Below are 112,465 nucleotides of genomic sequence, written 5' to 3' on the forward strand. Positions count from 1 at the left end.
CCGCGACGCGATCGCCGCCGCGGTGGCCCAAGGACTGCTGCCCGAGGACCGGCTGGCCGACGCCGCTCGCAGGGTCCGCGAGCTGGCGGCATGGACCGCGTCCTCGGGCAGCCCCGGCGGAACCGGGGGTGCGGGCGGCCCCGCCGTGACCCAGGGCGCGGGTTCCGGCGTGCCTGGCGGGGCCGCGAACGACGGCGGCGCCGGGCTGCTGGCGGCCCGGCGGGCCGTCAGGGTCCTGCGGCGCTCCACCGAGCCGGAGCTGCCGCTGGCCGCGGCCCCGCACGTGGTGGAGCTGGCGCCGGAGACGAACCTGGCCATCGACCGGCACACCCCCTGGGGCGTGGGCGAGCCGCTGACCGGGCTGCTGCCCGGCACCGTGGTCACGCGCATGACCGCGGGGGAGACGACGGGTCCCGTACTCGAGCGGCTGCTCGGCGCGGCGGCCGGCCGCCCGCTGGTCGTGGTGGTCCGGGACGCGCACCGCCACCCATGGCAGGAGGAGGCGCTGAGGCATGTGCTGAGCGCCCGCAAGGACGCCGTGGTGGTCGAGATGGGCCTGCCCGCCCGCTCGGACCTCGGGGCCGTGCACATCGCCACCTACGGCTCCGCCCGGGTCTGCGGCCGGGCCGCCGCGGAGATCCTGGCCGGTAGTCTCTGAGACCGTGAACTTCGACGGCGAGGACCTCTCCCACAAGGTGTTGTCCGAACGGCTCGATCCCGAAGAGACCCACGTCTTCCGCGAGTGCGACCTCACGGAGACCGACCTGTGGGGCGCCTCCCTGGCCGGGGCCCGCTTCGAGTCGTGCGTGCTGGAGCAGACCGACTTCCGCAAGGCCGACCTCGACGGGGCGGTCTTCACCGGCGGGGGCGGGATGCGCACCCGCTTCAACGACGCCGACCTCATCGACGTCACGTTCACCGACGTCGACCTGTCCTCGGCCCAGTTCGGCGGCGCGCTGCTCACCGACGTGTCGTTCACCGGCTGCCGCATGATCGGCGCCGCGCTGACCGCCTCGCGCGGCACCGGCTTCACGGTCACCCGCTCCAACCTGACCCTGGCCAACCTCGGGGGCTGCTCGCTGCGCGGCGAGCACATCGAGGGGGTCCGCTTCGACGACGCCGACCTGTCGGGCTGCGACTTCACCGAGGCCACGCTCGCCGACTGCCGCCTCATCGGCACGCGCCTGCTGAACACGACGTTCACGAAGGCCGACCTGCGGGGCGCCGACCTGGGGCAGCCAGACGACGCCAAGCTCCGGGCGTTCGCGGGCGCCGTCATCAACCAGACGCAGGCCAACGCCATCCTCGCCGCCCGCGGCATCACGGTCCTCTGACCTCGCAGGGACGAGAGGGCCGCACCGAGGCGGATGTCCGCCCCGGCGGGCTCAGCGCGCCGGCGGGCCTGCCAGGGCGCCCCCGGCCTGCGGGCTCAGCGTGCCGGCAGGCCGGCCAGGGCGGCCCCGGCCTGCGGGCTCAGCGTGCCGGCAGGCGGGCCAGAGCGGCCTCGGCCTCGGCCATGACGCGCTCGATCAACTCCCTGCATGACGGCAGGTCGCCGATGACCCCCACCACCTGCCCGGACGCCATCACCCCGAGATCCGCCCTCCCGTCCACCATGGCCGCCCGCAGCAGCACCGGCGTGTTGGCCGCCTGCAGCACCTGGGCCCAGGTCAGCTCCCTGCCCCGCCGCATCCGCCGCCCTTCGCGGATCAGCCCGGCCCACGACAGCCCCGACAACCGCCGGAACCTGGCTCCGTTCGCCACCGCGCGCACCAGCCGCGACCGCTCCAGCGAGGTCACGAACGGCGTCCGCAACACCCGGTGCGGGACCCCGTCCACCTTGGTGGTCACCACGGTCTCCCGCGCCGCCAGATAGAGCTTCTTGACCTCGTCCGGCACGGGGGAGTCGCTGGTCAGCAGGAACCGGGTGCCCATGGCGATCCCGCAGGCGCCGTACGCCAGAGCCGCCACCAGCCCGCGGCCGTCGAAGAAGCCGCCGGCGGCGATCACCGGGATGTCCACGGCGTCCACGACCTGGGGCAGCAGCAGCGTCGTGGCGAGCGGCCCCGTGTGGCCCCCGCCCTCGCCGCCCTGCACGATCACCGCGTCGGCGCCCCACCCGGCCACCTTCTCCGCGTGCCTGAGCGCCCCGACCGACGGAATCGTCACCACGCCCGCGTCCTTGAGCCGGGCGATCAGCTCCCGCCTGGGCGCCATGGCGAACGACGCCACCCGTACGCCCTCGCGGACCATCACCTGGACCCGTTCGGCGGCGTCGCCCGCGTCGGAGCGGATGTTGACCCCGAACGGCGCGTCCGTGCGCTCCTTCACCCGCCTGATCGCGGCGGTCATCTCGGGCAGGGACATGGTCGCCGCCCCGATCACGCCCAGGCCGCCCGCCCGGGAGGTGGCCGCCGCCAGCCGGGCGCCGGCGACGTACCCCATGCCGGTCTGCACGATCGGATGCCGGCAGCCGGTCAGTGAGGTCAGGGCGGTCCTCACGCGGCGACCTCCCGGTCGCGCGAGCGCGCGGGGTCGAGCCGGTCCAGGACGAGCAGTTCCTCCTCGGACGGTTCCCGCGTCCGCGGGACGTTCCGGGGGATGTCGAGGGCGAACCCGGTCGCCGCCACCACCTCGTCCACGCCCACCCCCGGGTGCACCGACACCAGCCGCATCGAACCGTCAGGGCTGCCGAAGTCCAGGACGGCCAGGTTCGTCACCACCCGTCGCAGCCCGAACGCCCCGCGGTCGGTGCCGAGCCCGCTGACCATGTCCACCTCGGGCACGAACACCCGGGGGGAGTGCCGGGGGATCCAGTAACTCGTCGGGTCGCACCGCGTGTTGCCCGGCGCGCCCCGCACGCCCAGCAACTGCGCCTTGGGCCGGGCCCAGTCGCCGACGCAGGAGATGTTCGTGTTGCCGTACCGGTCGATCTGGCTCGCACCGAGCATGACGTGGCGGCGGCCGTTCAGCACCAGCCACAGGTGCTCGCGGAACGGCAGCCACCCCTCCACCACCTCCGGCGCCTCCCCCAGCGCGGGCACGTCGCCGGTGAGCAGGCAGGTGCCGTCGTGCGTGAGCAGGCCCGGCTCGAACGTCAGCCGCGCCAGCCGTGCCGCCAGCACCGTGACCGGCCCGCCGATCCCGGCCGCCAGGATCTCCCCGTCGCCCCTGAACGCCTCCGCGCACGCGACCACGCACACGTCAGCCCTACCGCTCATGGGGCCGCTCATCCCACTCCTCCCAGGGCGTCTCCGCGTAGCGCCGCTGGAGCTCCTCGTCACGCCCGTAGTCGGGCTCGCACGAGGTGAACCCGGCCCCGCCGGGCGCCTCCACGACGCCCGTCACCATCGACCGGCTGATCAGCAACGACTGCAGGGGGCCCTCCTTGAGGAGGTCGTCCACCACCCGCTCGCACGACACGTAACAGCGCGCGGCCGCCTTGGCGTAGAGGTCGTCGAGGTACGGATCCGGACCCAGGTACTGCGCGTTGCCCCGCGCGTCCGCCCGGTTCATGTGCACCAGCGCCACGTCCATCGTCAGCGCCGGGACCGCGACCAGTTCCTCCCCGTCCGCGTACGGTGACCGGACCGTCCGCAGCTCCGGGTTGACCCGCATCACGTCCGACCCCAGCCCCGCCCGCGTCGGCAGGAACGGCAGCCGGTGCGCCGCCGCCAGCAGCCCGAACATGAACATGCCCTCGTCGTACTCGGTGAACGCGATCGTCCCCGCCTGCCTGGCCCGGCGGAAGTGCGGCTCCAGCGGGATGGAGTCGAGCGTGACGAACGGGGCCACGACCCTGCGCGCCTTCCCCGCCGCGCAGAGCATGCCGACGTCGGGGCCGCCGTACGAGACGAGCGTGAGGTCGCGGACGGGGGAGCGGAGGATCGCGCGTACGAGGGCCATCGGCTTGCGGCGCGACCCCCAGCCGCCGATCCCGACCGTCATGCCGCTCTCCACCGAGGCGGCGACCTCCTCGGCCGTCATCACCTTCGTCATGCGAACCGCTCCCTGTGCCGGTCGCCCGCGCCCATCAGGTTCAGCTCGAAGGTGAAACCCTGCTCGAAGCGGTAGCTGCGGTTGACGTCCACCGGGTCGATGCCGTTGAGCGACTCCTTGGCGCAGCGGATGACGTACGGGTCCTTCGCGGCGATCTGTTCCGCCACCTCGGCCGCCGCGTCGCGCAGCCGGTCGCGCGGCACCACCTCCAGCACCGAGCCGAACGCGTGCAGCTCGGCCGCCGTGGCGTTCCTGCACGTGTAGACCATGGCCCGCATCAGGTGCGGCGGCACGAGCCTGGCCAGGTGCGTGGCCGCGCCCAGCGCGCCCCGGTCGACCTCGGGCAGCCCGAAGTAGGCGTCGTCGCTCGCCACCACCACGTCGGCGTTGCCCGCCAGCCCGACGCCGCCGCCCAGGCAGTGGCCGTGGACGGCTGCGACCACCGGCACCGCGCACGCGTAGACCGCCGCGAACGCCGCATGACACGCCCGGTTGACCGCGACCAGCCGCGCGTGCCCCTCGGCGTCCCGCAGCTCCTTGATGTCGACTCCGGCGTTGAACCCGCGCCCCTCGGCGCGCAGCACGACCACCCTGGTGCCCGGATCGTGGCCGGCCGTCCGCACGGCCTCGGCCAGTTCCTCCCAGGCCCGTACGGCCAGCGCGTTCACCGGTGGCACGGCCACGACGACCTCGGCGACCGGCCCGGCCCGCAGCGTGATCCCCAACCCGACTCCCTGTTTCACCTAACGCTTGCTTGGTACGGTAGCACCCGTGACCGTGACTTACGACTACACGGGCAGGACCGTCCTGGTGACGGGCGGCACCAGGGGCATCGGCGCCGCCATCGCCAGGGCCTTCCACGACGCGGGCGCCACCGTCACCACCTGCGCCCGCACCCCACCCGCCGAAACGCCCACCCACCCCGATGAGATCCGGTTCGTCCAGGCCGACGTGCGCGACCCCGAGAACGTCGACCGGCTCATCTCCGGCTTCGACCGGCTGGACGTGGTGGTCAACAACGCGGGCGGGTCGCCGTACGCGCCGGTGGACGGCACCTCGCCGCGCCTGCACGCCCGCGTCATCGACCTCAACCTGACGGCCCCGCTGCTCGTGGCGCAGCGCGCGTACCCGCTGCTCGCCGCCTCGTGCGGCGCGATCGTGATGATCGGCAGCGTCAGCGGCAGCCGCCCCTCGCCCGGCACCGCCGCGTACGGCGCCGCCAAGGCGGGCCTGCACCACCTGGCCCGCTGCCTGGCCGCCGAGTGGGCGCCACGCGTACGGGTCAACACGGTCGTCGTCGGCCTGGCCGCCACGACCGGCGCCAGCCCTCACTACGACCCCCGGCGGAGCGGCCCGGCGAACGATGGCCGTGTTCCGGCGCGGGAGGGCGGGCCGGCGGGCACGGTTCCGCTGACCGCCGGCCCGCCGGAGCCCGGCGAGACGGGCGCCGGCCGGATCGGGGCGACCATCCCCGCGGGCCGGATGGCGGCACCCGGCGACGTGGCCCAGGTGTGCCTGTGGCTGGCGGCGCCCGGCTACGTGACCGGCGCCGAGATACGGGTGGACGGCGGCGGCGAGATCCCGGCCTGGCGCCACCTGACCGCGAGAACCCGCTGAAACAACTCCGCTGAGGGGCGCCGGGTTGGCGTCAGCGTAGCGGCGTACGGGCCGTGAGGCGGTGTCGAAGCGGGCCGGACCCCGGCGGGTCACCGGCGCCTCGTGGCAGCGTCATGGCCGAACAAAGTTCTGATCACTCAGAGCTACTAATCGGCAACGTACGGTTATATGCTCGCACTGGCCTTGATCCGCTGAGGTCAACAAAGGTCAATGGGGCTGGTGGTGCGCCTACGGGCCCACGGCGTCCGCTGCCCCCGGCGACTTCCATACCGGTGAAGGAGCAGAAGTGATCAGAAGGGTGTGCGCCGCGGCCGCGGTGTCGGCGGTCGCCGGCGGGCTGCTGTTCGCCGTCCCCGCTCACGCCGATGACGTGGCCGGGCCCTGGGATGGGCGTTCCTGGGCGGCCAACTGGAGCCGTAACAGCGACTCGACCCAGTCCGGCAACAACTTCGCCGACGTCTTCGCCACCAACCGCGGCCAGGACCACTCGACGAACGTCAACAACGTCAACGGCATAGCCCCGACCGCCACCAACGGCGGCATCACGGTGATCTACATCTTCGACTGACCGGCTGACGTCCGACCAACCCGAACAGTGACCCGAACAGTGAAAGGACCTCACATGAAGAAGCTCTGTGTGTCCGGCATCGTCGTCGCCGCCGCGACCGGGATGGCCCTCATGTCGGCCCCCGCGTTCGCCGACACCAACGCCGGCAACGCAAGCCGCAACCGCAACGCCATCCAGTCGGGCAACAACTTCGGCAACGTCGTCAACAACAACGTGAGCGGTCGCGGCGCGACCGGGGTCAACAACGTCAACGGCGTCGCCGTGACCGCGACCCGCGATGGCGACGTCGCCATCGACGACGTGCTCGACTAGTACGGAGCCACGGCGCCGCGACCCGCCAGAACGCGCGCGCCACGAGCCCCGGGCCAGGCCGGACCCGCCGGGAAGGTGCTCGCCGCCGTCCCCGCACCCTTCCCAGTGACGGGACCGGCCTGGCCCGGCTCTTTCAGCAGGAGATCCCGCCGTCCACCGGGATGACCGTTCCCGTCAGATACGCGCCCGCCCGCGACGACAGATAGATGGCCGCGCCCGCCATGTCCTCGGGGCGCCCGATGCGGCCCAGGGGCACGCTGGAGGCGATGCTCTCGCGGGTCTCGGGGTCGTTCAGGGCGAAGGCCATCATCTTGGAGTCGAACGGCCCGGGCGCGATGGCGTTGACCGTGATGTGCTCCTTGGCCAGGTGCTGGGCCAGGTGCCGGGTGAGCATGTGCACGGCCGACTTCGTCGAGGAATAGGCATAGCTCGGCAGCGCCGGCACCCTGATCCCGTCGATCGAGCCCACGTTGATCACGCGCGCCGGGTCGTCCGCACTCGCCGCCTCCCTGAGCCTCGGCAGGAACCGCTGGGTCAGGTAGAAGACCCCCTTGACGTTGATGTTCCAGAGCTTGTCGAAGGCGTGCTCCGGATATTCCTCCAGCGGCGCCCCCCAGGTGGCGCCCGCGTTGTTGACCAGCACGTGCAGCGGCCCGTCCACCGCCGACACCAGCGACTCCAGCCCTTCGGGCGTGGACAGGTCGGCCGGCACCGCGACGCAGCCCAGCTCGGCCGCCGTCTTCTCGACCTCGGCCGTCTTCCGGGCGGAGATGTAGACGGACGCCCCTGCCTCCACGAACCCGGCGGCGATCATGCGCCCGATGCCGCGCGATCCACCCGTGACGACGACGGTCTTGCCTTCCACCGAGAACAGAGTCATGTTCCGGAAGCATGCCATACCGAACGGTCGGTTGCTAGCCGCCGGTTTCAGACGCCGGGGAGCCGGCCGTTGCGGAACAGGTCGACGAACTTCTGGTGGTCCTCGCGGGCCTGCGCTCCATACCGATGGGCGAAATCCACCAGCATGCCGATAAATCCGGACCTGTCGCTGCCGATCACGTTCACGATCGCCTCCTCCGTCGAGAAGTCGACGAGGTCGTGGCTGGACCCGTCATCGGCCACCGAGTGCATCCGCGCCACCGCCCGTCCCAGATCCTGGACGATCGAGCGCAGCTCGGCCGGTTCGTTCACGTCGTCCCAGTCCAGGTCCGCCGAGTACGGGGACACCTCCGCCACGAGCTGCCCCACCCCGTTGAGCGTGGTGTACCCGAGCCAGGGATCGGCGTAGTCCTGCAACGCCCGCTGGGACTCGGCCGTACGGTGCCCCTGGTGCTTGAAGTACGCCGACACCTTCTCGTCGGTGACGTGCCGCGCCACGGCGGGCGCCGCCGCCTGCTTCATGTAGAGGATCACGTCGTTCTCCAGCGCCTGCGAGCGCCCTTCGAGCAGCAGGTTGTACGACGGCAGCCCCGCCGACCCGATGCCCACGCCCTTGCGCAGCGCCACGTCCTTGATCACCTGCTCGACGGGGTCCACCCGCACCGGCAGCGTGGTCAGGTAGTCGACGAACGCGCCGAGCACGGCCTGCCTGGTCGCCGCGTCCACCGGCTCCCGCCCGTCCATGAGCGAGAAGCGCCGGTCATAGCCGTCGATCACGGTCTCGACGTCCAGCAGCGCCACCCGCGTGCGCAGCCGGGCCGTCTGCAGCACGCGGTGCAGCACGCCGGTGGTGGTGTCCAGGGTGAGCGAGCCGATGGCGTCGTCGCCGTGCGCCGCGACGGCGGTCATCTCGACCAGGTACGCCCCGGCGAAGTCGGTCACGAGCATGCTGATCGAGTCGTCCGACAGCGCCTTGGCGTAGCCGAGCAGGGCCACGCTGGCGGCGAACCGCTTGAGGTCCCAGACGTACGGGCCCACGTACGCCTCGTCGAAGTCGTTGACGTTGAAGACGAGGACCCCAGAGGCGTTCATGTACGTGCCGAAGTTCTCCGCGTGCAGGTCGCCGTGGATCCACACCCTGCTGGTCGGCCCGTCGAGGAAGGAGTCGTCCGCGTACTCGCCGGTCATGTCGGCGTAGAACAGGCAGGCGCTGCCCCGGTAGAAGGCGAACGGCGAAGCCGCCATCTTCCGAAATTTCCGCCTGAACGCCGCAGGATCTTCCGTGATCGACTCGCCGAACTCCGTCATGAGGACATCGAGCAGGAAGGAAGAACGTGTGCCCATCAGAGTCTCCCGAGGGGACCGTCGCCTTGAGGCGACGGGGGAATCAGGAGCGGGAGGGCCGCCAAGGCCCGAGCGTGCCCTGACCTGTCAGGTCTGCGCATCACGGATGTCCTTCCCGGTTTTGTCGGCGGCAGCCGGTATCGTGATGGTGTCATTACCGAGCGTGATGGGGGGTGGGTGTGCGCAGGTCGTTCAGGTTCCTGCTGCGCCCCACCGCCCGGCAGGCGGCGGTGCTCGCGGCGTGCCTGGAAGACCACCGCACGCTGTACAACGCCGCCTTGGAGCACCGCCGTACCGCCTACGCCAGGGCGGGCGTGAGCGTCCGGTACGGCGAGCAGTCGGCCGAGCTGAAACACATCCGCGCCGACGACCCGGAAGGGCAGACGCGCTGGTCGTTCTCCTCCCAGCAGGCCACCCTGCGACGGCTCGACAAGGCGTTTCGCGCGTTCTTCAAGCGGGTCCGCGAGGGACGCACCCCGGGCTTCCCCCGTTTCAAAGGGCGCGGCCGATTTGACACGGTCGAGTGGCCCAAGGACGGCGACGGCTGCCGGTGGAACTCCCAGCCCGAGCACCCGACCGCCACCTACGTGCGGCTCCAGGGCATCGGGCACATCCGCGTCCACCAGCACCGGCCCGTGCGCGGCCAGGTGAAAACGATCAGCGTCAAGCGCGAGGGCTCCCGCTGGTTCGTGGTGCTGTCGTGCGACGACGTGCCCGCCGAACCGCTGCCTGCCACCGGCGTGGCGACCGGGATCGACATGGGCGTGGCCGCGCTGCATGCCAAGGTGCGCAGGCAACGTCTGGACGGCGCGCACAAGGCCGCGCTCGCTCTGGTCCGCGCCTATGACGTGATCGTGCACGAGGACCTGCGGATCGCGAACATGACCCGCTCGGCGTCCGGGACGATCGAAGCTCCCGGCCGTAACGTCGCCGCCAAGTCCGGCCTCAACCGGAGCATTCTGGACGCGGGCTGGGGGGTGTTCCTGACGATCCTGTCGTACAAGGCTGAAAGCGCCGGTCGCAAGCTGATCGCGGTGAACCCCGCCGGCACCTCCCGCACCTGTGCCCGCTGCGGGCACTGCGCGAAGGAGAACCACGTCACCCAAGCCGACTTCACCTGTACGGCATGCGGACATACCGCACACGCCGACGTCAACGCGGCGATCAACATCCTCAGGGCAGGGCTTGCCCTTCGCCAGGCTGCGCAAGCGGCTTAGCGAGAAGCCGCTTTCTTCAGGCAGCGGAGGAGTCACACTGGGGACAGTAGATCGCGACGCCCCTCCCGCCTACCCTGATCTTTCCCTGACATCAGGGTCGCGCCCCTCGCGCGAGAGTCACGGGTGTTGTGAGGAGACCGAGACCACCTCGCCCGTCATGTACGACGAGTAGTCGCTGGCCAGGAAGACGATCACGTTGGCCACCTCCCACGGCTCCGCCGACCGGCCGAACGCCTCCTTGGCCGCCAGCTCCGCCAGCAGCTCCTCCCCGGTCACCTTCGCCAGATGCGGGTGCACCGCCAGCGACGGCGCCACGGCGTTCACCCGTACGCCGTGCTCGGCCGCCTCCAGGGCGACGCACCGGGTCAGGGCCATCACGCCGGCCTTGGCCGCCGCGTAGTGCGCCTGGCCCGGCTGGGCCCGCCAGCCGAGCACCGAGGCGTTGTTGACGATGACGCCCGAGCCCTGCGCGATCATCTGCCTGAGCGCGGCCCTCGTGCAGCGCATGGTGCCGGTCAGAGTGACGTCGACGACCGTGTGCCACTGCTCGTCGGTCATCTCCGCGAGCGGGGCCGTGCCGCCGAGCCCGGCGTTGTTCACCACCACGTCCAGCCTGCCGTGCGCCTCGACCGCCGCGTCGAACAGCGCCAGCACCTGCGCCTCGGAGGTCACGTCGCACGGAACCGCCAGCGGCTTGACGCCGACGAGCTCGGTCAGGGCGTCGGCGGCCGCGGCCAGGCGGCGCTCGTGCCGGTCGGAGACGACGACCGTCGCGCCCTCCTCGGCGCAGCGTCTGGCCGTCGCGTATCCGATGCCGGCTCCCGCGGCCGCCGTGACCAGCGTCACCTTGCCGTCGAGCAGGCCGTGCGCCTTGGGGTAGGGCTGGGGCATGAGCGGTCCAATCAGCGGGGGAGTCCGAGGGTGCGCTCGGCGATGATGTTCCGCTGGATCTCGCTGGATCCGGCATAGATCGTGTCCGCGCGGCTGAACAGGTAGAGGCGCTGCAGCTCGTTGAGCCCGCCGTCGGCCACCAGCCCGGCCCTGCCCTGTACGGCCTGAGCCAACTCGCCCAGCCTGCGGTGCCACTCCGACCAGTAGAGCTTGGCGATCGACACCTCGGCGCCGGTGCCGGGGCGGAGCATCCTGAGCGCGTTGAGGCGCATGATCTCCAGCTCCAGCCACGATCTGACGATCCGGTCGCGCAGCACGGGATCGTCCGCCGCGCCCGTCCGCCCGGCCGTCGCGATCACCTCGGCCAGCTCGCGCCGGAAGCCGATCTGCTGCCCGAGCGTGGACGCGCCCCGCTCGTAGCCGAGGGTGGCCATCGCCACCCGCCAGCCGTCGCCGGGCGCGCCGAGGACGTTGCCCGCCGCCGTGCGCGCGCCGTCGAAGAACACCTCGTTGAACTCGGACGTCCCGGTCAGCTGGACGATCGGCCGGACGACGACCCCGGGCTGGTCCATGGGGACGAGCAGGTACGACAGCCCGTGATGCCGCTGCGAGCCCTCCTCCGTACGGCACAGGACGAAGCACCAGTCGGCCACGTGGGCCAGCGAGGTCCACACCTTCTGGCCGGTGACCACCCACGTGCCGCCATCCAGGCGGGCCCTGGTCTGGACGTTGGCCAGGTCGGATCCGGCCTCCGGCTCGGAGTAGCCCTGGCACCACAACTCCTCACCGCGCTGGATCGGCGGGAGGAAGCGCTCTTTCTGCTCGCCGGTGCCGAACTCGAGGATGGTCGGGCCGATCAGCCCCTCGCCGATGTGGCCGACCCTGGCGGGGGCCCGCGCCCTGGCGTACTCCTCGTGGAAGGCCACCTGGTCCTCCAGGGAGGCGGCGCGGCCGCCGTACCGGCGGGGCCAGCCCAGGCAGGTCCAGCCGGCCCTGCCGAGGTGGCGCTCCCACGCCAGCCGCTCCTCATGTCCCTCGTGTTCGCGTCCGGGTCCGCCCAGTCCGCGCACATGGGCGAACTCGCCGCTCAGCGCCTCCTCCAGCCAGGCTCGCGCCTGCTCGCGAAGGCCGCCTGGCGTCTCCGGCTCAGGCAGGCGCAACGAAGCCGCCGTAGTCACCGCGGAAGAACACCAGCGGGCCGCCGTCCGCGTGGGTGTCGAGCTGGAGCACCCGCGCCACCACGATCATGTGGTCGCCCGCCAGGTGCTCGGCCTCGATGGCACAGTCGATCCAGGCCAGCGCGCCGTCGAGCACGGGGTTGCCGCCGGGGGAGCCGGTCCACGTCAGGCCGGCGAACTTGTCGCCGCCCTTGGCCGCCAGCTGAGCGCACACGGACTGCTGGTGCTCGGCCAGCACGTTCACCGTGACGACCTTGGCGCCGCGCACCTTGGGCCAGCTCGTGCTGGTGTGCGCGACGCAGAACGCCACGAGGGGCGGATCGAGCGAGACCGAGGTGAACGAGTTGGCCGCCAGGCCGCAGGGCTCCTCGCTGACGGGCTCGACCGCCGTGATGGCCACCACGCCGGTCGCGAACCTGCCGAGCACCTGGCGGAAGCGGAGGGTGTCGAGGTGGCCTTGTGAGGGGCCGGGCGGCATGGCGGCTCCGTTGCGGACTCTGCGCTGATGGGGCGTCGGAAGGCCGCGACAGCCGTCCGGCGCGATGAGCCGGGCAGCGTGTGTGCTCATGGTCCGCCTCCTCGTCCACCGGGTGCGCCTAATATTACCAAGCGCTTGCTTGGACGGTAGGGTGAACCCGGGAACAGTGTCAAGCCGGGCTGCGAGAGGTGCGTTGACATGGGTGAAATGTCCTGTCTAACGTGACGGATGTGCCCAAGCGCTTGCTTGCTTTCTCCGATCTGACCGCGATAGCCGGGGTCGGCTACACTCCCTTCACCAAGAACTCGGGCGTCAGCACCCTGACGCTGGCCTGCCGTGCCGTGCTGGCCGCCCTGGATGACGCCGGGCTGCCCGTGGACCAGGTGGACGGCCTGGCCACGCACCGCGTGGGAGACTCGGCCCCGCCGACCCTGGTCGGCCCCGCCCTCGGACTGGCGGACCTGGCCTGGCACCTGGACCAGTTCGGCGGGGGCAGCGTCTCGCACGCGGTCGTCGGCCAGGCCGCGCTGGCGGTCGCGACGGGCATGGCCGAGACGGTCGTCTGCTACCGGGCCATCAACGCCCGCTCGGAGTTCCGTATGGGCGGCACGGGCCGGGGCGTGCCGGTGAGCCCGGAGGTGCAGTACCAGGCCCCGTACGGCTATGTCGCGCCGCCGCAGCAGTACGCCATGTACGCCCGCGCCCACATGTTGAAATATGGGACAAAAGCCGAGCACTTCGGGCAGCTGGCCGTCACCCAGCGCGCGAACGCCGCCCAGAACCCCCGCGCCCTGATGCGCGCCCCCATCACCCTGGACGACTACCTGGCGAGCAGGTGGATCGCCGAGCCGTTCCGCCTCCTCGACTGCTGCCTGGAAACGGACGGCGCCTGCGCCGTCGTCGTCACCACCGCCGAACGCGCCCGCGCGCTGCGCCGCCCTCCCGTGCTGATCTCGGCCGCGGCCTGGGGCGGCGGCACCACCCACCTGTCGGGCCCCGGCGCCGACCCCACGGTGACCGCGGCCGCCGCCCTCGCCCCACGCCTGTACGCGCAGGCCGGTCTCGGGCCTGACGACATCGACGTGGCCGAGCTGTACGACTGCTTCACCTACTCGGTGATCGTCCAGCTGGAGGACTACGGCTTCTGCGGCAAGGGCGAGGGCGGACCGTACGTGGCCTCGGGCGCCACCGCGGCCGGCGGCCCGCTTCCGGTCAACACACACGGCGGTTTCCTGTCCGAGGGCTACGTGCACGGCATGAACCACATCGCCGAGGCGGTCTCCCAGCTGAGGGGCGACGCGGGCGCGCGCCAGGTGCCGGGCGCGGAGGTGGCGCTGTCCACGGCCCAGCCCGGCTACATCCTTCCGGCCACCTCGGCCCTGATCCTGCGGAGGCCGTGATGGCGGGGTACCGTCCGGAGCCCGACCGGGATTCCCGGGAGTGGTGGGAGCGGGTCGGCAGGCGGGAGTTCGCGGTGCAGGTGTGCGACGCCTGCGGCACGGCCCGCTTCCCGGCCAGGGCGTTCTGCGCGCGATGCCGTACGGAGGGCGCGCACTGGCGGGAGGTGGCGCCCGAGGGAACGGTGGAGAGCTGGATCGTCAACCACCAGCCCTTCGTGCCCGGCCTGCGGGAGCCGTACGTGGTGGTGATGGTCAGGCTGGCGGCGGTCCCCGGCTGCTTCGTGTACGGGAACTGGCGCGGCCGGCGGCCGCCGGAGCATGGCGAGCGGGTCACGGCTTCCTACACCCGGGTCGACGCGGACCTGACCCTGGTCGACTGGCGGCCAGGGCCCTAGACGATCGTCGGTCGCGGCGCAAGGTCTCGCGCTGGTTGATCTTGCGCCGCAAATTGGATTGGTACCGGAAAACCCCACCAGCCCCGCCCTTCCCAAGCGGCTCACAGGTCGGGCCCCGAGGGTTGATGATGATGCGGTAGGCGTCAACGCGGACGGCTCGGTGGTGGCTGGCGTGAGAGGTTCTGGCGTGGTGACGGGCGCGACCGTGAGGTCGTGGGTCGTGACCCTGCCCGCCAGTGGGCCCGCCAGTGGGCCCGCCTTCGAGCCTGCCTGCTCCTGGCCGTGTCCGCCCGGCCTGGCCCGGGCGCCGCCTGACCGAAGCGAGCCTCGCAACGGGAGAAGAGGCTGCAATCGGTCGAATTCCCGGGCAACTGGTCGGTCCTCGGAGGAAAACGCGTCCTGGCGGGCGTGGGGGACCCGCCAGGACGCGCTTCCTGCCCCGTGTGCGACGGCGCCAGGACTCCGGCGAGGGATGGAGTCCTAGACCGTTAGCTCACACACGGAGTCGGTGGGGAGAGAGAAGGTTTGCGCTGCCGGCGACATGCGGCGATGTCTTGAGCTGGGTCAATCGGGTCATCGTCGGGGTGCGTGACGGGGGCGCCACCCTCCTCATTCCAGACAAAGGTTCCGTCTTCGCACCACACGGTCAGCTCAGTCAACGTCGATTGCACGGAGGTGCCACTGCTCTGGTAGGTGTGGGTGGACCCCTGGCAGCACAACACGTAACGCAGTAAACGTGTTGTGTCGCGAGAGGCATGCCAGCGCGGGTATGGCATATCCGTGCGGTCCGGCAACACTGGCCTTCACCTCCTCACCGGCCTATAGATGGATTTGTACCAACGAATGGATGATGGGCCGGGCGAGGGGGTTTGGTCAAGGGGTTGTGGCCTGCTAGAACCAGATCGTCTAAATTGTTGGAACAAAAGGGGTGAAAGTGGCAAGGTCGGTGCTGTATCAGCAGGTGGCTTCGGAGTTGAGACGAGCCATCTACTCGGGTGTCCTCGGCCCCGGGGCGCAGCTGCCGACCGAGGCGCAGCTCATGGAAGACCATGGGGTGAGCAGGAACACCGTCAGGCTGGCCCTCGGCGAACTCGTCAACGAAGGGCTGGTCACGCGCACGCCGCGGCGCGGGACGGTGGTCCGAGACCGCAGACCGCTGCTGATCTATCCGCAGCGGGAGCTGGAGCCGCAACCCAGTGGGGAACTTCGGGAAGCCTTCGCCTACGCCGTGGCGCAGGAAGGCCGCGCCCCGAGCCAGTACATCGAGGTCCTGACGGTGTCTCCGGTCGAGGAGATCGCCAGCAGGCTGGAGTTGGCCGATGGGGAGTTGGCGGTGGTGAGACGTCGTCTGCGGTTCGTGGACGGCCAGCCGTACAACACCAACGATTCCTACTTTCCACGTGATCTCGTCGCCGACTCCGAGATCGCCAGGCCCGGAGACATCGCGCGAGGGGCGAACCGGGTGCTGGAAGAGCTGGGGCATGCGCAGATACGCGTCGTCGACGACATCTGGGCCCGCATGCCGAACCAGGAGGAAGCCGAGCGCCTCCAACTCGAACTCGGCACGCCAGTCATGGTCTATGTCCGTGTTGGTTTCGACGGGGCCGATATGCCCGTGCGTGTCGCGGTGTCGGTGCTGCCCGCCGACAAACATCTGATCAGATACGAGCTCGATCGCCGCTGAAGAGCTCGTTCGAAGGGGTGATCCCGCCGGCCGGGCGCAGCGAGAATTAGCCGCCTCGCTGGCCTGGGGGAGTCGTGCATACTCCCCCAAATCGCCATTTATCCATATATATCGGGTTAAGGCCCATTTCGGCCACCGCGCACCATCGCGTCATCACGCTTTGTGCCAGCGCGGCCACCCGACGCAACGGGAGTTGTATTATGCACACGAACACGCTGCTTCATCCGCTCGCGCTCCGGCGCGCGGAACCCGCGGACCTTCCCGGCGTACTCACTCTCCTGGCGGACACCGCCGAGTGGCTCCATGCGCAGGGTCTCAGGCAGTGGCCCCGCGGGGGTTTCGGTCCCGAGCGGATCGAGCCGCTCATCGAGGAGCGGGTGCTCTTCCTGCTCGACGACGAGCTCAGATATCTCGACCCCGACGAAGCGGCACCACCGGTTGCCACCATAGCCCTCGACGACCACGCCGACCCGGAATTCTGGACACCCGCCGACGATCCGGGCGCGGCCCTCTACATCCACAAGCTCGCCGTCGCCCGCCCGTGGTCGGGCAGCGGTCTCGGCGACGCCCTGCTCGACTGGGCCGGAGCCGCGGCCTGCTCCGCGGGGTTGCCCTGGTTGCGGCTCGACTGCGCCAAGGGCAATCCGCGCCTGCAGCGCTACTACCGCACCCGGGGGTTCCGGCATCTCCGTACGGTGGACCTGCCGCACCGGTCCTCCGGGGCCCTTTTCCAGCGCCCGTCGCTGGACCTTCCGGCCACGGCCTTCCGTGACCTGACGATGGCGGAGCTGATCAGCGCCTGACGCTCCTGGCCCGGCCCCCGCGCGGGGGCCGGGCCCGCGTGTGCGTCCCGTGGACGGGTGGAGGCAGCCCGTCCGCGAACCATCCGCAGCCGCAGGTGCGCGGCCCCGTACGAGGGCTCTCAGGCGGGTGGAGAGGCACGGTGGGGGTGTCATCCTGCCGCCTTTTGGGCTACGGCGGCAGAAGGGTGCAGAGCACCATATAACCTCTCCTGCATGACCGGATCCCTGCTCGAGGTGATCGCGCTCAACGTGCGCGACGCCGTGGCCGCCGAACAGGGCGGAGCCGACCGGCTTGAGGTCGTCGCCGACATGGCGGCCGACGGGCTGACCCCCTCCCCGGAGACCGTGGCCGCGATCGCCGCGGAATGTCCCCTCCCCCAGATGGTGATGCTCCGGCGCGACGCCGGCTTCACCGCCGACGCCGACGCGCTCGACCGGCTGGCCCGCGACGCCAAGGCGCTGGCGCAGGCGGGGGCGGCGGGGTTCGTGTTCGGCTTCCTGGACGGGGCCGGCGCGGTCGACCTGGCGGCCACCGAGGCGCTCATCCACGCCGTCTCCCCGCTGCCCTGGACGTTCCACCGAGCCGTCGACCACGCCGCCGACGTGCAGGCGTCGTGGCGGGCCGTGCGGTTACTCCCCAACCTGGCCACCGTGCTCACCTCGGGCTCTCCCACGGGCGTGGGAAGCGGGCTGCCGGTGCTGAAGGCACGCGCCGAGGCGGGCGACGGCTCGATCATCCTGGCCGGTGGCGGCCTGCGGCCGGCGTACGTGCCCTCCCTGCTCGACTACGGCGTCCGCGCCTTCCACGTCGGATCGGCCGTGCGGGCGAGCTGGTCGGACCCGGTCGAGTGGCGCCTGGTACGCCAGTGGCGCGCCCTGGTCGAACGCGACTGAGCCGCGGCCCTCACGGAAGGGTCAGGTCGGCGCGGTGGAGGGCGGCCGCCAGCGTGCGGATGGTGGCGGGCTCGTCCATGACGCCTCCGCCCGCCTGCCGCTGCTCCTCCCACGCGCTGACCCGCTCCCGGTAGGAGTCGTAGCGGGCCAGGTGGAAGGCGTAGACGGCGGCGAACCTGCTCACCAGGTGCGACGGGTGCATGTCCCAGCCCTGGTAGTAGCCGTGCCGCAGCGAGTGCCTGACGAGCTCGGCGTGCCGGCGCCACAACGCGTGCACGTCCTCCTTCCCGCCGGAGGCCGGCGAGGCGGCCAGCGAGCCGTCGGACAACTCCACCCCCGTGCCGGCGAACGCCGTCTGCATCACGTGCCTGGCGTGGTCGCAGGCCGGATGGTCGAGCCGCTGCTCGTGCGGCGGCAACCCGATGGCCGCCGTGTAGTCGAAGACCCCGAAATGCGCCGCCGCCAGCCGGCCGTCCAGCGACTCGGGCAGGTCGCCCCGCAGGAAGTGCAGCGTCTGCGGCGCCTCCACCTGTATCTCGAACCGCAGCCGCGTCCCGAGCCCGCTCTCCAGCCGCGCCAGCACCTCGGCGAACTGCCCGAGGTAGGCCTCCATCAGCACCTTGGGAAAGGTCACCACGAACCCGCCGGGCAGTTCCCCGGCCCGCGCGAGCACCCCCGTGACGAACCCGCCGAGCGTGCGCACCGACCGCTCGGGGTCGCCGTCGGCGAACGACTTCACCCGCAGCCCCCACCGCCGCGGCAACGCCCCGGCGGCGTGCAGCGCGGCCACCGCCTCGGCCGCCTGCTCCACGTGCCCGTCCTCGACCGCGTCAGGGCGTACGCCGTAGCCGTCCTCGAAGTCGACGCGCACGTCCTCGACGGGCTCGGACGCGAGCTTGCGCACCACCCGCTCGTGCACGGCCGGCGCCAGCCCGCCGGGCACGCCGAACACCTCGGCCAGCTCGCCGGGGCCGGCCAGATGGGTCTTGACCAGGGATGACGCCTGATCGCCCCACGCGGAGACCGTGCCGGCGGTGAACCGGTCGGCGGGGACGTAGACGGTGTGGACGGGCTGCCACCGCGGCTCGCCTGCGGGATAGCGGGCCTGCTGGACCGTGTACGCCTCCGCGAAACCCCTAAGGTCGGCACGCACGGAGCATGGCCTCCAAGCCCACGAGCTTGACGCGTTCGCCCCTGCCGAGCGACCTGGCCAGCTCGGCCTCGGCCCGCTCGATGGCCAGCCACTCCTCGTACGTCACCGGCCGCACCCCGCGCTCGGCCAGCAGCGCGTCGACGGAGCCGCGCTGAGCCCGCTCGTGTCCCGCGAGGTCGGCGAGGAGCGTGCGCACGGTCTCCGCCGCGTCGGACTTGTTGGTGCCGATCACCCCGGTGGGCCCGCGTTTGAGCCAGCCCGCCACGTATTCGCGCTCGCGCACCCGGCCGGCCTCGTGCGGCACGGTCATGGTCGCCTCGGAGAACGGCACCCCGGGCAGCGGCACGCTCTGGTAGCCCACGGAACGCAGCACCATGCCGACGGGCAGCGTCTCGAACTCGCCCGTGCCGACCACGCGGCCCTCGTCGGACAGCCGGGTGCGTTCGAGCCTGATGCCCTCGACCCGCTCGGTGCCGAGGATCTCCACGGGCCGCAGCCAGAAGCGCACGTCGAGGCGGCGCGGCCGGCCCACAGGCTCGCGCTCGGCCCACGACTGCAGGACCTTGATGTTGCCCTGGACCTGGCGCGGGAAGTCGCCGCCCAGCACGACCGCCTCCTCCGGGCGGACGCAGACGTCGGCGTTGGCCAGCTCGCCGAGCTCGCGCAGCTCCTTCAGGGTGAACTTGGCGTGCTCGGGGCCACGGCGGCCGATCATGTGGATGGCCTTGACCTGGCTGTTCTGGAGGCGTTCGAGCACGTCGTGGGGCACGTCGGTCGAGCGCAGCTCGTCGGACGTCTTGGCCAGCACCCTGACGACGTCGACGGCCACGTTGCCGACGCCGATCACCGCGACCTCGGAGGTGTCGAGCGTGAACCTGCCGGAGTCGACGTCGGGATGGCCGCAGTACCAGTTGACGAAGTCGGTCGCCGCCACGCTCCCCGGCAGGTCCTCACCGGGGATGCCGAGCTTCCTGTCGACCATCGCGCCCGTGCAGTAGACCACCGCGTCGTAGACGCCGAGCAGGTCGTCGACGGACAGGTGCTCGCCCAGCGTGACGCCGCCGAGGAAGCGCACCTCCGGCAGCTCCAGCACCCTGCGCAGGTAGTTGGCGATCGACTTGATCGACGTGTGGTCGGGCGCGACGCCGTACCTGACCAGCCCGTACGGGGTCGGCAGGCGTTCGAGCACGTCGACATGGACAGGCTCGGACGACTGCTTGACCAGGGCCTCCGCCGTGTAGATCCCGGCGGGGCCCGACCCGATGACCGCCACGTGCAACGCCACGCTGCCTCCTAAGACCCGGTCGCACGAGACATGTGTCCCTCAGGTACAACCGGCCGGTGTGATCGATGTATCCCCGATCGCCGACCCGGATGAACGCGGCCGGGTGAACGGCGGACAACCGGGCAGTGCCGACGTGACCGCTCGTCCGGACCGCATATTCAGGCCGTTCTTTTCAGGCGCCGAGTTCACCGTAACTCGCCCGTCCCTTTCATGGGAGCCCTGGGGCTCACGGCAGACGGTCGCGCAGGGCCCGCTTGTCGATCTTGCCGTTGGCGTTGACGGGCAGGGCGTCGACCACGATGACGCGTTTGGGCACCTTGTGGCCGGACATGTTGGCCCTCGCCCAGGCGAGCAGGGCCTCGGGGTCGGGCGTCACGCCCGGCCGCGCGACCACGTACGCCAGGCCGGCCTCGCCCGCCACCGGGTCGGGCACGCCGATGACCGCGGCCTGCGCCAGCGAGCCCTCGCGCAGCAGCAGCGACTCGACCTCGGCGGGGGAGACGTTGAACCCGTTGACGATGTAGAGCTCCTTCTTGCGGTCCACGATGGCCAGGTTGCCGGCCTCGTCGAGCACGCCGACGTCGCCGGTGCGCAGCCAGCCGCAGGCGTCGACGGCCTCGGCCGTCCTGGCGGGCTCGTTCCAGTAGCCGCGCATCACGCCGTAGCCGCGCTGCAGGATCTCGCCGCGCTCGCCGGGCGCGACCTCCTTGCCGTCATCGTTGACGATCTTGACCTCGATGCCGGGCACGGGCCTGCCCGTGGTGTTCGCGATCACGTCGATGGGGTCGCCGGCCCTGGTCATGGAGACGACCGTGCCCTCCATCAGCCCGTACGCGTTGATCATCCGCTCGAGCCCGACCCGCTCGACCATCCTGGTGATCAGGGAGGACGGCACGGCGGCGGCTCCGCAGATGGCCACCCGCAGCGACGACACGTCCCACGAACCCCGGTCCAGCTCGTCGAGCAGCCGGTGGAACAGGGTGGGCGGGCCGGCGAGCACGCTCGCCCGCTCGGACGAGATCAGCGACATCAGGGCGTCGGGGGTGAAGACCGGGACCGGCACCATCGTGGCCCGGCGCAGCACGCACGCGATGAGCCCGGCGTTCAGCCCGAACCCGTGGCTGAACGGGGCGATCACCGGGTAGCGGTCGTGCTCGCCCAGGGTGACGATCTCGGACCAGTCCCAGTAGCCGCGCAGGATCTGCGCGTGGTCGAGCATGACGCCCTTGGGCGCGCCGGCGGTGCCCGACGTCGACATGATCTCGCACAGGTCGTCGGGGCGGACGGCGAGAGCCCGGTCCTCGGCCTCCCTGGCGGAGACCTCCGCGCCCAGCGCCCGTAACCCGGCCACCTCAGCGCCGACCTCGGGGCCCATCTCGGGCCCGATCCCAGCGCCGCTCTCCGGGCCCATAGCGGTGCTCAACTCAGCTCTCATCCTGGGGCTCATCTCGGCGCTCACGACCCGCAGGCCGGGAAGCGGCGGCAGGAGGCCGGCGAGCGGTGCGTCCGCCGGGCCCGCGCCTGTGATCAGGACCTTCGCGCCCGTCCTCTCGATGAGCTGGGCCGCCTCGATGCCCTTGTACCGGGACGAGAGGGGCACGATGACCGCGCCCGCGTCCCAGATCCCGAAGGCGTGCGCCACCCAGGACGCCGAGTTCACCCCCCACATCGCCACCCGGTCACCCGGGCCGACGCCCAGGGCGATCAGGCCGCGGGCGATCCCGGCCGCCGCCGCCCGCAACCCGGACAAGGTCACGCCGGCGCCGCCCCCGGCGACCACGGGTGCGCCGGGGTGGTGCTCGGCCTGGTCGCGCAGCATGCGGGGGAGCGTCCCCCAGTCCGGCATCGGTGCCATCGGCTCGCGCCTCCCGTCGCCTCTCAGATGATGAGCGCCCGGTCCCTGCCGAGGTGGTGGCCGCGCAGGTCGGTCACCGTAGCGGGGAAGGGCGCCTCCGAGACGTTCCCGGCGATCTCCACGTCGATCGAGACGGGGGTCAGCGCCCGGAGCGCCTGCTCGATTCGCGAGCGCCACATGGGGTTGCCCACCAGGCTCTCCCGGGTGAACGTCACTGTCAGCGCCGCCGCGTCCAGCGTCCCGGGGCGGCTGATCGTCAGCTCCCAGCCCGCCACGCCGTCGATCTTCGCCAGCGCCTTCTCGACGCGGGGCAGGGCCAGCCACACGCCCCTCACGAGGACGTGCTCGCCGGCCGTATGGGCGGGCGCGGGGACGCCGGGACCGTGCTCAGGACCGATCCTGGCCACCAGCCCGGTCCTCAGCACGGCGTCGCCGAGCGTCGCGTGGCCGCGAGGGGTGAGGACGAGCTCGGCCAGCGGGCCGGGCGGCGCGGACCGGTCGTCCTTGGTCAGGGGAGCCGGGGCGATCAGACCCTCGGCGAGCGGCGTGAGCGGGTCGTCCTCGCCCGCGCGCCAGGCCAGGGCCGTGCCGCCGAACGGGCTCGCCAGCACCTCCGTGACGCGTGCCCCGAACTCGCCCGCCAGATGGCCGATCGTGCGCTTCGAGGCGATCTCGCCGGTGAGCACGATGGTCCTGAGGCCCAGGTCCAGCGGGTCCAGCAGGAACTCCAGGTGCAGGCGGGCCAGGAAGTCCATCGCCCCCGTGGGGGTGATGACCAGCGTGGTGGCCCTCAGCGCGGACAGCGTGTGGTGCAGGCGCATCCGGCCGCGCGGCCCGGCGCAGGCGGCGGCCGCGGTCACGTCGGCCGCCGCGGCGCTCCACAGCGCGCCCGCCGGCTCCGCCAGGGCCACCACGACGCGGTCGCGCTCGCCCACCCCCGCCGCGCGCAGCGCCGCGCCGGTCAGCGCGGACGCTGCCGCTCGGTCGTCCGGCCCCATCGGCAGGACGCTCGACGCGTCGGGGGAGACGAGGAGCAGGCCGGTGACGGAGCGCCCGGCGGCCCCGAGATCGTCACGGGTCAGCCAGCGGCGGGTCACCGCGCCACCTCGGTCATGAACAGCGTCATCGCGCCGCACACCCGGTCGTGCGCCAGGCCGCCGACCTGCGCCTGGATGATGAGGTCGGTGGCGCCCGCCTCGGCGATCCTGGCCAGGGCCTTGCGCGAGCCCGCCACGTCGTCCACCACCACCATCAGGTTCTCGCGCAGGGTGGCCATCGCCTCCTCCGGAGGCAGCCCGGCCGCCAGCTGGCCCAGCACGCGGTGGGTGGCGTGGCGGGCGTCGTAGTAGTCGGGCGGGGTGACGAGGTTGACCTGGCGGCGGATGTACCACAGCACGGCGTCGGCGGCCGTGGCGGTCGCCTCGTCGCGGGTGGGGGCGACGTACCAGGGGATCATCAGGGCGACGCGCCGGCTGGCCGGGTCGAAGCCACTCTCGGCCAGGCATTCCCGATATTTCGTGATGTCGGCGGCCACGTCGTCGATGCCCTTGAGCATGGTCATGCCCAGCAGGTTGTACCCGTTCCGTGCCGCCGCCAGATAGCCCTCCAGCGACGTGGACGCCACCCACACCGGTGGATGCGGCTCCTGCGCCGGCCGGGGGTAGACGGCCACGTCGGGGATCTCGAAGAACTCGTTCGACCTGCTGACCGGCGCGCCGTCGGCCCGCCAGATCGCCAGCGTCGCTTCCAGCGAGTCCTCCCAGATCCGCCGCGACTGTTCGAACGGCCGCTGGAACGCCTGGTACTCCAGCGGCGAGGCGCCCCGCCCCGTGCCGAACTCCACCCGCCCGCCGCTGAGCACGTCCAGCGTGGCGACGCGCTCGGCCGTGCGGATCGGGGACTGGAACGGCAGCAGCACCACGCCGAGCCCCAGACGGATGCGCTCGGTGCGCTGGGAGACGGCGGCAAGGACCAGGTCGGGAGCGGAGGAGTGGGAGAAACCCCTGGTGAAGTGGTGCTCCACGAACCACGCGGTGTCGTACCCCAGCCGGTCGCCCAGCACGACCTGCTCGATCACGTTCCGGAACGCCTGTTGTTCGACGTCGCGGGTGCGACCGCGGACCTCCAGTTCGTATCCCAGGCTGATCCGTAGGGACGTCATCGCGCCTCCGGCAGGTTGGCGACCAAGCGCTCGCTTGGTAGAGCGTATCAGCGGCAAAGACTTGCGGGAAGGGCGCGGCGACGATCAGAGTGATGCCCGTGAAGCGAAAGCGCGCGCCGCGGCGGCCCAAGGACGGCGCGCTCCCCGGCCCCGGTCCTGGCAGCGGCCCCGACTCCGGCGACGACGACCTCTCGCCCGCGAGCGCCCGCGGCTACGAGGCGTTCGGCCGGGTGATGGCCGCGCTCGCTACCGAGGTCGACTTCATCGAGTCGTGCCGCGACCTGACCTGGTGGCGCGGAGCCGACCACAGCTGGCACATCGAGTGGCGCGACGGCCCGTACGCCTCGGAGGTGGCCGAACTCCTCTCAGGTCATGTCCGTGCCTCCGACGGCCCTCTCGTCACCGAGGCCGGCCCGGGCAGCGCGGGCTCGGCCATGCTCGACGTGATGGGCGTGCGGTTCGAGTTGCGCGCGATCGACCCGATGGGCCGGGCCACCCTGCGGGCGCGGTCCGGTTTCTGGCGGTTGTCCGAGGCCCTCGACACCACCCGCCGCACCAACACCCGTCACCCGTGGGAGGAACTGCTCGGCGGCTAGGCGCCCGCGAAGACGCGAGCCGCCAGGCGGGCGCGGTGGGCCTGCGGAGGCCCGAAGAGCTGCGCGTCCGAGGTGGCGCGCTTGAGATAGCGGTGCGCGGGGTGTTCCCAGGTGATCCCGATCCCGCCGTGGACCTGGATGTTCTCGCCGGCCGCCGCCAGATAGGCCTCCGTGCAGTACGACCCCGCGATGGCCGCGGACACCTCGTCGCGGGCCGCGGCCTCCGCCGCCGAGCAAGCCGACTCCACCAGCAGGAGCAGATCGGCCAGCTTGTGCTTGATCGCCTGGAAGGACCCGATCGGCCGCCCGAACTGCCGCCGCGCCCTGGCGTGCTCGACGGCCATCTCCAGGCACCGCCGCGCCCCGCCCGCCTGCTCGGCGGCCAGGGCCGCGATGCCGAGGTCGCGCACACGGGTCCACGACCCGCCGTCGCCCAGCCGGCGTGCCGGGGCCTGCCGGAAGGCGAGCCGCTGCAACGGGCGGCTCTCGTCCATCGTCGCGTACGGCTCGCGCCGCGTCGGCACGGCCTCCACCAGCAGCCCGCCGGCGTAGACGAGCACCACCTCGCCCGCCGGCGCGTACGGGACGTCGCCCGTGAGCAGGTCGCCCTCCAGTCGCAGGTCGCCGTCGCCCGGCAGCACCACGGTCGCGGTCGCCGAGCCGTCGGCCAGCGTGCTCAGCAGTTCCCCGGCCCCGCAGGCCCCGGCCGCCGCGACGGCCATCACCGCCGACTGCAGGAACGGATGGGGAGACAGGACCCGGCCCAGCTCCCCGGCCACGGCCGCCATCTCGGCCGGGCCGCAGCCCGCGCCGCCGTGCTCCTGGGGAACGAGCAGCCCGGCGATGCCCAGGTCGCGCGCGGCCTCCTGCCACGACGCGCCGGGCCGGCCGGTGAGATAGGCGCGGACGGCGTCGCGGAGCTCATCGGGAAGGCCCACGGACGCATCTTAACCAAGCGATTGCTTGATGGCACATCGATGACCCAATTTTGCCCTTTTTGTACGATTTCATAGTCTGGTGCTGGTCATCCCTGGAATCTGCCGGGAAGGGGCTGACCTGGGATGGAGATGGACAACACCACGCTCGACTATGGCGACTACGCCGAATACGACCGGCGTCAGCGCAACATCGAACACCACCTGCTGGCGGCCTTCCTCGGTGGTCTGGCCGTCGGCCCCATGGGCATGCTCGCCACCGGCGACGCCCCCGGATGGCTGGGCCAGATCTACGACCCGTACGTCTACTTCGCGCTCACCCTGGCGGTCGGCGCCACCGCCTCGGGATTCGGGTGGGCGCTGGTGACGACGTTTCTGGCGGCCGTGTCCACGCTGGTCTCGGCCATGGGCACGAGCGCGCTGTTCGGCGAGGACGTCCTGGGCCCCGTCGGCGAGGCCGCCGGGGCCAACTGGACGCTCGTCCTGCTCGTCTGCCTGGGCCTGGGCGCCCACGTCACCCGCAGGGACGACGTGTGGGGCGACGTCGCGGCGGCCGGGGTCGGGGCGGCCCTGATCGCGGACGTGGCCGGCAGGGCGGTTCCCGGGCTTGTGGAGAGCGACGGCTCGTTCTGGCCGTATCCCGCGGTGGTGATCGGGCTGCTGTCCGTGGCGCTGGTGCTCGGGTTGCGCAGGAACGCGTGGGGACGGGTGCGCGCGCTGGCGATGTCGGCGGTGTTGTCGGCCCTGCTCGCGGCCGGCCTGACCGGTTCGCTGGCGGGCCTGCTCCCGCTGCCGGTCTGACCGCGGGAATAGGCAGCGCGGCGCGCCGCCGGAAGTCGATAGCCTGTAGTCCTTCAGAACCGGGTTCGAGCAAGGAGTGGCCGTGTTGCTGCGCATGTCGTCGTTGTTTCTTCGCACCCTGCGGGACGACCCGGCAGACGCGGAAGTGCCGAGCCACAAGCTCCTCGTCCGCGCCGGCTATGTCCGCCGCGTGGCGCCTGGCATCTACTCCTGGCTCCCCCTCGGCAAGCTGGTGCTCGACAACATCACCAGGATCGTCCGCGAGGAGATGAACCGGATGGGCGGCCAGGAGGTGCTCTTCCCCGCCCTGCTGCCCCGCGACTACTACGAGGCGACCGGCCGCTGGACCGAATACGGTGACACGCTCTTCCGCCTGCGGGACCGCAAGGGCGCCGACTACCTGCTCGGCCCCACGCACGAGGAGCTCTTCGCCGACATGGTCAAGGGCGAATACTCCTCCTACAAGGACTACCCGGTCATCCTCTACCAGATCCAGACCAAATACCGCGACGAGGCGCGGCCCAGGGCGGGCATCCTGCGCGGCCGCGAGTTCCTCATGAAGGACTCCTACTCCTTCGACCTCGACGACGACGGGCTCAAGCGCTCCTACGAGCAGCACCGCGAGACCTACATCCGCACGTTCGACCGCCTCGGCATCAACTACAAGATCGTCTTCGCCCAGTCGGGCGCGATGGGCGGCTCGGCCTCGGAGGAGTTCCTGGCGCCCACGCCGACCGGCGAGGACACGTTCGTGGCCTGCCGCGCCTGCGGCTACGCGGCCAACGCCGAGGCCGTCGTCACGCCCGCGCCCGCCGCCCGCTCCTTCGACGACGCGCCCGCGCTCCGGGTCATGGACACCCCCGACACCCCGACCATCGAGACGCTGGTCTCCTACGTCAACGAGCACCACGGCCTGTCCGTCACCGCCGCCGACACACTCAAGAACGTCGTCGTCAAGGTGACCACGCCCGGCTCCGACAAGGCCGAGACGCTGGTCATCGGCGTGCCCGGCGACCGCGAGGTCGACTTCAAGCGCCTCGAGGCCGCCCTGGCGCCCGGCGAGCCCGCCATCTTCGAGGCCGCCGACTTCGCCCGGCACCCGGGCCTCGTACGCGGCTACATCGGCCCGCAGGTCCTGCGCGAGCTCGGCATCCGCTACCTCGTCGACCCGCGTGTCGCCACCGGCACGTCCTGGGTGACGGGCGCCAACGAGCCCGGCAAGCACGCCGCCAACGTGGTCGCGGGGCGCGACTTCGTCCCCGACGGCACGATCGAGGCCGCCGAGGTGCGCGCAGGCGACGCCTGCCCCCGCTGCGGCTCCGAGCTGTCCATCGACCGCGGCATCGAGATCGGCCACATCTTCCAGCTCGGCCGCAAATACGCCGACGTGGCCGGGCTCGACGCGCTCGGCCCCGACGGCAAGCCCGTCCGCGTCACGATGGGCTCCTACGGCATCGGCGTCTCGCGTGCGGTGGCGGTCATCGCGGAGCAGCTGCACGACTCGCTCGGGCTGGTGTGGCCGCGCGAGGTCGCGCCCGCCGACGTGCACATCGTCGGCACCGGCAAGGAGAACCAGATCGAGGCCGCGCTCGAACTGGCCGCCGAGCTGGAGTCGCGCGGCCTGCGGGTGCTGGTCGACGACCGGGCGCAGGTCTCGCCGGGAGTGAAGTTCAAGGACGCCGAGCTGCTGGGGCTGCCGACGATCGTGGTGGTCGGGCGCGGCCTGGCGCAGGGCGTGGTCGAGCTGCGCGACCGCGTCTCCGGTGAGAAGTCGGAGATCCCGCTCGCCGAGGCCGCCGACCGCATCGTGGCCGCCGCTTCCTCCTGAGCTTCCGCCGCGGCGCCCATCCGCTTGAGGGCGGGCGCCGCGACCTGCCGCGGCACGGGCATCCTGGCGCTGCCACCAGGACGGCGTCCTGGTGTGGTCAGGCGGACGGCACGGAGGCCCTGGCGCGCCCGCGTACGATCGCCGGCCCGATCAGGCACGCCGCCGCCACGAGCAGGATGGCCAGCGACACCGGCCGCGTCACGAACACAGAAGGGTCGCCCTCGCTGAACGCCAGCGCCCTCCTGAACTGCACCTCCATCAACGGCCCCAGCACCGCCCCCAGGATGAGCGGCGCCACCGGATACCGCGCCCGGTGCAGCACCCACCCCAGCAGACCGAACCCGTACGCCACCAGCACCTCGAACACGCTCTGCGAGATCGAGTAGACCCCCAGCGTGGCGAAGGTGAGGATGGCCGCCGTCAGCAGCGCGGCGGGCACGCTGAGCAGCTTCACCCACACCCGGATCAGCGGCAGGTTCAGCACGAGCAGCATCACGTTGCCGAGGTAGAGGCTGGCGATCAGCGTCCACACCAGCACCGGCTGCTGGTCGAAGAGCCGCGGCCCCGGCTGCACGTCGTAGATCTGGAACGCGATCAGCAGCATGCTCGCCGTGGCCGAGGTCGGGATGCCCAGCGTGAGCAGCGGCACCAGCACTCCGGAGAACGCCGCGTTGTTGGCGGCCTCGGGGCCGGCGACCCCCTCGATGGCCCCCTGCCCGAACTCCTCCTTGTGCCGCGACAACCGCTTCTCCACGTTGTAGCTGAGGAACGTGGGGAGCTCGGCGCCTCCGGCGGGCAGCGACCCGATGGGCAGCCCGAAGGCCGTCCCGCGCAGCCACGGCTTCCACGAGCGGCGCCAGTCGTCGCGGGTCATCCCGATCCTGCCGTCGACCGTGACGGGAGCCTGCTCGGGCCGGTTCCGGGAGGCGGCCGTGGAGACCGCCTCCGCCACGGCGAACAACCCGACCGCGAGCGCCACCACCGACAGCCCTTCGTACAGCTCGGGCAGCCCGAACGCGAAGCGCGGCTGGCCGGTCATCTGGTCGATCCCCACCATCCCGATCGTCAGCCCCAGGAGCAGGCTCGACAGCCCGCGCACGATCGAGTCCCCCATCAGCGAGGTGACCGTCACGAAGGCGAGCACCATGATCGAGAAGTACTCGGCCGGCTGGATGAGCTTGGCGATGTTCGACATGCCGGGGGCCAGGAAGGTGATGACGACCGTGGAGATCGTGCCCGCCACGAACGACCCGATGGCCGCCGTCGCCAGCGCCGCCCCCGCCCGGCCGCGCCTGGCCATGGGATAGCCCTCCAGCGTCGTGGGGATGGAGGCCGTCTCGCCGGGGATGTTGAGCAGGATGGCGGTGGTCGAGCCGCCGTACATGCCGCCGTAGTAGATGCCGGCGAACATCACGAACGCCCCGACCGGGTCGAACACGAACGTCAGCGGCAACAGCAGCGCGATGGTCGTGGCGGGCCCGAGCCCTGGCAGCACGCCCACCAGCGTGCCGATGGTGACGCCGAGGACGGCGAGCAGCAGGTTCTGCAGGCTCAGCGCGTGACCGAACCCGTCGAGCAGGTTGCCGAGCACGTCCATCTCAGATCGCCAATCTGACCAGGCCGGGCGGCAGCGTGATGCCGAGCAGCCGGTCGAACAGGAAGTACGTGGCCAGCGCCAGCACCAGCCCCACGAGCACGTCGCGCAGCAGCCTCCTGCTGCCCAGCACCCTGGCCACGACCGCGAAGAACACGGTCGTGGCCTGCCAGTAGCCGGCGGGGACCAGCGCCAGGGCGTAGCCTGCCAGCGCCGCCACCAGCAGCAGCACCGACGGCCAGTGCGTCTCCTCCTCGGCGTCCTGCGTGCCGGCCCTGAAGGCCTGGACGACGCCGATCAAGGACACCACCGCCAGCCCGCCTCCGACCAGCAGCGGGAACGCCCGGGGCCCCACGGCCTGGTACCCCTCGCCCTGCGGGATCGCGAAGGCCTGGACCAGCACGACCACGGCCGCGAGCAGGAAGCCGGCGGAGACGATCCGCTGCGTCACTTGCCGAGCCCCAGCTCGCCCAGGATGGCGGTGACCTGCGTGCGCTGCTCGGCCAGCACCTTGCCGAACTCGTCGCCCGGCTTCCAGTCCTCGGTCCAGTTGTTGCGCTCCAGGATCTTCTTCCAGCACGAGGTCTTGCGCACCTTGTCGAGCAGGCCGATCACCTCCTGCTGCTGCTCTTCGGTCAGCCCGGCGGGCGCGAGCACGCCGGCCAGCGTGGAGACCGCCTCGTCGCCCAGGCCGAGCTCCTTCATCGTGGGCGCGTCGAGGCCGGGGACCCGCTGCTCGGAGTCGACGGAGAGCGCCCGCAGCTCGCCCGCCTCGATCTGCGCGCTCAGCTCGGCGACCGTGTCGATGCCGGCCGTCGCGGCCCCGCTGAGCAGCAGGTTCATGGACTCGCCGCCACCCGCGGTGGGCACGAAGTTGATCTCCTTGGCGGCGATGCCACGCTGCTTGGCCAGCCCCGCCACCGTCATCTGGCCGGGCCCGCCGAGCGATCCGCCGGTCCACTTGACGCTGCGCGGCTTGGCCTCCATCGCGTCGAGCAGCGCCTTCAGATCCTTGTACGGCGACTTCGCCGGAACCACGATGGCGCTCGGGCCCCGGCTCAGCCCGGCCACGGGGGTGAGCTCGGACAGGTCCACCGGAGACTTGTTGCTCACGATGCCGCCCAGCATGGTCACGCTGTCCATGACCATGAGCTGGTACGGGTCGCCCTTGTGCTTGGCGAACTGCGCCAGCCCGATCGTGCCGCCCGCGCCGGGCACGTTCGTCACCGTGGCGTCCACGTCGGCCACTTCGCACTCGCCGAGCGCGCCGGCGATGCCGCGCGCCCGCGTGTCCCAGCCGCCGCCGGGACTGCCCGGCGCCATGATCGACAGGGCCTTGCTCGGATAGGCGGCCCCGGCGTCGGCGCTCTCGCCGCCCACGGCGCAGCCGCTGAGGGTCACGGCCGCAGCGACGGCGGCCAGCAGCTTGATCTTCATGATGACTCCCGGGGGGTGAGGATCGAGGTGAAGAAGTCCTTGACCGGTTCGAGCACGCGCATCGGCTGGTGGCCGACGCCGGGCACGACGTCGAACCGCACGCTGATGCCGTGGGCCTCGTAGTTGTCGCGCAGGGCCGTGAGCCGCTCGACGCGGGTGACGCCGTGGGCGTCGGCGCCGTCCATCCAGTTGCTGTCGCCCTGGTTGTTGATCTCCCAAGTCTCCACGTCGGCGCTGCCCACGACCATCTGCACCGGCACGTCGCGCAGTTCGTCCACCCTGGGCGGGCAGCCGAACTCCTCCTCGAACCCCTTCAGCCCGATCCACCAGGGGCTGGTGTGGTCGATGTACGTTATCCGCCCCGGTGCACCAATGGACAATCCGGACAGCCGGTCGGGATGCAGGTAGCCGAACCGGTGCACGAACTGGCCGCCACCGGAGAATCCATGCAGCAGGAAGCGTTCCGCCGCCACGTTGAAGCGCTCGGCGACCTCCTCCACCATGGCCAGCAGGACGCGGTCGAAGCGGATGTCCCCATACCGGATGAACTTGAAGGCATGCAGGTCGTGCGGGTCCTCGATGCCGGCGGGAAAGAGCGGGGCGAGCACCAGGCAGCCGTGCTCCTCGGCCCACCCGGCGAAGTTGTCGCGATACTGCGGGCCGCGCCGGCCGGTCCCGTGCTGCAGGACCACCATCGGCAGGGGAGCGCCGTCAGGGTCGTGCGCGGACGGCACGTACAGGCAGTACGAGAACCGCTGGTCGAACCTCGACGCGAACACGGTCGTGGCGCCCGCCGAGTAGAAGGCGGTCGGATGCTTGACCACATGCAATGCCTCAGTCATGAGGCGACAGCCTGGGTAAACGCGGGGTCACCCGCAAGGAGATTGACGCGTACGCGGTAATGTGCAGGGTGGCCGTCACGCTGTTCCTCGACTCATCCGCCACCGAATCCATCGTGGTGCGGCGCTCGCCACTGGCCGAGCTGTGCGCCTGCCTGCACGCGTTCGACGAGCCAGGGCACCACCCCGCCAGCGCCGCCTGGGCCGCCAGGGCGCACCGCGACCTGCCCGACGGGCTGCTGGCGGCGGCGGCCGCCTGGGCGCCGCTCTGGGGTGCCTTCCGCGCCCGCTACCTGCTGCCGCTGTCCGCCACGCCCAAGCGCACGCTGGCCGGCGAGCTGCGGGAGGTGGCCGCGCTGCCCATCGGCGACTTCACCGCGATGACCGTGCAGGCCCTGATCGGCAAGAACGACACCGAGCTGGTGCCACTGCTCGGCGACGAGGAGCTGAACCGGATGCGGCTGATCTCCACCAGCCGCGTGGAGATCGGCGCCCGGCTGCGCGCCGACCCCGAAGGCTTCCGTGAAGAGCTGCTCGCCTTCCTCACCCGCTTCGCCGCCGCGGTGTTCGACGCCGAATGGCCGTCGCTGCGCCAGGCGATCGACCACGACGGCGCGCTGCGTACGCGTGATCTGCGCACGCGCGGGCCGCTGGCCCTCGCCGACCTCCCGACCGCCACCGCGGCCAGAACCGCGTCGGGGTCACTGCGGATCGTGTTCGGCAAGCTCTACAGCGCCACCGCCCGGGTGGACGCCGGGCGTCCCTGCCTGATCGTGCCGACCGTCCACGGGCGGCCGCACCTCGTGATCAAGCACTTTCCCGGCCATCCCGTGGTCATCCAGTACAGCGCCGGCGCCGCTCCCGCGCCGACCCTGGAGACGGCCAGGCGCCGGCTCGCCGCCCTGCAGGACCCGACGAGGCTGCGGCTCTGCTACGCGATCCTGCGCAACCCGGTCGCCACCGCCGAGCTGGCCACCCAGCTCGGCATGACCGCGCCCCAGGTCTCCAGGCACCTGCGCAGACTCAGGGAGGCCGAGCTCGTCCACACCCACCGGCGCGGCTCGGTCGTCTACTACCAGCTCGACGCGGCCGCCATCGAGCGACTCGGACCCGACCTACTCTCCGTCCTGTACCGGTGAGGACGAGGGCGGCGGCGTCGCCGGCGGCGGCGGCATGCCGGGGAACGCCGGGGGCTGGGCGGGGCGGAAGGCGTAGGAGCGGGTCACGGCCTTCTGCATGGCCAGCGCGGCGTAGCGGCGCAGCGCGTCGTCCTGCGCCGCGGCCAGCTCGAGGTAGGCGGCCGTGACGCCGTTCTCCAGGTGCACCGCCAGCTTGGCGGCCTGCGCGTCGTCGGAGGGGACGAACGGCAGCGCGTAGGAGGCGTCGGGCTCGGCGGGCTCGCCGCCCCGGGAGATGATGTAGCCGCGCAGCTGGTCGCGGTGCACCCGGTGGGCGTCGAAGGCGGCGGTCATCCTGTCGCGCAACGACCCCGACGTGCGCGCGCCGAGCAGCCCGAACGCGAACAGCGCGGCGTGCTCGGCCGCCAGCGCCCTGCGCAGCTTCTCGATGTCGCCCGCGTTCACAACGACCTCGGCAGGGCGGCGGCGTGGGCGGCCTCGCAGGCGCCGATGCTGGCGACCAACTGGGCCATCCCCGGTGACAGGCCCGCGAGCTGGCGGGCGCGCCGCGCCGCCGCCTTCCGCTCCAGCGAGCGCAGCCGGGACAGCGAGGGTTTCTCCGGCCTGGCACGTGCGGACGGCGATCCGGTCGGTGACGGGGACGGTGACCCGCTGGGGGCCGCGGAGCCGGGGGACACGTGCTTGCGCAGCGTGTCGACGTGGGCCTGATGCCGGTCGCGGAACGGCACGAGCTTCCGCGCTCCGTCGGCGATCAGCGACGAATAGAGCGCGATCGTGCCCTCCTTCTCCGCGATCAGTCCCTTCACCAGCACCGTCTCCGGCGAGTCGGACGGCGGCGCGGACGGCTGCGAAGGGCCGGAGGCGCTGCACGCGGTGAGAGCGGCCGCTCCGCCCACCAGCAGGGCACGCCTGGAGAGCTGACGCGGGCGCACGAGTTTGACCTCCACTGTTCACGGAGCGGACGGACGAGAAACCTGCTCATCAGCCCGCCGCTCAACCGCCGTGCCGCGCTGATGCCGTGGCGGCAGCCCGCCTGGCGGCTTTCTCGTCGGTAGCATCGTACGGGCTGGCACCCGGGATCGTTGTCAGGCGACGCTCCGCCATTCGAGCACGACGAGTGGCGCTCTTTTCGTGCCCCCGTACGGATAGGGTGTCAACTGTCGTCGCTGGCCGAGCGGCCAGGCGGCGGAGAGCCAGAGGCGAGGTCCGCCCGGCTGAGACATGACAATAGGGGAGGTCGATATGGGCAGCGCATCATCCCGCGACCACCTGATGAAGCTCCTTGAGCCCGTGGTCGGCGCGGAGGGCCTCGATCTGGAGGACATCACGATCACGCAGGCCGGCAAGAGACGGCTGCTGCGCGTGATCGTCGACCGCGACGGCGGGGTGAGCCTCGACGACGTCGCCGACGTGAGCCAGGCGGTCTCCGCGGCTCTGGACGACACCGACGCGATGGGCCAGGCCGCCTACACGCTCGAGGTCTCCTCGCCCGGCGTCGACCGCCCGCTCACCGAGCCGCGTCACTGGCGGCGCGCCGCCAAACGGCTGGTGAAGGCCGAGATGAGAGACGGCTCCGTGGTGGAGGGCCGCATCCTGGCGGCAGACGCCGGCGGCGTCGACCTCGACGTCGCGGGCGCCGCGCGCCGGCTTAATTACGAAGACCTGGCCCGGGGACGGGTACAAGTGGAGTTCCGCCGGATCGACGACGTCGACGGCGACGAAGGCTAAGGGGGAGCCGTCGTGGACATCGACATGAGCGTCCTGCGCAGCCTCGAACGGGAGAAGGACATCTCCTTCGACCTGGTCGTCAAGGCGATCGAGGACGCGCTGCTGATCGCCTACTTCCGCACCGACGGCGCCGCCTCCAAGGCGCGTGCCGAGCTCGACAGGCAGAGCGGTCACGTCACGATCTGGGCCGGCGAGGTCGACGATGAAGGCGAGATCGTCAGGGAATATGACGACACGCCCAGCAATTTCAGCAGGATCGCCGCCACCACCGCCAAGCAGGTCATCCTGCAGCAGTTGCGCGACGCCGAAGACGAGATCAACTTCGGCGAGTTCGCCAGCCGCGAGGGCGAGCTGGTCTCCGGCGTCATCCAGCAGGGCAAGGATCCGCGCGTGGTGCTGGTCGACCTCGGCAAGATCGAGGCCGTGCTGCCCCACGCCGAGCAGGTCCCCGGCGAGGAATACGTGCACGGAGAGCGCATCCGCGCCTACGTGGTGCAGGTGAAGAAGGGCCACAAGGGCCCGTCGGTCACCCTGTCGCGCACGCACCCCGGGCTGGTGAAGAAACTGTTCGCGCTCGAGGTGCCGGAGATCGCCGACGGCACCGTGGAGATCGCCGCGGTGGCGCGCGAGGCGGGCCACCGTACGAAGATCGCGGTCAGGTCGCGCAAGCCCGGCGTCAACGCCAAGGGCGCGTGCATCGGCCCGATGGGGTCACGGGTCCGTAACGTGATGACCGAGCTCCACGGCGAGAAGATCGACATCATCGACTGGTCGGAAGATCCGGGCGAATTCGTGGGGAATGCCCTGTCCCCCGCGCGCGTTTCCCACGTTGAGGTTCTCGATCTCGACGGGCGTGTGGCGCGTGTGACCGTTCCCGACTACCAGCTCTCGCTGGCCATCGGCAAAGAGGGGCAGAATGCCCGGCTCGCCGCCCGACTGACAGGATGGCGGATCGACATCCGTCCTGACACCCAAGCCGAGGATGCCGCCGGTTCCGTAGATGCGTCGACACGGTAAGCTGGAATATGGTGGCCTGGCCGCCCCACAGCGCACCTGTGTGGGCTGCAGGGTTCGCACGGCTAAGTCCGAGCTGCTCCGCCTGGTGCGGGTCGAGGACCACGTGGTTCCCGACCTGCGAGGACGGCTCCCCGGGCGTGGTGCATCGCTGCACCCGTCCGCGAGTTGTCTGGAGCTTGCCGAGCGTCGCCGAGCGTTCCCGCGCGCGTTCCGCGTGCCGGGGGCGCTTGACGTCTCGCGCGTGCGGGCGCACCTGGAAGGAGAACCACGAAATGTCATGTAGGACGCCGAGTTGATGGGCGGAGTCAGATTGCTATGAGCGCCTGATGAGCACGCGGCGATGAAGACGTCAAGGTAGCGACGGTCCGGACGGCACAGCCAGCCTCCCGGGCCGAGTAAGGGAGTGCAGTGGCGAAGGTCCGGGTATACGAGCTCGCTAAGGAGTTCGGCGTAGAGAGCAAGGTCGTCATGGCCAAGCTCCAAGAGATGGGAGAGTTCGTCCGTTCGGCGTCCTCGACCATCGAAGCGCCGGTGGTCCGCAGGCTCACCGAAGCTCTGGGCGCATCCAAGGGTGGGCCCTCCAGAGGCGGCGGTCAGCCGTCCAGCAAACCGCAGCCCCCGAGGGCTGCCCCCCGGCCGGCCGAAGGCCAGGCCGGTAACGGCGCGCAGGCGCCGACCCCCTCACCGCGTCCGGGTCCCAAGCCCGGTCCGCGTCCAGGCCCCGCGGGCGGCGCGCAGCCGCGTCCGCCGGTGCCCATGCCGCACCAGCCGCAGCAGCAGCCCGAGGCGGCGCGCGGCGAGTCCAGCGCGCCGCAGGCACGTTTCGAGAGCGGCGCGCCCGCCCGTCCTGGCCCGCGGCCGGGTCCGGCGGCCCGCCCGGGTCCCAAGCCCGGTCCCGCGCCCCGTCCCGGGCCCGGAGGCGGCGGCTCTTCGCAGGCGCCGCGTCCAGGCGGTCAGTCCGGCGGCGGCCCGCGTCCCGGTCCGGGTCCCAAGCCCGGTCCGCGTGGTCCGCGTCCCGGCAACAACCCGTTCTCTTCCAACGCCAGCGGCATGGGCCAGTCCCGTCCGCCGCGTCCGGGAGGCAACCGCGACGGCGGCGGCCCCGGCCAGCGTGAGCGCCGTGACGGCCCGCCGCGCGACGGCGCGATCCCGCGTCCGCCGCAGGGCCGTGGCGGTGGCGAGGGCAGGCCGGGCACCGCTGGGCCGCGTCCCGGTCCGCCCGCGGGCGGACCGCGTCCCGGTCCCGGTGCGGGCGGTCCCCGTCCTGGTGGTCCGCGTCCCAACCCGATGATGATGCCGCAGGGCCGTCCTGCCGGCCCCGGTGGTGGCGGCGGTGGCCGTCCCGGCGGTGGCGGCGGCGGTGGCGGTCGTCCCGGCGGCGGTGGCCGCCCCGGTGGTGGCGGCGGTCGTCCCGGTGGCGGTGGCGGCGGCTACGCCGGCCGTCCCGGTGGCGGCGGTGCCGGTCCGCGCACCGGCACCGGCGGTCCCGGCGGCTTCGGCGGCCGGCCTGGTGGCGGGGGTCGCGGTCGTGGCGGCGGCACCGCCGGAGCCTTCGGGCGTCCCGGTGGCCGTCCGGCGCGTGGCCGCAAGTCCAAGCGGCAGAGGCGCCAGGAGTTCGACAACATGTCGGCGCCCGCGATCGGCGGCGTGCAGGTCGCTCGCGGCAACGGCGCGACGATCCGCCTTCCGCGGGGCGCGTCGCTGTCCGACTTCGCCGACCGCATCGGCGCCAACCCCGCCGCGCTCGTGCAGATCATGCTGCACCTCGGCGAGATGGTGACGGCGACGCAGTCGGTCAACGAGGAGACGCTGCAGCTGCTCGGCGCCGAGCTCGACTACAACATCCAGGTCGTCAGCCCGGAGGAGGAGGACCGCGAGCTTCTCGAGGCCTTCGACATCGAGTTCGGCGAGGACGAGGGCGACGAGGCCGACCTGGCCGCGCGCCCGCCGGTCGTGACCGTCATGGGTCACGTCGACCACGGTAAGACGAAGCTGCTCGACGCCATCCGCAAGACCAACGTGGTGGCGCGCGAGGCGGGTGGCATCACCCAGCACATCGGCGCTTACCAGGTCTCCGCCGAGCACGAGGGTGAAGACCGCAAGATCACCTTCATCGACACCCCGGGTCACGAGGCGTTCACCGCCATGCGTGCCCGAGGCGCCAAGTCCACCGACATCGCGGTGCTGGTGGTCGCGGCCGACGACGGTGTGAAGCCGCAGACGATCGAGGCGCTCAACCACGCCCAGGCGGCCGAGGTGCCGGTCGTGGTCGCGGTCAACAAGGTCGACAAGGAGGGCGCCGACCCCAACAAGGTGCGCGCCCAGCTCACCGAATACGGCCTGGTGGCGGAGGAATACGGCGGCTCGACGCTCTTCGTCGACATCTCGGCGAAGAACGGCACGGGCATCGAGCAGCTCCTCGAGGCCATCCTGCTGACCGCGGACGCCGAGCTCGACCTGCGGGCCAACCCGTCGATGGACGCTCAGGGCATCGCGATCGAGGCGCACCTCGACCGTGGCCGTGGCCCCGTCGCGACCGTCCTGGTCCAGCGAGGCACGCTGCGGGTGGGCGACTCGATCGTGTGCGGCGAGGCCTTCGGCCGCGTCCGCGCCCTGCTCGACGACACCGGTGAGCCGGTCGAGGAGGCCACGCCGTCCCGTCCGGTCCTGGTGATGGGTCTGACGGCCGTGCCGAGCGCCGGCGACAACTTCATCGTCGTCACCGACGACCGGATGGCCCGGCAGATCGCCCAGCAGCGCGCGGCGCGCAAGCGCAGCGCCGACATGGCGAAGTCGAGCCGTCGCCGCAGCCTCGAGGACATCTTCAAGGACCTCGAGAAGGGCAGCGTCGACGAGCTCAAGCTCATCATCAAGGGCGACGTGTCCGGTTCGGTGGAGGCCCTGGAAGACGCCCTGCTCAAGATCGACGTCGGCGACGAGGTCAGGCTCCGTGTCCTGCACCGCGCGGTCGGCGCGATCACCGAGTACGACGTCAACCTGGCCGTCGCCGACGACAACGCGGTCATCATCGGCTTCAACGTCCGCCCCGAGCCCCGGGCGCGCGACCTGGCCGAGCGCGAGGGCGTCGACATCCGCTACTACTCGGTCATCTACCAGGCGATCGAGGAGATCGAAGCGGCGCTCAAGGGCATGCTCAAGCCCGAGTTCGAAGAGGCCCAGCTGGGCACCGCCGAGGTCCGCGAGGTCTTCAAGGTGCCGAAGATCGGCAACATCGCCGGTTCGCTGGTCCGCTCCGGCGTGATCGTCCGCAACAGCAAGGCCAGGGTGATCCGCGATGGCGTCGTCATCGCCGACAACCTGACCGTCTCGTCCCTGCGTCGCTTCAAGGATGACGCGACCGAGGTCCGCGAGGGCTTCGAGTGCGGCATCGGGATCGGCTACAACGATCTGCGGGTCGACGACGTGATCGAGACGTTCGAGATGCGGGAGAAGCCGCGCGCGTGACGCGCGGCCGGGCGCCCGGCGGGACATCCGCCGGGCGCCTCTCGCACGCCTTGGCCTGGTCCCCACCGCAGCAGGCCGGGCGTGCGTCCACCCCACCAGGACAAGCGGTGGTTGCCAACGATGTATGTGGGTGCCTTGACCCTGGACATCCTGCTCGGCGACGTGCGATCGCTGAAGCAGAAGCGCTCCGCCGTACGCCCGTTGATCGCCGAGGTCCAGCGCCGTTATCCCGGCGTGGCGGTGGCTGAGACCGGCCATCTCGACCTGCACCGCAGGGCGGAAATCGGCATCGCGGTGGTCTCCGCCTCAGCGGGAAACTGCAACGAAGTGCTGGACGCCTGCGAGCGGTTGGTGGCCTTCCGCCCTGAGATCGAGCTGCTGTCGGCCCGGCACCGGCTCTACACCGACGAAGATTGAACGACTGCACGGCCAGGTCGTGCGTGAGGGGGAGCGAACCATGGTGGATGCCGCACGAGCGCGCAAGCTCGCCGACCGCATCCAGCAGATCGTCGCCGAGATGCTGGAGCGCCGGATCAAAGATCCGCGCCTGGGCTTCGTCACCGTGACCGACACGCGCATCACCGCTGACCTGCGTGAGGCGACCGTGTTCTACACGGTGTTCGGCTCGGAGGCCGAGCGGGCCGACAGCGCCGCGGCCCTCGAGAGCGCCAGGGGCATCATCCGCTCCGAAGTGGGACGCCAGACCGGCGTTCGCTTCACCCCCACGCTGACGTTCAAGCACGACCCGCTGCCTGACAGCGCGCGCCAGCTCGACGATCTGATCAACGCCGCCAGGGCGCGCGACGCCGAGGTGGCGCGGCAGGCCCAGAGCGCCACCTACGCGGGCGAGGCCGACCCCTACCGCAAGCCCGAAGAGGGCCAAGACGGGGGTGCTGTTGGCAGGGACGACCTGGCGTGACGCCCGACGTACGCGACAGGGCGGAGCCTCCCCGGGTCAACGGGCGGCCGGCGGACGAGTGCGCGGTCCCCGAGGCCGCGTGGAGCCGGGCGCTGCACCTGATCCGGCAGGCCGACGAGGTGGCGATGGCCTGCCACGTGACGCCCGACGGCGACGCGCTCGGCTCGATGCTGGCCGTGGCGTTCACGCTGCGTTCGATGGGCAAGCGGGTGGTGACGTCGTTCGGCGACCACCATTTCGTGGTGCCGCGGCTGCTGCGGTTCATGCCGGGGCAGGAGATGCTGGTGCCGCCGGAGGAGTTCCCCGAATCCCCCGACCTGATGATCACGTTCGACTCGTCGACGTTCCAGCGGCTGGGGCTCCTGGGCGCCAGCACCGCCAGGGCCCGTGAGGTCATCGTGGTCGACCACCACCCCTCCAACGAGGGCGAGTTCGGCACGCTCAGCCTCATCGACTCCACGGCCGCGGCCACGGCCATGCTGGCCGAGGAGCTGATCTACCGGCTCGGCGGGCAGCTCGACCGCGACATCGCCACCTGCCTGTACGCGGGTCTGGTGACCGACACCGGCTCGTTCCGCTACTCCACGACCACGCCCGCCGTGCACCACATGGCGGCCAGGCTGGTCGCCACCGGGCTGCGCACCGACGAGATCGCCCGTGAGCTGTGGGACCGTTCCCCCTTCGGCTATCTCAAGGTGCTGGCAGGGGCGCTGGAGCGGGTGACATTGGAAGACGGGCTCGTGTGGACGTACGTGTCACAGGTCGATCGGGCCGCGTACGGGCTGCCCTACTCCGAGCTCGAAGGCGTCATCGACATCCTGCGGCGCACCGACGAGGCCGAGGTCGCGGTGGTGCTCAAGGAGGACGACCAGGGCTACTGGCAGGTGTCCACCCGCTCCAAGGGCAACGTAGACGTGGCCGCCGTGTGCGCGGCGCTGGGCGGCGGCGGTCACCACAACGCGGCCGGCTACACCTCCCAGGACAGCGTGCAGGACACGATGGTGAAGTTCCGGCGAGAGCTGAGGAAGGCCTGATGGCCCAGAGCGGTCTGATCATCGTCGACAAGGCGGGCGGCTGGACCTCCCACGACGTGGTGGCCAAGATGCGGCGCGTCGCGGGCACCCGCCGCGTGGGGCACGCGGGCACGCTCGACCCGATGGCGACGGGCGTGCTGGTGGTCGGCGTGGAGAAGGCGACCAGGCTGCTCGGCCATCTGGCGCTGACGGAGAAGGTCTACGAAGCCACGATGAGGCTCGGCGTGAGCACCAACACCGACGACGCCGAGGGCGAGGTCACCGCCGCGGTCCCGGCCTCCGGCGTGACCGCGGCCGAGATCCACAAGGGCGTCGCGGCGCTGACGGGCGCGATCATGCAGATCCCGCCGCAGGTCAGCGCGATCAAGGTCGACGGGCAGCGGGCCTACAAGAAGGCGCGCGCGGGCGAGACGGTCGAGCTGCAGGCCAGGCCGGTGACGGTGAGCGCGTTCGAGGTGCTGGACATCAGGGCCGGCGACGAGGTCGTGGACGTCGACGCGGTCGTGACCTGCTCCAGCGGCACCTACATCCGCGCGCTGGCCCGCGACCTCGGGGCGGAGCTCGGCGTCGGAGGCCACCTGACGCGGCTGCGGCGCACCCGGGTGGGCCCCTACGACCTGTCGCTGGCCAGGACGGTCGAGCAGCTCGCCGAGGAGTGCGTGATCCTGCCGATCGGCGCGGCGGTCGCGGCGGCCTTCCCGCGCAGAGACGTCACCGCGGAGGAGGCACGCGTGATCGGCCACGGCGGCCGGCTGCCCGCCGCGGGGCTCGGTGCGGGCCCGATCGGCGTGTTCGGGCCGGACGGTGAGCTGCTCGCGCTCGTGGAGGAGCGGGGCGCGCTCGCCAAGCCGATCGCCGTCTTCGCGGGATGAGCGCGGTCAGCCGGGTTTGCGGGCGACGATGATGTCACGCACGATCGCCTGGTCGACCCAGTGCTCGAAGTCGGGGTAGTCCATCACGTCCAGGCCGGCGCCGGCGAGGACCTTGGCCAGTTCGGCGCGCTTGCCACCGTAGGTGTTCCAGGCGATGCCCATCGCGCCGCCGGGGCGCAGCAACTCGGCCCAGCCGGGCACGGCCCTGCTCAGCAGCTCCATGGGGCTGCGCGACAACCCGCCGCCGCCCTTGCTGCCGTGCTGGACACCGTAGGGGGCGTCGGTCGCCACGACGTCGAACGAGCGCGGCTTGAAGAACTCGCGGCTCTTGAGCGTGTCGGCGTTGACCACGGTCAGGCGCTGCACGTCGCCGGCCTTGAACGCCTCTTTCGACAGGCCGAACGTGATGTTGAGCCGCCGCCCGGCCAGCGCCCGCTCGCGGCGCACCAGCACGGTCTCCGCGGTGTGCTTGAGCCGCTTGTTGCGCAGCCAGGTCTTGATGAAACCGGCGTAGGCCTCGAAGTCCTTACCGTCGACGTCGAGGCCGTAGGCGTCGTAGCCGTACATGAGGGCCTGGTTGAGGGTCGTGCCGCGGCCGCACATCGGGTCGAACACCGCCAGCCGCTCGCCCAGCCCTCTGCCCGTGGCCAGCGCGGTGACGTTGAGCAGCAGTTTGGTGAAGTGTTCGTTGGTCTTGCCGGCGTATTTCTGGATGGTGATCAGGTCGCTGCTGAGCCGGTCGAGCGGGCGCACGGTCAGCGGCCTGAGCAGCTCGCCCTCCACGCCGAACAGGGCGTAGCCGGAGGAGAGGTTAGACAGCAGCGAGAGGTGCGGCTCCGCCAGCGGCTCCGCGGTCTCGAACGTCACGTAGGGGACACCGCCGATGACGGTCTCGTCGCCGGCCGACACCTGCCCGCCGAGGCCGCGCGCGCTGAAGACGGCCAGCTCGTTGCGGGTCAGCCGGACGGAGCTTTCGGCGTAGACCCGGTTGAAGGCAGGCAGGATCAGAAGCGCGTAACGAGGCACGAGGCCCGATACTATCCGCTGGCGGAGAAGGGCGCCGGGACGAGCCGGCGCTGTTACCAACCCCCTGGGTTGCGGGAGACCGCGACACGCATGGCAGGCTTGGGTGCGGTTGATCCGTGACGAGCGAATGGGGCCTGGCGTGCAGGGTTCGGGAAGGCTTGTCGTCACCATCGGCGTGTTCGACGGGGTGCACCGCGGGCACCGGCGGGTGATCGAGCGTGCGGTGGCCATCGCCCGCGAGCGAGGGCTGCGGAGCGTCGCCGTCACCTTCGAGCCGCATCCCGAGGAGGTCGTGCGACCGGGGTCGCACCCGCCCCGGCTCACCAGCCTGCGGCGCAGGGGTGAGCTGCTGGCCGGGCTGGGGATCGACGAGGTCGACGTGGTGGAGTTCACCCTCGAGCTGCAGCGGACCAGCCCCGACGACTTCGTCCAGAGCGTGGCGGCCGAGCGGCTGCGGGCCGCGGTCGTGATCGTGGGGGAGGACTTCGTGTTCGGGCACGAAGCCAGCGGGGACGTCCAGACATTGCGGACGTTGGGCGACAAGTACGATTTCGAGGTGGAGGTCGTGCCCATGCTCGACGGCGTCTCCTCGACCGCCATCCGCGAACTGCTCGTGGCCGGCGACGTCGAGGGCGCGAGAGAGCGGCTCGGGCGGCCGCACCGCGTGGAGGGCGTGGTCGTGCGCGGCTACCAGCGGGGGCGGCAACTCGGGTTCCCGACCGCCAACGTGGAGACGCCCCCGCACACCGCGATCCCGGCCGACGGAGTCTACGCCGGCTGGCTGGAGTGCGTGCCCGTCGCCAACCTGCCCGCCCTCTACAAGGGTGAGCGGTGGCCGGCGGCGATCTCGGTCGGCACCAATCCGACGTTCGAGGGCGTGCCGCGCACCGTCGAGGCGTACGCGCTCGACCGCGACGACCTGGAGCTGTACGGCGCGCACGTCGCGGTCGAGTTCGCGGCGCGGCTGCGTGGCAACACCCGCTTCGAGTCGATCGAAACGCTGGTCGCTCAGATCCACGCCGACGTCGAGGCAACCCGGAGGATCACCGGCTGACCGCTTCCCCGGCCTCCGCGTGTCCTGCGCCGCGTGTCCCGACGACCCTGCACAAGGTGGTAGCCTTGCATGTCGGCTCTGTAGCGGCGGTGCTGCGCGCTGCCCATGAAGGCCTTCACGCGGCGACTGTAGGCACGCACGGTCGTTCGCACACTCACATCAATCGTGCGTGCCCGTAGCTCAAAGGAGAGCCGTGTCCCTCGACACCGCTGCCAAGAAGTCCATCATCAGTGAATATGCGACGGTCGAAGGCGACACCGGGTCGCCCGAGGTTCAGATCGCCCTGCTGAGCAAGCGCATCAGCGAGCTCACCGAGCACCTGAAGACGCACAAGCACGACCACCACAGCCGTCGTGGCCTGCTGCTGCTCGTCGGCCGCCGGCGCCGCCTGCTGAAATACCTGCAGAAGGTCGACATCCAGCGCTACCGTTCGCTCATCGAGCGGCTCGGCCTGCGCCGATAGCATGAAAGGGAGCGGCGTCCGCGCCGCTCCCTTCGCATATGGCCGCAGCCATATGTCCGGGCGCGTGGCGTCACACGCCTCCCGCGCCCGGCGTACAACTGAAGATCCGAGACACACAGCCCCCGCGTCCGCTTAGCACCATGCGACCCGCGACGCCTGCGGGCCGGTCCTCGGTAGTGGCTTCCGGTAGGAAAGACCGGGCGCTTCGATCGAAGACCGGCGCTGCACCTAACGAGGGTGCCGGTGAGAAAAGGGCGCGGGAGACCGACCACAAGGAGGTCCCCCGTGGAGGGTGTCCACACAGCTGAAGCCGTCATAGACAACGGTTCGTTCGGCACGCGCACGATCCGGTTCGAGACCGGTCGCATCGCACGCCAGGCGGCGGGTTCCGCCGTCGCCTACCTCGACAACGACACGATGGTGCTCTCGGCCACCACCGCGTCCAAGTCGCCCAAGGAGAACCTCGACTTCTTCCCGCTCACGGTCGACGTCGAAGAGCGCATGTACGCCGCGGGCCGCATCCCCGGCTCGTTCTTCCGCCGTGAGGGCCGTCCTTCCGAGGACGCCATCCTCACCTGCCGCCTGATCGACCGGCCGCTGCGCCCGTCCTTCGTCAAGGGGCTGCGCAACGAGATCCAGGTCGTCGCCACCGTGATGGCGCTCAATCCCGACCACCTCTACGACGTGGTGGCGATCAACGCCGCGTCGCTGTCCACCCAGCTCGCCGGCCTGCCGTTCTCCGGCCCGATCGGCGGCGTGCGCGTCGCGCTGATCGACGGTCAGTGGGTGGCGTTCCCGACCCACCACGAGCTGGAGCGGGCCACGTTCGACATGGTCGTGGCCGGCCGCGTGCTCGCCGACGGCGATGTAGCGATCATGATGGTCGAGGCGGAGTCCACGAAGGACACGCTCAAGCTGGTCGCCGACGGTGCCGTCGCGCCGACCGAGGAGACCGTCGCCCAGGGCCTCGACGCCGCCAAGCCCTTCATCAAGGTGCTGTGCGAGGCGCAGGCGCGCATCGCGCGGGTCGCGGCCAAGGAGACGGCCGAATACCCGGTCTTCCTCGACTACCAGGACGACGTCTATGACGCGGTCGAGGCCGCGGTGAAGCCCGAGCTGGCCGCCGCGCTGACCATCGCCGGCAAGCAGGAGCGCGAGAACGAGCTCGACAAGGTCAAGGCGCTGGCCGCCGAGAAGCTCCTGCCCGAGTTCGAGGGGCGCGAGAAGGAGATCTCCGCCGCGTTCCGCTCGGCGATGAAGAAGCTCATGCGCGAGCGGGTCATCAAGGAAGGCGTCCGCATCGACGGCCGCGGCACCAAGGACATCCGCGCCCTGTCGGCCGAGGTGCACGTGGTGCCCCGGGTGCACGGCTCGGCGCTGTTCGAGCGCGGCGAGACCCAGATCCTGGGCATCACCACGCTCAACATGCTGCGCATGGAGCAGGTCATCGACACGCTCAACCCCGAGCGGACCAAGCGCTACATGCACAACTACAACTTCCCCCCCTACTCCACCGGCGAGACCGGCCGGGTGGGCTCGCCCAAGCGCCGCGAGATCGGCCACGGCGCGCTCGCCGAGCGGGCGCTGATCCCCGTGCTGCCCACGCGCGAGGAGTTCCCGTACGCCATCCGCCAGGTTTCCGAGGCGCTCGGCTCCAACGGCTCCACCTCGATGGGCTCGGTCTGCGCCTCCACGATGGCGCTGCTCGACGCCGGCGTGCCGCTCAAAGAGATGGTCGCGGGCATCGCGATGGGACTGATCGGCGAGGGTGACACCTACGTCACGCTGACCGACATCCTCGGCGCGGAAGACGCCATGGGCGACATGGACTTCAAGGTCGCCGGCACCAAGGACGTCATCACCGCGCTCCAGCTCGACACCAAGCTCGACGGCATCCCCGCCTCGGTGCTGGCCGGCGCGCTCAAGCAGGCCAAGGGCGCCCGCCTGGCGATCCTCGACGTGATGCAGGAGGCGATCGACTCTCCGGCGGAGATGAACCCGACCGCGCCGCGCATCATCACCATCAAGGTCCCGGTCGACAAGATCGGCGAGGTCATCGGCCCGAAGGGCAAGATGATCAACCAGATCCAGGACGACACGGGCGCCGAGATCACCATCGAGGACGACGGCACCATCTACATCGGCGCCACCGACGGCCCGTCCGCCGAGGCGGCCCGTTCGGCGATCAACGCCATCGCCAACCCGCACATGCCGGAAGTCGGCGAGCGTTACCTGGGCACGGTCGTCAAGATCGCGGCCTTCGGCGCGTTCATCTCGCTGATGCCCGGCAAGGACGGCCTGCTGCACGTCTCCCAGATCCGCAAGCTGCACGGCGGCAAGCGCATCGAGAACGTCGAAGACGTGATGAGCGTCGGCGAGAAGATCCAGGTGGAGATCGCCGAGATCGACGGCCGGGGCAAGCTCTCCCTGGTGCCGGTCGAGGTCATCGAGCGGGAGGCCGCCGAGAAGGAGGCGAAGGGCGCTTCCGGGAACGCCGAGGGCGGCGACGCCGCTCCCGAGCAGCCCGCGCCGGCCGCCGACGACCGGCCCGAGCGGCCCCGCCGCACCCGCACCCGCGTGCGCAGCAGCCGCAACGAGGGGGACGACCGCAACTCGTGAGCGAGCTCAGCCAGGCAACCATCGTCAACGGCGGCGTGCTCACGAAGGAGTCTCCGTGAGCACGACCACGTTGCACCCCGGCACAGACGGTGCCGGGGTGGTGAGGCGCACCGTTCTGCCGGGTGGGCTGCGCGTGGTGACCGAGACCATGCCGACCGTGCGCAGCGTCGCGGTCGGCATGTGGGTCGGCATCGGCTCGCGTGACGAGGCCCTCGAACACATGGGCGCCACCCATTTCCTCGAACACCTGCTGTTCAAGGGCACCCCCACGCGTGACGCCATGGAGATCTCCGCCTCCATCGAGGGCATCGGCGGTGAGATCAACGCCTTCACCGCCAAGGAGTACACCTGCTACTACGCGCGCGTCCTCGACGAGGATCTGCCGATCGCGGTCGACGTGCTCGCCGACGTGGTGACCAGTTCGCTGGTGGCCGAGCAGGACGTCGAGTCGGAGCGCGGGGTGATTCTCGAAGAGATCGCCATGCACGACGACGACCCGTCCGACGTGGTGCACGAGCAGTTCGCCGCCGCACTCTACGGTGACTCGCCGATCGGGCGGCCCATCCTGGGCACGGTCGAGTCGATCAACACCCTGGGACGCGACCGGATCGCCGAGTACTACCGCCTCTACTACCGGCCCCGCCGCACGGTCGTGTCCGTCGCGGGCAACGTACGCCACGAAGAGGTCGTCGAGCTGGTCACCAGGGCCTACGAGCGGGCGGGCATGCTCGACGGCCCGGCCGAGTTCGCCCCGCCGCGCACCAGCGGACCCGGCGCCGAGACCCGCTCGGGCGTCACGGTGCTCGACCGGCCGACCGAGCAGGCCAACCTGGTGCTCGGCACGACCGGCATGGCCCGCACCGACGACCGCAGATTCGCGCTCGGCGTGCTCAACGCCGCCCTGGGCGGCGGCATGTCGTCCCGGCTCTTCCAGGAGATCAGGGAGAAGCGCGGCCTGGCCTACTCCGCCTACAGCTACACCTCGGCCTACGCCGACACCGGCCAGTTCGGCATCTACGTGGGCTGCCTGCCCTCGAAGATCGACGACGTGCTCAAGATCTGCCGCGACGAGGTGTCCAGGGTGGTGGCCGAGGGCCTGACCGCCGACGAGATCATGCGCGGCAAGGGCCAGATGCGCGGCGGTCTCGTGCTCGGCCTGGAGGACACCGGCTCGCGCATGTCGCGCATCGGCAAGAGCGAGCTGGTCTACGACGAGCTGATGTCCGTGGACGAGGTGCTGGCGCGCATCGAGGGCGTCACGCCCGACGAGATCTCCGAGGTGGCCGCCGACGTGCTCAACCGGCCGCTCACGCTCGCCGTGATCGGCCCGTACGGCGACAAGGATTTCACCGACGCCATCAGCTGACCTGCCGCTACTCCGCGAAAGCCCCGGTGCCCAGGCCGGGGCTCTCGCGCGATGACCTGATCGGGCGGCGCGGGCCGGGACGTCGGGAGCACGCCCGGGCAGGACGATAGGGTTGTCGGTGTGATCAAGGTAGGAGTGCTCGGCGCCCGCGGTCGCGTGGGCGTCGAGGTGTGCAAAGCAGTCGAGGCCGCCACCGACATGGAGCTGGTGGCCGCGCTCGACCAGGACGACGCCATCGAAGGGCTCGCGGGCGCCGAGGTGGTCGTCGACTTCACCCATCCCGACGTGGTCATGGGCAACCTCGAGTGGGCCATCGGCCACGGTGTCCACCCGGTGGTGGGCACGACCGGGTTCGACGAGGGGCGGCTGGAGACCGTACGCGGATGGCTGGCGGCATCGCCGGGCACCAACTGCCTGATCGCCCCCAACTTCGGCATCGCGGCCGTGCTCATGATGCACTTCGCCCAGCGGGCGGCCCGCTATTTCGAGTCCGTCGAGATCGTCGAGCTGCACCATCCCAACAAGGCCGACGCGCCGTCCGGCACCGCCCGGCGTACGGCTGAGATGGTCGCCGAGGCGCGGGCCGAGGCGGGATCGGCCCGGATGCCCGACGCCACGACCACCGCGCTCGACGGCGCCCGTGGGGCCGACGTGGAGGGCGTCCACGTGCACGCGGTGCGCCTGTCGGGGCTGATCGCGCACCAGGAGGTGCTGCTCGGCGGCGACGGCGAGATCCTGACCATCCGGCACGACACGATGAGCAGGTCGGCGTTCACGCCTGGCGTGCTGCTCGGGGTGCGCAGGGTCCGCGAGCTGCCCGGCCTCACCGTGGGGCTCGAGCCGCTGCTCGACCTCTGACCTCGCCCCTGGCCGCGCACACCGCCCGGGCCGCCGCACACGACTGACGTCACCCCTGGCCGCGCACACGACGTGCCCACCACCGGGCGGTCGTGGGCACGTCGTGAGGAGAGGGTCCCGGCTCCGCACAGCCGGGCCTACGATCACCAAGATTAATACCCGAGGCGAGGTCCGCCCGAGACATGAGATCGTGTCGTCGTGACTCCTCCGCGCCCTGAAGGGAGCGGCCTCTCGCCCCGCCTGCGCGGGAGACGACGGCCAAGCCCTGACCGATGCCCGACGGCACAAGCTCAATCTGATCCGGAGATGGCCGCAATGCCTGAGGTTCTGCCACGGCACGCAGGCTTTGGCGGCCCTCCCGCTCCCGATTCCCCGTCGCCTGAAGGCGACGCTCCCCTCAGGAGGCTCTGATGGTGCGATGGGCGGATGCGGGGGAGCTGGCCGGGCTGGCCGACGTCGAGCTGGCGGCCGACGGGATCTTCACCCAGGTGGGGATCGTCTTCCCTCCCGGCACGACCATGATCGAAGAGGTTGACGACCCCGGGAGGGTCCTGGTCGAGGGGGAGCCGCCCGAGGGGTTCGCCCTGCTGGGCCGGGCCGACGGCAACGTGCATCTCGACCAGCTGGCCGTACACCCGCGCAGCATGCGCAAGGGCATCGGCGGGCGGTTGATGGAGGCGGTGATCGACCACGCGCGGGCCTCCGGTGCGCCGGCGGTGACGCTGACGACCTATCGCGACGTGCCGTGGAACGCGCCGTGGTACACCCGGCACGGCTTCGCGGTGCTGCCCGAGCCGGAGTGGGGACCCGAGTTGCGCGCGCTGGTGGAGCACGAACGGGAGCTCGGCCTCGAGATCACCCCCCGGGTGGTGATGCGCCGCCAGCCGCTTTGAGGCAGGCGGCATCGAGGAAGGTCAGCCGCAAGCCGAGGGTCATCGCCCGATGATCCGGTCGGCCGCCGAATGCCCGCGGTTATCCGACCGTGATAACGCTGGACACGTCACCCCCGCGCGAGGTAGGCGTCCACCTCGGCGAGGTAGGCGTCCTTGACGTGCCGTGGCAGCCAGGCGACCTCGAACGCCTGGCGCTCAAGCTGGGCCAGCTCGTCTCTGGTGAGCTGGAGCGCGCCCTGCAGCGCCACCAGATTCTCCCCCACGTAGGCCCCGAAATAGGCCGGGTCGTCGGAGTTGATCGTCACCCGCACTCCCAGGTCCATCAGCTTGCGGATGCCCTCGGCCTTCATCGAGTCGGTGACGTAACCGTTCGAGATCGGGCAGCAGGTCAGCCCCATGCCGCGCTCCAGGACCACCTCCACCAGCCGCTGGTCCTCCAGGATGTTGACGCCGTGGTCGATCCGGTTGACGCCGATGTCCTCGACGGCCTGCCGGATGTGCTCGACCGCGTCGTCCTGGTCGACGTCGCAGTGCATCGTCAGGAGATAGCCCTCCTGCCTGGCCCGCTCATAGACCGCCGCGAACTTGACCGGCGGGTTGCCCTTCTCGTCGGAGTCGAGCCCGACGCCGGCGATCCACTCCTTGTACGGCAACGACTCCAGCAGCGTGGCCATCGCGTATTCGGCCTGGAAGTCGCGCAGGAAGCACATGATGAGCTGCGCCCGCACCCCGAGCCGCGCTTCCGCGTCCATCAGCGCCCGCCGCAGCCCTCGGATCACCACGTCGAACGGCACTCCGCGCGAGGTGTGGGCCTGCGGGTCGAAGAAGATCTCGGCGTAGCGGACGTTCTGCTCGGCGGCCTTGCGGAGGTAGGCCATGGCCAGGTCGTAGAAGTCGGGCTCGGTGCGCAGCACCCGCATGCCCTCGTAGTAGATCCGCAGGAAGGACGGCAGGCTGTCGAAGGTGTAGGCGGCCCGCATCTGCTCGACGCTCGCGTAGGGCAGCCGCAGGCCGTTGCGCCTGGCCAGCTCGAACTTGAGCTCGGGCTCGAGGGTGCCCTCGATGTGCAGGTGGAGCTCGCATTTGGGCAGACCGGCGATGAAGTCCTTCACCCGTCCACCCTAGAAGACGCCCGGCCACCCTAGAAGATGCCCGGCCACCCTAGAAGATGCCCGGCCACCCTAGAAGATGAACGCCAGCCCCACCGCGAAGAGCAGACCGTACGCCATCTGCAGTTTCCCCGTCTGCTGCAGCACCGCGATCAGCGCGGGGCCGACCGCCTTGCCCAGCACCGCCCTGATCGGCGAGACCGCCAGCGGCGCGGCGAGCAGGGCGAGCGCGGCCCACGGCGTGATCGGGATCATGGCCAGCGCCACCAGGAACGGCACCACCTGGCAGGCGACGTAGAGTGCGCGGGTGCGCTCGGCGCCCAGCAGCACGGCGAGCGTGCGCTTGCCCGCCTGGCCGTCCGTGCCGACGTCGCGCAGGTTGTTGACCACGAGCATCGAGCACGACAGCAGCCCCACGGGGACCGACGCGACGAGCGCCGCCCAGCTGAGCGACCCGGTCTGCACGAAGGCCGTGCCGACCACGGGCACCACCCCGAAGAACACGAACACGGCGACCTCGCCCAGGCCGCGGTAGCCGTACGGGCGCTTGCCGCCCGTGTAGAACCAGCCGGCCGCGATGCACGCCGCGCCCACCAGCAGGATCCACCACGCCTGCGTGACGATGACCAGGACGAGCCCCAGCACCGCCGCCACGGCGAAGCTGCCCAGTGCGGCGGTCAGCACCTGCCGCGGCGTGGCCGCCCGCGAGCCCACCAGCCGCATCGGGCCGACCCGCTGGTCGTCGGTGCCGCGGACGCCGTCGCTGTAGTCGTTGGCGTAGTTGACGCCGATCTGCAGGGAGAGCGCCACGAGCAGTGCCAGGACCGCCCGCCACCACACGAAGCCGCCCTCGCCGATGGCCACGCCGGTGCCCACCATGACCGGCACGACGGCGTTGGGAAGCGTGCGCGGGCGGGCGCCCGCGATCCACTGACCGGAGGTTGCCATGTCGTCGACCCTCTAGCTGATGTCGGTGGTGAGCCGGACCATCCTGATCGGGCGGCCCATGTCGAGAACGCGTTCGGCGGTGTCCTCGCCCCAGCCGGCCGATTCGAGGAAGCCGAGCACCGCGTAGTTGTCGGCGAAAGCCCAGGTGACGATCTGCCGGAAGCCGTCTTCGCGCAGGTGGTCGACGGTGGCGTTGAGCAGGCGGCTGCCGTGGCCCCGCCGGACGAAATCGGGATCGACCAGCAGCGTCAGCATCTCGGCCACCACGCTGGGGTCGAGGTCGGGGTCTTCGGCGGGGGCATGGGAGGCCAGCCCCACCACGCGCTCGCCGCCGCGGGGAGTGGTCAGCGCGGCGCTGCCTCCCTTGCCGAGCGCGGGGAAGCCCTCGGTGTCGAGGATGGTCTCCACGGCCACCAGCACCCGGTGCATGGGGGTGGGTGGGGCGACGATCGCCTCGTCCCACTGGCGCAACCACATCTTCTCCGCAGCCGCGCCGGTCATCTGCTCGAGTGGGCCCTCGGGGAGGAAATCCCGATAGCCGTAGCGCCAGGCGCGGATCTGCGTATTCGCAACCTGGAGCACATCCTCGCGCCGGGCCGCCCGGACGCCTACGTCTGCCATCTCGGCCCGCTCCTTCGACTGCCGTTCATGCCACAAGGCACGACTTACACCGTATCGGTGTTTGACCCTTGGAGATGACGCGAACCCTTCTTCCTCGCCCGGTAAGCCCGGGTCTTGGTGCGGTTACCGCATACCCTCATGGAACACCACGAGCGCGATCGGTTCTTCGACGCGTCGATGAACGCCCACTGGCAGGTGTCCTCCGCGCACACCTTAAGCCGGTCCCAGGACGCGGTCACGGCCGCCACGGCGATCGTCGCCAGCCCGCCCCGCACGCCGCCGCAGGCGGCGGCAGGCTCGGGACGCCCGCCCTGCCTCGCCCTGATCGTGAACGGCAACGCGGGCAGTTGGGCGGCCTCGCGTCTGAGCGCCGCCCTGAGGCCTTCGCGCAGGGCGGTCGCGGTGTGGAGGTCGTCGTCGGTGGCCCGGTCGCGCGGCCCGGCCAGGCCGCGCTCGCGCAGCCACAGGGCCAGCTCGGCGGGGGAGGACAGCTCGTCCGCCTGTGCCTCGACGTCGTAGGTGTTCACGAAGTCGCGTACGAGCTCCGCAGGGCACGGCATGCCGGCCACTCTAACGGGCGTGGATCACGTTCATGCGCGCCCTCCGGAGAGCGTGTCCAGCGCCTGGGCGAGCCGGCGTACCCCTTCGTGCAGCTCGGCCAGATGCGCGGCGGCCATGTGGGTCACCCGGATCCGCGGCCCCGGCGGCTCGGACGGGTAGTAGATCCGGCCGGGGCTCACCAGAACGCCGTTCCGCCTGGCGGCCTCCACCAGCGCGTTCTCGTCGACCTCGGCCGGCAGCCGCACCCACAGGTGCATCCCGCCGGCGGGCAGCAGGTGCGGCTCGGCTCGCGGCATCCGCGCGGCGAGCGCCGCTGCCAGCGCGTCGCGCCGGATCCCGATCTCCGCGTGCACGGCGGCGAGGTGCCGCCGCCACGCGGGTGACTCCACGAACTCCAGCGCCGTCTCCTGCAGCGGCCGTGACACGAAGAACGATTCGACGAGCTGGCCGGCCCGCAGCCGGTGCGCGGCCGGCCCTCTGGCGATGACGGCCGCCACCCGCATGCTCGGCGACAGGATCTTCGTCAGAGAGCCCACGTGGACGACGGTGCCGTGCCGGTCCATGGACGCCAGGGACGGGGGCGCCTGGCCGGTCAGGTAGCGGGCGAAGTCGTCCTCGATGACGAACGCGCCCGCCGCCCTGGCCACGTCCAGCACCTGCGCCCGGCGTCCGGCCGGCAGGGTCGCGCCCGTCGGGTTGTGCAGGGTGGGCTGGCAGAGGAAGACCCGCGCGCCGGTGACGGCGAACGCCTCGGCCAGCAGGTCGGGCCGTACGCCGTCGCGGTCCATGGGCACCGCCGTGGGCCGCAGCCCCGCGGCCCTGGCCGCCACCAGCGCGCCCGGGTAGGTGGGCGTCTCGACCAGCACCGGCGTGCCGGGTGCGGCGAGCGCGCGGAACGCGTGAGTGAGCGCCGCCTGGCCGCCGCTCACGATGAGCGCGTCGGCGGCGGTCACGTCGCCTCCGGCCTGCGCCGCGAACCACCTGCGCAGTTCGGGCAGGCCGGGCAGCGGCGGCATGGCCCAGGCGCCGGGCCGCCGCACGGCCCGCGCCGCCGCGGCCGCCAACTGCCTGTCGGGCCGCAGTCCCGGACGCAGGTAGCCGCCGGTGAGCGGTACGACGCCTTCGGCGGCCACGCCCAGCAGTTCCGCGACGGGCCCTTCGTCGACCACCCGGTCGCCCAGGGCGACGGTCTGCCACGAGAGGTCCGCCGGGTCCTCGCCCCTGGGCACCTGGTGCGCCACGAACGCCCCGCTGCCGGGTCTCGTCACCACCCGCCCCTCGGCGGCCAGCTGCCCGATGGCCCGCGACACCGTGACGGGGCTGACGTTGTGCCTGCGCATGATCTCCCGGCTGGACGGCAGCCGCGCTCTGGGGCCGAGCCTGGCGGCCTCGTCACGCAGTATCGCGGCGATCTTGGCGATACTGCTATCGTTGTCCATGAAAGTGGAGAATAGCGCTACCGCCAGCGGTGGAGTAGCGGTCCCCGCCTCCGACCGAGGCCCGCGACGTCGCGGCACCGCTCTGGCGTTCCTCGGCGTCCTGGCGTTCTCCGGCTCCTTCCCCGCCACCGTCTTCGCGCTGCGGGGCTTCGACCCGTGGCTGATCGCCCTGGGCCGGGCCGCCGTGGCAGGCGTGGTGGCCCTGGTCTGCCTGAAGGCCACCGGCCGCCCGCTGCTCCCGCCGCGCGACCAGTGGCGCGCCTACGCCCTGATCTCAGTGGGCGTGGTCTTCGGCTTCCCCGCCTTCAGCGGCCTGGCCCTGGACCTGGGCGCGAGCACCGCTCACGCCGCGGTGGTCACCGGCCTCCTCCCCGCCGCCACCGCCGCCTGCGCCGTCGTGTCGGCCGGCGAGCGCCCCCGCCCGCTCTTCTGGGCCGCCTGTACGGCCGGCGCCGCCGCCATCACCGCCTTCACCCTCACCCAGCACCAGGGCAGGCCGACCTGGCCAGACCTGCTCCTGGTCGGCGCGCTGCTGTCGGCGGCGGTCGGCTACACGGAGGGCGGCCGGCTGTCCAGAAAGACCCCTGGCTGGCAGGTCATCTCCCACGCGCTCGTCCTGTCCCTGCCCTTGACTGCCCCCATCACGGCGGCACTGGCCCTGACCACCCCCGTGACGCCGACCCCGCAGTCGGTGGCCGGTTTCGCCTACGTGGCGCTGGTCTCGATGTTCCTGGGCTTCTTCCCCTGGTACGCGGGGCTGGCCAAGGGCGGCATCGCCAGGGCGGGCCAGACCCAGCTCACCCAGCCCCTGCTGACCCTGATCTGGGCGTGGTTCCTGATGGGCGAACGGTTCGGCCCGGTCACCGTCGTCGCGGCGCTGGCCGTCCTGGTCTGCGTGGCCGTCACCCAGCGCGCCCGTACTTGAAAGACGTGACGCCGACACGCAGGATGGGGGAGGAGGTGTCACACATGGCGGACCTCACGATCCCAGAGGGCGGTTTCTGGCCTGCACCGCAGATCCCGCAGCCCAACATCTATCCCATGGAATGGCGCGTCGAGACCGAGAAACTCGCCGCTATCTACGAGAAGTCCAAGCGCATGGTCTGGAACCCCGCCGACCTGCCCTGGGACGGTCTCCGGCCGGACGACTTCACCCGCGAGCAGCGCCTGGGCATCATGTACTGGTTCGCGGTCCTGGCGAACTTCGACGCCTCGGGGCCCGCGGTGTTCGCCCGTGCCACGATCCAGGCGTTCGAGAAACACGAGGAGGACCCGGTCAGGAAGTGTTTCTTCTCGATCACCCGTGACGAGATGAACCACGAGGAGTGCTGCCAGCGCACCATCGCCAGGCTCTGGCCGGGCGGACCGCTCGACTGGACGCCCTCCGACGACCTCGAATCAGCCGCCCACAACAACATCGGCTGGCTCTACCACAACGGCGGCCGCTACTGGAACGGCTACAACTCGGCCGTGGGCAAATACTCGCTCCCGGTGTTGTTCACCAGCTTCATGATGGGCGAGATGGCCGCCTCCACGCTCTTCAGGGGCATGGCCTCGGGGACGCAGCACCCGGTCTTCGGCGAGATGTTCCAGCGCATCGGCAGGGACGAATCACGACATCTCCAGATTTGCATGACCATCCTGGAGAACGAGTGGCCCGGGCTCACCGAGGACACCAAGTCGCTGATCACGCGCCAGCTCAGGGCGGGGTTCGTCTTCCTCAGCATGATCCTCTGGGAGCCTCCTGAGGGCTTCTGGGAACTTCCGCCGTACTTCCTGGCCAACCACCGCGTCCTCATGGACCACGCCAGGGAGGCCGGGCTCGGCGTGCTGTCGTACGAGGAGCAGGCGGAGAACTGGCGCGTGGCCATGGCCAGGGTCCGGGCGATCGTGGAGCGCTGGGGGATCGCCTTCCCCGCCATTCCCGAGCTCGACCTGGAAGGGGTGCCGGTGGACTTCATCGATCCCGAGGAGATCATCCCGGTCTTCTAACATGGCGGCCATGTGGCCGCGTATGGACGGACTCCGGGTGCTGGAACTGGGGACCCCCGGCAGGGTGCGCACCCTGCTCACCGACCTCGTCCTGTCGGGAAAGAAGATCGCCACCGCGGGCGTGCTCGCCCTCGACTACGAAGCCGAGGGCGAGGAAGTGGAACGGGTCGGCGAGCGCCTGGTCCTGGTCGACGACACCGGCGGCAGGGTCGGGGAGGTCGAGATCACGCGGGTGGAGCTGACGCCGTTCGCCTCTGTCACCTGGGAGTTCGCGGTGGCCGAGGGAGAGGGGTACCAGTCGATCGACGACTGGCGGGAGACGCACCGCCGCTACTGGGCGGGCGTGGGTCATGAGGTGGACGACGCCACGACGATCGTCTGCGTGTGGTTCCGTCTCGGCCGGCGTTCGTAGTAGCCGCGGGACGCGGCGGGGCTCACGGACGGGGACGGACTAAGAATCCCGATTTATGGGCCATTTCTCTGGGCTGTTCACATATGTGCCCCGATAAGGGACGGTGAAGACCCATCCCTGCTCTCTGAGATAGGCGACCGCCTGGCGTACGGTGACTTTGGCTACGCCGTACTGTCGCATCATCACTTTCTCGCCGGGGATGGCCCTGTTCGGCGAGATATCGCCATTCTGGATGTTCTGCGCGACTTCTCCGGCGATTTTCTGATAGAGCGGCATCGTCTTGGGCGATCGTGGCGCACCCGGCTGGCCGACGAACGTGCCCTCGCCTTGCACGGTGTACGCCAGCCCCTGCTCGCGCAGTTCGCGGGCCACCCGCCGGGCGGTCGTCCGCGCGATGTCATATTCCTTTTCGAGCGCGGCCTCGCTCGGCACCGGATCGCCTGCTTGGAGCTCGCCGCGTTCGATCTGATCGCGGACCAGGTCGGCGACCTGCCTGTAGATGGGCACGGGCCCTTCGCGATCTAGCACGTCCGGATTATAGACGAAGCCGTACATGAGCGCTCAAAACAGACGCATTGCAGGTCTATGGATACGTTCCCTAGACCAGGGGATACCTCCGCCGTTATAGTGACCGGCATGCGATGGGAAGAAGGAGACCTGCACGGTCGGCACGTTCGGCCGGGCGCCGACGTACGCGGAGCCATCATGTGGGACCCAGAGGTCCCGCGATCGCGGGTGCGGGTCAGGGATTGCACGTGCGAATGCATGCCGGTGGTTTACGAGTTGTGCATGGCGGGCGGCCTGTGCTTCATCCGGAAAATCACGAGAGTGGGAGTCAACGTAAAGGTCGAGGAGTTCACCACCAGACCGAACTCTCGAGTGCATGACCTGTGGAACTCCCTGTTCGATCTGCCGAAAAAGCAGGTTCGCGTCGACAACTCAAGACCGCAACCCGGTGCGGAGCAGCGCCCGACCGATGACGAGGATGGCCTTGCAAAAATGACCGGCCTACTGGGGCTGCAGCGTGGCTTCCGGAACATCCTTCAGCCCATGAGTCGGGCGGTCGCGCGTGCACCAGGTCCAGCGGAGCCTGGTGTGCGACCGATCGGCCTGCTTCTGGGGCACACGCTGGTTCTTGCCCTTGCAGGGCGAAGCGACCTTACCTGAAGGGCATTGGCCGGCCAGGGTGCTGATCCCCGCCCCCTTCGGCGGGCGCAGGATGCCTGGATACGGGCGGTGCTCAGATCGAGTTCCGCCACGCAGCGCTCCTGGGGCTACAGGATCGTCCCGTCCGGCTGATGAGGTGCACCTTCATCCCGGGTCCGCGATGCTTACCGGAGAAGCGGGGCCGATCGCTGTTGATCCGGTCGGTGTGGATCTGCGTGCCGTCCAGCACCAGGTAATGCAGCCCGTCCTGCTTCGCCCCGCGCAACGCCGCGCTCTGACCGGCCTCCGGTGCATCAGCGGATGCTCGCGTCGGTTCGCCTTGAGCGTCCCGTCGGGCGCGCACTGGACGTCGGATGCGGCGCCGGCGTCTCCACTGCGGCGCTCGCGCCCTTGGCCCATCGTGTCGTCGGCCTGGAGCCGGTCCCGGCGATGCTTGTCCACCGGCGATCCGTCGCGCCCTCAGCTCGATTCGTCATCAGCACAGCGGAGCGGCTGCCGTTCGCCGCGGCGTCGTTCGGCCTCGTCGCCGGCGCTGGTTCGCTGAACTACACCGACCTCACCTCCGCCCTTGCCGAGGTGGTCCGCGTCCTGACCCCGGACGGGGTCTTCCTCGTGTACGACTTCTCGAAAAACCGGTCCTCGCCGCCAGGCGACGCGCTGGCGGCGTGGTTCGAGTCGTTCGAGCAGCGGTTTCCATCGCCGCCCGGATGGCGGCCGCTGGCCGTGCAGCACTTGCCGCTCCTCGCGGCGGGGCTGCGCCTGCTCGACTACGCCGACGTTGAGATCGCCCTGCCGATGACACTGGGCGATTATCTGCGTTACGTACTGGGAGAGGTCGCCGTGGACAGCCAGGGAGAGGTCGCCGTGGACAGCGCCATCGCGCGGGGGGATGACAGCGTGGAGCAGGCGAGCGACTGGTGTCGTCGTACACTCGCGGAGGTTTTCCGGGGTGGGGATCTGACCGTGGTTTTGCGAGGGTATCTAGCGACGCGGGCCCCGGCCGGCGGCGGCCGATCCGCTGGATGACGGTTTGCGGCTGCCGTGACCGGTGCCCGTCCAACCAGATCGAGCAGAGCCATGGCGTTGGAAGGCGAGGCGCCGAATCGAACGGGCTTGCGCGGAAGGTGTTCCGCGCCGGTCCCCGGCGACGCGCCTGCCCAATCGCACGACGTAGACGATCGGACTTCGCCCGGGACCGGCGCGAAACCACGGACGTGGCGACGTGCCCTCCGGAGGCACAGAGCCACGCCATGGCGGGTGATGGCCGACTGACGTCCATAACGGCCTCCCGCGGCATTAGGTTCTCATGGTCGTCCCTTGGAAAACTGCAGTTCGTCGCTATGCAGGAGATCATGGCCTTTGCTGTTGGCTGGGCGAGAGTCGGCGGCGGATTGGGTTTATGTCGGGATACGTCGCCAGGCCTCATCGACGATGATCACGTGGTCGAGGAGGCGCACCCCGACGGTCTCGGCGGCCGCGAGGAGTTGGGCGGTGGCTTCCAGGTCGGCCACACTCGGCTCCAGGGACCCGCCTGGATGATTGTGCGCCAGGCCGAACATCGCGCCGCCCGCGGTGAGCACTTCGGTGATCACCTCCCGGATCGGCACCGTCGTATGGTCGGCCCCGCCCTTGGAGAGCACAACGCGCCTGAGCACCCGGCCACGGATGTCGCACACGACCAGGACCAGCCGCTCCTGAGCACGATCTCGCAGCAGAGAGGCGCACGCGTGTGCCAGGTCGGACGTGTTGTTGATCCGCTCCCGCTCCGGCCAGGCGTCCGCCCGCCGTACGAGATGGAAGGCCGCGCTCACCCGCGCGGCCTTGGCCGGGCCGATGCCGGGCACGGTGAGCAGCCGGTGCGGCTCGGATCGGCTGAGTGCCTCCAGATCTCCGCAGTGCTGGATCACCTCGCTGGCCAGATCGAGAGCGCTCGACCCGCGAAACCCCGAGCCGAGCAGCACGGCCAGCAACTCCCGGTCGGCCAGCGCAGCGGCACCGCTGGCCATGAGCCGTTCGCGGGGCCGGTCGCTTTTCGGCAGATCCTTGACTCGCATGGGCAACCTCCGCGACCGTTCTATCAACGCGTACCGACAATCTCTGACCTGCGCGTTTGTCGCGAATCCCAGACGTCGCCCCATAGGCGAAATATCGAGATATCACGGCGCGCAGCCGGGGCGTTGATGACGGGATTGCCACCGGCTTCGCCCGGAGCACCGACGTCGGCGGCCTCCCCAGCGGTCCTTGAGCAGCCGCAGAACGTCCTGCCACCTGGCAATGTTCTGCCCACCCTGGCGGGGCGTGCACACCGTCGAACCGGCCGGAGGCTCTTGCGGGGGAGTTCGTTGTGGCGGCCCAGATCGGTGCCGAGCACCGGTGGCGCCTGTTTCCCACTCACGGCGCTTGTCCGCTGTCCGCGCACTTGCCTGCTCCGGGGATCCGCAGTCCCGGCGCCGCCTGTGGACACGCATCGTGCGCTGAGAGAGTCCAGGAGATGCGCGGAGTCGCGCCCTGCGAGGTGTGATCGTGGCGGAAGGGTGGGCTCCGGGCGAGGAGGCGCTCGCCCGGAGCCAGGTCCTGCCTAAACGGGCATGCTGTACGTGATCCGGAAGCGGTCTCCCGGGATGACGATGTCGCTGGTCTCAACGGGACGATCGCCGGCCCAGTGAGTGCGCTCGATGTGTAGAACATGAACGCCCGCCGCCAGGTCGAGCGCATCGCTCTCCGCGGGGCGGGGAACGCGGGTGTGCACGCTCTCGACGACCTCGGTGATCTTGATGCCGTGGGCGTACATCCTCGCCACCAGGCCGCGCCGCTCCTCCTCCGAATGGGCGGCGAACTCCATCGGCTCGTAGGAGGTGGCGAGTTGCAGTGGTTTGCCGTCGCCGCGATAGACGAAACGCGTCTTGCTCAGCGTGGTCGACTCGCTGAGGCGCAGCCGCCTGGCGATCTCAGGGCCCGCTTCGGCTGGTTCGCTGTGCCAGTCCCACGTCACGCGCCTGCCCTGAGACTGCAGGTCTGCCGCGAACGGGGCGGGGTGGTCCAAGAACCGCCATCGATGCAACGAGGTGAGGTCGGGGCGTTCCCTGACGTAATGGCCCGATCCCACGCGGCCGATGATGAGGCCTTCACCCGCTAGTACGCGGAGGGCGTGACGGGCGGCGGTCTCGCCGACCTGATATTTACGTGTCAGCTGCGCCCGTGACGGAATGGGCGCGCCGGGGGGAAGGGTGCCGTCGGTGATCTGTCGCCGGATGTCTTCGACGACACGCAGGTAGACCGGATCTGAGGTGGCCACTAGTCCATCCCTGGGGGTTCGTGTGAGGCGTTGCCCTATGTTGCCGTATTCGGCAGGTAACCGACCGTCATCGATGACTGCTGGAGCCCCAACTTTGCGATGGCGGAAAATTATCGGAGAAACCCTGTAACGCGGATGTAAGGGACGCCGATTCTCCGATAGAGGTCGTCGATGTGTGTACCCCCGAGCACATATCGGCGACCTCTTCCATGCCCATAACTGCCGCTCCAGCGGCTCTGTGGATCGAGCGAACCGGTTGCGTCCGGCCCGTGGCGTTCCGGTGGGGTGGAGCTGCGGCCAGGGACGTCGCTTCGACTGCCCGGGCTCGTCACGCAGGCCCTACATCCGCGCAGTTCGGACAGTACGGCACACCGCTTGTACGGCCAAATCCCCCAGCGGGGTCGGAGAACCGAGACCGGGCTGCAGTCAGCCGCACCCCGTATCGAGCCACGCTGGCCGGCCAGAACAGGCACAAGCGAGGCAGCGCACGGGGACAGGGATGAGTGTGGGCGTGCGGGGACAGGAAGTCGGCGGCGGGCGCGAGGGCCGGGATGGCGGCCGGGTGCGGGGACGACGCGGCGTGTGCGGAGACGGGGACGGCGGCGGCGCCTGCGGGACGGCGATGGCGGCGGTTGCGGCGGTTGCGGGACGGCGATGGCGGCGTTTAGGGGGACGGCGATGGCGGCGGTAGCAAGAAAAGGTTCTGAGCCGCGGTGACTTTCCGGTTCCTGGCTGGGAGGGCCATCCGCCGGGGAGAGAGATTCGGGAGCGGACCAGGGCCAGGGATCGCGTGGTTCGGCGTGGAAGAGGTGAGTGATCGGCCAAACACCCGGACGGCCTCCAGATCGCGGGCCCCTTGAGGGACGTCGTCGGCCCGCGCGGCTTACCCGGGAGCCGGGGTGAGCGGCAGCGAGGGTGTTCCTGGGCGGGAGCCGCGGAGCTGCGACGTGGTCCGCGCGCGTAATGGCGGGTCACAACGGCCGGTGTGGCTAGAGGACTCAGTCGAAGGACCTATCGTTGGGTGAGCGGCACGCGACTGCTGTCGAAAGGGGGCAAAAGGCGGCTCCAGGCAGGCAAAGCGGGGTGGCGACGTCCAATGGATTTCTGAATCCAGGTAGCGTTCGCACTATGGCATCGCCAACTGGAACCACCGATGCGCCCTTCGGCCGTATGCTGACCGCGATGGTCACGCCGTTCACTTCTGACGGTGAGGTCGATTATGTGGCTGTGCGACGTCTTGCTACCTATCTGGTAGACGAGCAGCGAAATGACGGCTTGATCGTCAACGGGACGACGGGTGAGTCGCCCACCACGTCCGACGAGGAGAAGCAGCGCATCGTCAGTGCCGTCCTCGACGCGGTCGGTGACCGCGCGGTCGTGGTGGCAGGAGCGGGCTCCAACGACACCCGCCATAGTGTCGAGCTCGCGAAGCAGGCGGCACGTGCCGGCGCACACGGCCTCCTGGTGGTAACGCCTTACTACAACAAGCCTCCGCAAGAGGGTTTGTATCGGCACTTCACCGCTGTCGCCGACGCGACCGACCTTCCCGTGATGCTCTATGACATCCCGGGGCGTAGCGGAGTGCCGATCAAAACTGAGACTCTGATCAGGCTGGCGCAACACGAACGGATTGTGGCCGTCAAGGATGCCAAGGGCGACCTGTTCGCCGCCAGTCAGGTGATGATCGCGACCGATCTTGTCTTCTATTCGGGAGACGATCTGCTCAACCTGGCCTGGCTCTCGCTCGGGGCGACCGGGTTCGTCAGCGTCGTCGGACATGTGGTCGGCGCCGAGTTGGCGCGAATGATCCACCTGCACAAGAGCGGCGAGGTCGCTCAAGCGCTTACCCTCCACAGCCAGGTGGCTCCCGTAGTGGACGGGATCATGTTGCGTGCGGGCGGCGCGATCATGACAAAGGCGGCACTGAGCATGGTGGGCGTGCCGGTAGGGCCGGTACGGCTGCCGCTCGTGGACGCGACAGAGAAGCAAATCGCCGAGCTGCGTGCTTGCCTGGTAGCCGGCGGGGTGAAGTTGACAGACGCATAGGAACGGGGAGGAACCGGGAGTTTTGAGAACACGATCTGACCGTGGGGGCCGGGCATGAGCCATCCGCATCCTGAGCTTGGCCCCCCACCGGCGCTGCCTCACGGCGGCTTGCGCATCGTCGCGCTCGGCGGGCTGGGCGAGATCGGCAGAAACATGGCCGTCTTCGAATACGATGGCCGTCTGCTGATCGTCGACTGCGGGGTGTTGTTCCCCGAGCCTGACCAGCCGGGTGTCGACCTCATCCTGCCCGACTTCGAATACATCAGGGACCGGCTTGACGATGTCGAAGCCGTCGTACTGACGCACGCTCACGAAGACCACATCGGAGCTGTGCCCTATCTGCTGCGCGAGCGGCGCGATATTCCGCTCATCGGATCCAAGCTCACGCTTGCCCTGATCGAGGCCAAGCTCACCGAGCACCGGATCCAGCCGACCAAACGCGAGGTCGTCGAAGGCGAACGGCACATCTTCGGACCCTTCGACTGTGAGTTTCTCGCGGTCAACCACTCGATCCCCGACGCGCTGGCCGTGGCTATCAGGACGCCCGCCGGCATCGTGCTGCACACCGGCGACTTCCGGATGGATCAGCTGCCGAGCGACGGCCGCCTCACCGATCTCGGAGGCTTCGCCAGGCTCGGCACCGAGGGCGTCGACCTGCTGATGTCCGACTCGACCAACGCCGAGGTGCCTGGGTTCGTCACCAGCGAGCGGGAGATCGGGCCGGTCATCGACGAGGTGATCCGCACCTCCGAGCAGCGGGTCATCGTGGCGAGCTTCGCCTCGCACGTCCACCGCATCCAGCAGGTCATGGACGCCGCCGCCCGGCACGGCCGCAAGGTCGCCCTGGTCGGACGCTCGATGGTGCGCAACATGGGAGTGGCCCGAGACCTGGGCTATCTCAAGGTGCCGCCGGAGCTGATCGTCGACTCGCGCGACATCGAGGAGTGGCCGCCACAGGATGTGGTGCTGGTCTGCACCGGCTCGCAGGGCGAGCCGATGGCGGCGTTGTCGAGGATGGCCAACCGTGACCATCCGATCCGCATCGCCGAGGGCGACACCGTGCTCCTGGCTTCCTCGCTGGTGCCGGGTAACGAGACCGCGGTCAACAAGGTGATCAACGGTCTCACCCGGTGGGGCGCACGGGTCGTGCACAAGGGCAACGCCAAGGTGCACGTCTCCGGTCACGCGGCCGCCGGCGAGCTCCTCTACGTGCTCAACCTGACACGCCCGTCGAACTTCATGCCCGTGCACGGCGAATGGCGGCACCTGCGCGCCCACGCCAAGCTGGCCGCCCTCACGGGCGTGCCGGACGATCACATCGTGATCGCCGAAGACGGCGTCGTGGTCGACCTGATCGACGGTCGCGCAAAGATCGCCGGTGCGGTGCACGCCGGATATGTCTACGTTGACGGTTCGTCGGTCGGTGAGATCACCGACACCTCGCTGAAGGACCGCAGGATCCTCGGAGACGAGGGATTCATCTCCGTGGTCGTCGTCGTCGACTCCAACACCGGCAAGCTCACCGCGGGCCCCGAGATTCACGCCCGAGGCTCGGGCATCGACCCTCAGCAGTTCGACGAGTTCATTCCGCAGATCGAACAGGCCCTTGAGGAGAAGGCCGCGGAGGGGGTGGTCGACATGCAGGAGATTCGCCGGGTGGTCCGCCGCACGGTGGGCCGCTGGGTGAGCGACACCTATCGCCGCCGTCCGATGATCATCCCCGTGGTGCTCGAGGTCTGAGCCCACTGACGGCATGGCAGCCGGAACGCCTGATGGTACGGCAGGCGTTCCGGTCTTGCGCAGCGCCGGACGCCCACATGCCCGGCGTGGTCTTTTGATCCGCATGTCAGGGGCTTTCGTGTGGGTCGGCGTTGACATGCCAGGATGCTTCCTGAGTATCGGCGCCCACATCTCAGGCGTTCCTCCTGCGTATCAGCCAGGCTGCGGCTAGCAGGGGGAGAGCCGCATAGGCGACCAGCACGGCGGCGGCCACCGCGGGAGGCAAGAGCGAGCCGTAGACCGAGGTTGTGATCGTGTCACCGGTGATCTCGCGGGGAAGCGCTCCGATCATCACGGACCCGAGGCGCTCGCTCCAAGGCTCGGGGATGTTGCCGATGATCATGGGGATGACGTAGACGAGACCGACGATGACGGCGATCGCACCGGCGCTCGAGCGCAGGAGCGCGCCGAGGCCGAGGCCGAGTAGCGCGAACACCGGCACCGAGACGCTGATGGCGATCAGGAGCGGAAGCCGGTCCGCGAACGCGCCGGTGTATGCACCCGAGAACCGGTCACCGAGCACCGATCGGGTGACGGCATAGGTGCCGAAGACCGCTGTCGCACCGGTGATCAGGCCCAGTGCTCCCACGACCGTGGACTTGGCGACGAGCATCGGCCACCGGCGCGGGACGATGGTCAGGCTTGTTCTGATCATGCCGGTCGCGTATTCGGACGTGATGGCCAGCGTGCCCAGGATGCCCATGCAGAGCTGGGGCACGATCACGACCACCTCCTCGAGGTCCGCGATGCGAGCGCTCAGGCGTTGTTGGGGTGGGGCGTCGTCGTACATGCCGGCCGCCATCACGGCCAGCGCGTAGCCCAGCAGAACGGCGCTGATGCCGAGGACGAGAATGAGATAAGTGGAGCGAACCGAGCGGAGCTTGATCCATTCCGACGCGAGAACGCCCATGAACGAATGCATTCGTGTACGGGAGCGCTGGTGACGGACACGTGGGGTGCTCGATGCTCGACGGGCTTCGGCTGGTGGTCTGCGCCGGCTGATCATCGGGCGGCTCCGAATTGCACGCTGGAGGCGGTCAGCGCCATGTAGGCGTCTTCGAGCGATGGGTAGGCCGCCGTCAGCTCCGCGACCGTCGCCTCGGCGACCAGCTTGCCGCGGCCGATGATGACGATGCGCTCGGCGGTGAGGGCCATCTCGCTCATGAGATGGCTGGACAGGAGGATCGTCCTGCCTTCAGCGGCCAGCGAGCGCATGAGGCCGCGGATCCACCGCACGCCATCGGGATCGAGGCCGTTGACAGGCTCGTCGAACATCAACACGTCGGGGTCGCCGAGCAGGGCGGCCGCGATCCCGAGCCGTTGTTTCATGCCGAGCGAGAAGCCGCCTACCCTCTTGCGGCCGACATCCGCCAGGCCGACCTGCTCCAGCACCTCGGTCACTCGGGCTGGGCCGATGTCGTTGGTGCGAGCGAGGCAGAGCAGGTGGTTGTAGGCGCTGCGTCCGCCGTGGACGGCACTCGCATCCAAGAGCGCGCCTACTTCGTGCATCGGCCTGCTGAACGATGTGTAAGGCCGGCCGTTGATGAGCGCGTGTCCGGAAGTGGACGCATCGAGGCCGAGGATCAGGCGCAGGGTGGTGGACTTGCCGGCGCCGTTGGGGCCCAGAAATCCGGTCACGTGGCCGGGGCCTACCTTGAAGGACAGGTCGTCTACCGCGAGTGTGTCGCCGTACCGTTTCGTGAGGCGGTGGAGTTCGATCACGCCGTAAAGGATGCGGTGCGGAGGGTCGGCGGCGCGTCGGACCACGGTTCGAATCTGAAGGTCAAACCCTGGGCTGACGTGCGCCCGCCGGTTCAGCCGCTACGGTTCAACGCGTGGACGACAGGCATCCCTTCTTCGCCCGGCGCTTGAGCCGCATCCAGCTGATCATGCTCGATCTGGCGGTGGGGCTGTGCTTCGGGTCCGTGGCCTTCACGATGGCGGTCAACGCCACGGCGCTGCCACCATGGCTGAGGTTCGCTCTGCCCTTCGGGCTCGGCCTGCTGCTGTCGGTGCGCAGGCTGTGGCCGCTGCCTGTTTTCTGCCTGACGTTGGTGCTGGCCGTCTTCGCCGTCATGACCGATGCCATCGGGTTCGCCTACCTCGCACCCGCGTACGCCCTCTATATTGTCGCGCTGTCGGACAGGGTCGGCCCCTTGATCCCTTCGTCCGCCATCGGAGGCTTGAGCCTGGTCACGTTGTTCGGGTTGACCCTGGCGGGTGCGCCACAGGAGAGTGCCCCCGACTGGCTGGTCCACTTCGATAAGCCGCTCATGGGGATCGCGGCCCTGGGCGGCTCATGGACGATCGGCCGTGCCGTGCACGAGCGCAGGCATTATGCGGCGCGCGAGGCCGAGCGGCTGGCGTCGCAAGCGGTGACCGATGAACGGCTGCGCATCGCCCGCGAGCTGCATGACGTGGTCACGCACAGCGTGGGGCTGATCGCCGTCAAGGCGGGCGTGGCCAATCATGTGATGTCGACCAGGCCGGAGGAGGCACACGACGCTCTGCGGGTGATCGAGACGGCCAGCCGCAGCGCACTGATCGAGATGCGGCACCTGCTCGGCATGCTGAGGTCCACCAATGTGCCTGATCTCGTGCCCGCCCCGGGCATCGATGGGCTCGAGGATCTCGCGGAGCAGGCGCGGCTGGCCGGGGTTGACGTGGACTTGCAGGTTCGCATCGGTGGCGACGGCTGTGCTGGGCCGGTGCCTGGTGGTGATGCTCACGACCCACGGGACGGGCTGCCTGAGGGGGCGGGGTTGTCGGTCTACCGGATCGTGCAGGAGGCGCTGACCAACGTTGCCAAGCACGCGGCGCCTGCCCGGTGCCGGGTGTCCGTCGTGGCCGACGGCAAGGACGTAAGGATTGAAGTGATGGATGACGGACCGGGGAGACGCACGTTGCCTTCCGCCGGCACCGGGCACGGCCTGATCGGGATGCGGGAGCGGGTCATGATGTATGGCGGCACGTTCGAGGCGGGGAGCAGGCATGGAAGCGGGTTTCGGGTGTTCGCCCAGTTGCCCTATCAGGAGGCGCCGTGATCCGGGTGGTCGTGGCCGATGATCAGGCGTTGCTCAGGGGAAGTTTCAGGGTGCTGGTCGACTCTGAGCCGGACCTGGGCGTGGTCGGGGAGGCTGCGACGGGGGCCGAAGCGGTCACCGTGGCCATGGAGCAGCGGCCCGATTTGGTGTTGATGGACGTCCGGATGCCTGAGATGGACGGCATCGAGGCCACCCGCAGGCTCAAGGACGTTTCCCGGGTGCTTGTGGTGACGATGTTCGATCTTGACGCATACGTTTACGATGCGCTTCGGGCTGGAGCGAGCGGGTTCCTCCTCAAGGACACGCCCCCTGCGGATCTGCTCGCCGCCATCAGAGTGGTCGCGAGCGGGGAGGCATTGCTGGCGCCAACGGTGACGCGAAGGTTGATCGAAGAGTTCACCCGCACCCCGATGACGCCACGGGTGAGAGGGCTGGACGGGGTTACCGAGCGGGAAAGGGATGTGCTCACGCTGATTGCCCGTGGGCTGTCCAACGGCGAAATCGCGGAGCATCTTCAGGTGAGTCTGGCCACGGTGAAGACCCACATCACGCGGCTGCTGGCCAAGTTGGAGGCGCGTGACCGGGCGCAGCTCGTCATCGCCGCATATGAGAGTGGGCTGGTTTCCGCGGCGGGCTGATTCTCTCGTCATCAGGTGAGTTCGTACGCCCAGCAGAGCAGGTGATGGAGCCGTGACGGAGCTCGCGGTGGTGTCGCCGCAGCGCCAGGTCCACGCTGGGCTGCCATCGCCTGCGCATGAGCGACCTGATCGTTTTGGCGAGGGCCCGCTCCCTGCGGCCCAGCTCCTCTCAGGAGGCCATCGGTTCGGCGGCTCCTTCGAGGCCATAACGGATATCACCTGCTCTGCTGTCGACGACACGTGAAGATCGAGTGTCGTTGACACTCCGCGACCGCGATTCGAGGCCGCCGTGACGAGCTCATCGACCAGGCGGCCATGAACCCACGCCCGTCCACGCGAGCCCTCAGCCCGGTTGCTTGATGCTTTCGATGATCCGGGCGAAGCCTTCCTCCCCATGGCCGGCGTCGATCTGCTGTTGGATGAGCCGCTGGACCATGGCGACGACATCGGTGCTGATGCCCTGGTCGGAACTGGCGGCCAGGAGGTCACCGAGGTTGGAGAACTGGAGGCTCTGTTGCCCTTCGACGGTGTAGTCTCCGCCATCGATGACGGCGGCGAACCCCTGGAAGGCGCCGGTCATGGCGGTCAGCCAAGGTGTGGCCAGAGCAGCGAACTCGCCCGCCGTCACGCCGGCCGGCGCGACCATGGCGGCGCCGTGCATGAATCCGGCGAACATGACGTACATCCCCGCGAGTAGGGCGAGGTCGTACAGGGACGCCAGCCCAGGATCCGCACCGAGGTAGGTGCTGGTTCCCCACAGGTCGAGCAGCGGCCTGTACTGATGGAAGGCATCGGCCGATCCGCTGTAGAGGATGGATGACCCAGGCTGGCCGATCATGTGCGGTACGGCCATGATGCCGCCGTCCAGATACGTGATCCCGGCATGGGCTGCCCAGGCGGCCAGCTCCCGAGACTGGGCCGGTGACGTCGTGGTCACGTTGATCAACGTTCGTCCGGCCAAGTCATGGGAGAGGGGATCGAGCACCTCATGGACCGACGCGTGGTCCAGCAGGCATGTGATCACCAACCGGCTGGCCCGGACAGCGTCGCCGGCCGTGGAGGCGGCCTTCGCGCCCTGCGCGACGAGGTCGTCCGCCTTCTCCGGTGAGCGGTTCCAGACGGTTGTGGCGTGTCCGGCCTTCACCAGGGCGCCCGCGAGAGCGCTGCCCATCGCTCCCAGGCCGAGAACACTTACCTGGACGCTGCTGTTCGTTGTCATTACTGGGGCTCCCCGTCGTGTTCATCGATCGGCTGAATCCTCTCGGCCGCCGGTAGGTTTGACCAGTACGGACTATTTAGTCAGGTACTCACTCGCGGGTAAGTACGTATTGGAGGGGGCGGGTGGCAACATCAGCACGACGTGGTCCCTACTTCTGCGGCATCGACGCGGCTATGGACGTCGTCGCCGGCAAGTGGAAGTCGTTGATCCTCTGGGAGTTGCATCACTACGGGACCCGCAGGTTCGCCGAGCTTCGGCGTGGTCTGCCAGGCGTCAGCGAGAAAATGTTGATTCAACATCTGAGGGAGATGGAAGAAGACGGGCTCGTGCATCGTGAGGTTTACCGAGAAGTGCCGCCGAAGGTCGAGTACTCCCTGACGGAGCACGGCGTTTCGCTCAATGCGGCTCTGACCTCATTGGGAGAATGGGGCACCGAACGCATGCGGCGGATCAGCGCTGAAAAGGTCGTTGTCACCGATGAGGGGACAAAGGGGCGATAGAAAGTGCATGGTCCGGCTCGTAGGCAGGCAGTCGCAGCAGCGCCACAAGATCTGCCCCATCCTGGCGTGCCCGGGGCATGACGATCTGCCGGCGGCTCATGGCAGTCGAACCTGCTCAGCCATGCCGCCGCCGGACCGCAAAGACTGCGGTACGCTTGGACCACGAGACGAATCTCTGACCGAAAGTGACTTTTCACCATGGCTTGCTGCCGTTCGGTGAAAGCTGATCTCAGGTCGGTCGGGAAGTGGTCGAGAGGCGGTGCGCCCTATATACTGGGCGTGCCCGCTCGCGAAGTGAGCAGCGGAGAACTACAAAGATTTACTGTCAAGCGACGATGTTCGCCGACGTTCGGTTTTCCCCATTTCGCTGAGATCAGCTTATTGTCAGCCATTGCATATGTGCGCCGCCGAACGGGCCCTTTCTCTCGCGTACCGCATCGAGGAGCCAGCGTGCGGTTTCCTCCGCTTGCGAGATCAACTCAGGTGGATAGTTCAGTAGCACCTGGTGCTCGGCGAACTCATCCTCGTCATCGAGGATGAGCTGGCCGTCACGCAGACGGATCACGTCCAGGTCAAGATCCAGCATGGTCACCTCACCGTCCCTCCACTCCGGGATGGTGGTGACGTCAACATAGATTTCGCTTCTGTGGGGAGGGGCGTTGAACGAGGCCGTCCACCAGGCTTTTCGGGGAAACAGCATGATCGCGGTGGACTCCCACGTGACGGGCGGCCCCTCGCCCTTGCGGGCGACCGTGCCGCCGGGCACCTCCACCCAGACTCCGTGCTCGTCCTCCCCGAGCACGCGGCCCGGGTGGTTCCAGTGCAATGCTCCGCCGTACTTCCGAAACACGACTCGAACATCAGTCATAAAGGGAAATCTATCTGCCGCCGGTGCGGCTGTCGGCTCGGACACTCCCTGGTCTGGTTCGCACGCTGGTGGCGGCCCGGCAGAGGGTTGTGGCGCAGGCGCGAACCCTCCGCCGGAACGTTGTGGCGTCCGGGGGCAGGCGGCGTGGCCGGGGAGGGCGAGCAGGCCGGGCAGCGCGCGAATGCCGTGATGTCCGGTGAACTGCGAAGGCCGTGTGCAGAGGGTCGCGGGGGTCGCGGGAGCGTGTGCGCGTCGCGGAAGGCCGTGTGGGGGTTGCGGGAGGCGTGTGCGCGCGTCGCGGAAGGCCGTGTCCGGCAGGTCAGGGACACCGGGTGATGTCCCTGACGAGTGGTGGATCAACGATCACGGGGTGCGTCACCTACCTGCCGGACATAGCTGGGCAGGTGAGAGAACGACATGGCGTCACCTGCCTGCCGGATATGGCCGGGCAGGTGAGAAACCGCCTCGCTCTGCGGGACGCCACCCGTGAGAGAGGACTTAGTGGTGGAGACGCAAGGCTTCTCTCATGGCTTTCAGGCGTTGCGGAGAGGCCAGGCCGGCGTGGTAGAGGTGAAACTCGGACGCTCCTGCCTTGGCGTACGTCCTGAGCTGGTCGGCCAGTGCTTCCGCGTCGGCTGGGCGGGGTGGGAGGGCGAGGACGTAGGCGCCCACTCTCTGGCCGGGGCCGGACAACTCCGTGAGGCGGGTGAGCCGGGCGGCGTCCGTGGCAGGGTCGCCCCAGCAGTTGGCCACCAGCACGTCGGCTCCCTGCTCGCCTGAGGGAAGGGGGGCGAAGGCGCCGGCGGCCCAGGGGTCCGGGTTGGCGTGCAGGGTTATGGGGACGGTGGGGGAGGCGCTCCTCGCGACGGCCATGAGGCGTTCGCGCAGGGAGGTGGACAGCCCGGCCCGGACGGTGCGCACCTCGTCGGCCAGCCGGCCGAGAGCCTCGTCGATGGTCGTGGGCGAGGTCTCGGCAGGAAGGGTGCGGTCGATGGCGGCGCGGACCTGGTCCCGGGTGTTCGGGGGATAGCGGTCGGCGCAGGCGGTGCAGAAGCAGAGTGACAGCAGGTCGATGTCCGCGGAGGTCCAGTCGGCGCCGGATGTCTTCTCGTGGACGCTCTGGTGGCCGAAGCCCATCGGTCCGCAGGCTTCCAGGATCAGCCCGTCGGGTTCGCCCACGGTGAGGATCTCCTGGACCAGGCGCTCGCAGTATTCGATGACGTCCTCGTGCGCGGGGCACAGGGCGTACGGGTAGGGGTCGCCGAAGGCGTTACGGACGGTCAGGTCCGGATGGGCAGTTCCCAGGTGGGAGTTGTGAGTCAGCACGGTCCAGGCGTGCACCTGCAGGCCGGCTGCCTTCAGGGTGTCCCGGGCCTGGAGGTAGGCGTCCTCAGGAGTCCAGGTGGGAGAGGCGGGGACGAGACGCGACCACGATGAAGGGCGGATCGGGAGATAGAAGGCGGGGTAGGGCACGTCAAGGACGCGGTGTGCGGGGTGGTACGGCGTGGCGGCCCTGGTGGAGTGGTAGCTGGCCGCCAGCGCGACCGCCTCCACGCCCAGGCCGGCGAGGCGTTCGGGGGCGGAGGGGTCACCGACGACGTCCCACGGGTAGACGTAGGCCACGTTCACCATCGGGGCCTCCTCGCGTTGAAGGCGGGCTCGAAGCGCCGCATGTACGTCGTGTCGTCGCGGGCGCGGATCCCGCATTTCTCGTACTGCTCGCTCATGAGGGCCAGGGCGTCGCGGTCCAGTTCGACGCCCAGGCCCGGGCCTGCGGGCACGGGGACGGCTCCGGCGGTGAAGCGCAGGGCGCCTGGCGCGACCACGTCCTGGCCGTTCTGCCAGGGGGTGTGGGTGTCGCAGGCGAAGGTGAGGTTCGGGGTGGCGGCGGCCAGATGGGTCATGGCGGCCAGGCTGATCCCGAGGTGGGAGTTGGAGTGCATGGACAGTTCCAGTCCGAACGTGTCGCAGAGGGAGGCGATGTGCGAGGAACGGACCAGGCCGCCCCAGTAGTGGTGGTCGAGCAGGAGCACGCCGATCGCGCGGGAGGCGATGGCGGGAGGGAGGTGTTCGGGGGTCACCACGCACATGTTCGTGGCGAGCGGCATGGGGACGGCGGCGGCCACCTCGGCCATGCCGGGAATGCCGGGTGTGGGGTCTTCGAGGTACTGGAGGGTGCCTTCGAGTTCCCGGCCCACGCGGATCGAGGTCTCCACCGTCCAGGCGGCGTTGGGGTCCAGACGCAACGGCACCCCGGGGAACGCCTCATGCAGGGCCCGGATGGCGGCGATCTCCTGGTCCGGGGGGTAGACACCCCCTTTGAGCTTGATGGACGCGAAGCCATACTCCTTGATGAGCAGCCTGGCCTGCTCGACGACACCCGTTTCGTCCAGGGCCGCCCCGAAGCGGTCCGGCTCCTCGTCCGGGTGGCCCGCCCACTTGTAGAAGAGGTACGCGCTGTAGGGGACGGCGTCCCTGACCCTGCCGCCCAGCAGATCCACGACCGGCACGCCGGCGGCCTTGCCGCGGATGTCCAGGCACGCCACTTCGAAGGGGGAGAAGACCCGGTCGATGCTCTTCTCCTTCGTGGCGACACCGGTCAGGCCGTGCATGTCGCTGACGACGTCGCCGATGATCGCGCTGATCCGGGCGTACATCGTGTTGGTGTCGTGCACGTCGAGGCCGACCAGGGCCTGCGCGCACTCGCGCACCTTGCCGAGGTGGCCGGAGTCCCCATAGGTCTCTCCCAACCCGGTCAGACCTTCGTCGGTGACGACCTCGACAATGGTACGGAGGGCCCATGGCTCGTGGACTCCAGCGGCGTTCAGAAGGGGCGGATCCCGGAAAGCGACAGGCGTTATGCGGATCTGCCTAATGATCATTACGACCGCCGTCCATGTATGTGAACAATAGCCAGATTTGTGGACAAGTCGCCGCAACTGTAAGAATCAGGCTGAAGAAGTGTCAAGACTCCGAAGGGCGATTCGATGATCTACGGACACGACCCCAGGACAGGCGAGACCGTGGGTACCGCACTGCCCGAGACTGACAGCGCCGGGGTCGACGTGGCCGTTTCCGCCGCGGCCGCCGCCGGCGCCGCCTGGCGGGCGGCCTCCGCAGAGGAGCGGGCGCGCGCGCTCGAGGCCGTCTCCGACGCGCTCGCCGCGCACGTGGACGAGCTGTGGCAGCTCGCCGACCAGGAGACCGCACTCGGAGAGGTACGGCTGCGCGGTGAGGTGGCACGTGCGGCCGGGCAGTTCCGGCTGTTCGCCCAGGTGATCAGAGACGGCGGCTACCTGGAGGCCGTCATCGACCACGCCGATGGCTCCCTGACGCCGCCGAGGCCCGACGTACGCCGGATGAAGCACGCGCTGCGGGGCGTCGTCGCCGTCTTCTCGGCCAGCAACTTCCCGTTCGCGTTCTCGGTGGCCGGGGGCGACACCGCGTCCGCGCTGGCCGCCGGGTGTCCGGTGGTCGTCAAGGCGCACCCCGGGCACCCGAACACCTCCGAGCGAGTCGCGAAGATCGTCCGTGAGGCGCTGCCGAACCCCGATCTGCTGGGGTTGGTGCAGGGCATGCAGGCGGGCGTCGACCTGGTCAAGCACCCCAAGGTGGTCGCGGCCGGGTTCACCGGATCGGTGGCCGGGGGCAAGGCGATCCAGAAACTGATCGACGAGCGGGAGGTGCCGATTCCGTTCTACGGCGAGCTGGGAAGCGTCAACCCCGTGGTCGTGCTGCCGTCGGCACCCGCCAAGGAAGTGGCCACGGGGTTCGCCGGGTCGCTGACGCTGGGCGTCGGGCAGTTCTGTACGAATCCCGGGCTCATGTTCGTGCCGAACGACGACGAGCTGCGGCAGGCCCTCGTGGAGGCCGTTGAGGGGACCAGCGGCGGGACCATGCTGGCCGAGCGCATCAGGGACGGCTATCTCGGCGGGGCCGAGCGGCTGGGCGAGCTGCGGCTGCTGGCCGAGGGCAAGCCCGGTGAGGGGCACTGGGCGGTCACGCCCAAGGTGTTCACCACCGATCTCGACACGTTCGCGCAGAAGCTCCCGCACATCGCCGAGGAGTGCTTCGGGCCGGCGGCGATCGTGGTGACCTACCGGGATGTCTCCGATCTGCCGCCGGTGATTGAGCGGCTCGAAGGGTCGCTCACCGCGACCGTTCACAGCACCGACCCCGCCGAGGCGGGTGACGTCGCCGAGGTGCTCGGCAAGAAGGCGGGCCGGCTCATCTGGAACGGGTGGCCGACCGGGGTGGCCGTGTGCTGGGCGATGCATCACGGTGGTCCGTGGCCCGCGTCGACGTCGGCGTTCACGTCCGTCGGTGCCACGGCCATCGATCGGTGGCTGGCGCCCACGGCGTACCAGGACTGGCCGGAGGCGCTGCTGCCGGATGAGCTCAAGGACGCCAACCCGCTGTCCATTCCGCGCCGGGTGGACGGTCGGCTGCAGGGGTGAGCCCCCGGAGGTGACCGAGGACGTGGGGCGGCCCGCTCGTCGTCGCGGGATCGCCCCACGTCGGCGCCCCTGCCCCCGGTCGGCTTTCGGGCTCGGCAAGCGGCAGAAAGACAACGCGATGGCGTCGGTGCGAGGCCGTGACCTCACCGCGCCGTACCTGCTCGGCCAGCACTTCGGCCCCGCAGATGGCGGGCCGCGGCTGGAGGTGGGGTGCGGGCTCGGGTTGCGTGCGGGCGTCGGTTCGGTTGTGGCGGGCGTGCGCGCGGGCGTGGCGGTTCGGTTGTGGCGGGCGTGCGCGGGCGTGGGAGAGTTCGAGCGGGCAAGTGCCGAGCGCGAGTGCGCCCCTCGATGGGCAGGGGGACGCGGGTGGTCAGGAGCCGGCGATGCGCAGGCCGGTGGCGATGAGGCGCTCCAGCGACGTCACGTGCTCGGGCGAGGGATCCACCAGCGGCGGCCGTACGCCTCCGACCTCCAGGCCCCGGATCCGCACACCTGCCTTGACCAGCGAGACCGCATAGCCGGGCACGAGGTCGCGCAGCTCGACCAGCGGCAGGTAGAAGTGGGTGAGCAGCCGCTGCACCAGCACCTCGTCCCCGCCCGTCACCGCCTTGTAGAAGGCCAGCGAGATCTCGGGCGCGAAGGCGAACACGGCGCTTGAATACAGGTTCACCCCGAGCCCTCGATAGGCGGGCACGGTCAGTTCGGCGGTGGGCAGCCCGTTGAAGAACGTGAAGGGCTTGTCGGTCGATTTCCGCACGGTCAGGATGATCCGCTGGAGCAGGTCGAAGTCGCCGAGCCCGTCCTTGAAACCGATGACTTCGGGCACCTGGGCCAGTTCGGCGACGGCCTCAGGGGTGAAGCGGGCGGTGCCGCGCTGATAGATGATCACGGGGAGGCCGCCGGCCTCGGCGATCTCGCGGACGTACTGGACCAGACCGCCCGCGGGGCCGGTGACCAGGTAGGGAGGCATGAGCAGCAGCCCGTCGGCGCCCTGGGCGGCCGCAGCCCTGGCGATGGCCTTGGCTGCGGGCAGCGGGCCGCCGGCGCCGCCGAAGACGGGCACGCGCCCCTCGGCCGCCTTGACGGAAACGGCCATGACCCTGGTGTACTCGTCGAGGTCGAGGGCGCTGAACTCGCCGGTGCCGCACGCGGTGAACACTCCTCCCGCCCCGGCCGCGACCCCGGTGGCGACGTGCCGGGCCAGCGCGGGTTCGGCGAGGTCGCCGTCGGCGCCGAAGGGAGTCACCGGGAAGAAGAGAACACCATCTAGCCGCATCAACAGTCCTTTCTAGCGGATGCCCTCCCTGCGAAGAGTGGCAGCCAGCTTGCGGGTGTGTTTGATCATCGCGTCGATGATCTGCTCGACGTCGGCGGGTCCGAGTTCGGCGGGCATGGAGCAGCTGATCGCGTCGGTGGCCGGGATGCGGTAGTCGACCGCGACGGCCACGCAGGCCACACCGGGCGTGCCCTGCTCGCGTTCGTACGACCAGCCCCGCGTGCGGACCTGGTCGAGTTCGCCGGTCAGTTTGCTCATGTCGGTGATCGTCTGGTGGGTCAGCCCCACCAGCGGCTCCGGAAGGAGTGTCATGACCTCGTCGTCGGTGAGCTGGGCGAGCAGCACCTGTCCGAGCGCCGTGACGTGCGCGGGCAGCCGCCGCCCCACCCGGGGGATCACGTGATCGGCCTCGCGTGACTCCCTGGTCGCCAGGTAGAGCACGTGCGCGCCGTCCCGCCGGGCGAAGTGCACGGTCTGCCCGATCTCGTCCCGGAGGTCCTCCAGCGTCTCCTGCGCGTAGGGCAGCGCGGGGTCCTTGTCGAGGTACGCGGTGCCGGTCAGGAGCGCGTGCGGCCCGATCCCGAAGGCCGACCTGGCCGAGTCGGTCTCCACCCAGTTGAGCTCGACCAGCGTCCGCATGAGGGCGTGGAGGCTGCTGCGGGGGAATCCGGTGCGCTGCTGGAGCTCCGACAGTGTCATGCTGTGGTGCGAGTCGGCCAGGGCCTCGAGGATGCGTACCGTCCGCTCGGCGGACTTGACCAGCTGGGGCTCCATACTCATCCCATCTCGTATCCTTCGGCGGCTTCAAACATCCAGGATATGGGATACCGTCCATATACGTGGACGCCTAACCCTTGACCGCGCCGCTGGTCAGGCCACGCATGAACTGCCGCTGGAAAGCCAGGAACGCGATGATCGACGGGAGCAGCGCCAGCAGCGAGGCGGCGAGCAGCACGCCGATCCCCACCTCCTCGTCGGAGCGGAGCGAGCGCAGCGCGATTGGCAGTGTCCACATGTCGGACGCCGGTGCGACGATCAACGGCAGCAGATACTGGTCCCAGATCATGGTGAAGCCGAAGACGCCGATCACGCCGAGCGCGGGGCGGCACAGCGGCACGATGATCGTGGCGAAGATGCGCAACTCTCCTGCGCCGTCGATGCGCGCGGCCTCCTCCAGCTCGACCGGCACCTCCTTCATGAACTCCGTCATCACGAGAATGGAGAAGCCCCAGGCGCCGACGGGCAGGATCATGCCCGCGTAGGTGCCGATGAGGTTGAGGTTCAGCAGCGGCATGTCGGCCAGGACGAGCGAGAGGGGGATCGCGATGATCTCCTCGGGGAGCATCATCGTGGCGAGCATGAGCAGCATCACGAACGTCATGCCGCGAAACTTCTTGCGCGCCAGAGCGTAGGCGGCGAAGACGCTGACCAGCATCTGCAGCAGCAGCCCGAAGCCCACGACCACGAACGAGTTGAGCAGGTAGAGATAGACGTTCTTCTCCCCGGCCTGGACGAAGTTCTCCAGGGTGAACTCGTCGGGCCACAGGGAGAAGGACGTCGGGTCGAGGGTCTTGCTGAAGGAACTCATCAGCAGCGCGATCAGCGGCCCGGTGAAAACCACCACCATAAGGCCATAAATCAGGGTCTTTCCGGCGATGGCCAGGGGACCCTTGCGCGACTCCAGGCCCAGAGCGCTGTCGAACCTCATGTCGTCTGCCTCCTGCGCAACATCTGCACGACCACCGTGAGCGCCAGCGTGGCGGCGAACAACACGATCCCGCCCGCCGAGGCGACGCCCAGCTCGTTCTTCTGGAAGCCGAGCTTGTAGATCAGGGTCATGAGCACCTCGGAGGAGCCGTTCGGGCCGCCGTTGGTGAGCACGTACACCTCGACGAACACCCGCAGCCCGCGGATGGCCGCCAGCGTGAACAGGATCCAGAACACCGGACGCAGCGCCGGCAGTGTGATGTGCCGCAGCCGGCGCCAGGTGGAGGCCCCGTCCACGGCCGCCGCCTCGTAGAGCGTGCGGTCCACGCCGACCAGCCCGGCCAGGAAGATCATCATGTCGTACGGCGTGCCGCGCCAGATGCTCATGATCATGATCGACCACAGCGAGGAGTCCTCGCTGGCCAGCCAGGGCTGCGGATCGATCCCGGCCCAGCCGATGATGATGTTGAGCATGCCGCTGTCGGCCGGGTGGAACATGATCCGCCAGACCTCGGCCACGGCCGCCATCGTGGTGACGACCGGCAGGAAGGCGGCCGTCCTGACGAACCACAGGTATCGCGCCGGCCCTTCGATAAGCAGTGCGAGACCGAGCCCCAGCACGATCGAGCCGACCGTGGTGCCGAGCGCCAGCACGATGCTGTGCCAGATGGCCGAGGCGAACTCGTCGTCGGAGATGATCGTCTGGTAGTTCTGCAGGCCGACCCATTCGTCACCGAGGAACGTCTGGACCTTGAACAGGCTCTTCCACAGGCCCACGAACATCGGGATGAACTTGAAGTACAGGAAGAGCACCAGAGCGGGCGCCAGGAACAACCACGCGATCACCGGCCCCCGCCACCGCACCGCCCTGGTGCGGCGGTGAGGGGGCGCCGCCGAGCTCCGCGCCGGCGTGAGTGTGGAGGTCATGACGCTTTCTGGCTCTGCAGTTCCTGGGTGAGCTTGGTGTTCAGCTCCTCCATCTTGGCTTTGACGTCGGCGCCGCAGTCGGCCCAGACGGCGTTGATGGAGTCGGCGGAGTCCTGGCGGATCGGCGCCCAGTTGGCCACCGGCGGGGCGTAGACGGCGTGCTCGTACGACTCCTGGAACACCTTCCACCGCGGGTCCTGCCGCTCGGCGGCCATGTCGACCTGGGTGTTGACGGGCAGCCGGACGATGGCGCCGTTGGCGTCCTTGTTCATGCCGATCCGCTGGCCTTCGGCGGAGATGGCGAACTCGGCGAACTTCTTCTGCGCCTCCTGGTTCTCGGAGCCGGCCATGAGGTAGACGTTCTCGCCCTCGCCGAGCGTGCCGGGACCGCCGGACGGGCCCTTGGGCACCGGGACGACCTCGATCTTGTCGGTGCCGATGCTCTCGACGAACCTGGCCAGCACGTACGGGCCGGTCAGGTAGATGCCGCCCTGCCCCTTCTCGAAGACCTCGTGCGTGACGGTCGTGTCGTTGCTGACCGCGCCGGGGTTGACGGTCTTGGTCGTGCAGAACTGGTCCTGCAGGTACTGGACGGCTTCGACGGTCTTCGGGTCGTTCATCGTGGCGGTGAACGTGCCGGAGCCGCTGGCCTTGACGAAGTCGCCGCCGTTGGCGTAGATGAGCGAGGAGGCGTACCACGAGGCGTAGCCGCGCTTGGTGCCGGCGGGGATGACGAAGCCGCTGGTGTCCTTCTTGCCGTTGCCGTCGGGGTCCTTCTCGGTGAAGGCGGTGGCGAGCTTGGCGAGGTCCTCCCACGTCTCGGGGGGCTCCATGCCGACCTTCTCGCGCCAGTCCTTGCGGATGAACAGCGCGAACGCCTGGCCGGAGAACGGAGCCGCGTAGATCTTGCCGTCACTGGCCGTGGCGGCCTTCCATGCCAGCTCCGACACCTGGTCGCCGCCTGCGAGTGAGGCTTTGTCGACCTCCTGGAGCCAGCCCTGCGACTGCATGGTGCCGATCTGGGCGGTGTCGTTGATGACGATGTCGGGAAGCTGCTTCTGCGCCGCCTGCTGGTTCAGCTTGGTCTCGAAGTCGTCGAATATCGCGACGACTTTCGTGGGCGTGCCGCTGGCCTTGGTGAATGCGTCGGCGAGCTTCTGTGCGGTCTTGGCAGAGTCGGAATCAGCCGCTTGCCTGATCCAGATTTCCAAGGTGTTGTCTTCTGAGCTTGATCCCCCGGAACCGCAGCCTGTCAGCGTTACGGCCAGGGACGCGATGATCGCGGTCCCGAGCAGACGTCGTGACATCAGACCGCCTCCCGTTCACATACGTGGACATGAGTCGTGCACATGGATATGTGTCTGTGACCGTAATCACTCATCCCGTTCACGGTCAATATTCAAGGATGTGAATTTCTGCCAGAATCGTGTACACCAAGGGGCATGCGCATTCTGATGACAGGGGCCGCGGGAAAAGTCGGCACGCTGCTCCGCCCGCGACTCGCCCGCGAGGGACGCACGCTGCGGCTCTCCGACCTGCATCCCGTCGAACCGGGCCCGGGAGAGGAGTGGGTGGCGGCCGATCTCGCCGACCCGGCCGCCATGGCCGAGGCCATGAAGGACGTGGACGCGGTGCTCCACATGGGAGGCCAGAGCAGGGAGCGGCCCTGGGCCGACATCGTGCGGGCCAACATCGAGGGCATGCACGTGCTGATGGAGGCGGCACGCAACGAGGGCGTCGAGCACCTCGTGCTCATGGGCAGCCACCACGCGGCGGGATACCACACCAGGCCGGCCGGGGGCGCCGACCTGCCCGACTACGCCTTCCCCCGGCCCGACACCTATTACGGCGTGAGCAAGGTCGTCATGGAGGCGCTGGGGAGCCTCTACCACGACCGGTTCGGCATGAACGTGACCGTGATCAGGCTCGGCACCTGCAACGAGGCGTCGGCCGACACGCGCGGGCTGGCCACCTGGATCTCGCCCGACGACCTGACCCGCCTGGTCGAGGCCGGGCTCACAGCGCCCGGCTACCACGTGGTCTGGGGAGTCTCCGACAACACCCGCCGCTGGTGGTCGCTGGAGGAGGCCAAGGCCATCGGGTACGTCTCCCGCGACGACTCCGAGGCCCGGGCCGCCGCGCTCATCGCCGAGCAGGGCGAGCCCGACCTGTCGCAGCCGCTGCATGATCGGGCCGGCGGCGTGTTCACGCTCAACGAACTCGGCGGCATCTGGTGAACCCCGCTTAGCCCTCAGCAACCGGTTGCAAGAACCTTGACGGCTACTGGCGTGAAGGTCAAGGTTTAGTCTGGCAACCGTTTGCAAGGGAGGACGGCGATGGCGGCGACGATCAAGGACGTGGCCCGCGCCTGCGGCGTCCACGTGTCCACCGTGTCGCGCACGTTCTCCGCGCCCCACCTGGTCAACCCCGCCACCCGGAGCCGCGTGCTGGCCGCCGCCGACGACCTCGGCTATCGGCCCAACCGCGCGGCCAGGGCGCTGACGACCGGCCGCACGTTCAACATGGGCCTCATCGTCGCCGACATCGCCAACCCGTTCTTCCCCCCGCTCATCAAGGCCGCCCAGGCGCAGGCCAGGGGGCGCGACTACCACGTGTTCGTGGCCGACACCGACGAGGACCCGCGGGTCGAGGAGGAGCTGATCAGGACGTTCGCCAAGCAGGTGGACGGCGTCCTGCTGTGCAGCCCCCGGCTGTCGAACCGGATGATCGAGCGCCTGGCCGAGGACGTGCCGTTCGCGGTGGTGAACCGGCGCGTCAAGGGCATGCCCGCCGTGCTCATGAACGTCGCCCAGGGCGCCAAGCACGCGCTGGAGCACCTCACCGGGCTCGGCCACCGCAGGATCGCCCTCGTGTCCGGTCCGATCGGCTCGTGGACCAGCAACGAGATGCAGGGTGTGGCCGCCGAGGCGCCCGGTCTGGACCTGGTCTTCTTCGGCCCCAACCAGCCGACGGAGGCCGGCGGCCTGGCCGTGGCCGCCGACGTGGCCGCCTGCGGGGCGACCGCGGTGCTCGCCTACAACGATCTCGTCGCGCTTGGCCTCATAGAGGGACTGTCGGCGATGGAGATAGGGGTACCAGACCAGGTAAGTGTGATCGGGTTCGACGACATCCTTCCCGGACGGCTCAACCGGCCCAAGCTGACCACGGTGGCCATGCCGGCGGCGGCGGCCGGGAGGATGGCAGTCGATCTGCTGCTCCAGTCGGGGGGCGAGGGCGCGACCGTGACCCTCGACACCGCCCTCATTGTCCGCGAGTCCACGGGAAGGGCCCAGTGAAAATGGTTTTCGGAACGCTGCCGTCAGGCGAGCAGGTCGAGCGCGTGGAGCTGTCATCGGGGAGGCTGCGCGCCGAGGTGCTCACCTACGGCGCCATCCTGCGCTCCCTGGAGGTGTCCGGGGTGAACGTCGTGCTCGGGCTGGACACGCTGGACGACTATCTCACCCGCAGCCGCTACTTCGGCGCCGTCGTCGGCCGCTACGGCAACCGCATCGCGAACGGGCGCTTCACCCTGGACGGCGTCGAATATCATCTGCCGATCAACAACGGCGCCCACAGCCTGCACGGCGGCACCGACGGCTTCGACCGCAGGGTGTGGACCATCGCCGGCCGCACCGACTCGTCGGTGATGCTCGCGCTGACCAGCCCCGACGGTGACCAGGGCTATCCGGGCACGCTGACCTCAACGGTCACGTACACGCTGGCCGACGGCGCCATCCGGATCGACTACTCCATGAAGAGCGACGCGCCGACCGTGGTCAACCTGACCAACCACTCCTACTTCAACCTCAAGGGCAGCGGCGACGTGCTCGACCACGTCATCCAGATGGAGGCGGAGCACTACCTGCCGGTCGACGAGGGCAAGATCCCCACGGGGGAGCTCGCGCCGGTCAAGGGCACGCCGTTCGACTTCAGCGAGCCGCACGCCGTGGGGGAGCGCTACGACGGCGCGTACGACCACTGCTTCGTGCTCGACGGCGACATCAGGGTGACCGCCGGCGGGCTCACCATGGAGGTCACCACCACGGAGCCCGGCGTGCAGTTCTACAGCGGCAGCATGCTGGACGGCGTGGAGACGCCGTACGGGCCGTTCGCCGGGTTGTGCCTGGAGACCCAGCACTTCCCCGACTCGCCCAACCAGCCGCGCTTCCCCTCCACCGTGCTGCGGCCGGGTGAGATCCGCACGTCGTCCACCACCTACCGGTTCGCCTGACCGGGCGCGGGGCGGCGGCGGCCCTGCTCACCGGCCCTGATCACCAGCAGGGCCACGTCGTCCTGCGACGGCTCGGGGGCGAACGTCTCGACCACGTGCCGCACCCGTTCGGCCACCGCGTGGGCGCTCAGCCCACGGCACTGCGCGAGCAGCGCGGCGAGCCCGTTGCCGTCGTCCAGCAGCCGGGAGCCGTCACGCCGCTCGGTCACGCCGTCGGTCACGCACAGGAGCACCTCCTCGGGCGCCAGCTCGAACGTCTCGACGTAGAACCTGGCGCCGGCCTCGATGCCCAGCAGCAGCTGGGGCGTCGCCACCGCCTCGACCAGGCCGTCCGCGCGCAGCACCAGCGGCGGCGGATGCCCCGCCGAGGCGATCGTGCACAGCGCGCCGCCCTGCGGGAGCGGGGTCAGCTCGCCGCACAGCAGGCTGAGGAACCTGCCCTCGTCGTCCTCCTCCAGCAGCGCCTGGTTGAGCCGGTCGAAGATGTCGGCCACCGTGTAGTGCTCCTTGGCCAGCAGGCGTACGGCGTGGCGGGCCAGCCCGGTCACCGCGGCCGCCTCCGGGCCGCTGCCACAAACGTCGCCCAGCGCGAAGCACCAGTGGTCGCCCACCGTGAACAGGTCGTAGAAGTCGCCGCCGACGTCCGCGCCCTCTTCGGCGGGCTCGTAGACGACGGCGCTTTCCAGGCCGGGCATGGGCGCCACGCGCATCGGCAGCAGGCTGCGCTGCAGCACCCGCGACGTGGTGGCCTGCCGGGCGTAGAGCATCGCGGTGTGCAGGTTGAGCGCCACCAGGCGGCACAGGTCGGCCAGCAGGTCGGCCACCTCCAGCGGCAGCGTCGGCTCCGCGCGGCCGATCACCAGCGCGCCGTGCGAGCGGCCCTGGGTGAGCAGCGGGAACGCCAGCACCGCCTCCGGGCCGGCGGGCCAGCTCACCTCGTCGAGCGCGGTGCGGGGGATGGCGGGCAACGACTTGCGCAGGTCGGCGTTGTGGCGTTCCTCGCTGTGCCAGACGTGGGCGAGCCTGGTCATGCCCGCGAGGTCGGTCAGGTAGACGGCCGCCCAGGTCGCGATCTTGGGGACGACGAGCTGCGCGGTCAGCGCCGCGATGAGCTCCTCGTCGTGCACGCCCGCCAGCAGCTCGCCCGCCTCGGCCAGGAAGGACAGCCGGCCCCGGTGCGCGCGGTCCTGCTCGGCCAGCCGCGCGCGCTGCACCGGCATCGCGACCTGGTCGGCGATGTGCTGCAGGCTCACCGTGAGCTCCTGGTCAAGGTGGCCGGGCTGCTCCGCCGTCACGGCGAGGTAGCCGGTCACCTCGCCGGCCAGGAGCAGGGGCGCGCACGCCAGCGAGCGGGCGCGCAGCTGCTCGGCCAGCTCGACGTCACCGGCCAGCAGGTCCTCGATCATCGTGGGCGTCTTGCGCTCGGCGCCGAACACGCCGGTGGCCAGCACCCCCACCAGCCCCGCCGTCGCGCCCGCGCCCGCCGCCACGCCGAACCTGCTGCCGCCCTCCGTGGGGAGCAACACGTACGCGGCGTCGCCGCCGCTGGACATCTGCACGATCCTGGCGATCGTGTCGAGCAGCTCGGGGAACGGCATGTCCTGGTCGAGCAGGTCCTTGATACGCCGGCCCGCCTCCCTGCGGGGCGCGGGCGGCGGCGTCAGGACGTAGCGGTGGTCGCCCGCCACCACCATCCAGATCGACCGGCGATCCCGCGCACGCCCGTCGGTGCGCAGGTGGGAGACGTAGACGGGCACCAGCCTCCCGTCGGCGTGCCGCATGCGAGCCTCGCCCCGCCAGCGGCCCAGGCCGAGCGTGTCGGTCAGCGACAGCGCGTACGGGCCGTGGCCGCGCCAGGCGACCAGGTCGGCCAGCGGCCGGCCGATCGCCTGCTCGGGACGCCAGCCGAGCAACTGCCGCGCCTCGGAGTTCCACGACCGTACGAGCCCGTCGCCGTCGGTGACCACCACGCCGACGTGCAGGGTGTCGATGGCGGCGGGGGCCGTGACCGGCGGGCCGGTCACGGTCTCCTGCCCGTCGCCGCCGTCCGCGAGCTCCAGGCGCACCCAGACGCGCTTGGCGGTCCTCGTGTACGTGACGCCCCAGGCGTCGGCCAGCATGCCCGCGAGCGCGAGCCCACGCCCGGACGGCCGCACCTCGTCCGTGAGGGTCACGTCGGGCATGACGCCGGCCTCGTCGATCGTCCGCTCGGGCAGGTGGTCGTCGACTTCGATCTCCAGCTTCGCCGGGCCGGCGTCCGCGTCGAGACGGCACGTCAGCTCGATCCCGGTGCCCGCGTGCACGACGGCGTTGGTGACGAGCTCGCTGGTCAGCAGCACGGCGTCCTCGGCGAGGTGGCTCAGATGCCACTCGCCGAGGACCTGACGGACGAACTTGCGCGCGTGGGCCGGAGCATGGGGTGTGCCGTCGAAGGCCGTGCTCGACACCCGGGTCGTGTCCACTCTGCGTCCTAGAACATCACTCGATGTGGCACCTTGGTCACTCACAGAGTGGCAGACCGGCGGCGTCACCACCTCCGGTTGTCGATGATCCCCATGCGAGGAAAGGACTCTGCCGGTTTTGAGGTGCCGGAATGTCACGACACCGGCGAGCCTCCGCGCGTTCCGCGGTGTCTCCGACGTACCTTTGGCATCATGGCCACCCGTACGCCGAAAAGCGCATCGAAGGGGCCGGCGAAGCGGTCGACCTCGTCTCGCTCGACCTCCGCCAAGCGCGGGGGCTCGTCGGCGGGACGGTCCAGGGCTAAGGGATCCGCCACCGGTCGCAAGCCTTCCGTGACCCACCAGGACCCGATCAGCTGGGTCTTCACGATGATCGGCAAGCTGATCGTCGGGTTGTGGATGCTGGTCGCCAACGGCATCGGCAGCACCGCCCGGGCGCTGGGCAAGAACGCCCGCGAACTCGATCCGGCGCACCGGCGCGACGGGGTGGGGCTGGCGGTGCTCGGGGCCGCCATCGTGGTCGCGGCCATGACGTGGCGCAACTCCGACGGCGCGGTCTCCGGCGTGGTGAACGCGGCCGCGCGCGGCGTGTTCGGCTCGCTGGCCTGGGCGCTGCCGCTGCTGCTCGGCCTGCTGGCCTGGCGCTACCTGCGCCATCCCGACCAGAACGCCGACACCGGGCGCATGGTGATCGGATGGGCCGCCCTGCTGATCGGCGTGCTCGGCGTCATCCACGTGGCCAACGGCACCCCCTACCCGGCGGGCGAGGGCCAGGGCATGGACAAGGTGTCGCAGGCCGGGGGCATGGTCGGGTTCATCGTGGCGGCGCCGCCGATGAGCATCCTGCCGCCGTGGATCACGATCCCGCTGCTGCTGATCCTGTCGGGGTTCGGCGTGCTGGTGATCACCGCCACCCCCGTGCACCGCGTTCCCGAGCGGCTGGCCGAGCTCAAGCACCTGCTGTTCGAGCGGCAGGCCGACGCCGAGCCCAAGGGCTCCACGTCCAGGACGTCCGCCAAGAAGCGGTCCAAGCCCAAGAAGGCGGAGGACGGCGAGGGCGGCGACCTCGTCAAGCCGTACGACACGCCCGTGCTGGCAGAGAAGGACAAACACACCGACCACTCCCCGGAGATCGTGCCGGGCCTGACGGACGAGGAATCGGCGCCCGCGCCCGACCTGGAGCGCAAGCCGGAGCCCCCCGAGCCGACGCCGGCGCCGCGCAAGGTGGAGCAGCTCGTGCTGTCGCCGCAGGCGGGTCCTTACAGCCTGCCCGACCTGCAGCACCTCAAGCCGGGCACGGCGCCGAAACCGCAGACCAAGGCCAACACGACCGTGGTCAACGCGTTGACCAGCGTGCTGGAGCAGTTCGGCATCGACGCGCAGGTCATCGGGTTCACCCGGGGGCCGACCGTGACCCGCTACGAGATCGAGCTGGGGCCCGCGGTCAAGGTCGAGAAGGTCACGGCGCTCACCAAGAACATCGCGTACGCCGTCAAATCCGCAGATGTCAGGATTTTGTCGCCCATCCCGGGCAAGTCGGCGATCGGGGTCGAGATCCCGAACGCCGACAAGGACCTGGTGGCGCTGGGCGACGTGCTGCGCTCCCAGGTGGCGCAGGCCGACCACCACCCGATGATCGTCGGCCTGGGCAAAGACGTCGAGGGCCGCACCATCGTCGCCAACCTCGCCAAGATGCCCCACCTGCTCATCGCGGGCGCGACCGGCGCCGGTAAGTCGGTCTGCGTCAACGGGCTGATCACCAGCGTCCTGATGCGGGCCACGCCCGACGAGGTGCGCATGGTGCTGGTCGACCCCAAGCGGGTCGAGCTGAGCGTCTACGAGGGCATCCCTCACCTGATCACGCCGATCATCACCAACCCGAAGAAGGCCGCCGAAGCTCTCGAATGGGTGGTCGGTGAGATGGACCGGCGCTACGACGACCTGGCCGCGTCGGGGTTCCGGCACGTCGACGAGTTCAACAAGGCCGTGCGGGCGGGCAAGTTGCAGCCGCCCCCGGGCAGCGAGCGGGTCTACCAGCCGTACCCGTACCTGCTGGTGATCGTGGACGAGCTGGCCGACCTGATGATGGTGGCCCCGCGCGACGTCGAGGACTCGATCGTGCGCATCACCCAGCTCGCCCGCGCGGCGGGCATCCACCTGGTGATCGCCACGCAGCGGCCGTCGGTCGACGTGGTCACCGGCCTCATCAAGGCCAACGTGCCGTCCAGGCTGGCCTTCGCGGTGTCGAGCCTCACCGACTCGCGGGTCATCCTCGACCAGCCGGGCGCCGACAAGCTGGTCGGCCAGGGTGACGCGCTGTTCCTGCCGATGGGCGCGAGCAAGCCGATCCGCATCCAGAACGCGTTCGTCTCGGAGAAGGAGATCGCCGAGATCGTCGCGTACTGCAAGGCGCAGATGCAGGCCGAATACCGCGAGGACGTCGCCGCCGCGCCGGTCAAGCGCGAGATCGACGAGGACATCGGCGACGATCTCGACCTGCTGATCCAGGCGGCCGAGCTGATCGTCAGCACCCAGTTCGGCTCCACCTCGATGTTGCAGCGCAAGCTGCGCGTCGGGTTCGCCAAGGCCGGGCGGCTGATGGACCTGCTCGAGAGCCGCAACGTGGTCGGTCCGAGCGAAGGATCCAAGGCGCGCGAAGTGCTGGTGAAACCGGATGATCTGCCGGGATTGCTGGCCGACCTGCGTGGCGAATGACCCCAATGCGTGCATGCCCAGCGGTAACTGGTTGAATATGAACCACTACGCAACGTCGTGGTGGTTAGTCCAGGCGCCATGGGGAGGCGTTCGCTGTGCAGGATCAGAGCATCGGGGCCGTGCTGACGGCAGCCAGGCAGTCGGCTGGGTTGACGGTCGCGCAGGTCAGCGCGGCCACCAATATTCGCGAGACGATCATCCATCGCATGGAGCAGGATGATTACGGCCAATGCGGCGGTGACTTCTACGCCAGGGGGCACATCAGGGCTGTGGCCCAGGCTGTGGGGCTCGACGCCGAGTCCACCGTCCACCTTTTCGACCAGCAGCACGGTGGTGCGCCCGAGCCGGTGGCCGCCTCGGCCGTGTTCCAGGCCGACCGCAAGATCAACCTGCCGGAGCGGCGGGGTCCCAACTGGACGGCGGCGCTGGGGGTGGCGCTGGCGATCGTGATGGTGTTCGGCTTGATGCGGGTGCTGGGGGACGCGAGCGACCAGGCGCGCACGGCCGACGTGCGGGCGGCGTCGGCCAAGCCCAGCGTCCCGCCCAACACGCCCATCACCGAGACGCCGCGCGCCAGGCCCGCCAAGAAGGGCATAGTGACGCTGCGGATCAAAGCCAACCGGTCGTCGTACGTGAACGTGCGCGACGCCGAGGGTCACAAGCTGTTCGCGGGGACGCTCAAAGCGGGAAAGACGTCGACCTGGCGGGCCGAGGGCAGGGTGAACGTGCTGATCGCCGACGCGGGAGCGGTGTCGGTGCAGGTCAACGGCAAGAAAGTGACGGAGCTCGGCGAGACGGGGGAGATGGTGCGGCGCTCGTTCGGCCCGCCGAAAACGCAGGCGCGATAGTCACGCGTGAGTCACCTGGGGGAGCCAGTGCATCGGGTGGTGGCCAACTCCCGATACCGTAGTGTTCACCATGTCATCCCGCCGAACCGCATCGCTGATCACTCTGGGCTGCGCGCGCAACGAGGTCGACTCCGAGGAGCTGGCCGCGCGACTTGAGGCTGCCGGTTGGCAGCTGGGCGACGACGACCCCGATGTCGTCGTCGTCAACACCTGTGGCTTCATCGAGTCGGCCAAGAAAGACTCCATCGACACGGTGCTGGCCGCCGCCGACTCCGGTGCGAAGGTGGTGGCGGCGGGCTGCATGGCGGAGCGCTACGGCAACGAGCTGGCCGACGCGCTGCCCGAGGCCAGTGCGGTGATCTCTTTCGACGACTACGCCGAGATCGGCGACCGCCTCGACGACGTGGTCGCCGGCCGGTCGCTCAAGCCGCACACGCCACGCGACCGCCGCACCCTGCTGCCCATCTCGCCGGTGGACCGTGCCAGCGCGCCCCGGCCCAACATCCCCGGCCACGGCGACCTGCCGGCGGGCCTGGCGCCCGCGAGCGGCCCGCGCGTGCTGCGCAAGCGGCTCGACGAGAGCCCGGTCGGCTCGCTCAAGCTGGCCTCCGGTTGTGACCGGCGCTGCACGTTCTGCGCCATCCCCGCCTTCCGCGGCTCCTACGTCTCGCGCAAGCCGGAAGAGTTGCTGGCCGAGGCCGACTGGCTGGCCCACCGGGGCGTGCGCGAGCTCGTCCTGGTCAGCGAGAACTCCACGTCCTACGGCAAGGACCTGGGCGATCTGCGGGCGCTGGAGAAACTGCTGCCCGAGCTCGCGGCCGTCGAGGGCGTCGAGCGGGTGCGGGTCAGCTATCTCCAGCCGGCGGAGCTCCGTCCCGGCCTGATCGACGTGATCTCCGGCACCGACGGCGTCGCCGCCTACTTCGACCTGTCCTTCCAGCACGCCAGCGGCTCCGTCCTGCGCCGCATGCGCCGCTTCGGCGATCCCCAGCGCTTCCTCGGGCTGCTGGAGACCATCCGTGAGCGCGCCCCTGAGGCGGGTGTGCGCTCCAACTTCATCGTGGGCTTCCCCGGCGAGACCGAGGAGGAGTTCGGCGAGCTGGTCGCCTTCCTGGAGGCCGCCAGGCTCGACGTGATAGGTGTGTTCGGCTATTCCGACGAAGACGGCACCGAGGCGGCCGAGCTGCCGGGCAAGCTTCCTCAGGAGGTCGTCGACGAGCGCGTGCGGGCGCTCACCGAGCTGGCCGAGGAGTTGACCGCGCAACGCGCTGAGGAGCGCATCGGCACCGAGGTCGACGTGCTGATCGACGACGACCTGGGCGACGGCGGCTACGAGGGCCGGGCCGCCCACCAGGGCCCCGAAGTCGACGGCTCGGTCACGGTGCAGGGCATCGGCCTGGTCCGGGGAGAGATCGTGCGCGCGGTCGTGGTCGACGCCGAGGGGGTCGATCTGATCGCGCGCATCAAGGCCAGTCCATGAAAAGGGACGAGCGCCGCGTGGTAAGCCCGTGGAACATCGCCAACGTCCTCACGGTCCTCCGGTTGGTGCTCGTCCCCTTCTTCGTCGTCTGCCTGTTCGTGCCGGGCACGGGCTGGCGGATCGCCGCACTGGCGGTCTTCGCGGTCGCCTCGATCACCGACCATCTCGACGGCGAGCTGGCCCGGCGTTACGGCCTCATCACCGACTTCGGCAAGATCGCCGACCCGATCGCCGACAAGGCGCTCACCGGCGCGGCCCTGGTGTGCCTGTCGATCCTCGGCGAGCTGCCGTGGTGGGTCACGGTCGTGATCCTCGGCAGGGAGCTGGGCATCACGGCGCTCAGGTTCGTGCTGCTGCGGCACGCCGTCATCCCGGCCAGCTACGGTGGCAAGGTCAAGACCGTGTTGCAGATCGCCGCCATCGTGCTCTATCTGCTGCCGTTCGTGCCCGATCCCGTCAGATGGGCGGTGATGGGGGCGGCGGTGGTCGTCACGGTGGGCACGGGCGTCGACTATGTCGTCAGGGCGATCCGGCTGCGTACGGTGGCCGAGCGAGCGCGCGGGGAGTGATCGACCGATGGCGGACGCGGCCGAGGTCCTGAGATTGCTGGTGGCCCAGAATGCCACGGTCGCCGTGGCCGAGTCGCTGACCGGCGGGCTCATCGGGGCCACCATCACGTCCGTCTCGGGCGCCTCCGAGGCGTTCGTGGGCGGGGTGATCTCCTACGCCACCGATCTCAAGCGGGAGTTGCTGGGCGTGCCCGGCGATCTGCTGCGCCGTGAGGGGGCCGTGCATCCCGAGGTGGCCGCGGCCATGGCGGCGGGGGTCGCGCGGCTGTGCGGGGCCACGTACGGGCTGGCGGTGACCGGGGTGGCGGGGCCCGAGCCCCAGGACGGGCGGCCCGTCGGCACCGTCCACGTGGCCGTCTGCGGGCCCGGCGGGCAGATTTCGGCCCGGACGTTGACCCTGCGGGGGTCGCGCGAACGTATCAGGGTAGAGACGGTGGACGAGGCGGTTGATCTCCTGGCAGGTGTGCTGAAGGCGAACATAGGGGAACATTCCGGGTGATTACTGTGTTACGTCCCGAGCGAACATCCGACGCACGGTCTGACGCTGTGTCGGTGGATACGGGTACGGTGGAGCTGTGAGTGAGGTCCGTGAGCCATCTGCAAGCACCGAGCGCCCGGCAGGCGGGCCTGATGAGTCGAGCGACGCGCCACGAGCGGCGGTCCCTGGCCGGCCGCGCCCAGTGATGACGGCGAGGAGTATGTACGAAGCGAAGAAGACCAATGTTCGGCACGAACCGATCACGCGGGGCGTGGTGAAGACATCCGCGCCGGGGAGGGAGCGACAGATGATTCTGCTGCGTCAGCTGCTCGGCGACGTGCTGAGGCGGTTGCGGGTGCGGCAGGGACGCACGCTGCGCGAGGTGTCCACCCTCGCACGTGTTTCGCTCGGCTACTTGTCCGAGGTGGAGCGCGGGCAGAAGGAGGCCTCGTCCGAGCTGCTCGCATCCATTTGCGGCGCACTCGGCGTGCCCCTTTCGCAGGTGCTGCGTGAAGTTTCCGATCAGTTCGCGCTGGCGGAGCTCCAGGCTGCCCCCGTGCTTGCCGACGTGCCCGAGCACGAGCGTCTGCCCCTGTCGGAGTCGGTCCCCGGATCGATCCCCGAGTCCGTGTTCCCCGAGGTCAAGGACATGGTGGCCGCCTAACGCGGTTGGCAGCCGGCACACCACAGGATCAGCCGTTCCTGTGGGCCTGTCCCCATCTCCCCGCGGCTGATGCGGGTGCCGCATCGGCGACAGGGCCTCCCCGCCCTGCCGTAGATCCATGTCCGGTTCGCCGGGCGGCGATCACCTGTGGTCACCGTGCCCGCAGGAGATCGATGATGTGCGTTGGCGGCCATGATCCGCTGCGCCAGTGACACGAGCCCTTCCAGATCCTCGACCTCCCCGACCGCTCGCCACGGCCAGATCCCGCGCAGGAACAGGGTCTCGGCTCGATAGATCGTGCCGATCCCGGCCAGGTTGCGCTGATCGAGCAGCGCCTCCCCGATGGCTCTGCCGGGCTCCGCTCGCAGTCTCCGTGCGGCCTCATCCGGATCCCAGTCAGGCCCCAGCAGGTCCGGGCCGAGGTGCCCGACCAGACGTGCCTCCTCATCCGTCCTGACGAGATCCACCATGCCGAGCCTGAGCCCCACCGCCTGCCAGCGCTCGTTGGCCAGAACCAGCCTGACCAGGTCGCCGGGCGGGGTGCGCCGCCCCGCCGGTGTCACCACCCAGCTCCCGTCCATCCGCAGGTGGGTGTGCACGGTCAGGTCGCCCTCCACGCGGGTGAGCAGGTGCTTGCCCCGCGACACCGTGGTGACGACGGCGCGCCCGGTCAGGTCGGCCGTGGCGTGCCTGGGCACGCGGAAGTCCGACCTGGTGAGCACGTGCCCGTCCAGGGCGCCTCGCAGGCGGCCGGCCGTACGATGGACGGCATCTCCTTCAGGCATCCTTCCAGTCTAGGAAGCCTTCGTTCCGCGCCTTCGGCGACCATAATGATGATCGGGGGAGCGGACGTGTCAGGAGGCTGACTGCGGCATGCCAGCTATCTCATGGTGTACGCGGGGGCGTGAAGGCGCTGGCCCTGGACGGCAAGGAGCTGCGGGCCTTTCCTGACGTGGGCGAGGTGGCGGCGGGAACGCCGACGTCGTCCTGATGGACGCCACCGGCCGGCCCGTCCGCACGCTGGCCGACGGCCCGGCCGCCGAGCTGGACGACGTCGCGTTCTGGTTCACCCGTAAGTAGCGACCCACTCGTCCACCAGGGCGCAGAGCTGGTCGAGGGCCTCCTCGACACGCTCGCGGTCGCCGGTGGTGAGCAGGTCGATCTGCAACCCGGTGTACGCCGAGTTGGCCAGCGTGGAGATGCGCAGCGCGTCGGCCTCGGGCACGCCCCGCTCGCGCAGCAGCCCTGCCACGAACTCCGACCGGTCCGCCAGCAGTCGCGGGACGTGGCCCCGCAGACGCCCGCCCGCCGCCAGGCCCTCGATCTCGTGGACGAGCCGCGCGATGGGGAGGTTGTCCTCCGAGGACTGCCAGTCCCAGGTGCGGCGGATGATCGTGCCCACGCTGTCGGAGCCCGCCCAGCCGGGCAACGAGCGCAGCCAGGCGCGGTGCCGTTCGTCCAGGCGCTCCATGGTGGCCGAGAGGAGCTCGTCCTTGTCGGCGAAGTGGTGCGTCAGCACGCGCGTGGACTTCCCCAGATGCTCGGCCAGCGGCCGCATCGAGAGCGTCGAGAGGCCGTGTCCCGCCAGATAGTCGACGATCCGGTCGAGCAGCTCGGCGCGGCGGTTGGGGTCGGCGGTCCTGGCCATGGGCTGACATCCCTTTGACGTCATTGAGGTGACGACTGTTACCCTACCTGGGAAACGACTGTTACCTTTATCAAGGGGATTCCCATGTCCGTTGACGTGCGGCAGCGTGCCCGCGTGCCCGCATGGTTGCTCGCGCTGGCGTTCACCACGTTCGCCTTCGCCACCGACGACTACGTGATCGCGGGCGTGCTGCCGGCCATCTCCGCCGACCTCGGGGTCAGCGAGGCAGCCGGCGGGCAGCTGGTCACCGTGTTCTCCCTGGCGTTCGCGCTGGGGGCGCCCGTGGCGTCCGTGGTGACCGCCACCTGGCCGAGGCGCGGGCTGATCACCGGTGCCCTGGCGCTCTTCGTGGCCGCCAACTGGGCGGCCGCGTTCGCCGGCTCGTACGCCGTGCTCATGGGCCTGCGGGTGCTGGCGGCGCTCGCCGCGGCGGCCGTCGTGCCGGCCGCGTACGCCATCGCGACCTCCATGGCCCCGGAAGGGCGTCAGGGACGTTACCTGGCCCTCGTGATGGGCGGGCTGACCGGCTCCCTGATGCTGGGCGTGCCCATCGGCACCTGGGTGGGCGGCGCGTTCGGCTGGCCGGCCACGTTCGGGGTCGGCGGGCTGCTGGGGCTCGCCGCGCTCGTGGCGACCAGGCTCACGCTGCCCGAGCCGCCGCCGGGGGAGGCCATGCCCATGGGACGCCGGCTGGCCCCGCTGGCCCGGCCACGGGTGCTGGTCGGCCTGCTCGGGATCGTGGCCATCGTGCTGGGCAGCATGGTGCTGATGACGTACCTTGCGCCGTTCCTGCGGGATCTGGCCGGGGCCGGGCCCGCCGAGCTGGGGTGGGTCTTCGCCATGGCCGGGCTGGCCGGGCTGGTGGGCGGGCAACTCGGCGGGCGCGCCGCCGACCGGTGGGGCGCGGACCGGGCGCTGATGGCCGGGATCGCCGGGTTCACGGCGGTGATGGCGGCCTTCACCGCCTGCTGGCTCCTGCGGCCGATGACGCTGCTCGCGCTCCTGCCCCTGCTGATGGTGTGGGCGGCCGTGTCGTGGTGGATCCCGCCGCCCGCGCAGACCCGGCTGCTCGCGATGGCGGGCCCCGCCGCGCCGCAGGCGCTCGCGCTCAACAGCAGCGCCGTCTATGTCGGGGTGTCGGGTGGCGGCGCGCTCGGCGGGCTCGTGCTCGACGCCCACGGCAGCGGCTGGCTGCCCGCCGCCGCGGCCGTGGCCGAACTGGCCGCGCTCGCGTTGTTCTGGACGGCGAGCCGGCTGCGCGCCTGACGCGGGTGTCAGGTCGAGGCGGCGGGTCGGCTGCGCGCTTGATGCGGCGGGTCGGGTCGAGGCGGCGGGCCTGGGGCGGGCGGTCAGTCCCAGGCGGCGGGGTCGGAGGCGAGCAGCCGGATGCGCTCGGGCAGCGTGCCGGAGGCGACCTGCTCCAGGGTGACCTCCTCGAGGATGGAGCGTTCGGTGGCCCGCAGCGCGATCCACACCTGCTGCAGCGACTCAGCGGGCCCGCGGTAGCCGACGTGCTCGGGCCGCTCGCCGCGCACGTTGGCGAGCGGGCCGTCCACCGCCCTGATCACGTCGGCCAGGGAGATCTCGGTAGCCGCGCGGGCCAGCACATAACCGCCCTCCGGCCCCCGCTGCCCGCGCACCAGCCCGGCGCGGCGCATCTGCAGCAGGATGTTCTCCAGATATTTGGGGGGCATGTCCTGCTCTTTGGCGAGCTCGCCCACAGTAGTCGGGCCGGCACCGGCTGCGGCGAGTTCGGCGGCGGCGCGGAGGGCGTAGTCGACACGAGCGGAAAGGCGCATGTTCTTGATTATCCCTCCTGGTCAAGACTGGTAGCTCGCAAGGCCGTCAGAACGGGCGCCCGGCGCTAAACTTCTAACAACCTTTTCGATTGACGGGTGGGAATTCCGCGTGGAGCGACGCCCTGGTGTGCCCAGGCTGCTGAGGGAGATCAACGACCGGGCCGCGCTGGAGTTGTTGCTGGCCACCGGCCCCATGACGCGCGGGCAGATCGGCGACCTGACCGGCCTGTCCAAGGTCACGGCCTCGCAGACGCTGGCCAGGCTGGAGGAGCGCGGCCTGGTCGAGGTGGTCGGCACCCAGGTCGGCGGGCGCGGCCCCAACGCCGCCCTCTACTCCGTGATCCCCTCCAGCGCGTACGTCGCCGGCCTGGAGGTCGGGCCCGAGCTGATCTCCGCCGCGGTCGCCGACATCCACGGCCGCACCATCGCCGAGGTCACCGTCGATCCGCAGGGCGACGACGACCCGGTCTCCGTGGTGCACGACGCGATCGCCAAGGCATGCCGCAGCGCCAAGGTCAGCCTGGCCAGGCTGCGCGGCGTCGTGATCGGCACCCCCGGCGTGGTCGACCCGCGCAGCGGCGACGTGCGCTTCTCGTTCGACCTGCCGGGCTGGCACGAGGGCATCCACGAAGCCCTCGCCGACGACCTGCGGCGGGGGGTGACCATCGAGAACGACGTCAACCTCGCCGCCATCGCCGAGCGGGTCGACGGCGCGGCGCAGGGGATCGACGACTTCGTGCTGCTGTGGGCGAGCCGCGGGCTCGGCCTCGCGGTCATGCTCGGCGGCAAGCTCCACCGGGGGCGTGCCGGCAGCGCGGGCGAGATCGGCTACCTGCCGGTGCCCGGCGTCCCGCTGCCCGAGGACATCCGCACCATGCCGGGGCGCCTGCCGTCGCTGGCGGGCGGCCTGCAGTCGCTGGTCAGCGCCGAGGCGGTGACCGAACTGGCTCGCGGCCACGGTTTCGCGGCCGGCAGCGCGGGCGAGTGCGTCCAGGTCGCGGTGGCGGCGGGCGCCGAGGGCGAGCCGCTGCTCTCCGAGATCGCCGACCGGCTCGCCCTGGGCGTGGCCGCGGTGTGCGTGATCCTCGACCCGGGCCTGGTGGTGCTGGGCGGGGTGGTCGGCCGCGCGGGGGGCGCCGCCCTCACGTCCCGGGTGGAGGAGGCGGTGGCCCGCATCTGCCCGGTGCGGCCCCAGGTCGTCACCACCATGGTGACCGGCCAGAACCCGGTGCTGCGCGGCGCCGTGCTGGCCGCGCTCGACCAGGCCCGCGAGGCCCTGCTCACTTCCTAGACCCGACCCACCCGAAGCCGACTGGGGCCGGCCTCCCCGGGCCGACGTGGGCCCGGCCCCCCAGGGCCGGCTGGGGCCGACGTGGGGCCGACGTGGGGCCGACCTCCCGCGGGCTGATCTAGCGTCCGCTGAGCAGTTCGACGGCGGCCTGGGCGTTGGGCCTGGCGGCCCCGTACGTCGCGATGTAGGCGGCGCTGCCAGGCTGCCACACGGGCAGCCCCATCTCGATGACCGTGGTGTCGCGGCGGGCCGCCAGCAGCGCGGAGACCAGGTCCTGGCTGGCCTGGTGGCGGTGCGCGTCCTTGACCACGACGACCAGCGACCGGTTCGCGGCCTTGGCCAGCAGCACGGGGACATCCGCGGTCGTGGGCCCGACCCTGACGATCTCCGCGTCGGGCAGCCACGGGCCCACGCCCCAGGGCACGTCGCCCACGGCGATCGTCGGCGGCGTGTCCACCTCGATCACCAGGGGCTCGACCAGAGGTTCGGGGGCGCCGGTCAGCCGTACGGCGCGGCGGGCGGCGTGCAGGCCGACGCCGTTCTGCTCCGCCGCCGCCTCGTGGGGCGCGCCGAACCAGGCGCGCAGCGCCGCCACCCGCTCCGCGGCCTGTTCCAGCCGCTCCAGCGGCAGGCGGTTCTCGCGCACGGCGGTGACGATCGCCGCGATGATCGCCTGGATGTCGTCGTAGGTGGGCAGCGGGCCGAGGCAGAGCAGGTCGGCGCCGGACGCGAGCGTCAGCACAGCGCCCCCGGCCAGGCCCACGCTCTTGGTGATGGCGTGCATGTCGAGCGCGTCGGTGACGACCACGCCGTCGTAGCCGAGCTCGCCCCTCAAGAGCCCGGTCAGCGCGGGTCCGGACAGCGTGGCGGGGGCGTCGCCCGTCACCGCCGGCACCGCCACGTGCGCGGTCATCACCGACTTGGCCCCGGCGCCGATCGCCGCGCGGAACGGGGCCAGCTCGCGCTCCCGCAGCACGTCCAGGCCGACGTCCACGACCGGTACCGCGAGGTGGGAGTCCACCCGGGTGGCGCCGTGGCCGGGGAAGTGCTTGACGCAGGCGGCCACGCCGCCCGCCTGCAGACCCCGTACGGCCGCCACCGTGTGCCTGGCGACCAGCTCCGCGTCCGTGCCGAACGACCTGGTGCCGATCACCGGGTTGTCCGCCTCGGTGTTGACGTCCGCGCTCGGCGCCATGTTCAGGTTCACGCCGCAGGCGGCCAGCTCGGCGGCGATCGCCTGGTGCACGCGGTGGGTCAGCTCGACGTCGTCCACCGCGCCGAGCGCCGCGTTCCCCGGGTACGGGCTGCCGACGTGGTAGGCCAGCCGCGTCACGTCCCCGCCCTCCTCGTCGAGCGAGATGACGGGCTCACCGGCGGCGCGCAGCGCGGCGGTCAGGTCGCGTACCTGGCCGGGCTCGGCCACGTTGAAGCCGAAAAGTGTGACACCGCCGAGACCGTGCTCGAGCTCGCGCAGCACCCATCCGGGCGCCGTGGTGCCCTGGAAAGCGGCGAGCAGCGTGCCGGCCGCGAGGCGGCGCAGCCCCCGATCACTCTGGCTCATCGGACCTTCCTTTCGTTGGAGACCCCGGGCTCATGCCTTGGGGCGGAAGCGAACCGCCGTGCAGCGGTGCGTGGATCGACGGTCGCGGTCCGGGCGAAACGTCCCGCGAAGCGGAAAGGCCCAGGCTGGGATCTCCCGGATGCATCCGTGGGGAGCGGGCCGACCGTTTTCCGGCAGGGCGGAGTACGGCACGGGCGCGCCGTACGGAAGCGGACGTCAGCCCTTCACGGCCCCGGCGACCAGGCCGGAGACCATGCGGCGCTGGACGACGAGGAAGAAGATGACGACGGGGATGGTCATCATCGTGGAGGTGGCCATGATGGCGCCCCAGTCGGTGCCCTTCTGGCCGAAGAAGTACTGGAGGGCGACGGGCATGGTGTATTTGGTCGGGTCGCTGATCAGGTACAGCGACATGATGAGCTCGTTCCACGCGGTGATGAACGAGAAGATGCTGGTCGCGACGAGCCCGGGGGCCACCAGCGGGAAGAGCACCTTCCAGAAGGTGGTGAACCGGCTTGCCCCGTCGATCCAGGCCGCCTCCTCCAGCGACTTGGGCACCGCGGCCACGAACGTGCGGAGCATCCAGATCCCGAACGGCAGGGTCAGCGCCACCTGCGTGACGATCAGGCCGAGCAGCTGGTCGTAGAGGCCCAGCCGCTTGACGCTCAGGAACAGCGGGATGACCAGCGCCTCGGCGGGGATCATCTGCACGATGAGCAGCAGCGCGAGGAACGGCGTGCGGCCCCTGAACCTGAAGCGGGCGACCGCCGTGGCCGACAGCAGCGCGAAGACGGCTCCGATCAGGATCGTGCCGAGCGCGACGATGGCGCTGTTGCGCATGTAGAGCCAGATGGAGTGCCCGGCCACGCCCTCGGAGAGCACGCGCTGCACGTGCTCGAAGGTGAAGTGCGTCGGGAACGGGATGAAGTCGGTGGTGAAGATCTGGTCGTTGGCCTTGAAGGCGGTGGAGACCATCCAGTAGACGGGGAAGGTGGCCACCACGAAGACCAGCACGCCCAGCGTGTTGAGCGTGACCTTGCCCAGGCGTCTGCGGGCCAGCGGGGTCATCACGTGTCCTCCTGCTTGAACATCTGCCGGATGTAGGCCGCCGTGACGATGAGCAGGATCACGGTCAGCACGAGGGCGATGGCCGCGCCCGAGCCCATCTTCGGCGGGGCCTTGAACGCCTCGGTCACCGCGTACATCGACAGGTTGTAGGCCTCCCGGTTGTTCGTGCCGGCCAGCACGTAGAGCTGGGAGAAGACCTTGAAGTCCCAGATGATCGAGAGCACGGTCAGCACCGCGAACACCGGCTTCAGCAGCGGGAACGTGATCCTCCAGAACGTCCGCCACGGGGCGGCGCCGTCGACCTTGGCGGCCTCGTAGAGCTCGGCGGGGACCCCCTTGAGCCCGGCCAGCACCGAGACGGCGACGAACGGGAAGCCTGCCCAGACGACGCAGATGACCAGCACCATGTAAATGGACCAGGCGTCGTTGAGCCACGGCTCGCCGGTCCAGTCGGCCCGGCCGAACAGGGCGGTGGAGAGCCAGTCGGGCAGCAGGTTGAGCGCCCAGTTGATGATGCCGGCCTCGGCGTCGAACAACCAGCGCCAGATCACGCCCTGCGCCACCGGCGGCACCGCCCAGGCGAACATGATGCCGATGATGACGAACAGCGACATCTTCTTGCCGAGCCGGTGCAGCAACACGCCGACGGCGGTGCCGAGGACGAGGGTGAGCGGCACCGCGATCACGGCGAACACCACCGTGTTGCGGAGCGAGGACCAGAAGATGTCGTTGTCGACGAAGCTGGTGAAGTTGTCGAGCCCGACCCAGGTGGCCGGCTTCTTGCCGGAGATCTGGACCAGGCCCACCTTCTGGAAGGCGATGATCCCCATCTGGATCAGGGGGTAGAGCAGCAGCGCGCCGATGACCAGCAGGCCGGGGACGAGCAGGACGTAGGGGATGGACCACGCGGGCAGCCCGCTGGCCTTGCGCGGCGGGCTCGGGCGGCGCGGCCCCGGGCCGGAGGAGCGGTCCCCGCCCCGGGGAAGCGTTGACGTGTTCGTCATAGCTCAGGAGGCGTTGAGGATGTCTTCGAGTTCCTTGTTGGCCGCGGCCAGTGCCTCGTCGGCGGACGCCTTGCCCTCGATGACCTTGCGGGCGGCGTTCTGCAGCACCGCCTTGGTCTCGTTGGCCTCGGTCCACTGCGGGTCGGCGGGGAAGGCCTTGGCCTTGGCGAAGGCGGCGGCGAACGGCGCCTGCACCGGGTCTTCGGCCAGCTTGGCGAGGGCCTCGGGATAGACGGGGAGCAGGCCGCCGTCGGTGGCGTACTTGACGCCCCATTCCTTGCCGGAGGCCAGCTTCACGAACTCCTTGGCCGCGTCCTTCTCCTCCGAGGTGCCCCAGACGGCGATGTCGTTGCCGCCGAGGAAGGCCTGCGCCTCGCCGCCCGCCTGGGACGGGAGGGGGAAGAAGGCGAGCTTGTCGCCCTTGAGCTTGCCCTTGCTGTCCTCCTCGATTCCGGCGAGGTCCCACGCGGCGGTGAGGTACATGCCGACCTTGTGGTTGGCGAAGCGGGTGCGGATCTCGCTGGTGTTCTGGTTGAGGCGCGACTTGCTGGACAGGCCGTCGGTGACCAGGCCGGTGTACTGCGCGAAGCCGGTCTTGAAGCTCGGCTCGGTCAGCTTGCCGACCCACTTGTCGCCCTCCTTGACGGCGTACTCGCCGCCGGCGGTCCAGGCGAGGGCGCCGAGCAGGTGGTTGGCGTCGGAGCCGCCGTTGAAGGCGAACCCGTCGACGTCGGAGCCCTTCTCGGCCTGGATCTTCTTGGCCGCGGCGACGAGTTCGTCCCAGGTCTTGGGCACCTCGATCTTGAGCTCCTTGAACCAGTCGGCGCGGTAGAGCACCGCCCGGGTGCCGCCGCCCCACGGCACGGCGTACGTCTCGCCGTCGATGGTCTCGAGGCCCATCAGGTTCTTCGGGATCTGGGCCTGGTCGCCCGAGGCCACAATGTCCGTGACCGGCTCCAGCGCCTCCTGGCTCTGCCAGAGCGGGACCTGGTCGTTGCCGATCTCGGTGACGTCGGGGCCGGCGCCGCCCGCCGCCGCGGCCGTGAACTTGTCGTTGACCTGGGCCCATGGAATCCACTCGACCTTCACCTTGGCGCCGGTCTGCTTCTCGAACTCGGCGACCAACTCGTCGGTGTACTTCTGGGCGTCGGGGTTGGTGTCGCCCAGGCGCCAGAAGGTCAGGGTCTTGCCGGCGTACTTGGGCCCGCTCGCGGCGGCCGCGCTCGGTGAGGACTCAGGCGTCTCGCCGGACCCGCAGGCTGCCAGGCCCAGGGCCAGGGCGGCCGTGGTGACCGTAGTGGCTGTGATCTTCGCGATCCTCACAGGGTTCTCCCTTCCCGGGTGCCGGCCTACGGTCCGCACCAGGCTGATCGTCAATGCCGAACGATGCTGATAAACTAACAAGAAACTTTCCTTTATAAAACGGCCGTTAGCCGATCGTGACGAGAGGGGCCACGTCGATGAGCCGAGACCCGGGAACCCCTCGGTTATTGCGCCGGCTGAACGACCGGGCGGCGCTCGAACTGCTCATCGGAGACGGCCCTCTCACCCGCGCCGAGCTCGGCGAGCGGACCGGCCTGTCCAAGGTCACCGCAGGTCAGCTCCTCGTCAGACTCGAAGAGCGAGGACTCGTCGAGGTCACGGGGGAGCGGGCCGGCGGCAGAGGGCCACACGCCGCCCTGTACGCCGTGGTGCCCTCCTGCGCCTACGTCGCCGGGCTCGAGGTCCTGCCCGACAGCCTCCGCGTCGGTGTGGCGGACATCACAGGCAGGACCGTGGTCGAGATCACACTCAACCCCTCGGACGGCCGCGATCCGGTCGAGGCGGTGCACGCGGCCGTGCGGCGGGCCTGCGAGGCGGCGAACATCGACCTGTCACGGTTGCGCTCCTTCGTCATCGGCACCAGAGGCGTGGTCGACCCGGTCAGCGGGGACGTGCGCTGGTCGTACGACCTGCCGGCCTGGCACGTCGGCGTGCTGGCCAGCCTGCGCGAGACACTCGGCGCATCGGTGACGATCGAGAACGACGTCAACCTGGTCGCCCTCGCCGAGCACAAGCACGGAGCGGCCGCCGGGCACGACGACTTCGTGGTGATCTGGGCGGGCGTCGGCCAAGGGCTCGGCGTCATGCTGGGCGGCCGGCTGCACCGCGGCTTCACCGGGGGAGCGGGCGAGATCGGCTGGCTGCCGGTGCCGGGCGAGCCGCTGCCCGCCGACGTCTCCCAGCCGCAGTCGGGTTCGTTCCAGCGCCTGGTGGGCCACGACGCCCTGCGCGGCCTGGCCGAAGGGCGCGGGCTGACCGGCAACACGGTGCCCGACCTCGTGCGCGGCGGCGACGAGGGCTATCTGGACGAGGTGGCGCGGCGGCTGGCCGTGGGTGCGGCGGCCGTGACCGTCGTGCTCGACCCCGGGCTGATCGTGCTGAGCGGCGACGTCGGCAGGGCGGGCGGCGCGCGGCTGGCCGCCAAGGTGCAGGAGGCGGTGGCGCGCGTGTGCCCGAGCCGGCCCACCGTGGTCACGACCGGGGTCGCCGGCAACCCGGTGTTGCGCGGCGCCCTGGCGGCGGCTCTGGAACAGGCCCGGGAACAGGTTTTCTCGGACACTGTGTGAGAATTTCTGCCCATGTGGCAGTCCCCGAACGATGTCGTGCTCATCTCGGACCCCCGTGTCGCCTCCGTCCCGGTGCAGGAGTGCGGCGAACCACTGACCGACGTACGCGGGCGGCTGCGCGTGGACACGCGCATGGCCGACGCCGACGGCGCGTACGCCCACCTGCGAGCCGGCCTGCTCGACCGCCTGGAGAAGGCGGAAGCCCTGCTGCCCGACGGCTATCACCTGCTGATCGTCGAGGGCTACCGCCCCATCGCGACGCAGCGGCGGATCTTCGACGAATACCGGGCGGAGCTGGAGGCGGCGTTCCCCGACATTTCGCCCGACCAGTCTTATGTTGCGGCGAGTCGTTACGTGTCCCCCGTCGAGGTCGCCCCCCACACCGCCGGCGCCGCCGTCGACCTGACCCTGTGCGCCCCCAACGGCACCGAATATGACATGGGCACCCAGGTCAACGACAACCCCGAGCAGAGCGACGGCGCCTGCTACACCGCCGCCCCCACCATCTCCGACGACGCCCGCGCTCACCGCAAGCTCCTCGCCGCCGCGCTGGAGCCCGTCGGGCTGGTCAACTACCCCACGGAGTGGTGGCACTGGTCCTACGGCGACCGCTACTGGGCCATGGCCACACGCGCCTCTTACGCCCTCTACGGACCCATCTGACAAGCACCTGTCGGACGGGTTTCCCCCAGGGCACGGTACGGGCACAACTTCGTACGGAGACTTCTGGACTCCCCAACGAGGTGTGGGCATGGTTCCGTTGATCGGGATCGAAGAGGAATACCTCGTCGTCGATCCCCGCACCCGCCACGTGGCTCCCCGAGCGGCCGAAGTCCTGGCCGCGGCCACGGATGTGCTGGACGTGGTGCAAGAAATCACCCGTTTCCAGGTGGAGGCACGCACGCCGCCGTCCGCCGACCTGAGCGAGCTGGGCTCGCAACTGCGCACCGTGCGCAAGGAAGTGGCGGACGCGGCCCGCACGTGCGGGCTGGCCGTCGTCGCGAGCGGCATCCCCGTCCTGGGGAACGTCATGCAGCCGCCGCTCACCGACGACGACCGTTACCACCAGGGCAGGGTGCTCTACCGCGCGCTGCAGGACGAGATCAGCATCTGCGCCCTGCACGTGCACGTGGACGTCCCCGACGAGGAACACGCCGTCTATGTCGGCAACCACCTGCGGCCGTGGTTGCCCACGCTGATCGCGCTGGCCGCCAACTCGCCGTTCTTCGTGGGGCGCGACACCGGGTACGCGTCCTGGCGGGTGATCAGCTGGGGGCGCTGGCCGGTCTCCGGCGCGCCCCCCTACTTCCCGTCGTACCGCGACTACGAGCTCGCGCTGCGCTCGCTGGCGGAGTCGGGCGTGCTGCTCGACGCCAGGACCGTCTACTGGGACTCCCGCCCGTCGCCGCGGTTGCCGACCGTGGAGATCAGGGTGGCCGACGTGCCCCTCGACGTGGCCGACAGCCTCACCCTGATCGGGCTCATCCGTGCCCTGGTCGTGACCTCCCTGGAGGCCGTCGGGCGCGGCGACCGAGGGCTGCCGGTCCCCGCCGAGGTGCTGCGCGCCGCCTACTGGCGGGCCGCCCGCGACGGGCTGCTGGGCGACAGCATGGACGTGCGGCACGGCACGCTCGTGCCCGCCCCGGTGATGGCGGGGCGCCTCCTGGAGCACGTACGCCCGGCGCTGGCCGAGGCGGGCGACCTGACGTTCGTCCAGGAGGGTCTGGACCGGCTGCTGCGCCAGGGCTCGGGAGCCATGCGGCAACGCCGGGTGCACTCCAGGGGCAACGACCTGGCCGAGGTGGTGGACGACCTGATCGAGGCGACAGTCGCCTAGACCAGGATCGTGGTCACCGGGGTGCTAACCCTTCGCCGGGTCGACCTCGGCGAAGGACCTGCCCACGGCGATGTTGTCGTGGAAGACCGTGCGGCTGGTGACGTCGGTCGGCCCGCTGTTCCAGGCCGGCTTGTAGATGCCCCACTTCAGGTAGCCCTGGGTCGTGGCGTCGTCGTTGAAGGTGTTGGGGCCGGTGGCGGTCACGACCTTGCGCCAGCCGGGGCTCTTGTGGGTCTGGTGCCAGCCGTCGATGGCGCCCTGACTGCCGTGGCTCCACGTGAACTTGAAGACGAAGTCGTGCCACTGGCCCGGCCGCACCTCGGCGAGGTCGAAGCTCACCTTCTTCACGGAGGCCGCGGTCGAGCAGGCGTTGCCGTCGGAGTTGACCCTGAGCCGCCATTTCCCTGACGGCTGCACGGTGAGGAAGGCGCTGGGCGCCTTGTCGGCCTCGCACGTGTCACGCCAGGGCTTCCACTGGAAGAGGATGTCCTCCCTGGAGTCGCTCTGCCAACTGCTCGCCAGGTAGATGCTGAACCCGTAGTAGACGGTCTTGCCGGACCTGAAGTGGCTGTCCTCGACCTTCATCGAATGGCTCTCGGCCCGGGTGCCCCCGGCGACCGCCGCGTCGCCGTACTTCAGAATGCTGCGAATCGCGTACTTGCCGGTCCGCGGCAGGTCGTCGACCTGGATCGAGTGCTTGCAGCACTCGTTGAACCCCAGCGCAGGCTGCCCCGAAGTTTTCGCGCCGTTCTCGTAACCGATCCGCAGGACAGCGGCCGACGCATGGGCGTTCACGGGCCAGAGGCTGACGGCGGCGAACACCGACATGGCCGCGGACACCGGCTTGGCGAAAGCGCACACCTGGGTTGCTCACTCCTCGAGTCGGAAGCACGGCGGCGCCCTCGCGTCCCGCGCGCGCCGCCGTGCTGGGCGAAGGCGCCACTCTACGAGGGCACGCGCCCCGCCGGTGTCAGATGATCACCCGACAACCGACCCTCGGTGCGGCTTTCGCAAACGACGGTCACGCCGCGCAGCACACCGGCCGGCGTCACCGGCCGACGGCGTAGCCCTGCGCGCCCCGCGGGTTCGCGGCGGCCTTGAGGAAGGCGCCGTCACGGGCGACCGCGCTGAGCCGGCCCAGCGCCCACGGACCCTGCGCCTCCACCACGTGCCCGCGCCGCCGCAGCTCCGCGACGACGCCAGGGTCGAGGCGGTCCTCGACGTGCAGGACGCCGGGGCGTGAGCCGCGCGGGAAGAACGAGCTGGGGAAGTGCTCGGAGTGGAACATGGGGGCGTCGATGGCCTCCTGCAGGTTCAGCCCGCCGTGCACGACGGAGAGGAAGAAGTTCGGGCTCCACTGGTCCTGCTGGTCGCCCCCCGGGGTGCCGAACGCCAGCCACGGCCGGCCGTCCCTGAGCGCGAACGAGGGCGACAGCGTGGTGCGCGGCCGCGCACCGGGCCGCAACGAGGTCGGCAGGCCCTCCTGAAGCCAGAACATCTGCGCCCGCGTGCCCAGGCAGAAGCCCAGCGCGGGAATGGTGGGCGAGCTCTGCAGCCAGCCGCCGCTGGGCGTGGCCGAGACCATGTTGCCGTGCCGGTCGACCACGTCGACGTGGCAGGTGTCGCCCCTGACCGTGCCGTCGGCGGAGGTCACCTCCACGCCGCCCGCGCTCTTGGCGACCGTGGGCTCGCCGACGCCCTGCGGGGCGCGCGCGCCGGAGACGCCGGGGGCGCTGCTGGAGGTGCCGGGCGCGGGGAGGACGGGCAACCTGGGCGTCCGGCCGCCGGGCGCGCCCGGCCGCAGCTCCATGCTGGCCTCGGGGCCGACGAGGGCGCGCCGCTCCGCGTTGTACGCCTCGCCCAGCAGGTCGGACATGGGCACGTCGGCGTCGCCGTACCAGGCTTCGCGGTCGGCGAAGGCGAGCTTGGCGACCTCCGTCACCGTGTGCACGTAGTCGGCGCTCAGATATCCCATCGCGTCCAGGTCGAACCCGGACAGCAGCGCGAGCTGCTGCAGGAACACCGGGCCCTGCCCCCACGGCCCCGTCTTGCACACGGTGTGCCCGCGGTAGTCGAAGGTCACGGGATCCTCGACGGAGGCCGCCCAGCCGGCCAGGTCGTCGCCGGTCAGCAGCCCGCCGTGCACCTCGCCGGAGCTGTCGCGCCAGGCCGTCTTGGCGCTGAACTCGGCGATCGCCTCGGCGACGAAGCCTTCGTACCAGGCCTTCCTGGCGGCGGCGAGCTGCCCCTCGCGGGTGCTCGACGCCGACTCGGCCTCCGCCACCAGCCGCCGGTAGGTCGCGGCCAGCACCGGGTTGGCCAGCTTCGACCCCGGCGCGGGCGCGGCACCGCCGGGCAGCCACGTCGCCGCCGACGTCGGCCAGTCGTCGGTGAACAGCCCCGCGACCGACTCGATCGTGGCGGAGATCCGCTCCAGCACCGGCACGCCGTGCTCGGCGTAGTGGATCGCGGGGGCCAGCACGTCGGCCAGCGACCAGGTGCCCCAGCGCTCCAGCATGAGCATCCAGCCGCCGAACGCCCCCGGCACGGTCGCCGCCAGCAGCCCCGTGCCGGGCACCACGTCCAGGCCGAGCCCCGTGTAGTGCTCGATCGTGGCCGCGGCGGGCGCCACGCCCTGGCCGCACACCACCGACACCTTCTGGTCGGCCTCGCTCCACAGCAGAATCGGCACCTCACCGCCCGGGCCGTTCAGATGGGGTTCGGCGACCTGCAGCACGAACCCGGCGGCGACGGCCGCGTCGAAGGCGTTGCCGCCGCGTTCCAGCACGCCCATGCCGGCGGCAGACGCCAGCCAGTGCGTGCTGGCGACCATGCCGAAGTCGCCTGAGAGCTCGGGCCTGGTGGTGAACAAACCATTCTCCTTCTAGCGATGAGCGGCCGCGTCGGGGATGCGGTCCGCCGTGATGAGGTGACACGCGGCCGGATGCCCGTTGCCCCGCGCGTCGGTCAAGGGGGGCTCGTCGGTGCGGCAGGCGTCGTACGCCAGCGGGCACCGCGTGTGGAACCGGCACCCGGAGGGCGGATCGACCGGGCTCGGCACGTCGCCGCCGAGCACGATCCTGCGCCGCTCGCGCTGCCGCACCGGATCGGCCACCGGGGCCGCCGACAGCAGCGCCTGCGTGTACGGGTGCCGCGGCGCGCCGAAGATCTCGGCTTTGGGGCCCGACTCCACGATCTTGCCCAGGTACATGACGGCGATCCGGTCGGCCAGGAACTCCACGACCGACAGGTCATGCGTGATGAACAGGCAGGAGAAGCCCATGTCCCGCTGCAGGTCGGTGATCAGGTTGAGCACGGACGCCTGCACGGACACGTCGAGAGCCGACACCGGCTCGTCCGCCACGACCAGCTTCGGCTCCAGGATCAGCGCCCTGGCCAGCCCCACCCGCTGGCGCTGCCCGCCGGACAGCTCGTGCGGGAACCGCGAGCGCATCTCCTGCCGCAGCCCGACCTTCTCCAGCATGGCCGACACCCGCTCGGAGGCGCCCCGGCGGTCGGCCACCTTGTGCCGCAGCAGCGGCTCGCCGACGATCTGTTCGATCGTGAAGCGGGGGTTGAGCGAGGAGAAGGGGTCCTGGAAGACCATGTGCATGTCCCGGCGCAGCGGGCGCATGGCCCGGCGCGACAGGCGGGTGATGTCGCGGCCGGCCAGCTCGATCGTGCCCGCGGTCGGGTCGGTCAGGCGCAGCACGCACTTACCCACCGTGGACTTGCCGCTGCCGGACTCGCCGACCAGGCCGAGCACCTCGCCCTGGCCGATCTCCAGCGACAGGCCGTCCACGGCGCGCACCTGGCCGTAGTGCTTGACCAGGTCGTCGATGCGCAGGATCACTCCGTGCCTCCCGGGTGAAAGCAGGCCGCCAGATGGCCTTCCGCCTGGCGTACGAGCGGGGGCCGCGAGAGGCGGCAGTCGGCCTGGACGCGCGGGCAGCGGTCGTGGAAGGCGCACTCGTCGGGGTCGGACAGCGGCGAGGGCACCATGCCGGGGATCTCCGCCAGCCGCCCGCCGACCGCGGCGGTGGGCAGGGCCTTCATCAACCCCAGCGTGTACGGGTGACGCGGGTTCGCGAACAGCTCGGTCACCGTGGCCTGCTCCACGGCGCGGCCCGCGTACATGACCACGGCCCGGTCGGCGATGTCGGCCACCACGCCCAGGTCGTGCGTGATGAGGATGATCGCCGTGCCGAGCCGGTCGCGCAGGTCGCGGAAGACGTCCAGCACGCCCGCCTGGATCGTCACGTCGAGCGCGGTGGTGGGCTCGTCGGCGATCAGGACCCGAGGGGAGCAGGCCACCGCGATCGCGATCATCACGCGCTGCCGCATGCCTCCGGACAGCTGGTGCGGATATTCCTTCATCCTGCGCGCCGCCGCCGGGATGCCGACCAGCTCCAGCAGCTCGACCGCGCGGTCGCCGGCCGCCCGCCGGGACAGGCCCTCGTGCCTGCGCAGCACCTCGGTGATCTGGTAGCCGACGCTGAACGACGGGTTGAGCGAGGTCATCGGCTCCTGGAAGACGACCGAGACGTCCTTGCCGCGTACGTGCCGCAGGTCCGGCTCGGGCAGCGTGGTGAGCTCGCGGCCATCCAGCCGCACCGAGCCGGACAGCCGGGTCGTGTCGGGCGGCAGCAGCCGGGGCACCGACATCGCGGTGACCGACTTGCCGCAGCCGGACTCGCCGCACAGTGCCAGGATCTCGCCCTCGTCCAGGGTGAGCGAGATGTCCCTGACCGCCTGCACCAGGCCGTCCTCGGTGTCGAACCCGACGGACAGGTCGGTGATCTCCAGCAGGCTCATCGGCCGCTCCTCGGGTCCAGTACGTCGCGCAGCCCGTCACCGAGCAGGTTGAAGCCGAGCGTGGCCAGCGCGATCATCAGGCCGGGCCAGATGGCCAGCCACGGCGCGTCGCTCAGGTACTGCTGCGCGGTCGTCAGCATCACCCCCCACGAGGCCGTCGGCGGTTGCACGCCCAGCCCGAGGAACGACAGCGTGGACTCGCCGATGATGGCCGCCGGGATCGCCACCGTGGCCTGCACGATGAGCGGGCTGGCGCAGTTGGGCAGCACGTACCTGAAGATGATGTGCCCGTCGCCTGCGCCGTCGGCGACGGCCGCCGCCACGTAGTCCATCTCCCTGACCGCCAGCACCTCGCCCCGGGTGATGCGGATGACGGCGGGCAGCTGGGAGAAGCCCAGCGCCAGCACCACGCCCTTCAGCGACGGTCCGATGATCGCCGCCAGGCCCACCGCGAACACCAGGAAGGGGAAGGCCAGCGTCACGTCCACCAGCCGCATCACGATCGGGTCGAGCCAGCGCCGGTAGAACCCGGCGACCAGCCCGATCGGGATGCCCACGGCCATCGCGAGCAGGGTCGACAACACGCCGGCCTGGAGCGACACCTGCGCGCCGTGCGCGATCCTGGCGAACGCGTCCCTGCCCAGGTCGTCGGTGCCCATCAGGTGCGCAGGCGACGGCGGCGCCAGCGTGGCCAGGTAGTCCTGCGCGGCCGGGTCGCCGGTTACCAGCGGCCCCGCCAGGGCCAGCAGGACGAAGCCCGCTACCAGCACCAGCCCCGCCATCGG

108 protein-coding genes (2 of these 108 only partly in view) are annotated in these 112,465 nt (G+C 70.3%); 54 read left to right on the top strand and 54 right to left on the bottom strand.

Going from position 1 to position 112,465, the window contains the following annotated elements:
- A protein-coding gene (locus ABGB01_RS00525) for a glycoside hydrolase family 3 N-terminal domain-containing protein (RefSeq protein WP_347769089.1) crosses the window boundary here: on the top strand, positions 1 to 658 show its end. It extends 887 nt beyond the left edge of the window; 658 of the gene's 1,545 nt are visible here — the last part of the coding sequence; its start codon lies off the left edge, out of view; it ends in the stop codon at positions 656 to 658.
- Between the two features lie 4 nt (positions 659 to 662).
- Positions 663 to 1,334: a pentapeptide repeat-containing protein gene (locus ABGB01_RS00530; protein ID WP_347769091.1), complete on the top strand. Its 672-nt coding sequence runs from the start codon at positions 663 to 665 to the stop codon at positions 1,332 to 1,334.
- Between the two features lie 139 nt (positions 1,335 to 1,473).
- On the opposite strand, the gene ABGB01_RS00535 is transcribed toward ABGB01_RS00530, so the two are convergent.
- From ABGB01_RS00535 to ABGB01_RS00550, 4 genes are read right to left on the bottom strand one after another with little or no spacing between them, the layout of a single operon-like run.
- Positions 1,474 to 2,502 (bottom strand): nitronate monooxygenase, encoded by a 1,029-nt coding sequence (locus ABGB01_RS00535; RefSeq protein WP_347769093.1) that lies wholly within the window; start codon positions 2,500 to 2,502, stop codon positions 1,474 to 1,476.
- Positions 2,499 to 3,221, bottom strand: a complete 723-nt coding sequence (locus ABGB01_RS00540; protein WP_347769095.1) for a CoA-transferase — start codon at positions 3,219 to 3,221, stop codon at positions 2,499 to 2,501. The genes ABGB01_RS00535 and ABGB01_RS00540 overlap by 4 nt, the downstream gene beginning before the upstream one ends.
- Positions 3,211 to 3,999, bottom strand: a complete 789-nt coding sequence (locus tag ABGB01_RS00545; protein ID WP_347769097.1) for a CoA-transferase — start codon at positions 3,997 to 3,999, stop codon at positions 3,211 to 3,213. The genes ABGB01_RS00540 and ABGB01_RS00545 overlap by 11 nt, the downstream gene beginning before the upstream one ends.
- Positions 3,996 to 4,724, bottom strand: coding sequence for an enoyl-CoA hydratase family protein (locus tag ABGB01_RS00550; RefSeq protein ID WP_347769099.1), 729 nt, complete (start codon positions 4,722 to 4,724; stop codon positions 3,996 to 3,998). Before ABGB01_RS00550 ends, ABGB01_RS00545 begins: the two co-directional genes overlap by 4 nt.
- A gap of 46 nt (positions 4,725 to 4,770) precedes the next feature.
- On the opposite strand from ABGB01_RS00550, the gene ABGB01_RS00555 reads away from it, so the two are divergent.
- From ABGB01_RS00555 to ABGB01_RS00565, 3 genes are all read left to right on the top strand, one after another.
- Complete coding sequence (locus ABGB01_RS00555) at positions 4,771 to 5,616, top strand: SDR family oxidoreductase (protein ID WP_347769101.1); 846 nt, start codon at positions 4,771 to 4,773, stop codon at positions 5,614 to 5,616.
- 286 nt (positions 5,617 to 5,902) lie between these two features.
- On the top strand, positions 5,903 to 6,184 hold the full coding sequence (locus ABGB01_RS00560) for a hypothetical protein (RefSeq protein WP_347769103.1): 282 nt from the start codon (positions 5,903 to 5,905) through the stop codon (positions 6,182 to 6,184).
- Between the two features lie 54 nt (positions 6,185 to 6,238).
- A complete protein-coding gene (locus ABGB01_RS00565; RefSeq protein WP_347769105.1) occupies positions 6,239 to 6,496 on the top strand; it encodes a hypothetical protein in 258 nt (85 codons plus the stop codon).
- Positions 6,497 to 6,629: 133 nt separating this feature from the next.
- On the opposite strand, the gene ABGB01_RS00570 is transcribed toward ABGB01_RS00565, so the two are convergent.
- Both ABGB01_RS00570 and ABGB01_RS00575 read right to left on the bottom strand, forming a co-directional pair.
- Positions 6,630 to 7,376: an SDR family oxidoreductase gene (locus tag ABGB01_RS00570; protein WP_347769107.1), complete on the bottom strand. Its 747-nt coding sequence runs from the start codon at positions 7,374 to 7,376 to the stop codon at positions 6,630 to 6,632.
- Positions 7,377 to 7,423: 47 nt separating this feature from the next.
- The gene (locus tag ABGB01_RS00575; protein ID WP_347769109.1) at positions 7,424 to 8,719 is read right to left on the bottom strand and encodes a DUF2252 domain-containing protein; all 1,296 of its coding nucleotides are present in this window, start codon (positions 8,717 to 8,719) and stop codon (positions 7,424 to 7,426) included.
- A gap of 179 nt (positions 8,720 to 8,898) precedes the next feature.
- Between ABGB01_RS00575 and ABGB01_RS00580 the strand changes: the two genes are divergently transcribed.
- Positions 8,899 to 9,936, top strand: a complete 1,038-nt coding sequence (locus ABGB01_RS00580) for a transposase (RefSeq protein WP_347769111.1) — start codon at positions 8,899 to 8,901, stop codon at positions 9,934 to 9,936.
- A gap of 117 nt (positions 9,937 to 10,053) precedes the next feature.
- Here ABGB01_RS00580 and ABGB01_RS00585 read toward each other — a convergent pair whose 3' ends face one another.
- From ABGB01_RS00585 to ABGB01_RS00595, 3 genes are read right to left on the bottom strand one after another with little or no spacing between them, the layout of a single operon-like run.
- Complete coding sequence (locus ABGB01_RS00585; RefSeq protein WP_347769113.1) at positions 10,054 to 10,827, bottom strand: SDR family oxidoreductase; 774 nt, start codon at positions 10,825 to 10,827, stop codon at positions 10,054 to 10,056.
- Positions 10,828 to 10,838: 11 nt separating this feature from the next.
- Entirely contained in the window at positions 10,839 to 12,005 is a 1,167-nt protein-coding gene (locus tag ABGB01_RS00590; protein WP_347769115.1) for an acyl-CoA dehydrogenase family protein, read from the bottom strand.
- Positions 11,974 to 12,573 carry a flavin reductase family protein gene (locus tag ABGB01_RS00595; RefSeq protein WP_347769117.1) on the bottom strand — a complete coding sequence of 200 codons (600 nt, stop codon included), beginning with the start codon at positions 12,571 to 12,573 and terminating at the stop codon, positions 11,974 to 11,976. The genes ABGB01_RS00590 and ABGB01_RS00595 overlap by 32 nt, the downstream gene beginning before the upstream one ends.
- Positions 12,574 to 12,713: 140 nt before the next feature.
- On the opposite strand from ABGB01_RS00595, the gene ABGB01_RS00600 reads away from it, so the two are divergent.
- From ABGB01_RS00600 to ABGB01_RS00620, 5 genes are all read left to right on the top strand, one after another.
- Positions 12,714 to 13,883: an acetyl-CoA acetyltransferase gene (locus ABGB01_RS00600; RefSeq protein WP_347769119.1), complete on the top strand. Its 1,170-nt coding sequence runs from the start codon at positions 12,714 to 12,716 to the stop codon at positions 13,881 to 13,883.
- Positions 13,883 to 14,278 carry an OB-fold domain-containing protein gene (locus ABGB01_RS00605; protein ID WP_347769121.1) on the top strand — a complete coding sequence of 132 codons (396 nt, stop codon included), beginning with the start codon at positions 13,883 to 13,885 and terminating at the stop codon, positions 14,276 to 14,278. Before ABGB01_RS00600 ends, ABGB01_RS00605 begins: the two co-directional genes overlap by 1 nt.
- Positions 14,279 to 15,224: 946 nt before the next feature.
- On the top strand, positions 15,225 to 15,962 hold the full coding sequence (locus ABGB01_RS00610; protein WP_347769123.1) for a GntR family transcriptional regulator: 738 nt from the start codon (positions 15,225 to 15,227) through the stop codon (positions 15,960 to 15,962).
- A 200-nt stretch (positions 15,963 to 16,162) separates the two neighbouring features.
- Positions 16,163 to 16,765: a GNAT family N-acetyltransferase gene (locus ABGB01_RS00615; protein ID WP_347769125.1), complete on the top strand. Its 603-nt coding sequence runs from the start codon at positions 16,163 to 16,165 to the stop codon at positions 16,763 to 16,765.
- Positions 16,766 to 16,978: 213 nt separating this feature from the next.
- A complete protein-coding gene (locus ABGB01_RS00620) occupies positions 16,979 to 17,659 on the top strand; it encodes a copper homeostasis protein CutC (protein WP_347620335.1) in 681 nt (226 codons plus the stop codon).
- A gap of 10 nt (positions 17,660 to 17,669) precedes the next feature.
- On the opposite strand, the gene ABGB01_RS00625 is transcribed toward ABGB01_RS00620, so the two are convergent.
- The 5 genes from ABGB01_RS00625 to ABGB01_RS00645 form a co-directional block, all read right to left on the bottom strand.
- On the bottom strand, positions 17,670 to 18,812 hold the full coding sequence (locus ABGB01_RS00625) for an aldolase (protein WP_347769127.1): 1,143 nt from the start codon (positions 18,810 to 18,812) through the stop codon (positions 17,670 to 17,672).
- Positions 18,796 to 20,097, bottom strand: a complete 1,302-nt coding sequence (locus tag ABGB01_RS00630; protein ID WP_347769129.1) for an FAD-dependent oxidoreductase — start codon at positions 20,095 to 20,097, stop codon at positions 18,796 to 18,798. Before ABGB01_RS00630 ends, ABGB01_RS00625 begins: the two co-directional genes overlap by 17 nt.
- Positions 20,098 to 20,323: 226 nt before the next feature.
- Positions 20,324 to 21,952, bottom strand: coding sequence for an AMP-binding protein (locus ABGB01_RS00635; RefSeq protein WP_347769131.1), 1,629 nt, complete (start codon positions 21,950 to 21,952; stop codon positions 20,324 to 20,326).
- 23 nt (positions 21,953 to 21,975) lie between these two features.
- Positions 21,976 to 23,049, bottom strand: coding sequence for a hypothetical protein (locus ABGB01_RS00640; RefSeq protein ID WP_347769133.1), 1,074 nt, complete (start codon positions 23,047 to 23,049; stop codon positions 21,976 to 21,978).
- Complete coding sequence (locus ABGB01_RS00645) at positions 23,046 to 24,113, bottom strand: LLM class flavin-dependent oxidoreductase (protein WP_347769135.1); 1,068 nt, start codon at positions 24,111 to 24,113, stop codon at positions 23,046 to 23,048. The genes ABGB01_RS00640 and ABGB01_RS00645 overlap by 4 nt, the downstream gene beginning before the upstream one ends.
- 92 nt (positions 24,114 to 24,205) lie before the next feature.
- On the opposite strand from ABGB01_RS00645, the gene ABGB01_RS00650 reads away from it, so the two are divergent.
- Positions 24,206 to 24,709 (top strand): hypothetical protein, encoded by a 504-nt coding sequence (locus ABGB01_RS00650; protein ID WP_347769137.1) that lies wholly within the window; start codon positions 24,206 to 24,208, stop codon positions 24,707 to 24,709.
- On the opposite strand, the gene ABGB01_RS00655 is transcribed toward ABGB01_RS00650, so the two are convergent.
- Positions 24,706 to 25,647 carry an acyl-CoA dehydrogenase family protein gene (locus tag ABGB01_RS00655; protein WP_347769139.1) on the bottom strand — a complete coding sequence of 314 codons (942 nt, stop codon included), beginning with the start codon at positions 25,645 to 25,647 and terminating at the stop codon, positions 24,706 to 24,708. The two genes, ABGB01_RS00650 and ABGB01_RS00655, sit on opposite strands and share 4 nt — an antisense overlap.
- 123 nt (positions 25,648 to 25,770) lie before the next feature.
- Here ABGB01_RS00655 and ABGB01_RS00660 point away from each other — a divergent pair, with 123 nt between their 5' ends.
- Positions 25,771 to 26,445 (top strand): hypothetical protein, encoded by a 675-nt coding sequence (locus ABGB01_RS00660; protein ID WP_347769141.1) that lies wholly within the window; start codon positions 25,771 to 25,773, stop codon positions 26,443 to 26,445.
- Positions 26,446 to 26,527: 82 nt separating this feature from the next.
- A complete protein-coding gene (locus tag ABGB01_RS00665) occupies positions 26,528 to 28,273 on the top strand; it encodes a proline--tRNA ligase (protein WP_347769143.1) in 1,746 nt (581 codons plus the stop codon).
- Between the two features lie 97 nt (positions 28,274 to 28,370).
- Here ABGB01_RS00665 and ABGB01_RS00670 read toward each other — a convergent pair whose 3' ends face one another.
- Genes ABGB01_RS00670 through ABGB01_RS00685 form a run of 4 tightly spaced genes read right to left on the bottom strand, consistent with a single transcriptional unit; the run spans position 28,371 to position 32,146 of the window.
- Complete coding sequence (locus ABGB01_RS00670; protein WP_347769145.1) at positions 28,371 to 29,870, bottom strand: tripartite tricarboxylate transporter permease; 1,500 nt, start codon at positions 29,868 to 29,870, stop codon at positions 28,371 to 28,373.
- 1 nt (position 29,871) lies between these two features.
- Entirely contained in the window at positions 29,872 to 30,318 is a 447-nt protein-coding gene (locus tag ABGB01_RS00675; protein ID WP_347769147.1) for a tripartite tricarboxylate transporter TctB family protein, read from the bottom strand.
- Entirely contained in the window at positions 30,315 to 31,304 is a 990-nt protein-coding gene (locus tag ABGB01_RS00680; RefSeq protein ID WP_347769149.1) for a tripartite tricarboxylate transporter substrate binding protein, read from the bottom strand. The genes ABGB01_RS00675 and ABGB01_RS00680 overlap by 4 nt, the downstream gene beginning before the upstream one ends.
- A complete protein-coding gene (locus tag ABGB01_RS00685; RefSeq protein ID WP_347769151.1) occupies positions 31,301 to 32,146 on the bottom strand; it encodes a PHB depolymerase family esterase in 846 nt (281 codons plus the stop codon). The genes ABGB01_RS00680 and ABGB01_RS00685 overlap by 4 nt, the downstream gene beginning before the upstream one ends.
- 68 nt (positions 32,147 to 32,214) lie before the next feature.
- On the opposite strand from ABGB01_RS00685, the gene ABGB01_RS00690 reads away from it, so the two are divergent.
- Complete coding sequence (locus ABGB01_RS00690) at positions 32,215 to 33,282, top strand: DUF5937 family protein (protein ID WP_347769153.1); 1,068 nt, start codon at positions 32,215 to 32,217, stop codon at positions 33,280 to 33,282.
- Here ABGB01_RS00690 and ABGB01_RS00695 read toward each other — a convergent pair.
- Together ABGB01_RS00695 and ABGB01_RS00700 are read right to left on the bottom strand one after the other, a co-directional pair.
- Positions 33,259 to 33,726, bottom strand: a complete 468-nt coding sequence (locus ABGB01_RS00695; protein ID WP_347769155.1) for a ferritin-like domain-containing protein — start codon at positions 33,724 to 33,726, stop codon at positions 33,259 to 33,261. The genes ABGB01_RS00690 and ABGB01_RS00695 overlap by 24 nt on opposite strands.
- Positions 33,723 to 34,214 carry a hypothetical protein gene (locus ABGB01_RS00700; protein WP_347769157.1) on the bottom strand — a complete coding sequence of 164 codons (492 nt, stop codon included), beginning with the start codon at positions 34,212 to 34,214 and terminating at the stop codon, positions 33,723 to 33,725. Before ABGB01_RS00700 ends, ABGB01_RS00695 begins: the two co-directional genes overlap by 4 nt.
- A 310-nt stretch (positions 34,215 to 34,524) precedes the next feature.
- Between ABGB01_RS00700 and rimP the strand changes: the two genes are divergently transcribed.
- From rimP to truB, 8 genes are all read left to right on the top strand, one after another.
- The gene (rimP, locus tag ABGB01_RS00705; RefSeq protein WP_347769159.1) at positions 34,525 to 35,010 is read left to right on the top strand and encodes a ribosome maturation factor RimP; all 486 of its coding nucleotides are present in this window, start codon (positions 34,525 to 34,527) and stop codon (positions 35,008 to 35,010) included.
- 24 nt (positions 35,011 to 35,034) lie between these two features.
- A complete protein-coding gene (nusA, locus tag ABGB01_RS00710) occupies positions 35,035 to 36,027 on the top strand; it encodes a transcription termination factor NusA (RefSeq protein WP_347770150.1) in 993 nt (330 codons plus the stop codon).
- Positions 36,011 to 36,310, top strand: a complete 300-nt coding sequence (locus ABGB01_RS00715; RefSeq protein ID WP_347769161.1) for a YlxR family protein — start codon at positions 36,011 to 36,013, stop codon at positions 36,308 to 36,310. Before nusA ends, ABGB01_RS00715 begins: the two co-directional genes overlap by 17 nt.
- A 125-nt stretch (positions 36,311 to 36,435) precedes the next feature.
- Entirely contained in the window at positions 36,436 to 39,492 is a 3,057-nt protein-coding gene (infB, locus tag ABGB01_RS00720; protein ID WP_347769163.1) for a translation initiation factor IF-2, read from the top strand.
- Positions 39,493 to 39,612: 120 nt separating this feature from the next.
- Complete coding sequence (locus ABGB01_RS00725; RefSeq protein WP_347620320.1) at positions 39,613 to 39,909, top strand: DUF503 domain-containing protein; 297 nt, start codon at positions 39,613 to 39,615, stop codon at positions 39,907 to 39,909.
- A gap of 40 nt (positions 39,910 to 39,949) precedes the next feature.
- Positions 39,950 to 40,411: a 30S ribosome-binding factor RbfA gene (gene rbfA, locus ABGB01_RS00730; protein WP_347769166.1), complete on the top strand. Its 462-nt coding sequence runs from the start codon at positions 39,950 to 39,952 to the stop codon at positions 40,409 to 40,411.
- Positions 40,408 to 41,445: a bifunctional oligoribonuclease/PAP phosphatase NrnA gene (locus ABGB01_RS00735; RefSeq protein WP_347769168.1), complete on the top strand. Its 1,038-nt coding sequence runs from the start codon at positions 40,408 to 40,410 to the stop codon at positions 41,443 to 41,445. Before rbfA ends, ABGB01_RS00735 begins: the two co-directional genes overlap by 4 nt.
- Complete coding sequence (truB, locus tag ABGB01_RS00740) at positions 41,445 to 42,317, top strand: tRNA pseudouridine(55) synthase TruB (RefSeq protein WP_347769170.1); 873 nt, start codon at positions 41,445 to 41,447, stop codon at positions 42,315 to 42,317. Before ABGB01_RS00735 ends, truB begins: the two co-directional genes overlap by 1 nt.
- A 6-nt stretch (positions 42,318 to 42,323) precedes the next feature.
- Here the strand turns inward: truB and ABGB01_RS00745 are convergent, their stop codons facing one another.
- Positions 42,324 to 43,343: an SAM-dependent methyltransferase gene (locus ABGB01_RS00745; protein WP_347769172.1), complete on the bottom strand. Its 1,020-nt coding sequence runs from the start codon at positions 43,341 to 43,343 to the stop codon at positions 42,324 to 42,326.
- Positions 43,344 to 43,470: 127 nt separating this feature from the next.
- Here ABGB01_RS00745 and ABGB01_RS00750 point away from each other — a divergent pair, with 127 nt between their 5' ends.
- From ABGB01_RS00750 to ABGB01_RS00775, 6 genes are all read left to right on the top strand, one after another.
- Entirely contained in the window at positions 43,471 to 44,397 is a 927-nt protein-coding gene (locus ABGB01_RS00750; protein ID WP_347770152.1) for a bifunctional riboflavin kinase/FAD synthetase, read from the top strand.
- 193 nt (positions 44,398 to 44,590) lie between these two features.
- Positions 44,591 to 44,860: a 30S ribosomal protein S15 gene (gene rpsO, locus ABGB01_RS00755; RefSeq protein ID WP_111180641.1), complete on the top strand. Its 270-nt coding sequence runs from the start codon at positions 44,591 to 44,593 to the stop codon at positions 44,858 to 44,860.
- Between the two features lie 285 nt (positions 44,861 to 45,145).
- On the top strand, positions 45,146 to 47,479 hold the full coding sequence (locus tag ABGB01_RS00760; protein ID WP_347769174.1) for a polyribonucleotide nucleotidyltransferase: 2,334 nt from the start codon (positions 45,146 to 45,148) through the stop codon (positions 47,477 to 47,479).
- Between the two features lie 55 nt (positions 47,480 to 47,534).
- The gene (locus ABGB01_RS00765; RefSeq protein ID WP_347769176.1) at positions 47,535 to 48,845 is read left to right on the top strand and encodes a pitrilysin family protein; all 1,311 of its coding nucleotides are present in this window, start codon (positions 47,535 to 47,537) and stop codon (positions 48,843 to 48,845) included.
- 120 nt (positions 48,846 to 48,965) lie between these two features.
- Entirely contained in the window at positions 48,966 to 49,703 is a 738-nt protein-coding gene (gene dapB / locus ABGB01_RS00770; RefSeq protein WP_347769178.1) for a 4-hydroxy-tetrahydrodipicolinate reductase, read from the top strand.
- Positions 49,704 to 50,113: 410 nt separating this feature from the next.
- Positions 50,114 to 50,596: a GNAT family N-acetyltransferase gene (locus ABGB01_RS00775; RefSeq protein ID WP_347769180.1), complete on the top strand. Its 483-nt coding sequence runs from the start codon at positions 50,114 to 50,116 to the stop codon at positions 50,594 to 50,596.
- A gap of 107 nt (positions 50,597 to 50,703) precedes the next feature.
- Here the strand turns inward: ABGB01_RS00775 and ABGB01_RS00780 are convergent, their stop codons facing one another.
- The 5 genes from ABGB01_RS00780 to ABGB01_RS00800 form a co-directional block, all read right to left on the bottom strand.
- Positions 50,704 to 51,708, bottom strand: a complete 1,005-nt coding sequence (locus ABGB01_RS00780; RefSeq protein ID WP_347769182.1) for an adenosine deaminase — start codon at positions 51,706 to 51,708, stop codon at positions 50,704 to 50,706.
- Positions 51,709 to 51,777: 69 nt separating this feature from the next.
- The gene (locus ABGB01_RS00785) at positions 51,778 to 52,653 is read right to left on the bottom strand and encodes a 1,4-dihydroxy-2-naphthoate polyprenyltransferase (protein WP_347769184.1); all 876 of its coding nucleotides are present in this window, start codon (positions 52,651 to 52,653) and stop codon (positions 51,778 to 51,780) included.
- Positions 52,654 to 52,665: 12 nt separating this feature from the next.
- Entirely contained in the window at positions 52,666 to 53,274 is a 609-nt protein-coding gene (locus ABGB01_RS00790; protein ID WP_165977211.1) for a GNAT family N-acetyltransferase, read from the bottom strand.
- A gap of 44 nt (positions 53,275 to 53,318) precedes the next feature.
- Entirely contained in the window at positions 53,319 to 53,834 is a 516-nt protein-coding gene (locus ABGB01_RS00795) for a CGNR zinc finger domain-containing protein (RefSeq protein ID WP_347769187.1), read from the bottom strand.
- A 30-nt stretch (positions 53,835 to 53,864) separates the two neighbouring features.
- Complete coding sequence (locus tag ABGB01_RS00800; RefSeq protein WP_347769189.1) at positions 53,865 to 55,274, bottom strand: PLP-dependent aminotransferase family protein; 1,410 nt, start codon at positions 55,272 to 55,274, stop codon at positions 53,865 to 53,867.
- Between ABGB01_RS00800 and ABGB01_RS00805 the strand changes: the two genes are divergently transcribed.
- The 3 genes from ABGB01_RS00805 to ABGB01_RS00815 are packed head-to-tail and all read left to right on the top strand — an operon-like array spanning position 55,273 to position 57,678.
- Positions 55,273 to 56,199, top strand: a complete 927-nt coding sequence (locus tag ABGB01_RS00805) for a DMT family transporter (RefSeq protein WP_347769191.1) — start codon at positions 55,273 to 55,275, stop codon at positions 56,197 to 56,199. The two genes, ABGB01_RS00800 and ABGB01_RS00805, sit on opposite strands and share 2 nt — an antisense overlap.
- 44 nt (positions 56,200 to 56,243) lie before the next feature.
- Positions 56,244 to 57,266, top strand: coding sequence for a hypothetical protein (locus ABGB01_RS00810; protein ID WP_347769193.1), 1,023 nt, complete (start codon positions 56,244 to 56,246; stop codon positions 57,264 to 57,266).
- Positions 57,267 to 57,276: 10 nt separating this feature from the next.
- Positions 57,277 to 57,678, top strand: a complete 402-nt coding sequence (locus ABGB01_RS00815) for an ASCH domain-containing protein (protein ID WP_347769195.1) — start codon at positions 57,277 to 57,279, stop codon at positions 57,676 to 57,678.
- 39 nt (positions 57,679 to 57,717) lie between these two features.
- Here ABGB01_RS00815 and ABGB01_RS00820 read toward each other — a convergent pair whose 3' ends face one another.
- Positions 57,718 to 58,233, bottom strand: coding sequence for a GntR family transcriptional regulator (locus ABGB01_RS00820; protein WP_347769197.1), 516 nt, complete (start codon positions 58,231 to 58,233; stop codon positions 57,718 to 57,720).
- A 210-nt stretch (positions 58,234 to 58,443) separates the two neighbouring features.
- Here ABGB01_RS00820 and ABGB01_RS00825 point away from each other — a divergent pair, with 210 nt between their 5' ends.
- Both ABGB01_RS00825 and ABGB01_RS00830 read left to right on the top strand, forming a co-directional pair.
- On the top strand, positions 58,444 to 58,845 hold the full coding sequence (locus ABGB01_RS00825) for a hypothetical protein (RefSeq protein ID WP_347769199.1): 402 nt from the start codon (positions 58,444 to 58,446) through the stop codon (positions 58,843 to 58,845).
- A gap of 288 nt (positions 58,846 to 59,133) precedes the next feature.
- Positions 59,134 to 59,871 (top strand): methyltransferase domain-containing protein, encoded by a 738-nt coding sequence (locus tag ABGB01_RS00830; RefSeq protein WP_347769201.1) that lies wholly within the window; start codon positions 59,134 to 59,136, stop codon positions 59,869 to 59,871.
- A 371-nt stretch (positions 59,872 to 60,242) separates the two neighbouring features.
- On the opposite strand, the gene radC is transcribed toward ABGB01_RS00830, so the two are convergent.
- A complete protein-coding gene (radC, locus tag ABGB01_RS00835) occupies positions 60,243 to 60,899 on the bottom strand; it encodes a DNA repair protein RadC (RefSeq protein ID WP_347769203.1) in 657 nt (218 codons plus the stop codon).
- Positions 60,900 to 61,423: 524 nt separating this feature from the next.
- On the bottom strand, positions 61,424 to 62,140 hold the full coding sequence (locus ABGB01_RS00840; protein ID WP_347769205.1) for a GntR family transcriptional regulator: 717 nt from the start codon (positions 62,138 to 62,140) through the stop codon (positions 61,424 to 61,426).
- 1,128 nt (positions 62,141 to 63,268) lie between these two features.
- Here ABGB01_RS00840 and dapA point away from each other — a divergent pair.
- Together dapA and ABGB01_RS00850 are read left to right on the top strand one after the other, a co-directional pair.
- Positions 63,269 to 64,186 (top strand): 4-hydroxy-tetrahydrodipicolinate synthase, encoded by a 918-nt coding sequence (gene dapA, locus ABGB01_RS00845; protein WP_347769207.1) that lies wholly within the window; start codon positions 63,269 to 63,271, stop codon positions 64,184 to 64,186.
- A gap of 54 nt (positions 64,187 to 64,240) precedes the next feature.
- Positions 64,241 to 65,926, top strand: a complete 1,686-nt coding sequence (locus ABGB01_RS00850) for a ribonuclease J (RefSeq protein ID WP_347769209.1) — start codon at positions 64,241 to 64,243, stop codon at positions 65,924 to 65,926.
- Between the two features lie 172 nt (positions 65,927 to 66,098).
- Here the strand turns inward: ABGB01_RS00850 and ABGB01_RS00855 are convergent, their stop codons facing one another.
- The gene (locus tag ABGB01_RS00855) at positions 66,099 to 66,875 is read right to left on the bottom strand and encodes an ABC transporter permease (protein WP_347769211.1); all 777 of its coding nucleotides are present in this window, start codon (positions 66,873 to 66,875) and stop codon (positions 66,099 to 66,101) included.
- Positions 66,876 to 66,967: 92 nt separating this feature from the next.
- On the bottom strand, positions 66,968 to 67,687 hold the full coding sequence (locus ABGB01_RS00860) for an ATP-binding cassette domain-containing protein (protein WP_347769213.1): 720 nt from the start codon (positions 67,685 to 67,687) through the stop codon (positions 66,968 to 66,970).
- A gap of 113 nt (positions 67,688 to 67,800) precedes the next feature.
- Here ABGB01_RS00860 and ABGB01_RS00865 point away from each other — a divergent pair, with 113 nt between their 5' ends.
- Entirely contained in the window at positions 67,801 to 69,009 is a 1,209-nt protein-coding gene (locus ABGB01_RS00865; protein WP_347769215.1) for a sensor histidine kinase, read from the top strand.
- Entirely contained in the window at positions 69,006 to 69,647 is a 642-nt protein-coding gene (locus ABGB01_RS00870) for a response regulator transcription factor (RefSeq protein ID WP_347769217.1), read from the top strand. Before ABGB01_RS00865 ends, ABGB01_RS00870 begins: the two co-directional genes overlap by 4 nt.
- 343 nt (positions 69,648 to 69,990) lie before the next feature.
- Here the strand turns inward: ABGB01_RS00870 and ABGB01_RS00875 are convergent, their stop codons facing one another.
- Entirely contained in the window at positions 69,991 to 70,866 is an 876-nt protein-coding gene (locus tag ABGB01_RS00875) for an NAD(P)-dependent oxidoreductase (RefSeq protein ID WP_347769219.1), read from the bottom strand.
- A 173-nt stretch (positions 70,867 to 71,039) separates the two neighbouring features.
- On the opposite strand from ABGB01_RS00875, the gene ABGB01_RS00880 reads away from it, so the two are divergent.
- Positions 71,040 to 71,366, top strand: coding sequence for a winged helix-turn-helix transcriptional regulator (locus ABGB01_RS00880; RefSeq protein ID WP_347769221.1), 327 nt, complete (start codon positions 71,040 to 71,042; stop codon positions 71,364 to 71,366).
- Between the two features lie 373 nt (positions 71,367 to 71,739).
- On the opposite strand, the gene ABGB01_RS00885 is transcribed toward ABGB01_RS00880, so the two are convergent.
- The 3 genes from ABGB01_RS00885 to ABGB01_RS00895 all read right to left on the bottom strand — a co-directional run bounded on the left by ABGB01_RS00885 (position 71,740) and on the right by ABGB01_RS00895 (position 75,116).
- A complete protein-coding gene (locus tag ABGB01_RS00885; protein WP_347769223.1) occupies positions 71,740 to 72,234 on the bottom strand; it encodes a DUF402 domain-containing protein in 495 nt (164 codons plus the stop codon).
- A gap of 498 nt (positions 72,235 to 72,732) precedes the next feature.
- Positions 72,733 to 73,866 (bottom strand): hypothetical protein, encoded by a 1,134-nt coding sequence (locus tag ABGB01_RS00890; protein WP_347769225.1) that lies wholly within the window; start codon positions 73,864 to 73,866, stop codon positions 72,733 to 72,735.
- A complete protein-coding gene (locus ABGB01_RS00895) occupies positions 73,860 to 75,116 on the bottom strand; it encodes a glucarate dehydratase family protein (protein ID WP_347769227.1) in 1,257 nt (418 codons plus the stop codon). Before ABGB01_RS00895 ends, ABGB01_RS00890 begins: the two co-directional genes overlap by 7 nt.
- A 105-nt stretch (positions 75,117 to 75,221) precedes the next feature.
- On the opposite strand from ABGB01_RS00895, the gene ABGB01_RS00900 reads away from it, so the two are divergent.
- Positions 75,222 to 76,691, top strand: coding sequence for an aldehyde dehydrogenase (NADP(+)) (locus tag ABGB01_RS00900; RefSeq protein WP_347769229.1), 1,470 nt, complete (start codon positions 75,222 to 75,224; stop codon positions 76,689 to 76,691).
- A 370-nt stretch (positions 76,692 to 77,061) separates the two neighbouring features.
- Here ABGB01_RS00900 and ABGB01_RS00905 read toward each other — a convergent pair whose 3' ends face one another.
- The 5 genes from ABGB01_RS00905 to ABGB01_RS00925 all read right to left on the bottom strand — a co-directional run bounded on the left by ABGB01_RS00905 (position 77,062) and on the right by ABGB01_RS00925 (position 81,812).
- Complete coding sequence (locus ABGB01_RS00905; protein ID WP_347769231.1) at positions 77,062 to 77,967, bottom strand: 5-dehydro-4-deoxyglucarate dehydratase; 906 nt, start codon at positions 77,965 to 77,967, stop codon at positions 77,062 to 77,064.
- Between the two features lie 12 nt (positions 77,968 to 77,979).
- Positions 77,980 to 78,747: an IclR family transcriptional regulator gene (locus tag ABGB01_RS00910; protein WP_347769233.1), complete on the bottom strand. Its 768-nt coding sequence runs from the start codon at positions 78,745 to 78,747 to the stop codon at positions 77,980 to 77,982.
- Positions 78,748 to 78,814: 67 nt separating this feature from the next.
- Entirely contained in the window at positions 78,815 to 79,675 is an 861-nt protein-coding gene (locus ABGB01_RS00915) for a carbohydrate ABC transporter permease (RefSeq protein ID WP_347620277.1), read from the bottom strand.
- Positions 79,672 to 80,601, bottom strand: a complete 930-nt coding sequence (locus ABGB01_RS00920; protein ID WP_347769235.1) for a sugar ABC transporter permease — start codon at positions 80,599 to 80,601, stop codon at positions 79,672 to 79,674. The genes ABGB01_RS00915 and ABGB01_RS00920 overlap by 4 nt, the downstream gene beginning before the upstream one ends.
- A complete protein-coding gene (locus ABGB01_RS00925; protein ID WP_347769237.1) occupies positions 80,598 to 81,812 on the bottom strand; it encodes a sugar ABC transporter substrate-binding protein in 1,215 nt (404 codons plus the stop codon). The genes ABGB01_RS00920 and ABGB01_RS00925 overlap by 4 nt, the downstream gene beginning before the upstream one ends.
- 231 nt (positions 81,813 to 82,043) lie before the next feature.
- On the opposite strand from ABGB01_RS00925, the gene ABGB01_RS00930 reads away from it, so the two are divergent.
- From ABGB01_RS00930 to ABGB01_RS00940, 3 genes are all read left to right on the top strand, one after another.
- A complete protein-coding gene (locus ABGB01_RS00930; RefSeq protein ID WP_347769239.1) occupies positions 82,044 to 82,838 on the top strand; it encodes an NAD(P)-dependent oxidoreductase in 795 nt (264 codons plus the stop codon).
- Positions 82,839 to 82,937: 99 nt separating this feature from the next.
- Positions 82,938 to 83,897 carry a LacI family DNA-binding transcriptional regulator gene (locus tag ABGB01_RS00935; RefSeq protein ID WP_347769241.1) on the top strand — a complete coding sequence of 320 codons (960 nt, stop codon included), beginning with the start codon at positions 82,938 to 82,940 and terminating at the stop codon, positions 83,895 to 83,897.
- A 2-nt stretch (positions 83,898 to 83,899) separates the two neighbouring features.
- Positions 83,900 to 84,832, top strand: coding sequence for an aldose epimerase family protein (locus tag ABGB01_RS00940; RefSeq protein WP_347769243.1), 933 nt, complete (start codon positions 83,900 to 83,902; stop codon positions 84,830 to 84,832).
- Here the strand turns inward: ABGB01_RS00940 and ABGB01_RS00945 are convergent.
- Complete coding sequence (locus ABGB01_RS00945) at positions 84,817 to 87,294, bottom strand: SpoIIE family protein phosphatase (RefSeq protein WP_347769245.1); 2,478 nt, start codon at positions 87,292 to 87,294, stop codon at positions 84,817 to 84,819. The genes ABGB01_RS00940 and ABGB01_RS00945 overlap by 16 nt on opposite strands.
- A 192-nt stretch (positions 87,295 to 87,486) precedes the next feature.
- On the opposite strand from ABGB01_RS00945, the gene ABGB01_RS00950 reads away from it, so the two are divergent.
- From ABGB01_RS00950 to ABGB01_RS00975, 6 genes are all read left to right on the top strand, one after another.
- Complete coding sequence (locus ABGB01_RS00950; protein ID WP_347769247.1) at positions 87,487 to 90,009, top strand: DNA translocase FtsK; 2,523 nt, start codon at positions 87,487 to 87,489, stop codon at positions 90,007 to 90,009.
- A gap of 95 nt (positions 90,010 to 90,104) precedes the next feature.
- Positions 90,105 to 90,857 carry a RodZ domain-containing protein gene (locus ABGB01_RS00955; RefSeq protein ID WP_347769249.1) on the top strand — a complete coding sequence of 251 codons (753 nt, stop codon included), beginning with the start codon at positions 90,105 to 90,107 and terminating at the stop codon, positions 90,855 to 90,857.
- 70 nt (positions 90,858 to 90,927) lie between these two features.
- Positions 90,928 to 92,337: a 30S ribosomal protein S12 methylthiotransferase RimO gene (rimO, locus tag ABGB01_RS00960; protein ID WP_347769251.1), complete on the top strand. Its 1,410-nt coding sequence runs from the start codon at positions 90,928 to 90,930 to the stop codon at positions 92,335 to 92,337.
- Positions 92,334 to 92,906 (top strand): CDP-diacylglycerol--glycerol-3-phosphate 3-phosphatidyltransferase, encoded by a 573-nt coding sequence (pgsA, locus tag ABGB01_RS00965; protein WP_347769253.1) that lies wholly within the window; start codon positions 92,334 to 92,336, stop codon positions 92,904 to 92,906. The genes rimO and pgsA overlap by 4 nt, the downstream gene beginning before the upstream one ends.
- 7 nt (positions 92,907 to 92,913) lie before the next feature.
- A complete protein-coding gene (locus ABGB01_RS00970; protein ID WP_347769255.1) occupies positions 92,914 to 93,405 on the top strand; it encodes a CinA family protein in 492 nt (163 codons plus the stop codon).
- A 286-nt stretch (positions 93,406 to 93,691) separates the two neighbouring features.
- Positions 93,692 to 94,048 (top strand): helix-turn-helix transcriptional regulator, encoded by a 357-nt coding sequence (locus ABGB01_RS00975; RefSeq protein WP_132333609.1) that lies wholly within the window; start codon positions 93,692 to 93,694, stop codon positions 94,046 to 94,048.
- On the opposite strand, the gene ABGB01_RS00980 is transcribed toward ABGB01_RS00975, so the two are convergent.
- Positions 94,045 to 94,833, bottom strand: coding sequence for a DNA-formamidopyrimidine glycosylase family protein (locus tag ABGB01_RS00980; protein ID WP_347769257.1), 789 nt, complete (start codon positions 94,831 to 94,833; stop codon positions 94,045 to 94,047). The genes ABGB01_RS00975 and ABGB01_RS00980 overlap by 4 nt on opposite strands.
- Before the next feature lie 281 nt (positions 94,834 to 95,114).
- Positions 95,115 to 95,696: a TetR/AcrR family transcriptional regulator gene (locus ABGB01_RS00985; RefSeq protein WP_347769259.1), complete on the bottom strand. Its 582-nt coding sequence runs from the start codon at positions 95,694 to 95,696 to the stop codon at positions 95,115 to 95,117.
- Positions 95,697 to 95,780: 84 nt separating this feature from the next.
- Here ABGB01_RS00985 and ABGB01_RS00990 point away from each other — a divergent pair, with 84 nt between their 5' ends.
- Positions 95,781 to 96,962, top strand: a complete 1,182-nt coding sequence (locus tag ABGB01_RS00990) for an MFS transporter (protein ID WP_347769261.1) — start codon at positions 95,781 to 95,783, stop codon at positions 96,960 to 96,962.
- Positions 96,963 to 97,045: 83 nt separating this feature from the next.
- On the opposite strand, the gene ABGB01_RS00995 is transcribed toward ABGB01_RS00990, so the two are convergent.
- Positions 97,046 to 97,495, bottom strand: a complete 450-nt coding sequence (locus tag ABGB01_RS00995; RefSeq protein WP_347769263.1) for an Rrf2 family transcriptional regulator — start codon at positions 97,493 to 97,495, stop codon at positions 97,046 to 97,048.
- A gap of 109 nt (positions 97,496 to 97,604) precedes the next feature.
- Here ABGB01_RS00995 and ABGB01_RS01000 point away from each other — a divergent pair, with 109 nt between their 5' ends.
- Positions 97,605 to 98,786, top strand: coding sequence for an ROK family transcriptional regulator (locus ABGB01_RS01000; protein ID WP_347769265.1), 1,182 nt, complete (start codon positions 97,605 to 97,607; stop codon positions 98,784 to 98,786).
- A gap of 118 nt (positions 98,787 to 98,904) precedes the next feature.
- On the opposite strand, the gene ABGB01_RS01005 is transcribed toward ABGB01_RS01000, so the two are convergent.
- From ABGB01_RS01005 to ABGB01_RS01020, 4 genes are all read right to left on the bottom strand, one after another.
- Positions 98,905 to 100,347 (bottom strand): glycoside hydrolase family 3 protein, encoded by a 1,443-nt coding sequence (locus tag ABGB01_RS01005; RefSeq protein WP_347769267.1) that lies wholly within the window; start codon positions 100,345 to 100,347, stop codon positions 98,905 to 98,907.
- 216 nt (positions 100,348 to 100,563) lie between these two features.
- Complete coding sequence (locus ABGB01_RS01010; RefSeq protein WP_347770154.1) at positions 100,564 to 101,415, bottom strand: carbohydrate ABC transporter permease; 852 nt, start codon at positions 101,413 to 101,415, stop codon at positions 100,564 to 100,566.
- Positions 101,415 to 102,419, bottom strand: a complete 1,005-nt coding sequence (locus ABGB01_RS01015; RefSeq protein WP_347769269.1) for a sugar ABC transporter permease — start codon at positions 102,417 to 102,419, stop codon at positions 101,415 to 101,417. Before ABGB01_RS01015 ends, ABGB01_RS01010 begins: the two co-directional genes overlap by 1 nt.
- A 3-nt stretch (positions 102,420 to 102,422) precedes the next feature.
- Positions 102,423 to 103,742 (bottom strand): extracellular solute-binding protein, encoded by a 1,320-nt coding sequence (locus ABGB01_RS01020; protein WP_347769271.1) that lies wholly within the window; start codon positions 103,740 to 103,742, stop codon positions 102,423 to 102,425.
- A gap of 137 nt (positions 103,743 to 103,879) precedes the next feature.
- Here ABGB01_RS01020 and ABGB01_RS01025 point away from each other — a divergent pair, with 137 nt between their 5' ends.
- The 3 genes from ABGB01_RS01025 (at position 103,880) to ABGB01_RS01035 (ending at position 106,865) form a co-directional block, all read left to right on the top strand.
- Positions 103,880 to 105,028 carry an ROK family transcriptional regulator gene (locus tag ABGB01_RS01025; protein WP_347769273.1) on the top strand — a complete coding sequence of 383 codons (1,149 nt, stop codon included), beginning with the start codon at positions 103,880 to 103,882 and terminating at the stop codon, positions 105,026 to 105,028.
- Between the two features lie 12 nt (positions 105,029 to 105,040).
- Positions 105,041 to 105,691 carry a M15 family metallopeptidase gene (locus ABGB01_RS01030; RefSeq protein WP_347769275.1) on the top strand — a complete coding sequence of 217 codons (651 nt, stop codon included), beginning with the start codon at positions 105,041 to 105,043 and terminating at the stop codon, positions 105,689 to 105,691.
- A gap of 88 nt (positions 105,692 to 105,779) precedes the next feature.
- A complete protein-coding gene (locus ABGB01_RS01035; RefSeq protein ID WP_347769277.1) occupies positions 105,780 to 106,865 on the top strand; it encodes a glutamate--cysteine ligase in 1,086 nt (361 codons plus the stop codon).
- A gap of 24 nt (positions 106,866 to 106,889) precedes the next feature.
- Here ABGB01_RS01035 and ABGB01_RS01040 read toward each other — a convergent pair whose 3' ends face one another.
- The 5 genes from ABGB01_RS01040 to ABGB01_RS01060 form a co-directional block, all read right to left on the bottom strand.
- Positions 106,890 to 107,726 (bottom strand): polysaccharide lyase, encoded by an 837-nt coding sequence (locus tag ABGB01_RS01040; protein ID WP_347769279.1) that lies wholly within the window; start codon positions 107,724 to 107,726, stop codon positions 106,890 to 106,892.
- Between the two features lie 187 nt (positions 107,727 to 107,913).
- Positions 107,914 to 109,698: a gamma-glutamyltransferase family protein gene (locus ABGB01_RS01045; RefSeq protein WP_347770156.1), complete on the bottom strand. Its 1,785-nt coding sequence runs from the start codon at positions 109,696 to 109,698 to the stop codon at positions 107,914 to 107,916.
- Positions 109,699 to 109,749: 51 nt separating this feature from the next.
- A complete protein-coding gene (locus tag ABGB01_RS01050) occupies positions 109,750 to 110,718 on the bottom strand; it encodes an oligopeptide/dipeptide ABC transporter ATP-binding protein (RefSeq protein ID WP_347769281.1) in 969 nt (322 codons plus the stop codon).
- Positions 110,715 to 111,680 carry an ABC transporter ATP-binding protein gene (locus ABGB01_RS01055; protein ID WP_347769283.1) on the bottom strand — a complete coding sequence of 322 codons (966 nt, stop codon included), beginning with the start codon at positions 111,678 to 111,680 and terminating at the stop codon, positions 110,715 to 110,717. The genes ABGB01_RS01050 and ABGB01_RS01055 overlap by 4 nt, the downstream gene beginning before the upstream one ends.
- Positions 111,677 to 112,465 carry the 3' portion of an ABC transporter permease gene (locus ABGB01_RS01060; RefSeq protein WP_347769285.1) on the bottom strand. It continues 78 nt past the right edge of the window, so 789 of the gene's 867 nt are visible here — the last part of the coding sequence; its start codon lies beyond the right edge, outside the window — the gene reads right to left on this strand; its stop codon occupies positions 111,677 to 111,679. Before ABGB01_RS01060 ends, ABGB01_RS01055 begins: the two co-directional genes overlap by 4 nt.

Source organism: Nonomuraea sp. B5E05 (genome assembly GCF_039880665.1).
GTDB lineage: Bacteria > Actinomycetota > Actinomycetes > Streptosporangiales > Streptosporangiaceae > Nonomuraea.

What these genes read in the sequence shown, in the direction of transcription:
- pgsA (WP_347769253.1), top strand. Translation starts at nt 92,334, where the DNA reads ATGAAAAGGGACGAGCGCCGCGTGGTAAGCCCGTGGAACATCGCCAAC.
- ABGB01_RS01025 (WP_347769273.1), top strand. Translation starts at nt 103,880, where the DNA reads ATGAGCCGAGACCCGGGAACCCCTCGGTTATTGCGCCGGCTGAACGAC.
- ABGB01_RS01035 (WP_347769277.1), top strand. Translation starts at nt 105,780, where the DNA reads ATGGTTCCGTTGATCGGGATCGAAGAGGAATACCTCGTCGTCGATCCC.
- ABGB01_RS00540 (WP_347769095.1), bottom strand. Translation starts at nt 3,221, where the DNA reads ATGAGCGGTAGGGCTGACGTGTGCGTGGTCGCGTGCGCGGAGGCGTTC.
- ABGB01_RS00680 (WP_347769149.1), bottom strand. Translation starts at nt 31,304, where the DNA reads ATGAAGATCAAGCTGCTGGCCGCCGTCGCTGCGGCCGTGACCCTCAGC.
- ABGB01_RS00570 (WP_347769107.1), bottom strand. Translation starts at nt 7,376, where the DNA reads ATGACTCTGTTCTCGGTGGAAGGCAAGACCGTCGTCGTCACGGGTGGA.
- ABGB01_RS00645 (WP_347769135.1), bottom strand. Translation starts at nt 24,113, where the DNA reads ATGACGTCCCTACGGATCAGCCTGGGATACGAACTGGAGGTCCGCGGT.
- ABGB01_RS00545 (WP_347769097.1), bottom strand. Translation starts at nt 3,999, where the DNA reads ATGACGAAGGTGATGACGGCCGAGGAGGTCGCCGCCTCGGTGGAGAGC.
- ABGB01_RS00990 (WP_347769261.1), top strand. Translation starts at nt 95,781, where the DNA reads ATGTCCGTTGACGTGCGGCAGCGTGCCCGCGTGCCCGCATGGTTGCTC.
- ABGB01_RS00915 (WP_347620277.1), bottom strand. Translation starts at nt 79,675, where the DNA reads ATGAGGTTCGACAGCGCTCTGGGCCTGGAGTCGCGCAAGGGTCCCCTG.
- ABGB01_RS00940 (WP_347769243.1), top strand. Translation starts at nt 83,900, where the DNA reads ATGGTTTTCGGAACGCTGCCGTCAGGCGAGCAGGTCGAGCGCGTGGAG.
- ABGB01_RS00650 (WP_347769137.1), top strand. Translation starts at nt 24,206, where the DNA reads ATGCCCGTGAAGCGAAAGCGCGCGCCGCGGCGGCCCAAGGACGGCGCG.
- ABGB01_RS00685 (WP_347769151.1), bottom strand. Translation starts at nt 32,146, where the DNA reads ATGACTGAGGCATTGCATGTGGTCAAGCATCCGACCGCCTTCTACTCG.
- ABGB01_RS00795 (WP_347769187.1), bottom strand. Translation starts at nt 53,834, where the DNA reads ATGCCGTGCCCTGCGGAGCTCGTACGCGACTTCGTGAACACCTACGAC.
- ABGB01_RS00750 (WP_347770152.1), top strand. Translation starts at nt 43,471, where the DNA reads ATGGGGCCTGGCGTGCAGGGTTCGGGAAGGCTTGTCGTCACCATCGGC.
- ABGB01_RS00605 (WP_347769121.1), top strand. Translation starts at nt 13,883, where the DNA reads ATGGCGGGGTACCGTCCGGAGCCCGACCGGGATTCCCGGGAGTGGTGG.
- ABGB01_RS00890 (WP_347769225.1), bottom strand. Translation starts at nt 73,866, where the DNA reads ATGGTGAACGTGGCCTACGTCTACCCGTGGGACGTCGTCGGTGACCCC.
- ABGB01_RS00790 (WP_165977211.1), bottom strand. Translation starts at nt 53,274, where the DNA reads ATGGCAGACGTAGGCGTCCGGGCGGCCCGGCGCGAGGATGTGCTCCAG.
- ABGB01_RS00910 (WP_347769233.1), bottom strand. Translation starts at nt 78,747, where the DNA reads ATGAGTATGGAGCCCCAGCTGGTCAAGTCCGCCGAGCGGACGGTACGC.
- ABGB01_RS00930 (WP_347769239.1), top strand. Translation starts at nt 82,044, where the DNA reads ATGCGCATTCTGATGACAGGGGCCGCGGGAAAAGTCGGCACGCTGCTC.
- ABGB01_RS00980 (WP_347769257.1), bottom strand. Translation starts at nt 94,833, where the DNA reads ATGCCTGAAGGAGATGCCGTCCATCGTACGGCCGGCCGCCTGCGAGGC.
- ABGB01_RS01005 (WP_347769267.1), bottom strand. Translation starts at nt 100,347, where the DNA reads ATGAGCCAGAGTGATCGGGGGCTGCGCCGCCTCGCGGCCGGCACGCTG.
- truB (WP_347769170.1), top strand. Translation starts at nt 41,445, where the DNA reads ATGGCCCAGAGCGGTCTGATCATCGTCGACAAGGCGGGCGGCTGGACC.
- ABGB01_RS00950 (WP_347769247.1), top strand. Translation starts at nt 87,487, where the DNA reads ATGGCCACCCGTACGCCGAAAAGCGCATCGAAGGGGCCGGCGAAGCGG.
- ABGB01_RS00635 (WP_347769131.1), bottom strand. Translation starts at nt 21,952, where the DNA reads ATGGCACCGATGCCGGACTGGGGGACGCTCCCCCGCATGCTGCGCGAC.
- dapA (WP_347769207.1), top strand. Translation starts at nt 63,269, where the DNA reads ATGGCATCGCCAACTGGAACCACCGATGCGCCCTTCGGCCGTATGCTG.
- ABGB01_RS00585 (WP_347769113.1), bottom strand. Translation starts at nt 10,827, where the DNA reads ATGCCCCAGCCCTACCCCAAGGCGCACGGCCTGCTCGACGGCAAGGTG.
- ABGB01_RS00995 (WP_347769263.1), bottom strand. Translation starts at nt 97,495, where the DNA reads ATGCGCCTTTCCGCTCGTGTCGACTACGCCCTCCGCGCCGCCGCCGAA.
- ABGB01_RS00805 (WP_347769191.1), top strand. Translation starts at nt 55,273, where the DNA reads ATGAAAGTGGAGAATAGCGCTACCGCCAGCGGTGGAGTAGCGGTCCCC.
- ABGB01_RS00785 (WP_347769184.1), bottom strand. Translation starts at nt 52,653, where the DNA reads ATGGCAACCTCCGGTCAGTGGATCGCGGGCGCCCGCCCGCGCACGCTT.
- ABGB01_RS00880 (WP_347769221.1), top strand. Translation starts at nt 71,040, where the DNA reads ATGGACGTCGTCGCCGGCAAGTGGAAGTCGTTGATCCTCTGGGAGTTG.
- nusA (WP_347770150.1), top strand. Translation starts at nt 35,035, where the DNA reads ATGAGCGTCCTGCGCAGCCTCGAACGGGAGAAGGACATCTCCTTCGAC.
- ABGB01_RS00920 (WP_347769235.1), bottom strand. Translation starts at nt 80,601, where the DNA reads ATGACCTCCACACTCACGCCGGCGCGGAGCTCGGCGGCGCCCCCTCAC.
- ABGB01_RS00800 (WP_347769189.1), bottom strand. Translation starts at nt 55,274, where the DNA reads ATGGACAACGATAGCAGTATCGCCAAGATCGCCGCGATACTGCGTGAC.
- ABGB01_RS01045 (WP_347770156.1), bottom strand. Translation starts at nt 109,698, where the DNA reads ATGGTCGCCAGCACGCACTGGCTGGCGTCTGCCGCCGGCATGGGCGTG.
- ABGB01_RS01030 (WP_347769275.1), top strand. Translation starts at nt 105,041, where the DNA reads ATGTGGCAGTCCCCGAACGATGTCGTGCTCATCTCGGACCCCCGTGTC.
- ABGB01_RS00775 (WP_347769180.1), top strand. Translation starts at nt 50,114, where the DNA reads ATGGTGCGATGGGCGGATGCGGGGGAGCTGGCCGGGCTGGCCGACGTC.
- rimP (WP_347769159.1), top strand. Translation starts at nt 34,525, where the DNA reads ATGGGCAGCGCATCATCCCGCGACCACCTGATGAAGCTCCTTGAGCCC.
- ABGB01_RS00935 (WP_347769241.1), top strand. Translation starts at nt 82,938, where the DNA reads ATGGCGGCGACGATCAAGGACGTGGCCCGCGCCTGCGGCGTCCACGTG.
- ABGB01_RS00985 (WP_347769259.1), bottom strand. Translation starts at nt 95,696, where the DNA reads ATGGCCAGGACCGCCGACCCCAACCGCCGCGCCGAGCTGCTCGACCGG.
- ABGB01_RS00810 (WP_347769193.1), top strand. Translation starts at nt 56,244, where the DNA reads ATGGCGGACCTCACGATCCCAGAGGGCGGTTTCTGGCCTGCACCGCAG.
- ABGB01_RS00885 (WP_347769223.1), bottom strand. Translation starts at nt 72,234, where the DNA reads ATGACTGATGTTCGAGTCGTGTTTCGGAAGTACGGCGGAGCATTGCAC.
- ABGB01_RS00855 (WP_347769211.1), bottom strand. Translation starts at nt 66,875, where the DNA reads ATGGGCGTTCTCGCGTCGGAATGGATCAAGCTCCGCTCGGTTCGCTCC.
- ABGB01_RS00875 (WP_347769219.1), bottom strand. Translation starts at nt 70,866, where the DNA reads ATGACAACGAACAGCAGCGTCCAGGTAAGTGTTCTCGGCCTGGGAGCG.
- ABGB01_RS00900 (WP_347769229.1), top strand. Translation starts at nt 75,222, where the DNA reads ATGATCTACGGACACGACCCCAGGACAGGCGAGACCGTGGGTACCGCA.
- ABGB01_RS00575 (WP_347769109.1), bottom strand. Translation starts at nt 8,719, where the DNA reads ATGGGCACACGTTCTTCCTTCCTGCTCGATGTCCTCATGACGGAGTTC.
- ABGB01_RS00620 (WP_347620335.1), top strand. Translation starts at nt 16,979, where the DNA reads ATGACCGGATCCCTGCTCGAGGTGATCGCGCTCAACGTGCGCGACGCC.
- ABGB01_RS00595 (WP_347769117.1), bottom strand. Translation starts at nt 12,573, where the DNA reads ATGAGCACACACGCTGCCCGGCTCATCGCGCCGGACGGCTGTCGCGGC.
- ABGB01_RS00565 (WP_347769105.1), top strand. Translation starts at nt 6,239, where the DNA reads ATGAAGAAGCTCTGTGTGTCCGGCATCGTCGTCGCCGCCGCGACCGGG.
- ABGB01_RS00825 (WP_347769199.1), top strand. Translation starts at nt 58,444, where the DNA reads ATGCCGGTGGTTTACGAGTTGTGCATGGCGGGCGGCCTGTGCTTCATC.
- ABGB01_RS00970 (WP_347769255.1), top strand. Translation starts at nt 92,914, where the DNA reads ATGGCGGACGCGGCCGAGGTCCTGAGATTGCTGGTGGCCCAGAATGCC.
- ABGB01_RS01055 (WP_347769283.1), bottom strand. Translation starts at nt 111,680, where the DNA reads ATGAGCCTGCTGGAGATCACCGACCTGTCCGTCGGGTTCGACACCGAG.
- ABGB01_RS00725 (WP_347620320.1), top strand. Translation starts at nt 39,613, where the DNA reads ATGTATGTGGGTGCCTTGACCCTGGACATCCTGCTCGGCGACGTGCGA.
- ABGB01_RS00905 (WP_347769231.1), bottom strand. Translation starts at nt 77,967, where the DNA reads ATGCGGCTAGATGGTGTTCTCTTCTTCCCGGTGACTCCCTTCGGCGCC.
- ABGB01_RS01015 (WP_347769269.1), bottom strand. Translation starts at nt 102,419, where the DNA reads ATGACGAACACGTCAACGCTTCCCCGGGGCGGGGACCGCTCCTCCGGC.
- ABGB01_RS00975 (WP_132333609.1), top strand. Translation starts at nt 93,692, where the DNA reads ATGATTCTGCTGCGTCAGCTGCTCGGCGACGTGCTGAGGCGGTTGCGG.
- ABGB01_RS00820 (WP_347769197.1), bottom strand. Translation starts at nt 58,233, where the DNA reads ATGTACGGCTTCGTCTATAATCCGGACGTGCTAGATCGCGAAGGGCCC.
- ABGB01_RS00660 (WP_347769141.1), top strand. Translation starts at nt 25,771, where the DNA reads ATGGAGATGGACAACACCACGCTCGACTATGGCGACTACGCCGAATAC.
- ABGB01_RS00670 (WP_347769145.1), bottom strand. Translation starts at nt 29,870, where the DNA reads ATGGACGTGCTCGGCAACCTGCTCGACGGGTTCGGTCACGCGCTGAGC.
- rimO (WP_347769251.1), top strand. Translation starts at nt 90,928, where the DNA reads ATGTCATCCCGCCGAACCGCATCGCTGATCACTCTGGGCTGCGCGCGC.
- radC (WP_347769203.1), bottom strand. Translation starts at nt 60,899, where the DNA reads ATGCGAGTCAAGGATCTGCCGAAAAGCGACCGGCCCCGCGAACGGCTC.
- ABGB01_RS00615 (WP_347769125.1), top strand. Translation starts at nt 16,163, where the DNA reads ATGCACACGAACACGCTGCTTCATCCGCTCGCGCTCCGGCGCGCGGAA.
- ABGB01_RS00895 (WP_347769227.1), bottom strand. Translation starts at nt 75,116, where the DNA reads ATGATCATTAGGCAGATCCGCATAACGCCTGTCGCTTTCCGGGATCCG.
- ABGB01_RS00815 (WP_347769195.1), top strand. Translation starts at nt 57,277, where the DNA reads ATGTGGCCGCGTATGGACGGACTCCGGGTGCTGGAACTGGGGACCCCC.
- ABGB01_RS00850 (WP_347769209.1), top strand. Translation starts at nt 64,241, where the DNA reads ATGAGCCATCCGCATCCTGAGCTTGGCCCCCCACCGGCGCTGCCTCAC.
- ABGB01_RS01010 (WP_347770154.1), bottom strand. Translation starts at nt 101,415, where the DNA reads ATGACCCCGCTGGCCCGCAGACGCCTGGGCAAGGTCACGCTCAACACG.
- rbfA (WP_347769166.1), top strand. Translation starts at nt 39,950, where the DNA reads ATGGTGGATGCCGCACGAGCGCGCAAGCTCGCCGACCGCATCCAGCAG.
- ABGB01_RS00715 (WP_347769161.1), top strand. Translation starts at nt 36,011, where the DNA reads ATGCGTCGACACGGTAAGCTGGAATATGGTGGCCTGGCCGCCCCACAG.